This is a genomic window from Neorhizobium sp. CSC1952, assembly GCF_030378245.1.
GTDB lineage: Bacteria > Pseudomonadota > Alphaproteobacteria > Rhizobiales > Rhizobiaceae > Neorhizobium > Neorhizobium oryzae_A.
This window is the reverse complement of the sequence record NZ_CP128416.1, coordinates 1770001-1884982: the sequence shown is the minus strand read 5'-3', so window position 1 is coordinate 1884982 and position 114982 is coordinate 1770001. Positions and strand designations below refer to the sequence as shown.

Below are 114982 nucleotides of genomic sequence, written 5' to 3'. Positions count from 1 at the left end.
ACAGCGAATACGATGGCTCGCCACAACTTTGGCAGATGCCGCAGGGCGGTATCGACAAGGGTGAAGACCCGCTTCCCGCCGCTTATCGCGAGCTTTACGAGGAAACCGGCATCCGCTCCGCGACGCTACTGGCTCAATCGCGCGACTGGATCAACTACGATCTGCCGCCGCATCTGATCGGCATAGGATTGAAAGGCAAGTATCGCGGCCAGACACAGCGATGGTTCGCGTTCCGCTTCGAAGGCGACGAAAGCGAGATTGCCATCAACCCGCCGCCGGGCGGCCACGAACCGGAATTCGACGCCTGGGAATGGAAGCCGATGGCGGATCTTCCCGCCCTGATCGTACCGTTCAAGCGCGCGGTTTACGAAAAGGTCGTCGCCGAGTTTGCTCATCTGGCCAGGGCGGCGGCCTAAAGTATTTCAGGTCTCGGGAGGGGCGAACCGGTTCTGCTGGCTTGGCCGGCGGACACGAGGAGGGGAGCGCCTGCAAGCGGGATGAAAAGCAATCACCCATGGATACAGTTCCGCTCCAGTCACCCATTTCAGGTGGCTGCCGCCTCCCGTTGCGAGACGGTGTGATCGCCGGCCGGGTGGTTTACATCCACCCATCCTCAGCCCCGCCTCAACACATACGGAAAAGCAGCTCGTCGCCCTGAAGGCGCGGCCTTTCTTCAGATACGGGCGTATCCGAATTTCCAAAATGCCCGTTACGTTTGAAACGGATGGAAGGTGGCCGCCCCAGGAGAACCCGCCGCATATGACGCCGGGTTCTTTGATCTATGACTATGTCAAGCCTTATTCGGCTTCGTCGGCGGAAGCGGCGTTGAGGAGACCATAACGCTCCTCGCCGATCTTCCCCAGAAGGTCGAGCTGCGTTTCGAGGAAATCGATATGACCTTCCTCATCGGTCAGAAGTTCTTCGAAGAGCTTCATCGAAACATAGTCGCCGGCCGCGTGACAGATATCGCGAGACGCTTTGTAGGACGTGCGGGCGTCGTATTCGCCGGCGAGATCGGCTTCCAGGACTTCCTTGACATTCTGGCCGATACGCAAGGGTGCGACGGTCTGCAGATTGGGATGGCCTTCGAGGAAGATGATGCGCGCGACCAGCTTGTCGGCGTGTTGCATCTCTTCGATGGACTCAGCGCGCTCCTTCTTGGCGAGCTTGATATAGCCCCAGTCTTCAAGAAGGCGATAATGCAGCCAATATTGATTGACAGCGCCAAGTTCGAGAAACAATGCCTCGTTAAGCCGCTCGATGACCTTTGAGTCGCCTTTCAATGTCCGCTCTCCTGTTTTCTTCATGTAATTGCTTCAAGCGGGACATATATACAACGACTTCGGCTTCCGTCGAGTGGCGCTCGGCGTGATATTCCTCGGTTGTGCGGATGATCAGATCGACGACGTTCGGAAAGCAGCCGCAACAGCGGCCGCGCTTCGCCATGGCATGGTAGACTTTTGCCGGAACGATGAGCTGCCAACAGTCTTCGTCAAGGAGCTGGACGATCGTGTCCCGGATTTCCCTGTCGGTAATGTAATTGCAACTGCAAACCAGCATTCTCGGTCGACCTGCGAAACATGACCATTAACATCCTCTTTTTTGCGAAAGAGGACAGGTGATGTCAAGAAAAAATCGGACATCTGCATCACTTCTTAAGGAAACCTGCCGATGCCGCGAGCTTGCAGAGACGGCTGGAGGCTGGCGATCCGCATCATCTGCCGAAAAATGGCTGCCGCAGTAACCAAGAGCATCCCCTCTCCCGGCAATCAATGGAAATTGCGGCCTTTCGGCATGACGCTTCCCGGCTCGTCTGCATAGGAATGCGGGGGCTCTGCCGTGGCATGGCTTCGGGTGCGGATTTCCTCCATTCCGTTGGAATGCCGCTTTTGCCGATGGTCGCCGCTGGACTGCAGCACCTCGTCGGAGCGGGCTGATACGCCGAAGTGCCGCGCTTCCCTCTGAAGAAGTCCGAGCATCGGCGTGATATCCTCGATATGTTCGACGATGGTATGGATGACGCCGCTCGCACTTTGCAGCTTCCCCCGGATTTTAACGAGCCGCGCACCCATGACGACCGGCCGGAAACGCTCGAAAACCTTCGGCCAGACGATCGCATTGGCAACGCCGGTCTCATCTTCCAGCGTCATGAAGATCACACCGCTGGCAGACCCCGGACGTTGCCGCACGAGCACGATTCCACCGATCGTGACCCGCTTTCCATTCGGAACCTTCAGAAGATCGACGCTGCGGGTAATGCCCATAGCCTTGAATTCCTCGCGCAGGAAGGAAACCGGATGCGCTTTCAGCGATAGGGAAAGATATCGATAGTCTTCGATGACCTCCTCGCCCGGCAGCATTTTCGGAAGCCTCGCCGCCGGTTCGGATCGAAGATCCGTGCCGCCCGCCACATCGAACAGCGGCAATCTCTCGGTAGCACTTCTCATTTCGAGAGCCCGGACGGCCCAAAGCGCCTCACGACGGGTAAGACCAATGGAGTTGAAGGCATCGGCATCCGCCAATCGTTCGATATCCGACTTGTCGAGACCCGACCGCTGCCAGAGATCATGAACGGATGTGTAGCCGGTTCCCCGATTGGCGATCAGCTTTTCGATCATGTCGTTTTCGGCAAGTCCTTTGACCTGCCGAAAGCCGAGCCGCACGGCGTGCTCCGTCTTGATGACATCGCACATGGACCGATGGCGCTCATCGATCGCTTGCCTGTCGAAGACGGCCTTCTCCAGCAGGCAATCCCAATCCGACAAGTTGATGTCCACCGGACGGATTTCGATCCCATGCTCCCGTGCATCCCGGATGAGCTGCGCCGGCGCATAAAATCCCATCGGCTGCGAATTCAGCATCGCCGCACAGAAGACATCCGGATAGTAGGCCTTGATCCAGGAAGAAGCATAGACAAGCAGGGCGAATGACGCCGCATGGCTTTCCGGAAAACCGTATTCGCCAAAACCTTTTATCTGGTTGAAGCAACGTTGGGCGAAATCTCTCGGATAGCCCTTTTCGACCATGCCGTTGATCATGTCGTTTTCGAACTCCTTCACGCGCCCCGAGCGTTTGAAGGTCGCCATGGATCGGCGCAGGCTGTCGGCTTTCGCGGGAGAAAATCCGGCCGCCGTGATCGCGATCTGCATCGCCTGCTCCTGGAACAATGGCACGCCAAGCGTGCGCTGCAAAATCGGGATCATCTCATTCTTGGGATAGTCGACTTTGAAATTCTCATCTTTTCGAGCTTCTTCCCGTCGCTGCAGATACGGATGCACCATGTTTCCCTGAATAGGACCCGGTCGGACGATCGCGACTTCAATCACGAGATCATAGAAGGTGCGAGGTTTTAGCCGCGGCAGCATGCTCATCTGCGCCCTGCTCTCGATCTGGAAGACGCCGATCGTATCAGCGCGACAGATCATGTCGTAGACGGGCTTTCCATCCTCATGATCCTTGTTGCCGAGGTCGGCCAGGGTCTTTTTCACGTCGTAATGAAGCAGAAGAAGATCGAAAGCCTTAGCCATGCAGGTGAGCATTCCCAGAGCGAGCACATCGACCTTCAGGATATGGAGCGTATCCAGATCATCCTTGTCCCACTCGATCATATAGCGGCCCGGCATCGCCGTTTTCATGATCGGCACGACCTCATCCAGCCGATCGCGCGTAATAACGAAACCCCCGACATGCTGGGTCAGATGGCGGGGAAACCCCATCAGCTCCTTCGCATGCGAAAGGACCTGTTTGGTCACGAAATCGGTCGTATCCAGGCCTGCCGCCTTTGCTTCCCGTTCCGATGTGCCCTCCTCCGACCATCCCCAGACCGTGCTCGAAAGCGCGTTTTGCACATCTTCGGACAAGCCGAACGCCTTGGCGACTTCACGACCGGCCATGCGGGTCCGGTAACTCGTCACCGCAGCCGTCAGACCCGCATGGCGGAAGCCATATCTCTGGTAAATGTGCTGAATGACCTCCTCGCGCTTCGCATGTTCGAAATCGACATCGATATCGGGCGGCTCGTCACGATCCGTCGAAAGGAAGCGGTCAAAGAGAAGCGAAACCTTCTTGGGATCGACATCGGTAATACGAAGACAGTAGCAGACCGTGGAATTGGCCGCGGAACCTCGTCCCTGGCAAAGAATATTTGCGCCTCGCGCAAACTCCATGATGTTCCGGACAGTTAGAAAATAGGGCGCGTATTTCTTATCCTCGATAAGCTTCAACTCGTATTTGATCTGGCCTTCTATTTCTGGGGGTATCTCTCCATACCGCCATACAGCTCCTTCGTAGGTAAGCCTCTTCAAAGTCTCGAACGGGGTCTCGCCCGGAACACTTTCATCCGGATAGTTATGGCTGAGTTCATCCAATGAGAATTTCAGCGACCGGAAGAACTTTTCCGTATTGGCGACAGCCTCCGGATATCTCCTAAAAAGCCGCACCATTTCGGCACCTTGCTTGATGTGCCGCTCTCCGTTCGAAGCGAGACGAAAGCCTGCCTCCTGGACCGTCACGTGTTCGCGAATAGCCGTCACGACATCCGAAAGCGATCGCCGAAAAGGAAGATGGAAAAGGGGTAGATTGGTCGCGACCAATGGCATACGAATGCGTGAAGCGGTCCGCGCAAGAGTGGCAAAGACAACCACGTCCCGCCCATCGTAGGTCGACGACAAGACGAGATAGATGTTCCTTTGGAATTTATCTCGATAACGGCCTAGGCGCTCCTCCAAGTCCGCCAAGTATGCACCATCTTCCGCGCGGGAGAAATCCGGTACGACAGCGAGCATCATTTCGCTGCACCATTCGAGCAGATCCCATTCCTCAAGGATACAAGAACCCTTTTCAGTCCTGAGATTTCCCCGGCTCAACAGACGGCAGAGATTGGACCAGCCCTTTCGATTCCGGGGATAAGCCAATACATCCGGTGTACCATCGGCAAAAACAAGGCGTGCTCCAGGCTGAACAGACACCGGCCATAAGATTGGCTCGTCGTCCTCCTTCAGGACGGCTTCCGCACCGATCTCCTCTGCACGCTTGAACCGTGCTTTCATATCGCGGACCTTTGTAAAGGCCCTCACCACGCCGGCAACGGAATTTCGGTCGGCAATTCCGAGCCCCGAAAGACCGCGCGCACTGGCCGTAAAAACCATCTCCTCAGGCCTCGCCGCGCCTTCCAGGAAGGAGAAATTCGTCCGGGCGCCGATCTCGAAAAAAGCAGGGGTGTCCTTCATGCGAAAATCCCATGAATATGCCAGTTTGGCGGCGTCTTGCCGTCGTAATGACCTTCGCGGAAAACCCAGAAACGGCGGCCTATCTCGCTTTCCAGACGGAAATAGTCACGTTCCGGCGCGTCTTCCGGGTCTACCCACCATTCCGGCGAAATCCGTTCAGGGCCTTCGGCCCGGATGACCTGATGAACGATATGGCGCCAGCGGAACCGCTCGGGAGGACCATCCGGCACCGCTGCCGCGAAAGCATCGATCGGCTCGGGGTGACGGAAAAGCCGCAAAGGCCGATCTGTTCTGGGCGCGAAGGCAAAAACTTTCTCGACTTCCGCCCGCATGTTTCTCGCAGTCATCGCCGGCACGAAAATTCTCGCCCGTTCCGGCAGGTGGCTTTGCCGCAGTTCGGCGACCTGCAGACACTCCGCCCCGAGCCTAGCCGAGACCCGATCGATGAAATCGACAAGGGAAATCCCATCCTGGCCATCGCCGGTAAAATCATCCTGGATCGTTTTGAAGGTGTCGTGCTGCAGCACGTTGAGGCGCAAAAGCTCGAAGCCGAAACCTGCATCGAGATCGTCATGCACGGCGGTCAAACGTTCGGAAAACAGCGACGAGATGCGTTTCGGATCGCGGAGCGGCTGCGAAGCGCCCGCGGTGATGCGGAAAACACGGCCATCGACGCGAAACAATACCAGTTCGAAAAGCCGTCCGCCGACGCCACGCGATTCCAATCCCGATTTCAGCGAAACCGCGATCTGGCCTGTCAGTTGAAGGATATGCTCTTCCGCCTGTATCGGCTCGGCGAGCTGCCGCTCGGCCGAAAGAGCCGCTACCGGCCGGCGGGGTGAAATGGCTTCTTCATCTGCTCCAAGCGCCTGGTCCAGCCGGAGCAGCAAATGCGTGCCGAAACGGCGGGCAAGCGGCGCGCGCGGCATGGGCATGAGATCGCCCACCCGCTTCAGTCCGAGTTTATAGAGCGCTTTGACTGTGCCCTCCTCGATGCGCAAGGCATTGACCGGCAACGGCGCCAGCACATCTTCCATGTCGTCATCGGCAATCACGCCCCCGCGCCCGAAACGGCAGGCCGCCCAGGAGAGGCCGGAGGACGACGAAATCGCCCCCTTGGCATCGAAACCCATGTGGAAGAGCCGGCCGAGAACATCCTTGAGCAAGGCCTCCTCGCCGCCGAAGAGATGCGCGCAACCGGTGATATCGAGGAAGAGGCCCTCGCGGCCATCGAGCGCCACGAGCGGGGTGTAACGGTCGCACCAATCGGCAACCGCTTCGAGAAGCACCCGGTCGGCAGCTTCGTCCTCGTCCGTCACATCGATCTTGGGATACATGGCGCGCGCTTCCGCAAGTCCCTGCCCCCGTTTCAATCCAAGGCGCTCGGAGACTTCGTCCAGCGCGGTGAGCCGCATCGCATTGTCACGCCGGCCTGCACAGAGGATCGGCGGATGGTCAGGACGCCCTTTCGAACGCCACGACAGACCCCAGAGCCGGCGAGCGATCCTGTCGGTCGGCAGGTGCGGGAAGACGAGCGCCAGGATGCGCTGACGGGCTGCGGAAAGAGGAAATTTCTGCTGCTTTTCGGGCGAGGGAAAATTGACGGTCACGGGGATTCCACTCCAGAAAGAAGGAGAGCGGAGCCGGATTGCGACTCTTCTCCAAGATCAATCGGAAAATCGGATGGCCGATACTGCCGCCAAGTACGGATCCATCCGGAAGGCGCCGCTCGGAAGCCGGCGCCGGTTCGGCAAGAAAGCGGAAGACGGCACAGCTTGCCTCTTCTTGCGCTCCATGCCGCAGCACAAAAAGCGGCCGCCCCGCCGCTTTGGCCCGAAGGCCGAGCCTTCGGCTTTCGGTAAGACCGAAATGTTTGGGATTGTCCCGGATTTCGAGGATGGTGGCGCAAAGCGCCCCGCTTGCCGCCGCGGTTTCCGCAAGCCACAACGCGTCCTCCAGCTTGCGCGGCCACGCATAGAGAATATCATCAGGGTTCAATCCGAATTGCTTGAGGCCGGCGGCATAGGGAACGCCCGCCTCCTGGGCGGAAACGACGTCGCCGATCCACAGAACAGGCGCCTCGCTCCTTTCTCTGGTCTTGAGATAGGCTGAAAGCGCGAGAACGAATCCGCTCGCCGAACCGGCATTCCCCATCAGGGAAGTGCGGATTTCCGTTAGGCCGTCGAGCGGCAGACCGCCTTCCAAAGCCGCATCCACCGGTTCTATGCCGAGCGGCAGGCGAGGCCGGCCGGTCTTGGCTCCGTGACGGTCCGGGTCCTCGGCGGCCCTTGCCTGCTCCGCCGCCACGAGCGCCGGCAGGGGTTTTCCCTCCAGTCTGGCGATCTGTTCACGCAGGGCAAAAAGCGTCTCCTGCGCCGTGGCGTTCCCGGCCATGGCGTCAACTCCATCCGCATATGTTCACTTTATGTTCTTATGGATTCCAGAGCTCCCGACAAGAGTCAACAGGCAGGCTCCGGGAATCTTTTCCTCCGGCAATAGGCCGATGATTCTTCTCTCGAAAAATATCGCTGAAGGCACTATATGGGCCTGATAAGAAGGAGAGCCTATGGCCCGTATTGACCAGACCGACGATTGGCAGGATCGCCACGCGCCGACGATCAGCACGTTCGAATCGCTGGCGATCGAGGCCTATGGTCACTTGCCGGAAGAATTCCGGGCACTGACGACCAATCTGATCATCGAGATCGAGGATTTTCCGGACGACGAAGTGTTTGAGGACATGGCGCTGGAAACCCCATTCGATCTGCTTGGCCTTTTCGAGGGCCGCGGCATTTCCGAACGTTTTACCGTCGAAACCGGCGAACTGCCGAACCGCATCCGGCTCTATCGCCGGCCTATCCTCGATTACTGGGCCGAGAACGAGGAGACGCTGGGCGACATCATCACCCATGTCCTCATCCATGAGATCGGCCATCACTTCGGCCTCAGCGATGCCGACATGGAGCGCATCGAGGCGAGCGCCGAAGAAGCCGCCCAGCGCTGAACCCTGACAGGTCCTATTGTTCGCCGAGTTTCATCTCGGGATCATAGTCCTTGCCGTGCACGGTCTTCGTGACCGCCTGGCCGCATTGCATCTCACCGGTCGTGGCGTTGAAGGCATAGGCCGGCGACCCATGAAGCTCCCAGCCCTTGTTCAGCGCGGCCGTCACCTTGTGGCAAAAGGAGGAATCGTCCGAGCCGGTGAGAAAACGGTAGAGCTTCATGAGGTTTTCTTTCGTTCAGCGATGGTCCGAGCCTTGGCGACAAGCTTTTCCGCTTCCGCCAGGTGAAGGCGCTCGACCATCTTGCCATTGAGATTGATGACGTTGAGGTGCTCCGCCTCCGGCTTTGCGAAGGCGGCAATCACCGTTTCGGCCTCTTTCACCGCCTGCGGATCGGGACCGAAATGCCGGTTGGCGGGTCCGATCTGGACCGGATGGATCAGCATCTTGCCGGAAAAGCCCATGGCCCGGCCTTGAGCGCATTCCGCGTCGAAAGCCTCGGCATCCTTGAAATCGTTAAAGACGCTGTCGATGACGTCGAGGCCGTGGGCGCGGCCGGCAAGCACCGCCTGCATCAGCCAGGGTACGAGATAGGTGCGGCCGGGCTGCGGCGGCACGCCGGTTTCCTTGCGCAGGTCGTTGAGACCGACCACGAAACATTGGAGGCGCTCGTCCGTTCCGGCAATCGCTGCCGCGTTCAGGATTCCCTTCGGCGTCTCGATCATCGCCCATATGGCAAGGTTGTCCTGAGCGCCGGCGTCGGACAGCATATCCGCCACTGCCTGCACTTCGGAAATGCGCTCGACCTTGGGGATCAGCACCGCATCCGGCGAAGCTTCGAGAACGAGCTCCATGTCGGACCTTCCGAAGTCGGTTTCGAGCGGATTGATGCGGATGATGATTTCCCGGCCTTGAAGCGGCTTCTCCTTGAACAGCCGGCGCAGATTGTCGCGGGCCTCGGCCTTCTTTTCCGGCGCGACGGAATCTTCCAGATCGAAGATCACCGCGTCGCAATCGAGACCAGGAACCTTCTCCAGTGCCCTGACGTTACCGGCTGGTACGCTCAGAACAGAGCGGCGAAGACGAACAGTAGAAGAATTGATGTCGGTCGAGGCGATCATCACCGCTTTGTGCCAATCTTTTGAGCCTGCGACAATACCATGACAGCGTAAACCTCTTGCAAGAAAGGGCGGGAGGGCCCACATTCCTTCCTGAGAAAGGTTTGGACCATGCAAAACATTCGTGCATTTTTCGTCATCGTTTCGGCAATTGCCGTGCTCGCCATGGCAGCGCTGCTGACGGCTTCCCTGACTGTCGCCTTTGCCGGCATTCTCGCAATCCTGTCCATCGGGCGCGCGCTTTCGGCGCGGCTGAAGCCGGTACCGGTGCGAGCGAAGACGGATAAGCGCGAAATGCGCGTCTGGAACGACGGTCGCGGCACGATCATCGACCTTTGATCGACAAAAACCGATAAATAGGCCGATTCAGGCCGTCTTGGCGTACCGGTTGAGGGCAAACAGCCCTTCAAATCCGCGCAGATTTGCTTTATGGCAGCTTCCGCAGATGAAGTCCCACGTGGAGGCAGATCATGGAAAAGTTCACCAAGCTCACCGGCGTCGCAGCGCCGCTTCCGGTCGTCAATATCGACACGGACATGATCATCCCCAAGGACTACCTCAAGACGATCAAGCGTACCGGCCTCGGCAAGGGTCTCTTTGCGGAAGCCCGTTATAACGAAGACGGTTCCGAAAACCCGGATTTCGTGCTGAACAAGCCTGCCTATCGCAACGCCAAGATCCTCGTCGCCGGCGACAATTTCGGCTGCGGCTCCTCGCGCGAACATGCGCCCTGGGCGCTTCTCGATTTCGGCATCCGCTGCGTGATCTCCACGAGCTTCGCGGACATCTTCTACAATAACTGTTTCAAGAACGGCATCCTGCCGATCGTCGTCGCCCAGGAAGACCTGGACAAGCTGATGGATGATGCCGAACGCGGTTCGAACGCCATCCTCTCGATCGACCTGGGGGCCCAGGAAATCACCGGGCCGGACGGCGGCTCGATCCATTTCGACATCGACCCGGGCCGTCGCCACATCATGCTCGAAGGCCTCGACGACATCGCCTCGACGTTGAAGAGCGATGCGGCGATCAGCAGCTTCGAGACCAGGAACCGTAGCGAGCGTCCCTGGCTCTGATTTCAGGAACGCCCTGATGATCAAGCGGATTTCCTCCGGATCGCCCTTCGAAGCGCGGATCGGTTATTCGCGCGCCGTGGTGGACCGCGACATGGTCTATGTCTCCGGCACGACCGGCTATGACTATGCCAGGATGGAAATGCCGGACGACGTCGCCGATCAGACGAGGAATGCGCTCGGCACGATCGAAAAGGCGCTGAAGGAGGCCGGCAGCGGCCTGCAGGATGTGGTGCGGGTGCGCTACTATCTCACCGACATGGCGGACTATGATGCCGTGGTCGAGGTGCTTGGCGCGGCTTTCTCCGAAATCCGTCCGGCTGCGACCATGGTCGTCTGCGGCCTGACCACTCCGGAAATGAAGATCGAAATCGAAGTGACGGCCCGCATCGGCGCCGGCAGTTCTTGAACCTTTCCGGCCTCGTCCTTCGGCAGGCTCGGACGAGGTTTTGCCAGGCGCGGGATAATCATCTCCGCGCGGGAGGATGGTGAGCCTGCTGACGCATGCCGCCCGAAAGCGAAAGCCGGTTTCGGGATAAAGACATGCGTAAACGATAGAGCAAGGACACCATAAGATATGGCAAAGAACCTCTTCCTCCTTCCCGGCGACGGCATCGGCCCTGAGGCCATGGGCGAAGTCCGCAAGATCATTGCCCATATGAACAGCGCCATGAAGGCCGATTTCGTGCTCGACGAAGGCCTGGTCGGCGGCTGCGCCTACGATGCGCATGGCGCCGCCATCTCCGAAGAGGACATGGCCAAGGCCATGAAGGCGGATGCCGTGCTCTTCGGCGCCGTGGGCGGCCCGAAATGGGATCACGTGCCCTATGAAGTACGTCCCGAAGCCGGCCTCCTGCGCCTGCGCAAAGATATGGAACTCTTCGCCAACCTGCGGCCGGCGATCTGCTATCCGGCGCTCGCCTCCGCGTCCTCGTTGAAGCCGGAACTGGTGGAAGGCCTCGATATCCTGATCGTCCGCGAGCTCACCGGCGGGGTCTATTTCGGCGAACCAAAGGAAATCATCGACCTTGGCAACGGCCAGAAGCGCGGCATCGATACGCAGGTCTACGACACTTACGAGATCGAGCGCATCGCCGGCGTCGCCTTCGAACTCGCCCGCACCAGGCAGAACGCCGTCTGCTCCATGGAAAAGCGCAACGTCATGAAGTCCGGCGTGCTGTGGAACCAGGTGGTCACCGAAACGCACAAGCGCTCCTATTCGGACGTGAAGCTCGAGCATATGCTGGCCGATGCCGGCGGCATGCAGCTCGTGCGCCAGCCGAAGCAGTTCGACGTCATCGTCACCGACAATCTGTTCGGCGACATGCTCTCGGACGTGGCTGCCATGCTGACGGGCTCGCTCGGCATGCTTCCCTCCGCCTCCCTCGGCGCACCGGATGCCAAGACCGGCAAGCGCAAGGCGCTTTACGAGCCGGTGCACGGGTCCGCGCCGGATATCGCCGGCAAGGGCATTGCCAATCCGATCGCCATGATCGCCTCCTTCGCCATGTGCCTGCGCTACTCCTTCAACATGGTGAAGGAAGCCGACAACCTGGAAAAGGCGATCGCCAACGTGCTCGACCAGGGCATCCGCACCAGCGACATCATGGCCGAAGGCTGCAAAAAGGTCGGCACGTCGGAAATGGGCGATGCGATCCTGAAGGAATTCGTCTCCCTTTCGGCATGAGGCAGGACAAAGCCCTCTAAAAAAGGGCTCCTGTTTTCATGCTGTCATCAAATCCCGCTATGTCAGCGACCAGGGACTGGCCGCTGGCATCGGATACGGGATGAGGAAGACGATACAGGCATTGAAGCGTCGTCGGCTCCGCTGCCAGGAGACGGGCTCCATTCCGTGTTACTGGTGGTCCTATGCCCTGATTACGGGCAACCTGATCCTGGTCGCCTTTCTGCTTCTCGATGCGCCGGTGGGTTCCTACATCACTCGCACCCCTCGATTGCTGGAATCCGTCGGCGAAACCATCACCGATCTCGGCAAATCCGGCTGGATCATTTTCGCAACCCTTCTCATCTTCTTCGAGGCCGTCGCGGCCTACCGGCTTTCCGACCGGATGAAAGGGCGTTTTCAGGCGCTCCTTGTCGCCCATCTCGCCGCCTATGTCTTCTTCTCCGTGGCACTCTCCGGCCTGCTCGCCAATCTGCTGAAACGGATGATCGGACGAGCCAGGCCGATGCTGTATGACGAATGGACCTCGTTCGGTCTTCACTCCTTTGCCGGCAGCCGTTTCGAAAGCTTTCCCTCCGGCCACGCCACGACGGCCGGAGCACTCATGATGGCCATGGCGCTGATCGCACCGTCCTATCGCCTGCTTTTCCTGATCATGGCCCTGTGGGTCGGCTTTTCCCGCGTCATTGTCGGAGCCCATTATCCGAGCGACGTTATCGCCGGCCTTGCCCTCGGGGCTGGCTTCTCTGTCGCCATGGCCATCGTTTTTTCCCGCCATGGACTGCTCTTCCGGCAGCGCCAGGATGGCTGGCCGGTCCTGCGCCGGCCGATACCGCTCGTCATGCGCCCCGACAGGGCGAACACGGTCTTCCCGCCGCGCGGAATACCGTTGAGACCGGAAATGGCGCGAAGGACCGAACAAGAAACCCGGCGCAGCAGGCTGCGCCGGGTTTTTGTTGGCGGATGGTATCCCCGGGTAGGGAATGGAACGCTTATTCCGTTGCGTGGATATCGCGGTCCTTGGTTTCCGGCAGGAAGATCACGCCGATCACCAGAGTGATCGCCGCAAAGACGATCGGATACCAGAGACCGTAGTAGATATTGCCGGCGGCCGCACTCATCGCGAAGGCCGTTGCCGGCAGCAGACCGCCGAACCAGCCGTTGCCGATGTGATAGGGCAGCGACATGCCGGTATACCGGATACGGGTCGGGAAGAGCTCCACCAGCAGAGCCGCGATCGGTCCGTAGACCATCGTGACATAGAGCACGAGAATGAACAGGACGGCGATCGTGCCGATCCAGTTCACCCGGGCCGGATCGGCCACCATCGTGAACGTGCCGCCCTTGGCGATCGTGTAGACCGGCATTTCGGTAACGCCGGTCGCCTCCTGGGCGGTCAACAGCTTCTGGGAGACGAGGTCGGCGGCCGAGACGGTTGCCTTGTCGCCGGCACGGACGGCCTCTGCATTGAGGTTGAGTTCCGGATTGGCCGCAATGAAGGCATCGAGCTTGGAATCCGGCACTTTCGCCGCTCCGCGGTTCAGCGGATAGCCCGCATTGTGAAGCGCGACATTGACGCTTTTCTCGAACGCCCTCTGCCTTGCAGCCGCATCTGCACCGGCTGCCACTGCATCATAGCTGGTAATGGTTCCTTCGCCGATCTTCACCGTTGCCGGCTGGCCGGCCGGGCCTACGACCACTTCATAGGGCACCGAGTTGCGCGTGAGGAACGAGGTGGCGATATCGCAGGAACTGGTGAATTTCGAGGTGCCGGTCGGATTGAACTGGAATTTGCAATCCGCCGGATCGGCCGTCACCGTTGCCTGGATCGTCGCCTGGGCTTCGGCAAGCGCCGGGTTCGCCATCGACGTCAATGCCTTGAACAGCGGCATGTAGGTCACCGCCGCGATCAGAAGCCCCGCCATGATGATCGGCTTGCGGCCGATCTTGTCGGACAGCGCACCGAAGATCACGAAGAAAGGCGTTGCAAGCGCCAGCGCGATCGCGACCATGATGTTGGCCGCTTGCAGATCGACCTTCAGCACGTTCTGCAGGAAGAACAGCGCGTAGAACTGGCCGCCGTACCAGACGACCGCCTGGCCCATCGTGGCGCCGAGGAGCGCGATCAGGGCGATCTTGGCATTCTTCCACTGGCCGAAGGCTTCGGTCAGCGGCGCCTTGGAGCCCTTGCCTTCCGCCTTCATCTTCTGGAAGGCCGGAGATTCGTTCATCTTCAACCGGATCCAGACGGAGATGCCGAGCAGGACGACCGAAACGAGGAACGGAATGCGCCAGCCCCATGCCGCGAATTCGGCGGAACCCATGATGGACTGGATGAAGACGATGACGATCAGCGACAGGAAGAGCCCGAGCGTCGCGGTCGTCTGGATCCAGGATGTGAAATAGCCGCGCCGGCCATGCGGCGCGTGCTCGGCGACGTAGGTGGCTGCACCGCCATATTCACCGCCGAGAGCGAGACCTTGAAGAAGGCGCAGGATGATGAGGATGATCGGCGCCGCGATGCCGATCGTGGCCGCGCCGGGCAGGATACCGACCAGGAAGGTCGAGAAGCCCATGATCAGGATGGTCATGAGGAAGGTGTATTTGCGGCCGACGAGGTCGCCCAGACGGCCGAAGACCAGTGCACCGAACGGACGGACCAGGAAGCCTGCCGCGAAAGCTAGCAGCGTGAAGATGTTGCGCGTCGCTTCCGGGTACTGGGTGAAAAAGGTCGCGCCGATATAGGTCGCCAGCGACCCGTAAAGATAGAAATCGTACCATTCGAACACGGTGCCGAGAGAAGAAGCGAAGATGACCTTCTTCTCCTCCCGCGTCATCGGGCCGGCCTTTGCTTCCGGCGCCGCTGCGACATTTGCCATTGTCGTCCTCCCTCAAGGTCAAAACTCGCGCGCGCCGGTCCGTGCCCGTTCCCTCCTGAACATGGATATGGCGACGCATTGTCGCAGATTGGCAGAATTCGGCACAAAGGAAGAGAGATGCTTTGGGATTATGACTTTCGTCTAATGCCACGCCTGGCGTGCGGGGGAATTCCGCAACGCGGCATGAGAGCACGCACTGCGCCATCGCGCGAGCCTTCGCTTGACTCGTTCCGAAAATCTTCTAAACAGCTTCTCCGAACGGGAAGACACCCATATGCGTGCCTGCGAACTCCACATCGCTGCTTCTGCACTGCCGGCCATCGAAGCCGCGCAGCGGGCATGTTTTTCCGCTTTCTCCAAAACCACGGCCAAAACGACGACGAAAACCGTCTGACGTCTCTGGCCCGCCGCTCTCTCCCCGGCAAGGCCGGGGACAAGGAACACCGCGACTTCAACCGCGCGGCTTCCCCCTCACCGGATCGAGGAGAGACAGAAAGAGAGCATAAAATGGGTTTCAAGATCGCAATCGCCGGTGCAACCGGCAATGTCGGCAGGGAAATGCTGACGATCCTTTCCGAACGCGGCTTTCCCGCGGACGAAGTCGTGGCGCTCGCCTCTGCCCGCAGCCAGGGCACGGAAGTCTCCTTCGGCGACCGGACGCTGAAGGTCTCCAATCTCGAGAATTACGATTTTTCCGACACCGATATCTGCCTGATGTCGGCCGGCGGCGACGTGTCGAAGAAGTGGTCGCCGAAGATCGGCGCACAGGGCTGCGTCGTCATCGATAATTCTTCCGCCTGGCGCTACGACGCCGAGGTACCGCTGATCGTGCCGGAAGTGAACCCGGATGCGATCGACGGCTTCTCCAAGAAGAACATCGTCGCCAATCCGAATTGCTCGACGGCCCAGCTCGTCGTGGCGCTGAAGCCGCTGCACGACGTCGCAAAGATCAAGCGCGTCGTGGTCTCGACCTACCAGTCCGTTTCCGGCGCCGGCAAGGAAGGCATGGACGAACTCTTTGCCCAGACCCGTGCCGTCTTCGTCGCCGATCCGATCGAGACGAAGAAGTTTACGAAGCGCATCGCCTTCAACGTCATCCCGCATATCGATGTCTTCATGGAGGACGGATATACCAAGGAAGAGTGGAAGGTCCTCGCCGAAACCAAGAAGATGCTCGATCCCAAGATCAAGGTGACCTGCACGGCCGTGCGCGTTCCCGTCTTCATCGGCCATTCGGAATCGGTCAATATCGAATTCGAGAACGAGATCACCGCCGACCAGGCCCGCGACATCCTGCGCGAGGCTCCGGGCTGCCTTGTCGTCGACAAGCATGAGAACGGCGGCTACGTGACCCCTTACGAATGCGCAGGCGAGGACGCCACCTATATCTCCCGCATCCGCGAAGACGCCACGGTCGAGAACGGCCTGAACATGTGGGTCGTTTCCGACAACCTGCGCAAGGGTGCGGCGCTCAACGCCGTTCAGATCGCTGAACTGCTCGTCAATCGCGGGTTGATCAAGCCGCGCAAGGCAGCCGCCTGATCGATAACGGATTTATTAAGCATGTTCGGATAGAAACCCCGTCGGATGTGGCGGGGTTTTCCTTGCGAATCGCCGCACATCACGAACTGTTCATAAACGGGTGAGTTGCGAATATCGGCAACCATCGCCATAAGGCCGAATGAAGCACATTTCCCGGACGCTTACGGCCGAGCGATCCGGCATTCACGACGGATTTGACCGCATGAAGAAGATTTTGCTGGCAGGATTGATTGCAACCGGTTCCATGATGGCCACGCCGGCCTTCGCCGCCCCCCAATGCGGCAACGATTCCTCCGGCTTCGCCCGCTGGGTTGAAGAATTCAAGCAGGTCGCTCCGTCGAACGGCATCAGCCCCTCCGTCGTCGAAAGGGCCTTTGCCAATGTTTCCTACAATCGCGAGACGATTCGCGCCGACCGCGGGCAGAGGAGCTTCAAGCTCTCCTTCGACGAGTTCATGAAGAAGCGCGGCGGCCAGGCCATCATTTCCCGCGGCAAGAAGATGAAAGCCGGCAATGCGTCGCTCTTCGCTTCGATCGAACGCCGCTATGGCGTGCCGGCCGGTCCCTTGCTCGCCATCTGGGGCATGGAAACCGGCTTCGGCGGCTTCATGGGCAACCAGCACACGCTGTCGGCCGTCGCCACGCTCGCCTACGACTGCCGCCGCTCCGCCTATTTCACCGAGCAGCTCTATGCTGCCCTCACGCTGGTCGCCCGCGGCGATCTGAGCCCTTCGGCCCGCGGCGCCGCCCATGGCGAGATCGGCCAGACCCAGTTCCTGCCCCTGAACGTCGTCCGCTACGGGGCCGATGGCGATGGCGATGGCCACATCGACATGGTCCGCTCGCGCGCCGACGCACTTGCCTCCACGGCCAACTTCCTGCGCGGCCACGGCTGGAGGGCGGGGGCCGGCTATCAGCCGGGAGAGCCGAACTTCGTCGCCATACAGGGCTGGAATGCCGCAAGCGTCTATCAGCGCGCAATCGCCTATATCGGCGCCGAGATCGACGGTCGCTAAGGGCTCAGCTGTCCGAAAATCTCAGGCCGAGGCCTGCTCGGCCTCGGCGGGTGGCTCGTCGAGATTCGGCCGGACGAAATCCCCCTTGCTGTTCATCACCCACAATTCCCCGGTCGAGATGTCGAACCAGGCGCCGTGAATGCTGAGTTCGCCTTTCTCTCCGCGATTGCGGACGAAAGGAAATGTCTGCAGGTTGGCAATGGAATTTCGGATCGAAACCCGTTCGAGCGCCGTCTGCCGCTCTGTCTGGGTCATCAAGTCGTTGCTCTGGATCTGTTCGGCGGCCGGCTTTACCAGCGCCATCCACCGGCCGATGAAATCGCCGGGCGAAAGCGGCTCCATGGAAGGATCCAGTGCCGCGCGGATACCGCCGCAACGGCCATGGCCCATGACCACGATATTGTCGATCTCCAGAACCTGGACCGCATATTCCAGCGCCGCCGAAGTGGCGTGGAACTGGCTGTCGGGCTCGTAAGGCGGCACCATGTTGGCGACGTTGCGCACCACGAAAAGCTCGCCGGGGCCGCAATCGAATATCGTTTCGGGTGCGGAACGGGAATCGCAGCAGGCGATGAGAAGGGTATGGGGTTTCTGCCCGGTCTCCGCCAGCACGCGGTAACGCTCGCGTTCGTCGCTGTAGCGCCCGTTCATGAAGTTGCGGTAGCCCGCCAGAAGTTTGGCCGGAAAGTCTGTCATGGAGCAAGCATTATCGCGCTGCCCTGCGAAGATCAACGCCATTGTGCGGCGCGAAGACTCCTGCCGGCCGGATCGAACCTAACGCCTGCCTTTCTGCAAGGGATGGATCAGCCGGCGCATCTGCACCATGGCCATGGGCGTGGAAAGGCTGGACGCGTCGGTTTCCAGCGTCAGCTCGTCCCCGCCCCGCTTTGCCGTACGGGCGAGAATCTCGAAGACGCTGGCAGTAGCGAGCTGCAGGGCCTTTTCCTCGTCCATGCCGGCGAGGATGCGGCCGAGAAAGAGCGCGCCCAGGAGGTCGCCGAGACCGTTCGGCGGATTGTCGATCAGCCGGTGCTCCGCAAGCAGCGCATGCTTGCCGGTCAGGTAGAGGTTACCGGTCCCGCCCGCCATCATCGGCACGGCCGACGTTACCAGGATGCGCGGCGGACCGAGCGCGACCGCCGCGTCCATGATCGCATTGTTGGTCTCGAGGGGCGCACCGGACAGCCAGGCGAGCTCGTAACGGTTCGGCGTCACGATCGTCGCGAGCGGGATCAGTTCGTCCCGGATCGCCTCCGCCGTGGCTTGAGGAATGTAGAGCCCGCCGAGATCACCCATCACCGGGTCGCAGACATAGAGGAGGTCCGGGTTCTTCTCCTTCAGCGCCCGGACGAGCCGCGCGACGGAACGCGGCTGGGCCGCATTGCCGAAATAGCCGGTCAGCACCGCCTTCACCTCGCCGAGCCATGGCGCGCGGATGAGATCGTCTATAGCCTTGTCGAAATCTGATTCGGGAAAGGTCAGCCGCGTGGAGGGGCCGTGACCGGGATGCCAGGGAAGAACGACGGTAGGCATTGCCCAGACGGGAAATCCGAGTGTTTCCAGCGCGAAAACGGCGGCGCGATTGCCGACCGAACCGCGGACGACATGGCTGGAGATGACGATGACGGCGCTGCTGGTATCCTGCATGGGTCTGGTTTCCGGCTTCGATGGCCCTGTTGATGGTTTCTTCGCCATGTCATGTCAACAAGGCTTCACGGAAGAATGAAACGTCTATCGGGGCTGACATGGATCGGCCACGTTGCAGCATGATGACATGAAATGAAGTCATTCGGTCTTTGAACGGAAAAGGAGAGAGGGGCATGGCCGCCAGGCAGAATCCGAAACGGGACAAGCAGATCGAAAGCGCGCGCAAGATCGCCGCCGAGGGCAAGGGACCGCATCTCGACCCGCTCATCCTGTTCAGCCGGGCAAGCAATGACGACCTCGAAAACTACACGCCCGAAATGCTGGCCCGCTCGGCCATGCATGCGGCAGAGCGGCTGAACGCCTGGACGCGGATCAGAGCGGATATCACGGTGCAGGCCGTGCCCGGCATCGAACCGAACGGTATGCCGGTCTCCGTATTGACCGTGGTTGACCGGAACATGCCCTTCCTCTTCGATTCGATCATGGGCGAAGTGGCCGCGACCCATCGGGATCTCACGATGGCGGTTCATCCGATCCTCCTTCTGGAGCCGGGCAGGGAGCCGGTGCTGCGTTCCAACGAGCAGCCGGGGAATCCGGCTCATCACGTGAGCCTGATCCAGATCCATATCGCGCCGCTGACCGAAGAACAGGCTGCATCGCTGGTCGAACGCATCCGCTTCATCCTCGATCAGGTGCATCTGGCGATCACCGATTGGGCGTCGATGCTGGACGTGCTGGACGGCGCCGCCAGACAGCTCAACAACTCGGCGAGCCGCCGGAAGGCCGATCGCGACGAGGCGCTCGCATTCCTCGATTGGCTGCGCGACGACAATTTCACCTTCCTCGGCATGCGTGAGTATGTTTATTCCGGCAAGGGTCCGGAAGCCAGGCTCGAACGGGGCAAGGGCCGGGGTCTCGGCATCCTCTCCGATCCGGACGTGCTCGTGCTGCGCCAGGGCAAGGACGCGGTGATGACCACGCCGGAGATCCTGGAATTCCTGGACGGGCCGGATTTCCTGATCGTCACCAAGGCCAATGTCAAATCCGTCGTCCACCGCCGCGCCTACATGGATTATGTCGGCGTCAAGCGCTTCGACGAGAAGGGCGAGGTCGTCGGCGAGCTGCGCATCGTCGGCCTTTTCACCGCGACGGCCTATACCCATTCCGTCCGGGAGATTCCGCTGTTGCGGGCCAAGGTTGCCCGGATCGAGGAGCACTTCGGCTTCGACCCCGACAGCCATTCCGGCCGGATGCTGGAAAACACCCTGGAATCCTATCCGCGTGACGACCTTTTCCAGATCGACGTCGAACTCCTTGCCCGCTTCTGCGAGCAGATCATGGAGCTCAGCGAACGTCCGCGTGTCCGCGTCCTGCCGCGCATCGATCATTTCGACCGTTTCGTATCCGTCATCGTCTACGTGCCGCGCGAGGATTACAATTCCGACGTCCGCGAGAAGGTCGGCAACTATCTATGCAAGGTGTATGAGGGTCACGTCTCGGCCTATTACCCCGCCTTCCCGGAAGGCGGCATCGCGCGCGTTCACATGATCATCGGCCGGCGCGGCGGCAAGACGCCGCGTATCCCGCAGGCGAAGCTCGAGGAGACGATCCGCCTGATCGCGACGCCCTGGGAAGAGCGTTTCGCGGCACTCGCGAAGGAAGGCCCTCGCCTCTCCGTGACCCAGGCCTTCCAGGAAACCTTTCCGCCTGAGGAGACTTTCGCCGACCTGGCCGATATCGCCGCGTGCGCGGCCGGCGAGACGATCCGCATCGCCTTTTACCGGCGCCCGATCGACGCCGCGAACATCGTGTCTCTGAAGATCTTCCACAAGGATCGCCATCTCTCGCTGTCCCGCCGTGTGCCGCTTCTCGAAAATCTGGGTTTCCACGTCGTCAGCGAGCAGACGTTCGAAATCCATGTGGGTGCGGAAAACAGGCTCGTCGTGCTGCACGACATGGAGCTGCAGCTCGACGACGGGCGCGAGATCGATCTTTCCCGTGAGGGACCGCTGCTCGAAGAGGCCTTCCTCTCCGCCTTCCACGGACTGATCGACAATGACGGCTTCAACCGCCTCGTCCTGCTGGCCGGCCTTTCCGCCCGCGAGGTCACGGTTCTGCGCGCCTATGCCCGCTATCTCCGGCAGGCCGGCATCGTCTATTCGCAGACCTATATCGCCGATACGCTCAACAAATATCCTTCCATCTCCGCTGCCATCTTCCGGCTCTTCCGCGACGGGTTCGATCCCAAGATCGCCGAAAAGACCCGCACCAGGAAGCTCACGGATTGCCACGCCGGGATAGAGGAAGCGCTTGGCCAGGTGCCGAACCTCGACGAGGACCGGACGCTCCGCCGCTTCGTCAACGCGGTCGACGCGACGCTCCGGACCAATTATTTCCAGCGCGAAACGGATGGCTCGCCGAAAAGGATGCTGGCCTTCAAGCTCGACCCCAAAGAGCTCGACGGCTTGCCGGAACCTCGTCCCTTCCGCGAGATCTTCGTCTACGGCACGGAAGTCGAAGGCGTCCACCTGCGCTTCGGCAAGGTGGCACGCGGCGGCATCCGCTGGTCCGACCGCGGCGAGGATTATCGAACCGAGATCCTCGGCCTCGTGAAGGCCCAGCAGGTCAAGAACGCCGTCATCGTGCCGGTCGGCGCCAAAGGCGGTTTCTTCCCGAAAATGCTGCCGGCTGGCGGTTCGCGCGACGAGATCTTCAACGCCGGCAGGCAAGCCTACATAACCTTCATCCGCACGCTGCTCTCCATCACCGACAATATCGTCGGCGCCGAGGTCGTCGGACCGGAAAAGACCGTCCGCATCGACGGCGACGACCCGTATTTCGTCGTTGCAGCGGACAAGGGCACGGCGACCTTCTCCGACACGGCCAACGGCCTTGCGCAGGAAGCCGGCTTCTGGCTGGACGACGCCTTTGCATCGGGAGGCTCCGCCGGTTACGACCACAAGAAGATGGGCATCACCGCCCGGGGCGCCTGGGAAGCGGTGAAGCGGCATTTCCGCGAGAAGGACATCGACATCCAGACGACGCCGTTTTCGGTGGCCGGGGTCGGCGACATGTCCGGCGACGTCTTCGGCAACGGCATGCTGCTCTCGCGCAAGATCAGGCTGATTGCGGCCTTCGATCATCGCGACATCTTCATCGATCCCGATCCGGATATCGAAAAGTCCTTTGCCGAGCGCGAGCGGCTCTTCGCGCTGCCGCGTTCGAGTTGGCAGGACTACGACCGGAAAACTCTGTCCGCCGGTGCGATGATCATTTCCCGCACCGAAAAGTCGGTGAAGCTGACCAGGGAAGCGGCAGCGGCGATCGGCATCGACAAGGCGGTCGCGACACCTTTCGAGATCATGACCGCGATCCTGAAAAGCCCGGTCGATCTGCTCTGGTTCGGCGGCATCGGCACCTATATCAAGGCCGCTTCCGAGACCGATGCGGAAGTAGGCGACCGTGCCAACGATCCGATCCGCGTGACCGCCGGCGAAGTGCGCGCCAGTGTAATCGGCGAAGGCGCCAATCTGGGCGTCACCCAGAAGGGCCGCATCGCCTATTCGCTCAATGGCGGGCGCTGCAATTCGGATGCCATCGACAATTCCGCCGGCGTCAACTCCTCGGACGTCGAGGTCAATATCAAGATCGCGCTCAATCCGGCCATGCAGGACGGCCGCCTCACCCGCGACAAGCGCAACCGGCTTCTCGCCTTGATGACGGACGAGGTGGCCGGTCTCGTCCTGCGCAACAACTACCTGCAGCCGCTGGCGATTTCCCTGACGGAAAGGAAAGGCGCCGCCAATCGTGAGGAGCTGTCACGGCTCATGTCCGTGCTGGAGGCCCAGGGTCACCTGAACCGCAAGGTGGAGACCCTGCCCGACGATGCGGAACTTGCCGAACGTTATATTTCCGGCCGGCCGCTGACGCGGCCCGAAATCGGCGTATTGCTCTCCTATGCGAAAATCGTGCTCTTCGACGCCCTGATCGAAAGCGCCATTCCGGACGATCCCTATTTCTCCGCCGTGCTGAACGCCTATTTCCCGACCAGGATGCAGAAGGCCTATGGGGCCGATATTCAAAACCACCGCCTGCATCGCGAGATCATCGCCACGGCGCTCGCCAATGAGGCCATCAACCGCGGCGGGCCGGGTTTCGTGCAGCAGATGAGCGACATGACCGGCGCGACCGCCGCCAATGTCGTGAAAGCCGCTTTCCTCGCCCGCGACGGTTTCGACCTGCCGAAGCTCTGGGCCGAGATCGATGCGCTCGACGGCCGGATTTCCGGCCAGATCCAGAACGATCTCTATGCCCGGACGACGGCTATCTTCGCGGAGGCCACGCGGCTCATCCTTCAGACGCAGGTCGGCACCGGCGACATGGATGGCGCCATGAGCCGGCTCAGAGCCGCGATCAAGGGGCTTCGCTCCTCGATCAGCGGCGCCGGTGCCGTGGAAATGGCCGCCCGCGCCGCCGAGCTCGAAGTACAGGGCGTTCCGGCTTCGCTTGCCCGGGAGATCACGCTGCTTTCGACCCTCGTCCTCGTGCCGGAGATCATGCTGATCGCCGATCGCACCGGAGAAACCATGGCGCGTGCCGCCGAAAGCTATTTCGCTGTGACCGAAACCTTCCGCGTCAACCGGCTGATCGGCGCCGGCGAGCGGATCGGCACGTCGGACCATTACGAGAGTCTCGCGCTCTCCCGGAGCCTGCAGCAGATCGCTTCGGCCCGCCGCGATATCGTCATCGCCGCGCTGACGAGCCATCCGAAAGAGAAGAAACCGGTGGAAGCCTGGCATGGCAGCGATCGCATCCGGGTAAACCGCATCGGCACGGAACTGGTGACCCTGAGCGAAAGCGGCGATCTGACCCTTCCGAAGATCACAGTTGCCGCCGGCCTTCTCGGCGACCTTGCGCATGGGCGTTCGATATAGGACAACCGCAAGACAGGCTGATCCGGGGGAAGAATGGCCGTTTCTCATGAGCACGATGCGCCGGCGAAAACCACCCGGCGCGGCATCTGGGGCTGGATGCTCTTCGATTGGGCGGCCCAGCCGTTCTTCACGGTCGTGACCACTTTCGTCTTCGGCCCCTATTTCGTCTCGCGTCTGACCCAGGACCCGGTTTCGGCGCAGGCCGCATGGAGCAACATGGCGACGGTCTCGTCGCTCGTCATCGCCGTGCTTTCGCCGGTCCTCGGTTCGATCGCCGACCAGTCCGGCCCGCGCAAACCCTGGATCGCCTTCTTCGCCGTCATCAAGATCGTCTGCGTTTCGGCCCTCTGGTTCGCCGCACCCGGCTCTCCGATCATCTGGCCGATGATTTTCATGATCTTCGCTTCGATCGCCGCCGAATTCTCGACGGTCTTCAACGATTCCATGATGCCGCGGATCGTCTCGAAGGACGAGGTCGGCCGGATTTCCAACATCGCCTGGGGTCTCGGTTATCTCGGAGGCATGATCGTGCTGATCGCGGTCGTGGCGCTGCTGGCCGCCAGTCCGGACACGGGCGTGACGCTGATCGGCATTCCGCCGCTCTTCGGCCTTGATCCGCATCTCGGCGAGGATGCCCGCATCACAGGCCCCATCTCGGCCCTCTGGTATTTCCTCTTCATCCTGCCGATGTTCTTCTTCACGCCGGACGCCGGCAAGGGCCTGCCGCTCGGCGAAGCGGTACGCTCGGGGCTCAGGGAACTCGGCGGCACCCTGCGGGAGCTGAAACGACGCACCGGCCTCACGAAATTCCTGATCGCCCGCATGCTCTATCAGGATGGCGTCAACGGCCTCCTGATCCTCGGCGGCGCCTTCGCCGCCGGCATGTTCGGCTGGGCGACGATCGAGATCGGCATCTACGGCATCATATTGAATGTCGTGGCGATCTTCGGCTGCATCGCGGCCGGCTGGCTGGATCGCCGGCTGGGATCGAAGATCGTCGTGATCATCAGCCTCGTGCTGCTGCTTGTCGCGACGCTCGGCATCGTCTCCACCGGCCCCGGCTTCGTCTTCTTCGGCCTCGTGCCCCTGTCGGCGGAAGACGGCGGCGGCCTGTTCGGAACGGCCGCCGAAAAAGCCTATATCCTGTTCGGGCTATTGATCGGCATCGCCTTCGGCCCCGTCCAGGCCTCGTCGCGTTCCTACCTCGCCCGCAGCGTCGACCTGTCGGAAACCGGCCGCTATTTCGGCATCTACGCGCTGTCCGGCCGGGCGACGAGTTTCCTCGCCACCCTGTTCTTCTCGATGATGACCTATGCCAGCGGCTCCGCGCGGCTCGGCATGGCAACGCTGATCATCTTCCTCGCAGCGGGACTGCTGCTTCTGTTGGCGACACCCTATCCGGCGTATAAATCGGACAACAATCCCGCCCGGTAAGTCAGTGCCGGAAGTGGCGCATGCCGGTGAACACCATCGCGACGCCGTGCTCGTCGGCAGCGGCGATCACCTCGTCGTCGCGCATCGAACCGCCCGGCTGGATGACGGCCGTGGCACCCGCCGCAATCGCCGAAAGCAGGCCGTCCGCAAAGGGGAAGAAGGCTTCGGAAGCGACCGCTGAGCCCTTGGTCATCGGTTCGGCCCAACCCATGGCCCTGGCCGCCTCCTCCGCCTTGATGCCGGCGATGCGGGCGGAATCGACGCGGCTCATCTGACCGGCGCCGATGCCGGCCGTCTGGCCGTCCTTGGCATAGACGATGGCGTTCGACTTCACGTGCTTCGCCACCTTATAGGCGAACTTCATATCTTCGAGTTCGGTCGGCGTCGGCGCCCGCTTGGTGACGACGCGAAGGTCGATATCCTCGATCATGCCGTTGTCGCGGGTCTGGACAAGCAGGCCGCCGGAAACCGTCTTGGCCGTGATGCCGCGCGAGCGCGGGTCCGGCAGGCCGCCGGTGACGAGCAGACGCAGGTTCGGCTTCCTGGCGATGATCGCCTTCGCCTCTTCCGAAACTTCAGGCGCGATGATGACTTCCGTGAACAGCTTGACGATTTCCTCGGCCGTCTCTCCGTCGAGCAGCTGGTTCAGCGCGATGATGCCGCCGAAGGCAGACGTCGAATCGCAGGCGAGCGCGCGCAGATAAGCGTCCTTCAGCGTCGGGCCGGTCGCGACACCGCAGGGATTGGCATGCTTGATGATCGCGCAGGCCGGCGCCTTTTCCGGCGAGAATTCGGCGATCAGCTCGAAGGCGCCGTCAGTATCGTTGATGTTGTTGTAGGAGAGCTGCTTGCCCTGCAGCAGCGTGGCGGTCGCGACACCCGGCCGGTTCTCGCCGGTCACGTAGAAGCCGGCGCTCTGGTGCGGGTTCTCGCCGTAACGCATCTCTTCCTTGAGGACGCCGCCGATGGTGCGGTAGCGCGGCATCTCGATGTCGAGCGCCTCGGCGAACCAGTTGGAGATCGCCGTGTCATAGGCCGCGGTGCGGGCATAGGCCTTGGCCGCGAGCTTCTGGCGGAAGGCATAGACGGTCTGGCCGTCGTTCGTGCGCAAAGCCTCGATCAGCGCCGGATAATCGGAGGGATCGGTGACGATCGTCACATAGGCATGGTTCTTGGCGGACGCGCGGATCATCGCCGGGCCGCCGATATCGATGTTTTCCACCGTTGTCGGATAATCGCCGCCCGCGGCGCGCACTTCCTCGAAGGGGTAGAGGTTGATGACGGCGAGATCGATGCCCTCGATGCCGTGTTCCTTCATGGAGTCGGTGTGTTCCGCATCGTCGCGAATGGCGAGAAGCCCACCATGCACGGTCGGATGCAACGTCTTGACGCGCCCGTCCATGATCTCCGGGAACCCCGTGACCTCCGAAACGTCGGTCACGGCCAGGCCGGCGGCTGCGATCGCCTTGTGCGTGCCACCGGTCGAAATAAGCTTCACGCCCTGCTCGGCGAGCGCCTTGGCAAGCTCGACGATGCCCGTCTTGTCGGAGACCGAAAGCAGCGCCGTGCGGATCCTGATGCGGTCGGGAGCGGGGATTTTCTTGGAAACGACGGCCATCGGTCTCTCCTCAAAACGCGCCACGCAACCGGGCGCCATCAAAAGATGGCCGCCGGTTAGCACAGCTTCGCTCCGGATGAAATGGCTATTCGCCCCGCCTCAGCATCCAGCGGATCTCCAGGGTTTCGGGCGGAGAAAACTCGATCACGAGCTGCTGGCTCGGCCGCACCCCGGAAACATCCGCAAAGAAAATGTCTTCGTCGATCAGGAGATCGAGACCGGGGGCGGCAAAAATCCAGCTCTCGCCGTCGGCGGCGCGCATTGTGACGCTTTCCTCGTCCCGGCGCGAAAGCATGATCGCGGGATGGATGTGGAAACGCGCCACGGCCGCAACGGGCTCGCCGTTGGCCTCCTCGCCTTCCGGCAGGAACAGCCGGTCGTGCCCCTTGATCTTGTCGCCACTGCGGTTGAGGCCGATTTCGCGCTCGTGAAAATAGCCGAGTTCAGTAAGATAGCCGTCATGGCTGGCGCGCAGCCAGTCGTTGCCATGCACATCGTCCCACCGCTCGACCTGTACGTCCGAAACGCCGCCAAGCATCAACGGGCCGGTAAAGCGGGAACGGGCGAAGCGGCTGGACGAGGTCTCGTTCAGCGTCACGGTGGAATGGGCGGCCGTCGAGCGGGCGATCTGCCGGTAATTCTTTCCCGCATATTTCGGCGCGCCGCAATTGACGATGAAGCGATGCCGGCCGGACGACATTTCGAAGGAAAGGCAACCGGCATGAGCACCCCGCGAAAGCGCCGGGGAAAGCGGACGCCCCGTATCGACGATCAGCGTGGTCCCCTCCGCCGAAAGCCTGTGGTAATTCATATGCGGCAGGGCCTTGAACGGCTTGCCCGCCGTTTCGTCGTATCGCAGCACCGACAGCAGCTCGCTCGCCGGCGTGGCGCTTGCACCGTTGAAGAGCGCGAGATCGCCATCCTGGTGCCGGAAGAACCGCAGCGCCGGATACATGCGGTCGATCGTCGGGATGAGCTTCGGCGGCAGGTCGTGGCCGAGATTGATATAGGTCTGGCGGAGCGGCAGAAGGTCGATCAGAAGGTCGAGGACGGTCCGCGGATTGCGCGATACGTGCCCGCCGTCCGCCATGATCTGCCGCTCCAGCTCGCGGTCGAGCCGCATGCCCTCCCGGCGGATATAGGCGGCACGCGTCGGCATGGAGATGGAGGCCATGGCAAGCGCGATCCTGAGTTTCAGCCGCGTCTCGCCTTCCGGCGTGCAGCCGGCTATCTTTCTCAGATATCGGACCTGATAGGCGAGGCTTCGCATGAAACGCCGGTAGAATCCGGCTTCCGCTCCCTGCAGCACGACGGTCGAGTGGGAGAGCCAGGCAACCACCCGCTCCGCAGCGACATTCGGCTCCCACGCCATCCCTTTCGGGCGCCGGCCGTGCAATGCGATCCAGTCCGCCACGATCTGCCTGGCGTGGGCGCAGGCCGCTTCCGTCTTGTTGGTGCGAATGTGCCGCAACCAGGCGAAGGAATGGAGCCGCTCCGCAAAGGCGCGGGACGGGAGCTCGACCGAAAAGGGCGATTCGCCATAGGTCTCGAGAATGCGCCCGGCCAACGGGAAGCGGCCTTCCAGGATTTCCTCGGCGACGAAGGGATCGAGCGCCCTCAGATCCGTCGGCGCGACGATCAGCCTTTCCGGCACCTGCAGGGCGGACGACGTCACGGCGAGGCGGAGTCCGGCGGACCGCCGGCAAAGGCGGCGCCAGATTTCCCGAATGCCGAAGGAGAAAAGTCTCCGGCGATCCGCGAGCCGCATCGTCAATCTGAAATACTCCGCAGGAATCGGTCTCCGCCCGGTCGGCGGGAATCACTTTAGATTATTCGAAAGAATGTGCCCGTATGGTGAATAAAGCCTTACTGACGCCGGAGCACGCTCGCGAAGAAGCCGTCCATGCCGCCTGCGAATTTTTCGTCTCCGGGCAGCATCGCCGGCGTGGTGCGGAATTCGCCGAGCGGCGAAACCGCCTCCTCCAGCCCCGGCCAGTGATTGCGCTCGACGGGCAGGCGCCTCAGTTCGGGATGATCGTCGAGGACACGCGCCACCAGTTCCTCCCCTTCCGACGGATCGAGAGAGCAGTTCGAGAAGACGATAATGCCGCCCGGCTTCACCAGCGTGACGGCGTGGCGCAGCATCCTTTCCTGCAGCGCCGCGAGCTTGGCTATGTCCTCCGGTCCCTTGGTCCAGAGCACGTCCGGATGCCTGCGCGTCGTGCCCGTCGAGGAGCAGGGTGCGTCGAGCAGCACGCCGTCCAGCAGTTCATCGGGCCGGAAATCGAAAAGGTCGCCGCCGATCAGCTCGGCCTCCAGCCCCAGCCGCGCCAGGTTCTCCTTGAGCCGGGCAAGCCGGTTGGCGGATTGTTCCACCGCCACGACATGTGCGCCCGCCTGGATAAGCTGCGCCGTCTTGCCGCCGGGCGCGGCGCAGAGATCGGCCACTTTCTTGCCCTTGAGATCGCCGAACAGCTTGGCGGGAATGGCGGCGGCCGCGTCCTGCACCCACCAGGCTCCTTCCGCAAAACCTTCGAGTGCCGAAACCGCACCTTCGAAAACCGGCATGCGCACGCTGCCGGTCGGCAGGACCTTGCCGCCGAGCCTGCCCGCCCAGGCCTCCGGCTCGGACTTCACCGTCAGGTCGATGGCCGGCGGCACGAGCTGCGCTTCTGCGATACGCTCTACCTCCTTCTCGCTGTAGCTGGCGATCAGCCGCTCCCGGAACCATGCCGGCACCGGAGAAACAGCGGCAACCTTCGCAAGAACCCCGTCCTTCTCCCGTACCAGCCGGCGCAGCACGGCGTTGACCAGCTTGGCAAAACGGCGGTTGCGCGGGTCGCGATTGGCCTGCTCGACCGCAAGATCGACAGCCGCATGCGAGGGAATGTCGAGATACAGGATCTGCGTTGCCGCAACGACCAGCACGTGATGCAGGGCCCGCGCCCCTTCCGGCAGAGGCGTATCGATCAGCGAGGCGATCGCCGCCTCGATCCGCGGCAGATGGCGAAGCGCCGTCGTGAGGATCGCCCGCGTCAGCGCCCGATCGGCTTCGCCAAGCGCCTTGTAGGCCGGATTGCCGTGCGTGAGGTCGAGCATGCCGTCGAGCGATATCCTGCGATCGACGACGGCCGCCAGCAATTTGGCTGCCGTGGCCCGAACCTCAAGCCCGGGCTTCCCAAGACCGTCGCCCTGAACGGGCGAGGCCGGCTTTCTGCGATATTCCGATGGTTTGGAAGGCTTCTTGTTCTTCTTGTCGTTCAAGACCAGGGACCTTTGCGCGATTCGTCCGAACCGCGGCCCCAGCCGATATTCGGAACGGAGCGCGCGGTGCGCTGCGGTCTATCAGTGCTGAACCCCGCCGTCGAGGCGCCGCCGCGGAACTCGCCGGCCATCTGCTGCAGGGCGGCAATGCGGTTCTCGGTGTTGGGATGGGTCGAGAACAGATTGTCCATGCGCTCGCCGGACAGCGGATTGATGATGAACATATGGGCGGTTGCGGGATTGCGCTCCGCTTCGTAGTTGGGGATCGCATGTGCGGCACCCGCGATCTTGGCGAGCGCCGAGGCGAGCCAGAGCGGATTGCCGCAGATTTCGGCGCCGCGCCGGTCGGCGGAATATTCGCGCGTGCGGCTGATCGCCATCTGCACCAGCATGGCCGCCAGCGGCGCGACGATCATCGCCACCAGCACGCCGACGAAGCCGAGCGGATTATTGTTGTTCTCCCGGTTGCCGCCGAAGAAGAAGGCGAAATTGCCGAGCATGGAGATCGCACCGGCAAGCGTTGCAGTGATCGTCATGGTCAGCGTGTCACGGTTCTGGATATGAGCGAGTTCGTGCGCCATGACACCCGCGACTTCCTCATGCGTCAGCCGCTGGAGAAGGCCGGTCGAAGCCGCGACGGCGGCATTCTGCGGATTGCGGCCGGTCGCAAACGCGTTCGGCTGCGGATTATCGTAGATATAGACCTTCGGCATCGGCAGGCCGGCATTGGCCGCCAGATCCCGGATCATGGTATAGAATTCCGGCGCGGTGCGCTGATCGACTTCCTGCGCATGATAGGCCGAAAGCACCATCTTGTCGGAATTCCAATAGGAAAACAGGTTCATGCCCGCGGCGATGACCAGGGCGATCATCATGCCGCTTGTGCCGCCGATCAGGAAGCCGACCCCCATGAACAGGGCCGTCATGAAGGCCAGAAGCATGGCGGTGCGCATCACATTCATCGTCATCTCTCCCGTTGCCAGGTCGCCCGAGGGTTTTCCCGCGCCGGCGAACGCCCTATGATGTGGTCAATTCAACCGCAATTTTCAATAAACCATCCGGTGATGGAAAAAATGCAGAACGCAGACAACGACAATAGCGAAACAGTACCCGAAGAAGGCGGTACGAAGAAGCCGCTTTCGCCTGCCGCCCAGCGAGCGCTGAAGGAAGCCGAAGAGCGCCGTCAGGCAGCGGCAAAAGTCGCGATGCCGGAGGAATTCGGCGGCCGCGGCGGCGCCGACCCCGCTCGCTTCGGCGATTGGGAGATCAACGGCCGCGCGATCGATTTCTGAGGTAAATATTCCTATTGACTTCATCCGGTGATCGGAATTTATTCCTTTCCATGATGAAGACGGGCCTGATTCTCGCTGGATTTGCCGCGGTGTTCGCCACCGCAGCCCCGGCGCGCGACGAAATCTCCGGGCCTGTCGCCGCTGAAATCCTGCGCATCATCGATGGCGATACGCTGCTCGTCGAAGCGCAGCCCTGGCCGCAGCAGAAGATGGAAGTTTATGTCCGCATCCGCGGCATCGACGCGCCGGAGCTGAAGTCGAAATGCCTGCGCATTCGCGAAGCCGGGCTTGATGCGCAGCATGCCCTCGAAGCGCTCACGGCAAAGTCACGCGGAATTCAGCTGACCCGCATCGCCGGGGACAAATATTTCGGCCGCATCGTTGCGGACGTGAAGCTGCTCGACGGCCGGAGCGTTGCAGATGATCTGCTTCTCGCCGGTCTCGTGCAGACCTATGACGGCGGCCACAAGCCAAGAGAGATTTGCCCCGCCGACTGAGAGGCCGCCCGGTTTCGCGGACGGCCTCTCGCAACATCAGCCCGCCTTGTTCTGGCGGTTGGCGATCAGGTCGTCCACGACGGCCGGATCGGCAAGGGTCGAGGTATCGCCGAGCGCGCCGAAATCGTCCTCGGCGATCTTGCGCAGGATGCGGCGCATGATCTTGCCGGACCGGGTCTTCGGCAGGCCGGGCGCGAACTGGATCTTGTCCGGCGCCGCGATCGGGCCGATCTCGTTGCGGACATGCTTGACGAGCTCCTGGCGTAGCGCATCACTGCCTTCATGGCCGGCCATCAGGGTGACGTAGCAATAGATGCCCTGCCCCTTGATATTGTGCGGATAGCCTACGACGGCCGCTTCCGACACGAGATTGTGCGAGACGAGCGCCGATTCCACTTCCGCCGTGCCGAGGCGGTGGCCGGAGACGTTCAGCACGTCGTCGACCCGGCCGGTGATCCAGTAATAGCCGTCCTCGTCGCGGCGGCAGCCGTCGCCCGTGAAATATTTCCCTTTGTAGGTCGAGAAATAGGTTTGCACAAAGCGTTCATGGTCGCCATAGACGGTGCGCATCTGGCCCGGCCAGCTGTCGGAGATGCAGAGATTGCCGTCGGCGGCACCCTCCAGCACATTGCCCTCGTTGTCGACGAGCTCCGGCTTCACGCCGAAGAAGGGCTTGGTGGCCGAACCCGGCTTTAGGTCTGTGGCCCCCGGCAGCGGCGTGATCATGTGGCCGCCGGTCTCCGTCTGCCACCACGTATCGACGACCGGGCAGCGGCCGTCGCCGACCACATTGTAATACCATTCCCAGGCCTCCGGATTGATCGGCTCGCCGACCGTGCCGAGCAGGCGCAGGCTTTCCCGGGAAGAGCGCTTCACGAATTCGTCCCCGGCGCCCATCAGGGACCGGATGGCCGTCGGCGCCGTGTAGAAGATGTTGACCTTGTGCTTGTCGACGATCTCCCAGAAACGCCCCTGGTCCGGGAAATTCGGCACGCCCTCAAACATCAGCGAGGTGGCGCAGTTCGCCAGCGGCCCGTAGACGATATAGGAATGGCCGGTGACCCAGCCCACGTCCGCGGTGCACCAGTAGATATCGCCGTCATGGTAGTCGAAGACATATTCATGGGTCATCGCGGCGAAGACGAGATAGCCGCCGGTCGTGTGCAGCACGCCCTTCGGCTTGCCGGTCGAACCGGACGTGTAAAGGATGAAGAGCGGGTCCTCCGCCTTCATCTTCACGGGCTCGCAATGCGGCTTCACGCTGGCCGTCTCCTGGTGGTACCAGAGGTCGCGGCCCGGCGCCCAGCCGGTCTTGCCGCCCGTGCGGCGCACGACCAGGACCTTGTTGACGATCACGTGCTGGCGCGCGGCGATATGGATCGCCGTATCGGTATTGTCCTTGAGCGGCACCGGCTTGCCGCCGCGCACGCCTTCGTCGCAGGTGATCACGAAAGTGGACTGGCAGTCGATGATGCGGCCGGCCAGCGCCTCCGGCGAGAAACCGCCGAAGACGACCGAATGGACCGCGCCGATGCGGGCGCAGGCGAGCATCGCATAGGCCGCTTCCGGGATCATCGGCATGTAGATCGTGACGCGGTCGCCCTTCTTGACGCCGTGCTTCTTCAGGACGTTCGCCAGCCGGCAGACCTGATCGTAGAGCTGGTTATAGGTGATCTTCTTGTCGATATAGGGATTGTCGCCTTCCCAGATCAGCGCCGTACGTTCGCCATGGGTCTTCAGGTGGCGGTCGATACAGTTGTAGGAGACGTTGGTCAGCCCGTCCTCGAACCACTTGATCGAGACCTTGCCCTTGAACGACGTGTTCTTCACCTTGGTATAGGGCTTGAACCAGTCGATGCGCTTGCCGTGCTTTCCCCAGAACTTGTCCGGATCCTCGACGCTCTCCTCGTACCACTTTTCGTATTTGTCCTTGTCGATGAGGGCCCGCGTTTTCGCGGATTTGAGGACCGGATAGACTTTTTCGGACATGAACTCCTCCCTGATTGCCACTGAGGACGACGCATCGGACCGTCAGCGGATATGTGCCGCATTCATAACAGGTGAGGCAAGAGCGGCAATTAGACAAACGGTCCATTTGGTTTGAAGACATCCGGTTTGAAGATTTGCAATTCTGTCCCATTTCGATTATAGGGCGGTGAATTCCCGGAAATTGTGGTTGATACCCACGGCCCGCGACACCGGCGCGGACGGACAGAGGAACTATACCCATGGCCCAAACATTGCTCATGCCGAAGGCGACGGCTGTCTGGCTCGTCGACAACACCGCTCTTTCCTTCGATCAGATCGCCCAGTTCTGCAAGCTTCACCCGCTCGAAGTGAAGGCGATCGCAGACGGCGAAGCGGCACAGGGCATCAAGGGCCTCGACCCGATCGCCACCGGCCAGCTTTCCCGCGACGAGATCGCCCGCGGCGAGGCCGACGTGAATTACAAGCTCAAGCTTTCCGAACCGAAGGTCCGCGTACCGGAATCGAAGCGCCGCGGCCCGCGCTACACGCCGGTCTCGAAGCGTCAGGATCGCCCGAACGCCATCCTCTGGCTGGTCCGCAATCATCCGGAACTCAAGGACGCACAGATTTCCCGCCTCGTCGGCACGACCAAGTCGACCATCGAGCAAATCCGCGAACGCACCCACTGGAACTCGGCCAACCTGACGCCGATGGACCCGGTTACCCTCGGCCTCTGCAGCCAGATCGATCTCGACCTCGAAGTGGAAAAGGCCTCCAAAGGCCGTCCGCTGCCCACGGCGGCCGAAGCCGGCGCATCGCTGCAGCCCGCGTCCGAGACCGAGAACCTCGATTTCGGCTATCGCGGCGAGCGCGAGGAAGAAAAGGAAATCGACGCGGATGCGGTCTTTGCGAAGCTCAGCTCGCTCAAGTCCAACCGCCGCGACGAAGAAGAAGACGAGGACGGCCGTTTCTGAACGAGCCGCCATCCGATCATCGGAAAGCCCCGGGGAACCTCTCCGGGGCTTTTTTCATGCGCTCTGCTTCAGGCCATTTCCCTCGCGTGCATAGCCGTTTGCCTTGAGGATGGCGGTGATTTCATCGAGGATTGCCGGATCGTCGATCGTCGCCGGCATTTTCCAGGGCATGTCGTCCGCGATTTTCTGCATTGTGCCGCGCAGGATCTTTCCCGACCGGGTCTTCGGCAGGCGGTTGACGATCATCACCGTCTTGAAGGCCGCCACGGGGCCGATCTCGTTGCGCACCAGTTCGGCGACTTCCTTCGCGATGATCGAGGTTTCCCGTGAAACGTGGTTCTTCAGCACCATGAAGCCACAGGGGATCTGCCCCTTGGTGGCGTCGTGCACCCCGATCACGGCACATTCCGCGACGTCGGGATGCTTGGCGCAGACCTCTTCCATCGCCCCGGTCGAAAGCCGATGGCCGGCGCAGTTGATGATGTCGTCGGTGCGCGCCATGACGAAGATGTACCCCTCCTCGTCCATCATTCCGGCATCGGCCGTCTTGTAATAGCCGGGGAAGTCTTCGAGGCAGGCCTCGCGGAATCTCTGGTCCGCGTTCCAGAAGGTGACGAGGCAGCCGGGCGGCAGAGGCAGCTTGACGACGATATTGCCGAGCGTGCCGCGCGGCACCGGATGGCCGGCATCGTCCAGCACGTCGAGCGTGTAACCCGGCATCGGCCGCGTCGCGGAACCGTGCTTCACCGGCATCAGGCCGAGCCCCACCGTATTGGCGGCGATCGGCCAGCCGGTCTCCGTCTGCCACCAATGATCGATGACCGGGATCTTGAGCTTTTGCTCGGCCCATTTCAGCGTTTCCGGATCGGCGCGCTCGCCGGCGAGAAACAGGGCCCGCATGCCGAGCAGGTCGTAGTTTGCGACGAGTTCCCCCTCCGGATCGTCGCGGCGGATCGCGCGGAAGGCCGTTGGCGCCGTGAACAGCACCTTCACGTCATGATCGCTGACGACGCGCCAGAAGGTCCCCGCATCCGGCGTGCCGACCGGCTTGCCTTCGAAGATGACGCTCGTATTGCCCGCAAGCAGCGGCGCGTAGACGATATAGGAATGGCCGACCACCCAGCCGATGTCCGAGGCGGTCCAGAACACCTCGCCGGGCTTCATCCCGAAGATGTTCTCCATGCTCCAGTGGAGCGCCACCATATGCCCGCCATTGTCGCGCACGACGCCCTTCGGCTGGCCGGTCGTTCCGGATGTGTAGAGGATGTAGAGCGGATCGGTCGCCTTCACCGGCACGCATTCCACCTCAGTGCCTCGAGCCTTCCCGACCGTCTCGGCAAAATCCAGCTCGCCGCGATCGGGCCGCAGCGCCGCCTGGAGCTGCTCGCGCTGCAGGATCAGGCAGTGTCGGGGCTTCACGCGGGCAAGCTCGATCGCCTGATCGAGCAGCGGCTTGTAGGCGACGATCCGTCCGGGCTCGAGGCCGCAGCTGGCGCTGATCACCAGTTTCGCTTCCGAATCGTTCAGCCGTGCCGCGAGCTCCTGCGCCGAGAAGCCCCCGAAGACGGCGGAGTGGACGGCGCCGAGCCGCGCACAGGCCAGCATGGAAAAGATCGCTTCCGGCACCATTGGCATGTAGATGACGACCCGGTCGCCCTTCTCGATGCCGAGATTGCGAAGGGCTGCGGCGATCGCCTTTACCTCGGAAAGCACGTCTTCGTAGGTGAAGCTCTTCTTGGCACCGGTCATGGCGCTGTCGTAGATGAAGGCACGTTGCCCGCCGCGGCCCGCAGCCACATGCCGGTCCAGGCAATTATGGCAGGTATTGGTCTCCCCGCCGGTAAACCAGCGGCCGTAGACGCCCTGCTCTCCGTCGAAGATCTTCTCCGGCGCCTTGAACCAGTCGATAGCGGCGGCGGCATTCCTCCAGAATCCCTCCGGATCCTTCTGCCAGCCCTCATAGGCTTCGAAATAGCGGCTTTGCATCTGCACCTCCCGTTACATCGCGCTGCCTGGATCGAATCAATCTAGGGTGCGCGGGAGGTGCGGGAAAGCCCGACGAAAGCTCTAGTTTTCTTGTCTTCGCTACCGGGCGCCGAAAATCGCCGAGCCGACGCGAACACTGGTCGCACCGAACTCGATCGCCGTTTCGAAATCGCCGGACATGCCCATGGAAAGCTTTTCGACGCCGCATTCCCGGGCAAGCTTCGCGAGCAGTGCGAAATGCGGACCGGGGTTTTCCTCCGCCGGCGGAATGCACATCAGCCCTTCGATCGGAAGGCCCAGTTCCCTCCGGCAGAGATCCACGAAGGCTTTGGTCTGCTTCGGCTCGATCCCCGCCTTCTGCGGTTCCAAACCGGTATTCACCTGCACATAAAGCTTCGGGGCCTTGCCCTGCTTCTTCATCTCGTCGGCGAGCGCCCGGGCGATCTTGTCACGGTCGACCGTCTCAATCACGTCGAACAGCGCCACGGCATCCGCCGCCTTGTTGGATTGCAGCGGACCGATCAGATGCAGTTCGATATCCGGCGTTTCCGTTTTCAGCTCGGGCCATTTCGCCTGGCTCTCCTGCACGCGGTTTTCACCGAAAACCCGCTGGCCGGCGGCAATCACAGGCCGGATGTGCTCGGCATCGAACGTCTTGGAAACGGCGACCAGGGTCACCGCCCCTTTTGGCCGCCTGGCCTGGCGCTCCGCCTTCTCGATCCGTGCCTTCACATCCTGCAGCCGTTCTTCGACGCTCATGACCGACCTTCCATGTTTCTTGCGAAGTCAGCGCATAGCTCTCATATAAGCCTCTGCCAAGGGTGTTTGCCCGAAACTTGGCCCTTCCCGGCCCTGTAAAACTTGACGCTTGCGGGCTTTCGTGGTGAAGGTCTCGCCCGACTCTTGATCCTATTTTCCCGGAATATCATCGAAATGGCGACTGAACGTTACAATCCGCGCGATGCCGAGCCCCGCTGGCAACAGACGTGGAGCGAGGCCAAGGTTTTCGAAACCGACAATGGCGACCCGCGCGAGAAATATTACGTTCTTGAAATGTTTCCCTATCCCTCCGGCCGTATCCACATGGGACACGTCCGGAATTATGCGATGGGAGACGTCGTCGCCCGCTACAAGCGCGCCCGCGGTTTCAACGTGCTTCATCCCATGGGCTGGGATGCCTTCGGCATGCCGGCGGAAAATGCCGCTCGCGACAACAAGGTGCATCCGAAAACCTGGACTTACCAGAACATCGAATCCATGAAGGCGCAGCTGAAGGCCATGGGCCTGTCGCTGGACTGGTCGCGCGAATTCGCCACCTGCGATGTCGAATATTATCAGCAGCAGCAGCATCTTTTCCTCGACATGATGGAAAAGGGGCTGGTCTACCGCAAGCAGTCCAAGGTCAACTGGGATCCCGTCGACCAGACGGTTCTGGCCAACGAGCAGGTCATCGATGGCCGCGGCTGGCGTTCCGGCGCGCTGGTGGAGCAGCGCGAGCTGGTGCAGTGGTTCTTCAAGATCACGGATTTCAGCCAGGATCTGCTCGATGCGCTGGATACGCTCGATCAGTGGCCGGAAAAGGTCCGGCTGATGCAGAAGAACTGGATCGGCCGTTCCGAAGGTCTGACGATCCGTTGGGAAATCTCCCCGAACAGTCAGGCGCTTCTTGCCGAACTGGCTGCCGACGACGTCGTCAAGAAGGAAATCGAGGTCTATACCACCCGTCCCGACACGCTGTTCGGCGCCTCCTTCCTGGCGATCGCCGCCGATCATCCGCTGGCCAGGGCGGTTGCCGAGACGAATCCGGCTATCGAAGCTTTCGCTGAGGAGTGCCGGCATCAGGGCACATCGCTCGCCGCGCTGGAAACGGCGGAGAAGAAGGGCATGGATACCGGTATTCGGGTGAAGCACCCGCTCGATCCCTCCTGGGAGCTGCCGGTCTATGTCGCCAATTTCGTGCTGATGGAATACGGCACGGGAGCCATTTTCGGCTGCCCGTCCGGAGACCAGCGCGACCTGGATTTCGCCCGCAAATACGGCCTGCCCGTTGTTCCTGTCGTCATGCCGAAGGACGGCGATGCCGCGGCCTTCGCGATCGGCGATACCGCCTATACGGACGACGGCGTGATGATCAATTCGCGCTTTCTGGATGGCAAGAGCACGACCGAGGCTTTCGACATCGTCGCCGACAAACTGTCGAACACACCGCTCGGAAACCGCCCGCAGGCTGAACGGAAGGTCAATTTCCGGCTGCGCGACTGGGGCGTTTCCCGCCAGCGCTATTGGGGTTGCCCGATCCCGGTCATCCACTGCGACGACTGCGGCGTCGTGCCGGTGCCGAAGAAGGACCTGCCGGTGAAGCTGCCGGATGACGTGACCTTCGATCAGCCCGGCAATCCGCTTGACCGTCACCCGACCTGGCGCCACGTCGCCTGCCCGCAATGCGGCAAGGACGCACGCCGGGAAACGGATACGATGGACACGTTCGTGGATTCCAGCTGGTACTTCACCCGCTTCACCGCGCCGTGGGAAAGCGAACCGACCGACCCGGCCGTCGCCAATCGGTGGCTGCCGGTGGACCAGTATATCGGCGGCATCGAACACGCGATCCTGCACCTTCTCTATTCGCGTTTCTTCACCCGTGCCATGCGGGAAACGGGCCATGTCGATGTCAAGGAGCCCTTCAAGGGCCTCTTCACACAGGGTATGGTCGTCCATGAAACCTATCGCCGCGGCTCCGGTCCGAACGGCGAGTGGGTTGCTCCCGCCGATATCCGTATCGAGGAAGCCGATGGCAAACGGCGTGCAACGCTGCTGTCCACCGGCGAGGAAGTGGCGATCGGCGCCATCGAAAAGATGTCGAAGTCGAAGAAGAATGTCGTCGATCCGGACGATATCATCGCCTCCTACGGCGCCGATACCGCCCGGTTCTTCGTGCTCTCCGATTCGCCGCCGGATCGTGACGTCATCTGGTCGGAAGCGGGTGTCGAGGGCGCTCACCGTTTCACGCAGCGCCTCTGGCGGCTGATTTCGGAAGCTTCCGGGAACCTGGCGAATATCGATCCGACTCCGGCTAAGGAAGGTGAGGCCCTGGAGATTTCCCAGCTCGCTCACAAGACGCTGAAGGCTGTCCAGGGCGACTACGACAAGCTTTCCTTCAACAAGGCGGTGGCGCGGATCTATGAGCTCGTGAACGCGCTTGCCGCGCCGCTGGGCAGGGTCGCAGCCGGCGAGGGCGATGTCGCCTATCGCGCCGCTGTCCGCAACGCCGCCGAAATCCTGATCCAGATCGTCGCTCCCATGACGCCGCATCTGGCCGAGGAATGCTGGGCGACGCTCGGCAACAGGGAACTTCTCGCCGAGACGGCCTGGCCGCAATACGACGAGGCCCTGGTCGTCGAGAACGATGTCACACTGCCGGTCCAGATCAACGGCAAGAAGCGAGCCGAATTGACAATTGCGCGCGACGCGGATCAAAGTGCCGTCGAGGCTGCGGTTCTGGCGCTGGATGCGGTGAAGGCGGCTCTTGATGGCCGAGTGCCGAGGAAGATCATCGTCGTTCCACAAAGGATCGTGAACATTGTCGTCTGACCGCTTTCTTCGCCGCATCGGGTTCGTTTCCGGCCTGGTCATGCTTGCATTTCTTGCCGGTTGCCAGGTGCGTCCGCTTTATTCCGAGGCGTCAGGCACCGGCGAACGTCTGGCAGCGGTCGGCTTTTCTCAGCCTCAGAACCGGATCGATCAGGTTGTCCGCAACCATCTGGTTTTCCTGACATCCGGCGGCGCGGGTGAATCCGTGCGGCCCGCCTATGACGTGAAGCTGAGCGCCAAAAGCACGGCGACGAGCATCCTCGATGACGAGGATGAGGACAACGTATCTTCGACCGGCGTGCCGGTTCCGGGTCGTGTGCAGGTGGAGGCGACCTACACGCTGACGCGCGTGAGCGACGGCCAGGTGTTGAAATCCGGCAAGCGCGATGTCGTATCGCTGATCGACGTTTCGGGGCAGGGCTTCGCAAAGCTGCGGGCTATTCGCGATGCGGAGAACCGTGCTGCTCGAGAACTCGCTGAATTCATCCGCGCCGAAATCGCCATCGCGCTGGCGCGCGAACCCCAGCCGCAGACGGTATGGCAGAAGTAAAGTCCCACGAATTCGACCGCTTTGCCGGGAAGGGCGCCGAGCTCTACAGGATTTTCGTGATCTATGGTCCCGACCGGGGCCTCGTCTCGGAGCGCGCAGCGGTTGTCGCCGGCAAGACCGGGGTCTCCCAGGACGACCCCTTTGCCATGCTGAAGCTCGACATATCGGATCTCCAGGGCGATCCGGGACGCCTGCTGGACGAGGTCAATTCGCTCGGCCTCTTCGGTGGTTCGAAGCTTGTCTGGCTACGTGGCGCCGCCAACGAGAAGCCATTGCTGGACGCGATGCAGGTACTGGCTGACGGACCTCCGCCCGCCAACATCCTCATCGTTGAAGCCGGCGACCTCAAGAAGGGCAGCGGCCTGCGCAAGATCGCCGAGCCGGCAAAGACGATTGCCATCGTCCCGTGCTACGCCGACGACGTAAAAGCTCTGAACGGCCTCATCGATACCGAACTCGGCAGCGAAAACCTCGGAATAACTCCTGCTGCCCGCCAGAGGCTCCTGGAGCTGCTCGGGGGAGACCGAGTGGCCTCCCGCAACGAGATCCGCAAGCTCGCTCTCTATTGCCGCGGCAAGGGGATGGTGGAGGAAGAGAACGTCGACGAAATCATCGGAGATGCAAGCAGCGTCTCCGCAGACGAGGCGGTCGATGCGATCCTCAGCGGCGATCTACCTACCTTGCAGCGCGCTATCCAGAAGGTTCTGTCTTCGAAAACGCCCGTTTTCCTGGTTCTGCAATCCTGCCTCAGGCAATTCCAGATGCTGGATCTGATGAAGGCGGAGATGGAGGAAAAGAAGCTGCAGACCGGCCAGGTCATGATGACGCTCGGCCGGCATATTCACTTCAAGCGGAAACCGATCGTCGAAAAGGCCCTGAGAACCTGGAATTCGGCAGCACTTGCCCGTGAAACGGAAAGATTGCAGGCCGCCATTCTGATGTCGCGCCAGAAGCAGGCCCTGGAGCCCAGCATTGCTCTTCACACGCTGATGGCTACAGCTCTCCAGTCGAGCCGCTAGACGATACTACCGGCGCTCCAGAAGCCGGCAGATATCCTCGAGCTGCTCCAGCGTCCGGTATGCGATCCGGATGTGACCGCCGCCATTCTTGTGATTGATCCTGACTTCGAGACCCAGCGCGTCCGAGAGCGTTCGCTCCAGAGCAAGGGTATCCGAATCCTTTTGTTCCGGCTTCGAAACGGATGCCGGTTCCGACTGAGCCTTGATATCGTTCTGAGCCAGCCGCTCCGCATCGCGAACCGACATGCCTTTGGCGACGATCGTACGGGCGAGCGCTGCAGGATCAGACGTGGTGATCAACGCCCGGGCATGTCCTGCCGATAAGCTGCCGGATGCGAGCATCTCCCGAACCGGTTCCGGCAGCTTCAAAAGGCGAAGGCTGTTCGCCACATGGCTTCGGCTCTTGCCGATAATTTCGCCGAGGTCGTTCTGGGTATAGCCATGCTCCGCGATGAGCTGCTCGTAACCCAATGCCTCTTCTAAAGGATTGAGATCCGAGCGCTGAACGTTTTCCACAATCGCGATTTCGAGCGCGGTCCGGTCGTCCACATCGCGAACGATGACCGGAATCTCGATCAGGCCCGCAAGCTGCGCGGCCCGCCAGCGTCGCTCTCCGGCGATGATCTCATATTGATTGGAGCCCGTCGGGCGAACGACGACCGGTTGAACGATGCCGTGCTGGCGAATTGAACTCGCCAGATCCTGCAATTCGTTCTCATCGAAATTCCGGCGCGGATTCTTCGGATTGCGCGAAACATGCTCGATCGGCACCATGCGGTCCGGATTGACGCTTCGGGGAGCGCTGTCCACCGGCAGCGGCTGATCCATTTCGCCGATAAGTGCTGCAAGGCCACGCCCAAGGCGGCGCTTCGAGAGATCGTCACTCATTCTTCTTTACCCGTCTGTCTAAAGGCCGTCAGGCGGCCTTGCGGCGGCGTTCCCGCTGAATCACTTCCGAAGCCAGCTGCAGATATGCCTGGCTGCCTGCACATTTGAGATCGTAGAGAATTGCGGGCTTGCCATAGGAAGGCGCTTCGGACACGCGAACGTTGCGCGGAATCAACGTATGGTAGACTTTTTCCCCCAGATAGGTTCGAACGTCGCTCACGACCTGTTGCGCGAGATTGTTGCGCGCATCGAACATGGTCAATACGATGCCCTGGATGTCGAGCGACGGGTTTACCGTGCGACGCACCTGATCGACAGTTTCCAAAAGCTGGCTCAAGCCTTCGAGCGCGAAAAATTCGCATTGCAGCGGCACCAGCACCGAATGGGCGGCAGCCATGGCATTCATCGTCAGAAGGTTGAAGGAAGGCGGGCAATCGAGAAGGATGTAGGAATAGGCCATCGCCTCGTCGCTGCCGAGGGCGCGCCGCAGCTTGAAAGCGCGATCGGACGCCTGGGAGATTTCCATCTCGAAGCCCAAGAGGTCCATGGTCGAGGGGACGATGGAAAGGTTCGGAACCGCCGTCTCCAGGGCGATTTCCCCAATCCTGTTGTAACCCATGAGAAGATCATAGGATGATAGCTTGCGGTCCCTGCGCTCAATCCCCAACCCGGTACTGGCATTGCCCTGAGGGTCCAGATCGACGATCAGCACACGCTCTCCGATGGCAGCGAGCGCGGTGGCGAGGTTGATGGCGGTCGTCGTCTTGCCAACGCCGCCTTTCTGATTGGCTATGGTGATGATCCGGTTCTTCTCGAACATGCCGCACCTAAGGATCTAGGGTTCTTTGTGCCTTAAATGACTTATCTCGAGAATCACGGAATCCGGCTCGACGGCACTCTTGTGCTTTATCAGATCGAACGCCCAGCGGCCACGGGCTTTTTCGATTTCAGCGGAGTAATCCCGGCCTTTATGAAAAAATGCCCTTGCATTTGTCCCGATCATCCAGCCGGACGCATAAGAAAGCAGCTGATCGAGCTCAGCCAAGGCCCGAGCGGAGATCCGATCACAGTCGGGGAGAGCTTTGGGAGCTGCCTCGATTCGCAAAGGATGAACAGAGCCTCGCGCGCCGGTCTCGTTCAGCGCAACCCGGAGAAACGCCGCTTTCTTCTGGTTGCTCTCCACCAGATGAACCCATCCATCCTGTGCCTCGGCCAGGAAGATCGCCGTGATGACGCCCGGAAAGCCTCCGCCGGAGCCCAGGTCTAACCACCGCTGCGGTTCCGGAGAGAGCTGAAAGATCTGCGCGCTATCGGCTATATGGCGTTGCCAGAGCTCGTCGATCGTGGAGGGAGCCACGAGATTGATCGTCTTTGCCCATTTCTGGAAGAGTGCCGCAAAATGCTCCAGTTTCTGCTGCGTTTCACGTGAAACACTCTTGCCGTTCAACAGCATTACGAGACTCGTTTAAGATGATTGCCTGCAGCGTCTTCTTTTCGAAGGAATGCAAGGATAAGCGCAAGAGCCGCCGGCGTCATGCCATCCACCTTGGAGGCTTGTGCAAGATTTGCGGGATTGGCAGCCGTCAGCTTCTGCTTCAACTCGTTGGAAAGGCCAGGAAGCGCATTAAAATCAAAGGCTTGCGGGATTATTCGCGCCTCGTCACGGTAGGTTGCCTGGATATCCGCCGCCTGCCGATCCATGTAGACCGCATAGGAGGCTTCGATCTCCAGTGCCTCGCCGACCTTCGCCGGAAGCTGCGACAGCTCAGGCCAGATCGAGGCGAGAGAGCGCAGCGTTTGCTCCGGATAGGCCAACAATTCATAGGCCGTACGGCGCTGACCGTCCTGATTGAGCCTAAGACCATGACGAGACGCTTCGTTCGGGGTAACGGCAAGGGAACGAAGCACCTGCCGTCCTTCATCCAACACCCGCCGATAATCTCCGAACCTGTCAGCGCGTTCCCGGCCCACGCACCCAAGCGCAATCCCGCTCTCCGTCAGCCTGACATCGGCATTATCCGCCCGCAGCGAAAGGCGATACTCCGCGCGCGACGTAAACATGCGGTAAGGTTCGGTCACACCGCGGGATGTCAGGTCATCGATCATGACGCCGATATAGGACTCCGTCCGGCTGAAGTGATGAGCTTCGCCGCCAGCGGCGCGGCGGGCCGCATTGAGGCCGGCCACCAGCCCTTGCGCCGCCGCTTCTTCATATCCGGTCGTGCCATTGATCTGGCCGGCGAGGAACAATCCTGGAATCTTCTTCACTTCGAGACCCGCCGTCAATTCCCGCGGGTCCACATGATCGTATTCGATGGCGTAGCCGGGCTGAAGTATGGAAACCTTCTCGAGCCCGGGAATGGTCCGGATGAAGGCTTCCTGAACATCCGCGGGAAGGGATGTCGATATGCCGTTCGGATAGACCGTATCGTCATCAAGCCCCTCAGGCTCCAGAAAAATCTGGTGGCCGTCCCGCTCGCCGAACCGGACGATCTTGTCTTCGATGGAAGGGCAATACCGCGGGCCTACTCCCTCGATCTGACCGGAATACATGGCAGAGCGATGAATATTGTCGGAAATGATCTTATGGGCCGCATCCGTCGTCCGGGTCACACCGCAGGCAATCTGGGGCGTCGTGATTCGATCGGTCATGAAGGAGAAAGGCACCGGGTTCTCATCGGCCTCCTGACGGCCGATACTTTCCCAGTCGATCGTCTTTCCGTCCAGCCGCGCCGGCGTCCCGGTCTTGAGGCGGCCGAGCCGCAGGCCGAAGCGCATCAGGGTTTCCGAAAGACCGAGAGAAGGGGCTTCGCCAACACGTCCAGCCGGAATCTTCCGATCCCCGATATGGATGAGACCGCGCAGAAAAGTGCCCGTCGTCAAGACGATCGTTCCGCATTCGAATCGACGCCCGTCCTTGAGTTCCACGGCGGCCACTCGGTCCCCGATGACATCGATATCGTAAGCGTCGCCTTCGATGACGGACAGATTCGGGTGCTCCGCAATCTCCTGCTGCATCGCCAGGCGATAAAGCTTCCGGTCCGCTTGTGTTCTGGGTCCGCGTACGGCAGGACCTTTTTTTCTGTTGAGAAGGCGGAACTGAATACCCGCGGCGTCGGCGACCCGGCCCATCAACCCGTCCAGCGCATCGACCTCGCGCACAAGGTGACCCTTGCCAAGCCCGCCAATGGCCGGATTGCAGGACATAACGCCGATCGTTTCTCGCTTGTGAGTGACCAGCGCGGTCCTCGCCCCCATGCGGGCGGCGGCGCTGGCGGCTTCGCAGCCGGCATGCCCCCCACCGATCACAACCACGTCGAATGCCATGTCCATTTCCATCACCTTACGAGACAGCGATGTTTCACGTGAATCATTTGCCGATGCAAAACTGCGAAAAAATCACATCCAAAAGCTGCTCGACATCCACGCGGCCGGTAATACGACCCAAGGCTGAAGCAGCGGCACGAAGATTCTCTGCCCTGAGGTCCAGTTCGGTGCCGTTTAGCGCTTCCGAGAGGGAATTGGAAGCCTCCTTCAGATACTGAATGTGCCGGAGACGGTTGGGAACCAGCGATCCGGACCAGGTGTTCTGCAATTCGGTGAGAATGCGGGCACGCAGCTGCTCCAGTCCTTCCCCCGTTTGGCTGGAAATGCAAAGGTCATAGCTCGCTGATGGACCGTGCTTATCGAGCTTCGTTCCTATGCGCAACGCGTTCGGGGAGACGATATCGATCGTATGTTTCGATTCCGAATCGATCTCCTCGAGCTGCAGGATCATATCTGCCTGCTCGATGGCTATCCTGGCGCGGCGAATCCCTTCCTGTTCCACCCGATCGACACTTTCCCGAAGGCCGGCCGTATCGAAGAAGCGGACAAGATAACCGTCCATATCGATGTCGACATGCAGTATATCGCGTGTGGTACCGGCGATTTCCGTCACGATCGCCACGTCCCGCTTTGCCAAGGCATTGAGAAGGCTGGATTTTCCGGAATTGGGAGGGCCGGCGATGACGACCTTGTAACCGTCCCGGATGATCTCCGCGGCTTTTCCCGCCGCTATATGCTCTTGGACGTCCAGAAGGAGATCGGCCATATCCGTCCAGACCCGATCAGACACTGCGCCGGGAACATCTTCCTCATCCGCAAAGTCGAGTTCCGCCTCGATGAGCGCTCTGGCCCGTGTAAGGCGCTCCGCCCATTCCATGTAGAGAGCGGACTGTCCGCCGAAGCTCTGCTCGATTGCAAGGCGTCTCTGCATCTCGGTCTCGGCTGCGATGAGATCCGCAAGCCCTTCGGCCTCGACGAGATCCAGCTTCCCGTTCTCGAAAGCGCGTCTCGAAAATTCTCCGGCTTCCGCCAGGCGCAACCCGGAAATGGCGGCAAGCTCCGCATAGACCGCCGAAATCACCGCCCGGCTTCCATGCAGATGGAGCTCTACGCAATCTTCACCTGTGAAGGAATTCGGCCCGGGAAAGCTGACAATCAGTCCCTCGTCGATGACGAGACCGTTCCGACCCCGGATTGTGCGCAAGCCGGCTTTCCTCGCCGGCGGCAGATTGCCTGCGAGAGCCTTCGCCGCCTCGAAAGCCTGGGAACCGCTCAGACGCACGACAGCCACACCCGCCGGCAACGTGCCGGTGGAAAGCGCAAAAATCGTGTCGTCTAAGCGGGTCATCGGGAAACTCTAGCAAATCAGACCATAAACTCAAAAGCGCCCGGACCAGCCGAGCGCCTGAGCTAAGGAATGAATCCGGCTAAGGATCAGGTATTCATCGAGTCGAAGAAATCGCCGTTGTTCTTCGTCTGCTTCAGCTTGTCGATCAGGAACTCGATCGCGTCCGTCGTGCCCATCGGAGCGAGGATACGGCGCAGCACGAAGATCTTCTGGAGATCCTGCCTCGGGACGAGCAGGTCTTCCTTGCGCGTGCCGGACTTCAGGATGTCCATGGCCGGGAAGATGCGCTTGTCCGCGACCTTGCGGTCCAGCACGATTTCCGAGTTGCCTGTGCCCTTGAACTCTTCGAAGATGACTTCGTCCATGCGGCTGCCGGTGTCGATCAGCGCCGTCGCGATGATCGTCAGCGAACCGCCTTCCTCGATATTGCGGGCGGCACCGAAGAAGCGTTTCGGCCGCTGCAGGGCGTTGGCGTCCACGCCGCCGGTGAGGACCTTGCCGGAAGAGGGGACGACCGTGTTGTAGGCGCGGCCGAGGCGGGTGATCGAATCGAGCAGGATGACGACGTCGCGGCCGTGTTCGACGAGACGCTTGGCCTTCTCGATCACCATCTCGGCAACCTGGACGTGGCGCACGGCCGGTTCGTCGAAGGTGGAAGACACCACTTCGCCCCGCACGGAGCGCTGCATGTCCGTCACTTCTTCGGGACGCTCGTCGATCAGGAGAACGATCAGATAGCATTCCGGATGGTTGGCGGTGATCGAATGGGCGATGTTCTGCAGAAGGACGGTCTTACCGGTGCGCGGCGGCGCCACGATCAGCCCGCGCTGGCCTTTGCCGAGCGGCGCCACGAGATCGATGACCCGCGCAGAAAGGTCCTTCGAGGTCGGAACCTCGAGTTCCATCTTGAACCGTTCGTTCGGATAGAGCGGTGTCAGGTTGTCGAAATGGACCTTGTGCCGGATCTTCTCCGGATCGTCGAAATTGATGGTGTTGACCTTGAGGAGCGCGAAATAACGCTCGCCTTCCTTCGGGCCGCGGATCGGGCCCTCGACCGTATCGCCGGTCTTCAGCGAGAAACGGCGGATCTGGGAAGGAGAGATATAGATATCGTCGGGACCCGGCAGATAGTTGGCGTTCGCCGAACGCAGGAAGCCGAATCCGTCCTGCAAGACCTCGACCACGCCTTCGCCGATGATCTCGACGTCCTGGCTCGCCAGAACCTTGAGGATCGCGAACATCAGCTCCTGCTTGCGCATCGTGCTGGCATTCTCGACCTCCAGCGATTCGGCGAAGGTCAGCAAATCGGTCGGAGATTTGCTCTTGAGTTCTTGAAGCTTCATTTCAGCCATGAAGAGGGGACCACGTTAGGAATTTTAGGGAGAATCTAGGCGTGTCGGTGAAATTCGCTACCGCGGAAGATGATCCGGGGACGACGGGAAATTACACGCATGCCACGAGATGAGATGGCGGTGAAAATAGCGATTCACGTGGTAGGCCGCAAGGGGCAACACGGAAATCTTGTCAAAGAAAGAAAGTCAGAAGGGTTTCACGATCACGAGAATGACGATGCCGATCATCAGAAGCGTGGGAATTTCGTTCATCATCCGCCAGTAGCGCGGTGACTTGCGCGGTCCGTCTGCGGCAAAGTTCCGCACGGCGCGGCTGAACAGGACATGCACCATGGTCAGCAGCACGACCAGCCCGATCTTGGCATGCAGCCAGCCGCCCTGGAACTCGTATACATCCCAGGCAAGGAAAAGACCCAGCGCCCAGGTGATCATCATCGCCGGGTTCATGATGATCTTCAAAAGCCGCTGTTCCATCATCTTGAAGGTTTCCGACTGCGCCGAGCCGGGTTCGGCATCGCTGTGATAGATGAAGAGCCGCGGCATGTAGAGAAGCCCTGCCATCCACGATATCACAGCGATGACGTGGAAAGCCTTGATATAGAGGACGAAATCGTCCGGCCGTGCGACATAGACCGCCACCAGGATGGCAGCGAATACCGCAAGCGCGACGACGGCCCGGATCGCGGATCGCCTTCCGGCCGCCCTGCCGGACTGCAATTCCGGGGCGCTCATGCCTTCGCTCCCCGCACGCGTTCGACCAATGCCGTGACGTGATCCGGATCGGCCTCCGGCGTGATGCCATGGCCGAGGTTGAAGATCAGCGGCCCGTTGCCGAGCCTGTCGAGAATGGCGTCGATGCCTTCCTCAAGAGACTTTCCGCCCGCCACGACCCGCATCGGGTCGAGATTGCCCTGGACCGGACCGTCCTTCTGCAGCTCCGCCGCAAAGGAAAGCGGCACAGACCAGTCGAGGCCGATCGCGTCGGCCTTGGTCTTCTGACGATAGGATTTCAGGTTGGGGCCGGCCCCCTTGGCAAAGGCGATGATCTTCGCCTTCGGCCGGGCGCTTCGTACGAGCTCGATCATGCGCGCGACGGGTTTTGTCGCGTAAGCCTCGAACTCCCGCTCCCCGAGCACGCCTGCCCAGGAATCGAAGATCTGCACCGCGTCGGCGCCGGCATCGATCTGCGCGATCAGGTATTCCGCGGATATCTCGGCGAGAACCGAAAGCAGCCTCTCGAAGGCTTCGGGGTTACGATAGGCAAAGAGCCGGGCAGGGGCCTGATCGGGCGTGCCGTGGCCGGCGATCATATAGGTCGCGACCGTCCAGGGCGCGCCGCAGAAGCCGAGCAGCGTGGTTTCCTCGGGCAATACCCTTCTCAGCCGGCCCACCGTCTCGATCACCGGCGCCAGATGATCGAGAACCCCTTGGCTCCTCAGCCTCTCGATACCGGGGACATCGATCGGGTCCATCCGCGGGCCTTCGCCCTGCACGAAGCGCACATTCCTTTTCAAGGCATCGGGAATGACGAGGATGTCTGAAAACAGGATCGCCGCATCGAAACCGTAGCGACGGATCGGCTGGAGGGTCACCTCGACCGCCAGATCGGGCGTATAACAGAGATCGAGGAAAGTCCCGGCCCTGGCACGGGTTTCCCGATATTCCGGCAGATAGCGTCCCGCCTGTCTCATGAGCCAGATCGGTGGCGGGGCAATGGTCTTGCCTTCCAGCACCTCGACGATCTTGCGGGTCACGCCGGTCAATGGGTTCTCCCTAAACAAAGAAAAGGATTTTAAAAGGGTTTCTATTTCTTAGAGTCGGTGAGTAGCAAGGATTAAAGTCAAATCACAGCCGACGCGACGATCCGCCGCCCCCGGACCTGTCCGGGAACAATATTCGCCTCTGGCATCGGGATTTGTGGGATAAGCAGGATTCATCCAAGGCTTCCAAATAGATAGAACACATGGATTTTCTTCTCTGGCTGTGAATAAGCTGGGGAGAAGGAAAGTGCTTGATGCAATTGTCCCCAGAGCGCACAAGCCTCTCTGTACCGTGTCCGATGAATTTGCGGATGTGGAAAACGAGCCGGTTTTCCCGGAGGCGGAACGGGCCCCTCAATATGCCGATCGTCTCTCCCGAGTTGTCAACAAAGGGTTAAGTTTAGCGTGGAGAACAGAAAAAACTTCTTCCATCTGCACCTGATATCTGACTCGACGGGCGAGACTCTCATCTCCGCCGGCCGGGCCGTGTCGGTGCAGTTCCAGTCGTCGCTGGCGATCGAGCATGTCTACCCGCTGATCCGGAACCGGAAGCAGCTCCTGGCGGTACTCGATGCCGTCGACGAAGAGCCGGGGATCGTCCTTTATACCATTGTCGATCAGGAGCTCGCAGGGTTCATCGATCAGCGATGCCGCGAGATGGGCCTGCCTTGCGTCAACGTGCTCGAGCCGGTCATGGCGACATTCCAGGCCTATCTCGGTGCGCCGTCGCGCCGTCGTGTCGGAGCCCAGCATGCGCTGAATGCCGATTACTTCAAGCGCATCGAAGCGCTCAACTTCACCATGGATCATGATGACGGGCAGCTGCCCGAAGATTACGACGAGGCGGATGTCGTGCTGATCGGCATCAGCCGCACGTCGAAAACGCCGACCAGTATCTATCTCGCGAATCGCGGAATCAAGACGGCCAATATCCCGATCGTTCCGGGCGTCGATCTGCCGGAAAGCCTCTATCGGGCCACGCACCCGTTGATCGTCGGCCTGGTCGCGACGACGGACCGCATCAGCCAGGTGCGCGAACATCGCGAGCTGGGGGCGACGCAGGGCTTTGATCGTCGTCATTACACGGACCGTGCGACGATCAACGAGGAACTGAAATATGCCCGCGCGCTTTGTGCCCGGCACAATTGGCCGATCATCGATGTGACGCGGCGCTCGATCGAAGAGACGGCGGCCGCGATCGTTGCGCTGCGCCCGAAGCTGCGTTAAGCGGACTGCCATCGCCTCAGGGAGATTTTTTCGTGTCACCGCCCCTTGTCCTTGCCTCCTCCAGCCCATTCCGCCGGATGCTGATGGAAAATGCCGGTCTCGCTTTTGAGAGCCGTGCTGCGGATATTGACGAGCGGAAGATCGAGGCGGGCCTCGAAGGCGCCTCTCCCGATGAGGTGGCCTTGTCGCTTGCCAAAGCCAAGGCTCTGGAGGTTGGCAGCCATTTTTCGGGGGCATTGGTGATCGGCTCGGACCAGACCATGTCGCTCGGCAGCCGCGTCTATCACAAGGCGAAGTCTCTTGCGGAAGCGAAGGAAAGCCTGCTGTCGCTCTCCGGCAAGACCCACCGGCTGAACAGCGCGATCGCACTCGCCAGGAACAATGAGGTCGTCTGGGAGCATGTCGCCCATGCGGATCTGACGGTCCGGACGCTGAGCGAGAGCTTCGTGGATCGCTATCTGTCGCGGGTCGGCGAACGGGTGTTCGGCAGCGTCGGCGCCTATCAGCTGGAAGGCGAGGGCATCCAGCTCTTCTCGAGGATAGAGGGCGATTATTTCACCATCCTCGGCCTGCCCATGCTGCCGCTCCTGGAGAAGCTGCGCGAACTCGGAGCCATCGATGGCTGATTCACGTGAAACATTCTTGGTTAACGCCTTCGTCACGGGCTGGCCGGTGAAGCATTCGCGATCGCCGCTGATCCACGGATATTGGCTGAAGCAGTTCGGCATCGCCGGCACCTATAGGGCCGAACCGGTCTCCGAAGAGGATTTTCCGATCTTCATTCGGTCCTTGAAGAATGGCACATCCGGATATCGCGGCGGCAATGTCACGATCCCGCACAAGGAACTGGCCTTCAAGCTGTCCGACCGGCCGGACGCGCTGGCCGAGGAGCTCGCAGCGTCGAACACGCTCTGGATGGAAGACGGCCTGCTCCACGCCACGAATACCGACGGCTACGGTTTCACGGCCAATCTCGACGACCGCCATCCTGGCTGGGACCGGGCCCGGCATGCCGTGGTCTTCGGCGCCGGCGGCGCAAGCCGTGCGGTCATCCAGGCCATCCGCGATCGCGGCATCGGTGAGATCCATGTGGTCAACCGCACCGTTTCCCGCGCGCAGGAACTTGCCGATCGCTTCGGTCCGAAGGTGCATGCCCACCCGATGGAAGCGCTGGGCGAGGTGATGTCGGGTGCCGGCCTGTTCGTGAACACGACCTCGCTCGGCATGGACGGCGGCGAGGCGCCCCGGATCGACTTCTCGCCGCTTCTGGATGGCGCCGTTGTCACCGATATCGTCTATGTGCCGCTGAAAACGCCCTTGCTGGCCCAGGCCGAAGAGCAGGGATTTGCCACCGTCGACGGGCTCGGCATGCTCCTGCACCAGGCCGTGCCGGGTTTCGAAAAATGGTTCGGCCGCCGACCGGTGGTCGACAAGGCGCTTCGCGATCTCGTCGTCGCCGACATGGAAGGACATGGATGATCGTCATCGGCCTCACCGGCTCCATCGGCATGGGGAAATCCACGACCGCGAAAATGTTCGCGGACGAAGGCGTGCCGGTGAACGATTCCGATGCGGTGGTCCATGATCTCTACCGCACCGATGCGGTAGGGCCTGTCGGTGAAGCCTTCTCCGGCACCGTGAAGGATGGTGTCATCGACCGGCAGGAATTGTCCCGTCAGCTCGCTGCCCAGCCGGAAAAATTTCCCGTTCTTGAAGCGATCGTGCATCCGCTTGTGCGCCGCCGTGAACTCGATTTCCTGACGCGTCACCGGGAAGCCGGCGCCGATCTCGTGCTTCTCGATATCCCGCTGCTCTTCGAGGTGAAGGGCGAAGGCCGGGTCGATGTAATCGTCGTCGTGACCTGCGATCCACAGATCCAGCGCGAAAGAGTGCTTGCGCGACCGGGCATGACGGGGGAAAAATTGGCAATGATTCTCTCCCGCCAGATGCCCGATGCGGAAAAGCGGAAAAGAGCCGACTTCCTGATCGATACGGGGCTCGGACTGGAAGCGGCGAGGGAGAGGGTGCGGGAAGTCATCGCCTCCCTGAGAGCCGGAAAGACGAGCGAAAAGTCAGATGCGTGAAATCATCTTCGATACGGAAACCACAGGTCTCGAAACGAAATCCGACCGGGTGATCGAGATCGGCGGCATCGAGCTGATCAACAATTTTCCGACCGGGAAGACGCTGCACCTCTATATCAATCCGGGCAACCGGAAGGTTCATCCGGATGCGCTCGCCGTTCACGGCATCACCGACGAATTCCTGAAGGACAAGCCGAGCTTCGCCGACGTCGCCGGGCAGATCGTCGAATTCTTCGAAGGCGCCAAATGGATCGCCCATAACGCGACATTCGATATCGGCTTCATCAATGCGGAATTCGAACGGCTTGGGCTTCCGCCGGTGCAGATGGACCGGGTCGTCGATACGCTGGCCATGGCCCGCCGCAAGCATCCGATGGGGCCGAATTCGCTTGATGCGCTCTGCCGCCGGTACGGCATCGACAATGCCCACCGCACCAAGCACGGGGCGCTTCTCGACTCCGAGCTTCTGGCCGAAGTCTATATCGAGATGACCGGTGGCCGGCAGGCTGCCCTCGGCTTGACGGGCGCCGAGCAGTCCACCACGGTGATCGATGTCGAGGAAGTCGTGGTGAGCGTTACCGGCCGTCCAAGGGCTTTGCCGAATCGGCTGACGGAATTGGAGCTCGAAGCCCATGCAGCCATGGTCGCATCCATGAAGGGCAAGTCGATCTGGCTCGAATACGAGCCCATCGAGCAGGCCGCCGAATAAAAAAGCCCGGGGTCGTGCCCGGGCTTCCTGTCATGATCGGCTTTTGACCGGCTCAGCTGTTGAGCGCCTGCACCTTGGAGCGGGCCTGTTCTTCGGCCATGCGCTGCGTGAACATCTGCGCGAAATCGATCGGATCGATCATCAGCGGCGGGAAGCCGCCGTTGCGCGTGACGTCCGCAATGATCTGGCGGGCGAAGGGGAAGAGCAGCCGCGGGCATTCGATGAAGAGAAGCGGCAGCATGTGCTCCTGCGGGAAGCCGGTGATGCGGAAGACGCCGCCATAGACCAGTTCGGCGGCGAAGACGACCTTGTCGCCGTCCTTGGCTTCCGCGTTCAGCGTCAGCACGACGTCGAAATCCGCCTCGGAGAGGGGGTTGGCGTTGACGTTGACGTTGATCGTGATCGCCGGCGCCTTGTCGCGCGCCTGCAGCGAGCGGGGTGCGCCGGGGTTCTCGAAGGAGAGATCCTTGGTGTACTGCGCCAGGATGTTGAGAGACGGCGTGGCCGCCTGGTTGTTTTCGTCTGCCATGGGACTTCCTCGAGGCTTTGAGCGTTGAGGCCCTCTAACATCTAGGGCCGGAACGTTTCAAGGCCAAATGGGGCGTTCCGGCTTATTGGCTTGGCAAACCCGGCCGGGCGCTCAAGGTTCCCCGCTCAAGGTTCCCCGCTGCGTGGCCCGGCCCAGGGAGAAGAGGAATTGGGCGGGGGCGAATTGGGATTGCGATGAAAGTCCTGTTCGTCCAGATCGACCACCGGACCCGGCGTCCTTCCCTCCGGCGCAGGTCTTCCGCCGTCGTAGCGGTAGCTCGTGCTGCCGGGCGACCGTACCACCACGATGCGCCGGCCGATCAGCGACCAGAGGAGGCCGCGCACGAAGGGAATGAACAGCGCCAGCCCGATGATATCAGTGATGAAGCCCGGCAGGAGAAGCAGAATGCCGGCAACGACGATCATCGCGGCATCGATGAGGGTTCTCGCCGGCATGCGGCCTTCGCGGCCTTCGGTGGAGATCTGCCGCAGGATATGCATGCCCTGGCTGCGGAGCAGCACCGCGCCGAGCACCGCCGTGCCGATCACCAGGCCGAGCGTTGCCCAGAGCCCGAGCGCGCGCCCCACGAGCACGAAGCCCGCGATTTCCGCGAGCGGCCAACCGATGAGAATGAGGGGCACGAGAAAGAAACGCATGATGTTCCCAGTTCTTACAAGCCGGCGGCATCCCGGCGCTAACATCTTCGCCATTTGAATGATCGGCGGATGCGGACTATATGAGAAGGTGCACCGAACATTTAAACGGCAATTGCGGGTTAAGATGGGCTCCAACGATTTTATAACACTCTTTTTTCTTGTCGCCGCTGTTCTGATCTTCCTGCAACTGCGCAGTGTGCTTGGCCGGCGGACGGGAAACGAGAAGCCGCCGTTCGATCCCTTCAGTTCCCGGGATGTCGCGAAGAATCCGAACGGCGACGACGGGAAGGTCGTGACGTTGCCGCGCCGTGATTCGCAGGACGATGAGCAGCGCTATGCGGATATCGATGCCGTGGCGAAGCCCGACACGCCGCTGAATGCAGCCCTTCGCGAAATGGTCAAGGTCGATCCCTCCTTCCGCCCCCGCGATTTCCTGAATGGCGCCGGCATGGCCTACGAGATGATCGTCATGGCCTTCGCGGACGGCGACCGGAAGACGTTGAAAGGCCTTCTGTCCAAGGAAGTCTATGACGGGTTCGATGCGGCGATTTCCGAACGTGAAGCCAGGGGTGAGGTCGTGAAATCCACCTTCGTCGGCATCGACAAGGCCGATATCACCCAGGCGGTGATCAAGGATACCGAGGCGCAGATTACGGTCCGCATCGTCAGCCAGTTGATCTCCGCCACCTACGACAAGGCCGGCACGCTGATCGAGGGCGACCAGGAAACTGTCGCGGAGGTCACGGATATATGGACCTTCGCCCGCGATATCCGCTCGCGCGATCCGAACTGGAAGCTGGTCGCCACCGAATCCGAGCAATGACCGGCAGTTTCGCGGATTTCACGCTTCGGCCGGTTCCCTTTTCCGACCTCGCGGGGTGGGAGAATGACGACCCTGCTGTACTCTTTGCCGGTCTGCGGGCCTGCCTGGAGCATATCCGCAAGGTCAAGCCTTACCGCATGGGCTTGCTCGGCCTGACGGCGGACGAGCTTGCCGATTTCATAGAAGGCGTTGGCGATGCGCCGGCGGATCCTGCGTCTGCCCGCGCCCTTTTCGAAGACCGTTGTACGCCGTTCCTCATCTCCCGTACTGACGGCCGGCGCGGCTTCGTCACTGCCTTCTACGAACCCGAGGTCGAGGTATCGGAGACCCGCGACGCGGTCTGGGCCCACCCCTTCTACTATCGGCCGGACGATCTCGTCGATCTCGATGAAACGAACCGGCCGGCCGGAATGGACTCCGGCTACATGTTTGGGCACCGTACGCCTGATGGCATTGGGCCCTATCCGGATCGCGGCGAGATCGATCGCGGCTTTCTCGAGGGCAGGGGTCTGGAGATCGCCTATGCGAAATCGAAGATCGATGTCTTCTTCACCCATGTGCAGGGCGCGGCGCGGCTGAAGTATCCCGACGGAAGAGTGCGGCGGATCACCTATGCGGCCAAGGCAGGCCATCCTTTCTCTCCGGTCGGCAAGCTCCTGATCGATCGCGGCGAGATCGATCCTGCGGAGATTTCCATGCAGAGCATCCGCGCCTGGCTCGCCCGGAATCCGGCTAAGGTCGACGAAGTTCTCTGGCACAATCGATCCTACATCTTCTTTCGCGATGCGGACGTTTCCGATCCGTCGCTCGGGCCCGTCGCCGCCGCCAAGGTGCCGCTGATTGCCGGCCGGTCGCTTGCCGTCGACCGGCAGATCCACACCTTCGGCTTTCCCTTCTTCATCCGCTCCGAAAGCCTCACCCATCTGGATGGCGGAAAGCCGTTCGGGCGGCTGATGCTGGCGCTCGACACCGGTTCGGCGATCGTCGGTCCGGCGCGCGGCGATATCTTCACCGGTTCCGGCTTCGAGGCCGGAGATCTCGCGGGAACGGTGCGCAACGACGCGGATTTCTATATCCTCATCCCCAAGGCGGCAGCCAGCAGGTACGGCGGATGAAGAGCGGTCGCAAACTCGATCCGGAAGAACGCATCCTTTGGGGCAAGGTGGCGAAATCCACCCGTGCGCTGCCGGGCCGGATGAAGGAGATTCTCGAATTCGAGGAAGAGGAGGCGGCAAAGCTTGCCGCTGAGGAAGCGGCGAAGCCGAAACCTGCTCCGGCGCCGGAAAGCCAGCCTGCGGAGATTGCGGCTCCGAAGGCGAGGAAACCCGGCGGCTTTCACCATCCTCTCGAAAAGCCGGTGAAGAAAAAGCTCGCTAAGGGCCGCCTGCCGATCGAAGCGCGCCTTGATCTTCACGGCCTGTTCCAGTCGGAGGCACACGATCTCCTGCTCGATTTTCTGTTCAGGGCGCATGAGCGCGGGCTTCGCCACGTGCTTGTCATAACGGGCAAGGGCAGCTCGATGGGCAGTGAAGGCGCTCTCCGCCGGGCGGTTCCGCTCTGGTTCTCCAAGGCGGAGTTCCGCTTCCTGATCTCGTCTTATGAATGGGCGGCGCGGCATCACGGCGGCGAAGGCGCCATGTATGTGCGGCTCGCCCGCAACCCCAGGGACAATCGGGGAGGTCGGACCCGGGAGGATTGGGGTCGGGAGGATTGGGAATGACGCCTTTCGGTCAGGCACTCAGGGAGCTTCGCCGGCGCAAGGGCGTCACCCAGTGCAAGCTCGCTGAGGCGATCGGCGTCACGCCGGCCTATCTCTCCGCTCTGGAACATGGCCGGCGCGGCAGGCCGACCTTCGAGCTTCTTCAGCGGATCGCCGGCTATTTCAACGTCATCTGGGATGAAGCGGAGGAATTGTTCCGCCTTGCGGATGCGTCCCGGCCGAAAGTGGTGCTGGATACGTCGGGACTTCCGGCCGCATATACGGCCTTCGCCAATCGTCTCGCGCAAGGGATTCGCACTTTGCCGCCGGACGTGATAGAAGAAATGGACACGCTGCTGAAGAAAAGCCGTCTTTCCGGTTAAATTCGGCACGCATCCACGGCTTTCCTGCCGCTTTCACAGGGCTCAACCTTTAGAAACCGCCCCGATTTCCCTATATCTAAGGGTGGAATGGCCGGTGATTCGCTAACCGGCATCTCAAACGAATTGGAAGATATTTGATGACCGATACACCCGTCAGCGAGAATGGCGCGAGTGCCGAATATGGTGCCGACTCGATCAAGGTTCTGAAGGGCCTCGATGCCGTCCGCAAGCGCCCCGGCATGTATATCGGCGACACCGACGACGGCTCCGGCCTGCATCATATGGTCTACGAGGTGGTCGACAATGCGATCGACGAGGCGCTGGCCGGCCACGCCGACCTCGTGACCGTCACCCTCAATCCGGATGGCTCCGTCACCGTGACCGACAACGGCCGCGGCATCCCGACTGCTATCCATAGCGGCGAAGGCGTTTCCGCTGCCGAAGTCATCATGACCCAGCTCCACGCGGGCGGCAAGTTCGACCAGAATTCCTACAAGGTCTCCGGCGGCCTGCACGGCGTCGGCGTTTCGGTCGTCAACGCGCTCTCCGTCTGGCTGAGGCTGCGCATCCGCCGCGATGGCAAGATCCACGAGATCTCCTTCACCCATGGCGTTGCCGACGAGCCGCTCAAGGCGGTCGGCGATTACGAAGGCCGCTCGGGCACCGAGGTCACTTTCCTCGCGAGCCCGGAAACCTTCTCGATGACCGAGTATGATTACAACACGCTCGAGCACCGCCTGCGCGAACTGGCCTTCCTGAATTCCGGCGTCAGAATCCGGCTCACGGACAAGCGTAAGCCGGATATCAAGGAAGAGGAGATGATCTACGACGGCGGCCTCGAAGCCTTCGTCCGTTATCTCGACCGCTCCAAGAAGCCGCTCGTCGACAAGCCGGTCGCCATCAAGGGCGAGAAGGACGGCATCACCGTGGAAGTGGCCATGTGGTGGAACGACAGCTACCACGAAAACGTGCTCTGCTTCACCAACAACATCCCGCAGCGGGACGGCGGCACGCATATGGCCGGTTTCCGCGGCGCGCTGACGCGTCAGGTCACGTCCTATGCCGAGACTTCCGGCATTACCAAGAAGGAAAAGGTTACGCTGCAGGGAGAAGACTGCCGTGAAGGCCTGACCGCCGTCTTGTCCGTCAAGGTTCCGGATCCGAAATTCTCCTCGCAGACCAAGGACAAGCTCGTCTCCTCGGAAGTCCGCCCCGTGGTCGAAAGCCTTGTGAACGAGGCTTTGAACACCTGGTTCGAGGAACATCCGAGTGAAGCGAGGGTCCTGGTCGGCAAGGTGGTCGAGGCCGCCGTCGCCCGCGAGGCGGCCCGCAAGGCCCGCGAGCTGACGCGCCGCAAGGGCGTTCTCGACATCGCCTCGCTGCCCGGCAAGCTCGCCGACTGCTCGGAGCGCGATCCGGCCAAGTCCGAACTCTTCCTCGTCGAAGGTGATTCGGCCGGCGGCTCGGCCAAGCAGGGCCGTTCGCGCGAAAACCAGGCGATCCTGCCGCTGCGCGGCAAGATCCTGAACGTCGAGCGCGCCCGTTTCGACAAGATGCTGTCGAGCCAGGAAATCGGCACGCTGATCACCGCGCTCGGCACGTCGATCGGCAAGGACGAGTTCAATGCCGAGAAGCTGCGCTATCACAAGATCATCATCATGACGGATGCGGACGTCGACGGCGCCCATATCCGCACCCTGCTCCTGACCTTCTTCTTCCGCCAGATGCCGGAGCTGATCGAACGCGGCCATATCTATATCGCCCAGCCGCCGCTCTATAAGGTCACCCGCGGCAAGTCGATCCAGTATCTGAAGAACGAGGCGGCGCTGGAGGAATACCTGATCAGCATGGGCCTCGAAGAGGCGACGCTGACGCTCGGCTCCGGCGAGGTGCGCGCCGGCCAGGACCTCCGCGAAGTCATCCAGGACGCGCTGCGGCTCCGCTCGCTGGTCGACGGCCTGCATTCCCGTTACAACCGGTCGATCATCGAGCAGGCGGCGATCGCTGGCGCGCTGAACCCGGAACTGACGGACAACCGCGAGCGCGCCCAGCAGACGGCCGACGAAGTCGCCCGCCGTCTCGACATGATTGCGGAGGAAACCGAGCGCGGCTGGACCGGCCATGTGACGGGCGAGGGCGGCCTGCGCTTCGAGCGCATGGTCCGCGGCGTCCGTGAGGTTGCGGTTCTCGACGTGGCGCTGATCGGTTCGGCGGATGCCCGCCATATCGACCAGATGACGAAGCGCCTGCAGGAAATCTACCACACGCCGCCGGTTCTTGCCCGCAAGGACGGCGAGCAGGAGATTTCCGGCCCGCGGGCACTCCTCGACTCGATCTTCGCGTCGGGCCGCAAGGGTTTGTCGATGCAGCGCTACAAGGGGCTCGGCGAGATGAATGCCGAGCAGCTCTGGGAAACGACGCTCGATCCCAATGTCCGTTCGCTGCTGCAGGTGAAGGTGAGCGACGCGACCGACGCCGACGGCCTCTTCTCGCGCCTGATGGGCGACGAGGTCGAGCCCCGCCGCGAATTCATCCAGGACAATGCGCTGAGCGTCGCCAATCTCGATATCTGACGAGGTGCATCGCGAGAACAAGGTGGCTCGCGAATTGCCAGGCGATGTCTGGTGGCAAATGTCGCCGAACACTTATCGTCATCCTCGGGCTTGTCCCGAGGATGACGGCGGAGACTTTAGCGGTCGCCCGGCAACGCCGCCTTTATTTGTCCAGCCGAAAAATGTTTCACGTGAATCTTTCCTGTGGATATGGATTCACGTGAAACACATCAGAAAGGAACCGGCCGGCCCTCAAGGCTCGCCGGTGAACTTCCCTTCGAAGGCGATCTCGGAAACCGGCTTCCGCTTGCTCGGCACTTCCCGTTCCCTGAGGTCGTCGGGCAGGGTGCTCTTGTCGGCGATCCGGCCGATCGCCGCCGCCGCCTCGACGCGATACCCTTCCGGAATGCCGAGCACCTCCACGGCCTTCTCCTTGTCGAACCCTTCCATGCCGTGCGCATGATAGCCGAGCTTCATCGCCTGGCAGATGACGGAGAACCAGGCCGCACCCGTATCGTAGGAATGGGTATAGGCGAGCTTCCGTTCGCCGTCCTTGGAAACCCGGTAGGTCTTCGAGACGACAAACATCAGCGCCGCCGCGCTTTTCGCCCAGCGCTGGTTTCCGGGGCTCAGGATGTCGACGAGGACAGGAAAGGCAGGCTTTCCGCGCAGGGCATAGACGAAGCGCCAGGGCTGGTTGTTGCCGGAGGAGGGCGCCCAATGGGCTGCATCCAGTATGGTCAGCATCGTCTCCGGGGTGATCGTCTCGTCGGTGAAGGCGCGCGGCGACCAGCGGTCGAGGAAAAAGACGTCGATCGGGAATTCCGAGTCGCGGGTATTGCTGCTGGTCATGGCATCCTCTTGAAATCACTGTTGCCGATCTGGCCGGAAGGAAAAGAATAGGCCGGTTTGTCCCGTTGGCAACACGCTTCGTTCCCGATGCAAAACGGGGGTGACAAGCCGGGAGGCTTGCTCCATAAAACTCACCGACCAAGTGGAGGGATATCCTTTGAAATTGATGCGCGTTGGCGAGCCGGGCCATGAAAAGCCGGCAATTCTGGACGGCAAGGGCAAGATCCGCGATCTTTCGGGCCATGTGGCCGATATCGCCGGCACGGCCATTTCTTCGGAAGGCCTGGCGAAGATTGCCGCTCTCGATCCGGAAACCCTGCCCGAACTGCAGCCGGCCCGCATCGGCCCCTGCGTCGCCGGCACCGGCAAGTTCATCTGCATCGGTCTCAACTATTCCGATCACGCTGCCGAAACGGGCGCCACCGTTCCGCCGGAGCCGATCATCTTCATGAAGGCGACGTCGGCCATCTGCGGCCCGAACGACGACGTGGTCATTCCGCGCGGCTCCGTGAAGACCGACTGGGAAGTCGAGCTCGGCGTCGTCATCGGCAAGACCGCGAAATATGTCTCCGAAGCCGATGCCCTGGACTATGTTGCCGGCTACTGCCTGACCAACGACGTTTCCGAACGCGCCTTCCAGGCGGAACGTTCCGGCCAATGGACCAAGGGCAAGTCCTGCGATACCTTCGGCCCGATCGGTCCCTGGCTCGTCACGAAGGACGAGGTTGCCGACCCGCAGAACCTCGGCATGTGGCTCACCGTCAACGGCGAAAAGATGCAGAACGGCTCGTCCCGCACCATGGTCTATGGCGTCCGTTATCTCGTCTCCTATCTCAGCCAATTCATGTCGCTGCATCCGGGCGACATCATCTCCACCGGCACCCCGCCGGGCGTCGGCCTCGGCATGAAGCCGCCCCGCTATCTCAAGGCCGGCGATGTCGTCGAACTCGGCATCGAAGGCCTCGGCACGCAGCGCCAGACTTTCGTCGCCGACGTCTGAACCGGAAGCCGCCGACAAGGCATCAAATGATGAGAGGACCCGTGCCTGAGGCGGATACGGGTCCTTGACCGCCATTGGAAGACGGAACTTTAAGCCTTGAATGTCATTGTAAGGACACCAGATGAACTGGGCGTCCACCTGATTTCTTCCCTCGGCAAATCCGGCCGGTATTTCCTCATATGTTGCACCGCAGTAAAAAAGTGCTAGCTTATCCCGCAATTGCTGCTGAACCGATCGGTTCGATATCTCCGTCGAACGCGCTGTCGGAAATCACGAGAGGTGGCACGTCGATGTTCTATCAATTCTACGAGATGAATCACGCGGCCATGGCGCCGTTCCGCGCTGCGGCGGATGCGATGCGCTTCTTCTACGCCAATCCGCTCAATCCCGTGTCGCAGACCGAATTCGGCCGCACGCTGTCGGCAAGCCTCGAAGTCTTCGAGCGCGTGACGCGCCGTTACGGCAAGCCGGAATTCGGTCTTCCCGAGACCGTTGTGGATGGCCGGACGGTGGCGGTCACGGAAGAGGTCGTCTGGAAAAAGCCCTTCTGCGATCTCCTGCATTTCCGCCGCGACCTGCCGGCCGGCCGGGCGGCGGACCAGAAGATCCTGATCGTGGCGCCGATGTCGGGCCACTATGCGACGCTCTTGCGCGGCACGGTCGAGGCGCTTCTTCCGCATGCGGATGTCTACATCACGGATTGGATCGACGCCCGCATGGTGCCGGTCACCGACGGCCGTTTCGACCTCGATGACTACATCGATTACGTCATCGAAATGCTGCATGTCATCGGCGCCGGCACCCATGTCATCGGCGTCTGTCAGCCCTCCGTGCCGGTTCTGGCCGCGGTGGCGGTGATGGAATCGCAGCGGGATTCGATGCTTCCGGCCTCGATGATCCTCATGGGCGGCCCGATCGACACCCGCATCAATCCGACGGCCGTCAATCGGCTCGCGGAGGAACACCCGCTCGAATGGTTCCGCGACAACGTCGTCATGAACGTGCCCTGGCCGCATCCGGGCTTCATGCGCCGCGTCTATCCGGGTTTCCTGCAACTGTCCGGTTTCATGTCGATGAACCTCGACCGGCACCTGATCGCCCATAAGGAATTCTTCGAACACCTGGTCCAGAACGACGGCGAGTCCGCGGAAAAACACCGCGACTTTTACGACGAATACCTGGCGGTCATGGACCTGACCGAGGAATTCTATCTCCAGACGGTCGATACGGTCTTCATCAGGCATTCCCTGCCGAAGGGCGAGATGATGCACCGGGTCACGCCGGTCGATACCAAGGCGATCCGCCATGTGGCGCTGCTGACGATCGAAGGCGAGAACGACGATATCTCCGGTCTCGGCCAGACCAGGGCGGCGCAGACCATCTGCCCGAACATCCCGGACGACATGCGCATGCATTACATGCAGCCCGATGTCGGCCATTACGGCGTCTTCAACGGCTCGCGTTTCCGCCGCGAGATCGCCCCGCGCATCGTTGCATTCACCCAAAAGCATGCCAAGGCGCCGGCCAGGAAAACCCCGGTCAAGCGGGTCATCAAGGGCGGCAAGGCGGGCTGAGCCGGTCCGCATTGCGAATTCCGGCTTATATTTCAGCATTTTCCCCGATTTAATGTTCCGTCTTCTTGAAGGCGGATCATGGTCTCACCAAATCGGATTCAGTCGGGCTGGCACAAGGGCCACCCGCAGAAAACTAGGGTGTGACCTATGAACCAGTCAGCATTGATTCGTCCGGATTGGACGCCGGCCACCATCGCTCTCATGGTGCTCGGTTTCGTGGTCTTCTGGCCTCTGGGCCTGGCCATGCTCGCCTATATCCTCTTCGGAGAAAGGCTCCGCGGCTTCAAGCGCGATGCGAACGATCGCGCCGATCGCATGTTCGCCGGCTGCCGCCGTGCGGGCCGTCGCTACAACACGCATTTCTCCACCGGCAACGTCGCCTTCGACGACTGGCGCAAGGCCGAGCTTGAGCGCCTCGAAGAAGAGCGCCGCAAGCTCGACGAGATGCGCGAAGAGTTCGACAACTACGTCCGCGAGCTCCGCCGCGCCAAGGACCAGGAAGAATTCGACCGCTTCATGCGCGAGCGCAAGAACGGTTCCTCCGGGCAGAACCCGGTCGTGGATCTCTAACGGACGGCTTGGATTCACGTGAAACGTGGTCATGGGCCGGCGTCTTTCGGACGCCGGCTTTTTTATGCTCGGGAATCGGCTAGAAAGGGTTCATGTTCGCGCTTCTGAAAAAGCCTGTCCGTTCGAAATCGAGACCGCTCGAAACGGTGAAGCGCACCCTTCATGTCGGCGACCGGGCGATGCCCCTGACGATCAGGGAAAACCGCCGCGCCACCCGCATCACGCTCAGGATCGAGCCGGGCGGCCGGGCGCTCAACCTCACGGTGCCGGCGGGGCTACGAAGCCGGGAGATCGACGATTTCCTCGACCGGCATCAGGGCTGGCTGTTGACCAAGCTCGCGAAGTTCTCGACCGACAACCCGATCCGCCCCGATGGCCGCATCCCCTTCCGCGGCGTGCCTCATCGCATCGAGCATACCGGCACCCTGCGCGGGCTGACCGAGGCGGTGGTGATCGACGGCGAACCGGTATTGCGGGTCAGCGGCCTCGAGGACCACATGGGCCGGCGGCTCTCCGCCTTCCTCAAGAAGGAGGCGCGCAGGGATCTCGAGGTCCTGGTCGCCCGCCATGCTGCCGCCATCCGCAAGCCGGTCGCCTCCATCGCCATGAAGGATACCCGCAGCCGCTGGGGTTCCTGCTCCTGGGATGGAAACCTGAGCTTTTCCTGGCGCATCGTCATGGCGCCGCCGCTGGTCATCGATTATCTCGCTGCCCACGAGGTGGCGCATCTCAAGGAGATGAACCACGGCCCGAAATTCTGGGCGCTCTGCCGGGAGCTCTGCCCGCGCATGGAAGAAGCCCGCAAATGGCTCAGGCAGCACGGCTCGCAACTGCACGCGATCGATTTTGAATAGTGAGAAGCGGTCGGGCTTTGGTACCCCCCTCTGTCCTGCCGGACATCTCCCCCTCAAGGGGGGAGATCACAAGCGGCATGGCCTTCCCATCAAGGCAATGGCTCGCCGACCTGTACCGCAGTTGTTTGAGGAAGCCCGCGCCCCCACCCGATCTCCCCCCTTGAGGGGAGATGCCCGGCAGGGCAGAGGGGGGTACCACAAGGCAAATCAATGCCTTGAAGAAAACCGCCAGAAAAAACCGCCTCCGTTCATCCCCGCCCCCTCAAACCCGTGCCATCATTCCCCCGTCCCGTTTCGGCTACACCGGTTCAAGCATCGCCGGCGAGACGGGACCGGTGCCCTGGCGGCCTGCCGTTGATGCAGGCGGGCCATCAGGGGCTGCGCAGAAAATGGTCCCCCTCTCGCCTCAAGGCGGGGCGTGCGTGTGTCGCACACAACCCGGCTGGCATCCGCAAGGACGTAAGACCAGACCGCCGCAGAGGGACCGGAGTTGCGCGGAAAAACTGACCGAACGGGACACGTCGCGTGTCACATATAAAAATTCAATACGAGGCACACGACGTGTCCCGGCCGAAACAAGAAATACCGAGATCGCCAAGGGACGAGTCTGTGCGATCCTGCCATTAGTTTTTGGCTGAGTTCGTTTGGAAAAGAGGATTTGCCTCGACTCCGGCAAGATTTCGTGCCACTCCGCACGTCATGAAACCTGACATCAAAATCTGCGGTTTGAAGACGCCGGAGGCTGTCGATCGCGCGGTGGCGCGGGGCGCCACGCATATCGGTTTCATCTTCTTCCCCAAGAGCCCGCGCAACATCCATCCGGATGTCGCCGGCGAGCTTGCCGACCGCGTTCGCGGCCGGGTGAAGATCGTCGCGGTGACCGTCGATGCCGTTGACGAGGAACTCGACGATATCGTCTCGCTGCTGCGGCCGGATATCCTGCAGCTCCACGGTAATGAGAGCCCGGAACGGGTGCTGCATGTGAAGGCGCTTTACGGCCTGCCGGTCATGAAGGTGTTTTCGGTGCGGGAAGCCGGCGATCTCGGCCGCATCGATCCTTATATCGGCGTCGCTGACCGCTTCATGTTCGACGCCAAGGCGCCCAAAGGTTCGGAACTGCCCGGCGGCAATGGCGTTTCCTTCGACTGGAGTCTCATGGCTTCGCTTGACGAGAGCGTGGATTACATGCTTTCCGGAGGATTGAACAAGGATAATGTCGCTCTTGCGCTCGCGTCCACGAAGGCAAGGGGTATCGATACGTCGTCCGGCGTGGAAAGCGCGCCGGGCATCAAGGACCTTGGAATGATCGATGCGTTTTTCGATGCCGTCGCAGCCGCGGGGCGCAAAAGCGTATGAGGAGTTGAGAGTGAACCAGACGCCAAAACCCAATTCGTTCCGATCCGGCCCCGATGAGGACGGCCGGTTCGGCATTTTCGGCGGGCGCTTCGTCGCCGAAACGCTGATGCCGCTGATCCTGGATCTCCAGGGCGAATGGGAAAAGGCGAAGAACGATCCGGCCTTCCAGAAGGAACTGGCCGATCTCGGCGCCCATTACATCGGCCGCCCGAGCCCGCTCTATTTCGCCGAACGCCTGACCGAGCATCTCGGCGGCGCGAAGATCTACTTCAAGCGCGAAGAGCTGAACCACACGGGTTCGCACAAGATCAACAATTGCGTCGGCCAGATCCTGCTGGCGAAGCGCATGGGCAAGACCCGCATCATCGCGGAAACCGGGGCCGGCCAGCATGGCGTGGCCTCCGCCACCGTCTGTGCCCGTTTCGGCTTCCCCTGCGTCGTCTACATGGGCGCCACCGATGTCGAGCGCCAGGCGCCGAACGTCTTCCGCATGAAGCTCCTGGGCGCCGAAGTGAAGCCGGTCACGGCCGGCAGCGGCACGCTGAAGGACGCCATGAACGAGGCGCTGCGCGACTGGGTCACCAATGTCGAGAACACCTATTACCTGATCGGCACCGCCGCCGGCCCGCATCCCTATCCGGAGCTCGTCCGCGATTTCCAGTCCGTCATCGGCAAGGAAGCCCGCGAGCAGATCCTTGAAGCCGAAGGCCGGCTGCCCGATCTCGTCGTTGCCGCCGTCGGCGGCGGCTCGAACGCGATCGGCATCTTCCATCCCTTCCTGGATGACGAAAGCGTGCAGATCGTCGGCGTCGAGGCGGGTGGCCGCGGTCTCGAAGGCGTCGAGCACTGCGCTTCGATCACCGCCGGCAGCCCCGGCGTTCTGCATGGCAACCGCACCTACCTCCTGCAGGATCCCGACGGCCAGATCCTCGAAGGCCATTCGATCTCGGCGGGCCTCGATTATCCGGGCATCGGCCCGGAACACAGCTGGCTGCATTCCACCGGCCGTGTCGAATACGTGCCGATCATGGACCAGGAAGCGCTCGATGCCTTCCAGACCCTGACCCGCCTCGAAGGCATCATTCCGGCGCTGGAGGCGAGCCACGCGATCGCCGAAGTCATCAAGCGGGCGCCCAGGATGCGCAAGGACCAGATCATCGTGATGAACCTCTCCGGTCGCGGCGACAAGGACATCTTCACGGTCGGCAAGATACTCGGAGTGGAACTCTGATATGACAGCTCGTATGGACAATCGTTTCGCGGCTCTCAAGTCCGAGGGCCGCCCCGCCCTGATCACCTATTTCATGGGCGGCGATCCGGATTTCGACACTTCGCTCGGCATCATGAAGGCGCTTCCTGCAGCCGGCGCCGATATCATCGAGCTCGGCATGCCCTTTTCCGATCCGATGGCGGACGGCCCGGCGATCCAGTTGGCCGGCCAGCGCGCCCTGAAGGGCGGCCAGACGCTCGCCAGGACGCTCGAGCTCGCCCGCAAGTTCCGCGAGAGCGACGACGAGACGCCGATCGTCATGATGGGCTACTATAACCCGATCTATATTTACGGCGTCGACAGGTTCCTGGACGATGCGCTTACCGCCGGCATCGATGGCCTGATCGTCGTCGACCTGCCGCCGGAAATGGACGACGAACTCTGCATCCCGGCTCTGAAGAAGGGCATCAACTTCATCCGCCTTGCGACGCCGACCACCGACGACAAGCGCCTCCCGGCGGTTCTGAAGAACACCTCCGGCTTCGTCTATTACGTCTCGATGACTGGCATCACCGGGTCTGCGCTGCCGGACCCGTCGCTGGTCTCGGGTGCCGTCAACCGGATCAAGGGTCATACCAGCCTTCCGGTCTGCGTCGGCTTCGGCGTCAAGACGGCCGACCATGCCAAGGCGATCGGCGCTGCGGCCGATGGCGTCGTCGTCGGCACGGCGATCGTCGCCCAGATCGCCGGCAGCCTGACGAAGGACGGAAAGGCGGGCCCCGATACGATCGCTTCCGTTGCGACGCTGGTAAGGGGGCTCGCGACCGGCGTGCGGGCCGCGCGCCTTGTTGCCGCCGAATAGTTTCCCACATAAGGCAAAGTTTAAAGCGGAGTACGCCAAGTGAACTGGATCACCAACTACGTCCGGCCGCGCATCAACTCCATGCTGGGCCGCAGGGAAGTCCCTGAGAATCTCTGGATCAAGTGCCCGGAAACCGGGGAGATGGTCTTCCACAAGGACCTGGAAGAGAACAAGTGGGTCATTCCCGCCTCCGGTTTCCACATGAAGATGCCGGCCAAGGCCAGGCTTGCCGATCTCTTCGATGGCGGCGTCTACGAATCGTTGCCGCAGCCGAAGGTCGTTCAGGATCCGCTGAAATTCCGCGATTCGAAACGGTATATCGACCGTCTGAAGGACAGCCGCACCAAGACCGAGCAGGAAGATACGATCCTGGCCGGCATCGGTCAGGTCCAGGGCGTGAAGCTCGTCGCCGTCGTGCATGAATTCAATTTCATCGGCGGTTCGCTCGGCATGGCCGCCGGTGAGGCGATCGTGAAGGCCTGCGAGCGGGCGCTTGCGGAAAAATGCCCGCTGGTCATCTTCCCCGCTTCCGGCGGCGCCCGCATGCAGGAAGGCATCCTGTCGCTGATGCAGCTTCCGCGCACCACGGTGGCGGTCGACATGCTGAAAGAGGCGGGCCTGCCCTATATCGTCGTGCTGACCAATCCGACGACCGGCGGCGTTACCGCCTCCTATGCCATGCTCGGCGATGTCCATATCGCCGAGCCGGGTGCCGAGATCGGCTTTGCGGGAAAACGCGTCATCGAACAGACGCTGCGCGAAAAGCTTCCCGAAGGCTTCCAGACTTCGGAATATCTGCTGGAGCATGGCATGGTCGACATGGTCGTGAAGCGCCACGATATTCCCTCGACGCTCGCCAGGCTTCTGAAGATGCTGATGAAACAGCCGGTCAGGCAGCCGGCTTCCGCGCCGGTCGCGATCAGCGCCTGATCATCGGGATCATTGAAAGCCGGAGCGGCGGGATGACCACTATGAATGAAGCCGCGGCAAGCGAAGCCGAAAAGGAAATCGAGCATCTGATGACCCTTCATCCGAAGGGCTTCGATATGTCGCTCGAGCGGATTTCGCGGCTTCTGGAGGTTCTCGGCAATCCTCATCTGAAACTGCCTCCGGTCATCCATGTGGCCGGCACCAACGGCAAGGGCTCCGTGACCGCCTTCTGCCGCGCGCTTCTCGAAGCGGGCGGTTATTCGGTCCATGTCGATACCTCGCCGCACCTGGTCAACTGGCATGAGCGGTATCGGATCGGGGTGAAGGGTGGCCGGGGCCAGCTTGTCTCGGATGCCGATCTTGCCGATGCGCTGCGCCGGGTCGGAGAAGCGAATGCCGGCCAGACGATCACCGTCTTCGAAATCCTGACCGCCGTCAGCTTTCTTCTCTTCTCCGAGAAACCGGCCGATGCCGTGATCCTGGAAGTCGGCATGGGCGGCCGATTCGATTCCACCAATGTGGTTCCGAACCCCGCAGTCTCGGTGATCATGCCGATCTCGCTCGATCACCAGGCCTATCTCGGCGATCGGGTGGAACTGATTGCCGCCGAAAAGGCCGGCATCATGAAGCGGGGTTGCCCGGTTGTCATCGGCCAGCAGGAATTCGAAGCCGCCCGCGAGGTGCTGGTTTCGACCGCCGAAAGGCTCGGCTGTCCGGTGGCCGTCTATGGCCAGGATTTCTCGGCGCATGAGGAGTTCGGGCGGCTGCTCTATCAGGACGAATTCGGCCTCGCCGATCTTCCGCTGCCGAGGCTGCCTGGCCGGCATCAATATGCCAATGCGGCGGCGGCCATCCGCGCGGTCAAGGCCGCAGGCTTCACCGTCACCGAAGCCGTAATGGAAAAGGCGATGGCGATGGTCGAATGGCCCGCCCGCCTGCAGCGTCTGACGGAAGGCAAGCTGCTGCAACACGCGCCGGCGGGTGCCGAAATCTGGGTGGATGGCGGCCACAATCCCGGTGCCGGCGAGGTGATCGCCGAGGCCATGGTGGCTTTCGAGGAGCGCCAGCCGCGGCCGCTCTATATCATTGCCGGCATGATCAACACGAAAGACCCCGTCGGTTATTTCCGCGCCTTCGCGGATATCGCCGAACATGTCTTCACCGTGAGGATCCGCGGCAGCGAGGCGGCGCTCGATCCGGTGGTTCTCGCCCATTCTGCCTTCGATGCCGGGCTTGTCGCCGAGCCGGCGGGCTCGATTGCGGAAGCGCTGCAGGAAATCACCCGCAGGCAGCTGCCGGGCAGCCCGCCGCCGCGCATCCTGATCGGCGGCTCGCTTTATTTCGCCGGCAATGCGCTCGCCGACAACGGCACACCCCCGACGTGACCGGATAATCCGGGAAAGATCCGGCGCGATTTTTCCGCCGGCCAGGCAAAGAAAAAGCCCGGCTGCAGGGAGAAGCCGGGCTTTTTCATGAGGTCACTGCACTGCACTTACAAGTTATGCCGCGCTGGAGATCCAGGCCGAAAGGGCGGTCTTCGGAGCGGCGCCGACCTTGATGTCGGCCACTTCACCGTCCTTGAACATGGCGAGCGTCGGGATCGAACGCACGCCGAACTGGGCGGCAAGTTCCGGGTTTTCGTCGATATTCAGCTTCGCGACCTTTACCTTGCCGGCGAGTTCGGTGGCGATTTCCTCGAGGCTCGGAGCGATCATCTTGCACGGACCGCACCATTCGGCCCAGAAATCCACGACGACCGGCTCGGCGGAGTTGAGGACTTCGGTCTGGAAATTGCTGTTATCGACCTTAACGGTAGCCATAGGGCTCTCCTTCACGATTCTCTGTTGAGTTAAATGTGAGACGCGCGCTCAAAGTTTTCAATGGCCCTCATCTCACTTTGTTTTGAGTTCCGCAAGCGAACGTGACAGCAGGTCCGGCGGCAGCGTGATCACCCCGGCCGATTCGGTGTAGACGAGCACGCACTGGAAGGTCTTGCCGGGATAAAGCGGCTTCAGGATTTCCCGGTAGATGGCGAGCTGGGCACGATGCGCCGGCGGCACTTCCTCCGGTCCCTTCGGCGGCACGCGGTTGGTCTTGTAGTCGAGGATGATGACTTCGGTCTCGGTCACCACCAGCCGGTCGATACGGCCGGAAATCGCGTAATCCTTCCCTTCAAGCGCCAGCGTGCCCATGATCGAGACTTCCGACTGGCTTCGCTCGGAAAAGACCGGCACGAGCTCCTCATGGGCAAGCACGGACATCACGGAGGCCACGAGGTTGTCGCGCTCCGCAGCCGGCCAGAAGCGGGCGGCGCGCTCCGCATAGCGCCGAGCCGCTGCCTCCCGTTCGTGATTGGGAAACTCGGTCAGCATCTGCAGCATGCGGTGGACGAGCTTGCCCTTCTGGAGCGCAAGGCCGGCACTTTGCTTTTCCCCGAACAGCCGCGATGTGACGATCAGGTCGTCCGCCTCATCGTCGATCATCGTGCCGGCACCGGAGGGCGAAAGCGGCCGCGGCAGCATCTTTTGAGCCGGCAGGGGCCGGAAAAGGGCAGAGGGCAGCGGCCGGTTCTCGTCCGGCCCGGCCTGCTTGTGCTCCGCCTTGCCAATACGGGTGGAGGAGGCGGGCAGCCGCCATTGGAAGCCGGCCCATTCGCCGTCCGGCCCGTGGAATTGCGCCGGGCTGCAATGGTGTTGGTCGGCCGAAAGAGCCTTGGAGATCATCGCCTGCCAGGTGTCCGGATTTTCGCGGGCTCCCCGGTAGCCGCAGACGATCAGACGGTCGGCGGCGCGGGTCATGCCGACATAGAGCAGCCGGCGATATTCCTCCTCGGTCGATTTCCTGATCCGCTCGTCATCGGCCGCGGTGACGGCATTGCTCAGCGTCTTGCCCGGAACCCAGGCCGGTACCTCCTCGTCGCCGATCCGGAGCAGCCGGAATCTCGGCACATGCGAGGAGATGAAAGCTTTCGAGCCGCTATCGACCAGGAAGACGACCGGTGCCTCCAGGCCCTTGGACGCATGCACGGTCATGATCCGCACCTCGTTGCGGCCGCCGTCCTGCTCGCGCTTCACCTCCGGCGATTCGAGTTCCAGCGTCGAAATGAAGGCCTGCAGGCCGGGCAGGCCGTTGGTTTCGTGGTCGAGCGCGAAAGTCAGGAACTCGTCGAGGATGTCACCTGCCTCGGTGCCGAGCCGGCCGAGGAATTTCCGCCGTCCGCCGTACTGGCCGAGGATCCGGGCGAAGAGATCGTGCGGGCTGAGCTGCCGAGACAGCAGGAGCAGATGCTGCAGCCGGTCCGCGGCGTCGCGGAAACGCAGCGGCTGTTCGTCGGCTAACCGGTTGAGCTGCGCCCAGGCGCTCGCATTGTCCGCTCGCAGGGCTGCGACCTCGAAGACATCCTCTTCGGAAAGGTTGAACAGCGGGCTTTTCAGCAGTGCCGCCAGCGAAAGGTCGTCCTGCGGCAGCAGCAGGAAGCGGCCGAGCGCCAGAAGGTCCTGCACGGCGATATGGCTCGTCAGCCGCAGCCGGTCGGCGCCGGCGACGGGAATGTTGTCGCGGCGTTTGAGCGCCCGGGTCAGCGCATTGACGAAGGCATCGCGTTTGCGGACCAGGACGAGAATGTCGCCGGGCTCGATCGGCCGCCCAACAGGACCATTCGGGCCCTTTTCGATGATCGTTTCCTTGCCGATCATCTCGCCGATCCGGTTGGCGATCCGGCCTGCGAGAATGGCCGATGGGGCCTTGTCCGGCGTCGAATCGAAGGGCGCGGTCCAGTCCTCTTCCTGCTCCGAGACCTCCGGCACCACCACATCCCAGAGATCGACGGCGCCCGGATGGCCGATCCGGTTGGAACGGTGCTGCACCGGATCGCCGGTCGCGCTGAGGCCTTGCGCATTGTCGTCCAGCGAGAAGACCTGGTCGACGGCCGCAAGCACGTCGGCCGTCGAGCGGAAGGAGAGCGGCAGACGGATCGCATGGAACGGCTGGTCGCTGCCGCGTACCCGCTTTTCCGTCTCCCTGCGCTCCTCCGCGAACCGTTCCGGCCGCGCTCCCTGGAAGGAATAGATCGACTGCTTCTCGTCGCCCACGGCAAAGATGGTGCGGCGCGTCTCGCGGGCGCTGGTGCCGGAATAGAAATCCTCGGCCAGCGACTTGATCACCGTCCACTGGATCGGGCTGGTATCCTGCGCTTCGTCGACGAGGATGTGGTCGATGCCCTGGTCGAGCTTGTAATGCACCCAGGCGCCGACGCCGTCGCGTGTCAGAAGATCGGCGGTGCGGGCGATCAGGTCCTCGAAGTCGAGCAGGCTTCGCTGCTTCTTCAGGTCCTCGTAATCGTCGTTGAGCCGCTGGGCGAGCGTCAGCGCCGCCTTGGTGGCGGCAAACATCCGCACGAGCCGCAGCCGGCCGCGGCTTTCCACGACATGGCTGCGGGCGGCATCGATCGCGCCGGCAAGTTCCGGTGCCGTGGTCACCATGGCCTTGGCGATGAGAGGGCTATCCGCCTTGGGCTTGCCTTCGCGGGTAAGAAAAATCTGGTCGAGATGCTGGGCGCGCTTGAAGACATCCGGCTCTCTCGCGACCAACCGCAGCCCATAGGCGACTTCGCCGGCCTTCGATCCGCCCTTCTGGTCGGCCAGCGCGAGATAGAGATCGAGCGTCAGGCCGGAAAGGCCCGGCAGGGGCCAGTAGCCGGCTGCAATGCTCTCTTCCGTATCGACCGGATCGAGACCGAGGGCGCGCTTGAGCTCGACGCCGATGCCGCCATGCCGTTCCGCTTGAGCGACGAAGCGGCGGATCGCCGTCCGGTTGGCGACGATGTCGGAAAGCAGGGTTTCCAGCCCGGATTCGTCGCCGAGATCGAGCACATGCGCGAAGGCTTCGGCAAGCTCGGGATCGTCTTCGGCGGATGTCGCCGTCAGCAGCGAGCGCCTCGCCTCGGCAAGCAGGGAGGAAGCGGCCCGGTCGTCGAGCACGGAGAAGTGCCCCGCGACATTGGCTTCCAGCGGAAACTGGTGCAGCAGCGCCTCGCAGAAGGCATGGATCGTCTGGATCTTCAATCCGCCGGGCGTTTCCAGCGCCTTGGCGAACAGGCGCCGCGCTTCCGCGAGCTTGAAGGAATCCGGATCCGAACCCTCGATCGCAGCGATCTTTTTGCGAAGCTCCTCGTCCGAAAGCACCGTCCATTCGGACAGCCGCTGGAAGACGCGGTTCGACATTTCCGAGGCCGCCGCCTTGGTGTAGGTGAGGCAGAGGATGGAAGAGGGCCGGCAGCCGGAAAGCAGCAGCCGGATGACACGCTGGGTCAGCACATGCGTCTTGCCGGAGCCGGCATTGGCCGAAACCCAGGCGGAACTCACCGGATCGGAGGCGAGCGATTGCTGTACCGTCGTCCAGTCGATCCATTTGATCGGATCGTCGCTCTCGGGGAGTTTAAGGGGAGAAAAGTCACTCATCCGCTTCGGCCTCCCCCTCGTCGTCCGCCGTCGACCATTCCGCCACGCGGGCGAGATGGTCGTATTCGCCGCCGAAATCGCCTTGGCTGAACGGGATGAGCCGCGCTGCGAAACCGGCTTCGCCATTGCGCAGCGTGATGACGAACCGCGTCAACTGTTCGAGCGATTCCTGCGCCAGGTCGAGCGCCGATTTCGGCTGGCGCTTTGCGGTGGCGCCTGAACCCTCGTTGTTGACCTTCTCCGCCTTGAAGCGGTCACCGGGTCGCAGCCGGACATAGAGGAGGTCGCCCGGCGTCAGGGAACCGACGTTCCGGAATGCTCCCGCCCGCAGGGCGGCTGCTTCCAGGGCAAGCTGCGGGTCGAGCAGCGCCCGCGCCTGGGAGACGGAGGGGCTGAGGCCCGTCTTGTAGTCCACGAGATCGGCGAGCCCCGACCCCTTGATGTCGATCCGGTCGGCAATGCCGGTGACGCGGATGCCGGCGGGCTCCACCTCCCAGCCGGCGCCGGCTTCGGTCAGCGTCCTGCGGATATCCGGCGCGCGCTCCGCCTCCCAATCGAGGAAGGCGCGGGCGACCTGCCGGAAGCGCGGCCGCCAGACGCGGTCGATATACGGCGGCAGCTGTTCGGCATCGAACAGTTCTTCGGTGATCCGCCCCATCGCCTCAATCGCCGCCGGCGAACCGGGCTTGTGGCCCTCGCGCGTATAGTGGTCGATGATCGCGTGATAGAGCGTGCCGCGCTCGGAGGCGCCGGGATCGCGGTTGAAGGGATCGAGCGGATCGAGCTTCAGGATGCGCCGGGCATAGACGGAATAGGGGTCGCGGCGCAGCCGGCCTACCTCGCTGAACGAGTAGCTCCTGGGCTGCAGTTCCGCAGGCGGTTTCGGAGCAGGTCTTTTAGCCGGCTGCTGGTTCTCGCCCGCATCGACCGCCGAGGCCCATTGGCGATACTGTTCGCCGCGGGCTTTGAGCTCGTCTGCGAATGCCTTGCCGCCGAGCGCCAGCAATCTCTGCAGCCAGCGGGAGGCGACGGTCGGCGTCGATCCCTGCCGCATCGAGCGGGAAAGGATAAGGTTGCGCGTGCCGCAGGCCATTTCGAAGTCATGGGCGAGCTGGCCGATCCGCCGTTCGGGCGGTTCGAGGCCCATATCGGTTTTCATCGTGCGGGAGAGGAATGGGTTGTTGACGGTCTGGCCCGGCCAGGAACCTTCGTTCAGACCGCCGAGGATCATCGTATCGACGCTCTGCAGCCGCGCTTCCAGAGTGCCGAAGATGAAGACGCGCGGATGGCTGAGCGAACGGGGTTTCACCGCCTCGCCGGTCGTCAGCGCCATGACGATGTCGATCCATTGCGGACCGTCCGCCTCCATCTGTCCTTCGGTCGCGATGACTTCCGAGAGCAGCCCCGCCAGTCTTTCGCCGGCTTCGCCGGACCAGAGGCCGGCAAGATTGTCCCGCTCGTCGATGGTGACGGCTTCCAGCGCCCGGCCGGTGCGCTCCGCCCAATCGGAAAGCGTGAGCTTCGTGGTCAGGCCGCGGCCGTCGGACCGGCGGCGCACGAAAGCGGACGCGAGCGGTTCGACGGCCTTTGCCAGCCGCCGGGCGAGATCGCGGACTCCGTCCGCGGCATCCTCCGGCAGCGACAGCCGCCAATGTGGCGGATGTCTGTCTTCGCGCTGCGCGGCAAGCTGTTCGTCGAGCAAAGGCTCCAGCGCCGAGATGTCCATGTCGCCGGTGCCGCCCCGCAGCGCCAGCACTTCCAGCGCTTCCACGGCCGAACGCAAATCGGGTGCCGGCAAGCCGAGGCGGACGAGGGGGTGCTTGAGCAATCCCACGATCGCCACGGGGTCGCCGGGCCTCAATGCCGCTTCGAGGAGGAGTTGAGTGAGCGTGCCCTGCAGCGTGCCGGAAAGGGCCGAACCGGCCGAATCGTCGGCGACGACGCCGAAGCGCGCAAGTTCGGCGGTGACGCGGCGGGCCAGCGCGCGGTCCGGAGTGATCAGCGCCGCCTGGGCCTCGCCGCCCTCTCTGCCGGGCTGCTCGAGCGCCAGCCGCAACGCTATCGCGATGGCGACCGCTTCTTCGCGCTCGTTCGAGGCCTCGATGAGCGAGACATCCGCGAAGGCCTGGCTGAGGAAGTGCGGATCGGCCGCCTCTCGCCAGGTGCTCCAGCGGTCGGTGGCCTTGGCCGGCACCAGCGCCTGGGAAATCGCTTCGGCCCGGAAAGCGAGGTCGGACGGCACGGCACCCAGCACCTCGACGTCTTCCCGCGTCACCTCCAGCTTCCTGAGCAGCCGCGACAGGCCGAATTGCGGATGGCTCCGGCTCGCGGGCTCCAGCTTGCCGTCAGGGGTTTCTTCGCCGATCATCGCCCATTGTTCGGCCGGCATCGAAAGGTCGAGGCCCGGCAGCACGACGGTGCCGTTCGGCAGCCTGGAAATGGCGGCGATCAGATCGGCGGCCGCCGGCACCGAACCGGTGGAGCCCGCGACGATGACCGGCCCCTTGTGATCCCGGGAAGCGATCCGCCGGGCCTCGCCGCGCAGGATCGCCGCCTGGTGCTTTGCCGGCGAGGAACGGCGCAGTTCCTCGAGCCTAGCCGGCCAGAAGGCGCTGGCGATCGACAGGAATTCGGCGGTCAATTGCCACCAGAGCGCATGTTCGCCGGTATCGAGCTTCTTGAGGTCGGTCCAGTCGCGCTCTTCCGTCTCGACGGCATCGATCAGTTCGGCAAGCGCCCGGGCAAGCCAGATGGCATCGGCGGGGCTCGCCGGCGCCACGAGCGGCGATTGCGAATGCACGTCGAGCACGATCTTCGGGAGCTGGTTGCGCCAGGCGAGGATCAGCTGCCCGAGTTCCAGGAGCCTGGCCGTGCCGCCGATCGGCAGTGCCAGATCCATTTCCTCCGGCGCCACGAGATCGAAATAGCCGCTGTCGTCGTCGGTCTCGCCAAGGGGACGGATGACCGGCAATATGGCGGAGCGCCCACCGAGCAGATCGACGAATTCCGAGCGCAGCACGCGGGCCGACCGGCGCGTCGGCACGAAGATCGTCACGTCGGCGAGAGAGAGCGGATCGGAGGGATCGTAGCGGAAGGTTTCGTTGAGCCGGCCGTCGCAGAGTGCCGTGGCAACGGTCTTCAGGAACGGCGCCCCGGCGGGAATGGAGAAGACCCGTTTCTGCCGGGCGGACATGGGCCTCAGGCCTCCGCCATGTGGCGTGCGATCACCGCTTCGGCTTCCGGCAGCGCCTCCGGCGTGCCGACGGTGATCCACTGCCCGTCCATCACAAGGCCGTAGAGCCGGCCACTTTCGATCGCCCTGTCGAAATAGACGTTGAGGTTGAAGGCATCTGCCGGTGCGTCATCCAGGAGCGACGAGTGCATGACGATCGCGCCGGCATAGACGACCGGATTGTCGCCGCCCTCCCTGTAGCGGAAAAGCCGTCCGTCCGGATCGAGCTGAAAATCCTTTTTGCCGTTATGGCCGGTGGTGCGATCGAGCGGCACGCAGAGCAGCGCCATGTCCATCCTCGGCGGATCGAAGAATTCGGCAAGGCGCTCCAGATTGGTCTTTTCGCCGGGTCTTTCGCCGATCCAGAAAAGGTCGGCATTCATCACATAGGCGAGGCCGGGATGGAGAAGTTTCAATCCCCTGGCAAGTCCGCCGCCGGAATTCATCAGGGCGGCCCGCTCGTCGGAAACCAGGATCTCCATGCGGGGATAGGCTTTTAGATGCGCTTCCATCCGGTCCGCGAAATGGTGCACGTTGACCGCCGCGCGCGTGACGCCCGCATCGGCCAATGCGTCGAGTGCATAGTCGATCATCGGCTTGCCGGCGACGGGCACCAGCGGCTTCGGCATCGTATCGGTGATCGGACGCAAACGGGTGCCGAGACCCGCAGCGAGCACCATGGCCTGATGAATGGTCGTCATGGCTCCCGTTTTAGAGCCCTGCTCACGATTCGGGTAGCTCTATTCCGGTTTTCAGGCACCATTCCCGCAAGGGAGCGAGCGCCTCGTGCTGCAATGCCGTGGACAGATAACGGAGCGTGCGCGGCATATGTTTCAGATAGCCGGGCTTTCCGTCGCGCTGCAGCAGCCGCACCCAGAGGCCGGCAAGCTTGCAGTTTCGCTGCGCCGCCATGATCGCCCAGGCCTTCAGAAAAGCCTTCTCGTCGAAGGGGCCGAGCGAACGGCGCAGCGTCACGTAATCCACCATCATCTGGTCGGCGAGCGGTTTGGGGATGTCCACCCGCGCGTCCTGCACGATGGAGGCGAGGTCATAGGCCGTGGGACCGATCATCGCGTCCTGGAAGTCGATCAGCCCGACGCGTCGGACACCGGATTCCTGCGGCCGCCAGATGATGTTCGGCGAATGGAAATCGCGGAGCAGCAGGTTCTTCTCGGCGCTTTCGAGTTCGCGGATCAGGCCGTCCCAGATGGCGAGATAGTCCTGGCGCTCCTCTTCGGTCGCCTGCGTGCCGCGTTTCCAGGGCAGGTGCCAGTCGAGGAGCAGCCGCGCCTCCATCTTCATCGCCGTCGGATCGAAATCGGGAATGTGGTGGACATGGGTCTTTCCGACCGGCAGATCCTGCTTCATCTCGTGGCTGTGCAGGAAAGCGAGGCAGACGACGCTTTCGCGGTAACGTTCCGGGATCGGTCGGCCCTCGGCGTCGAGAACGCCTTCTTCGCCGAGATTCTCGATCAGCAGGATGCCCTGACCGTAATCCACATGCAGGACCTCCGGCGCCGCAAGCCCCATCTCGCGCAGATAACTGGCGATCGCCACGAAGGGGTAGGCATCTTCTGCGAGATGCGCGACTTTTGGGTAGGGTTTCCCGTCGAGGACTGGCGGGCCTTCCGGCGGCTTCGGCCAGTCCATCAGGATCAGCGTTTCGCCGGCGGCCGTCCTGACCTTCTCATAGGCGCGCAACGAGGCATCGCCGGTCAGGAAGCGGCGGCGGGCGCCCCTGTAGCCGTGCTTGTCGAGAAATTCGCGGATCGCCAGCGTGCGGCGGATGCGCTTCATCCGGGCATCCGGTCCGGCAATCGTCGCCGTCCGGCCGCTGCCCTGGTGCTCGAACCTCAGCGAGATGCGCGTGTCAGGCAACAGGTCTTCCGCCATTTCCGGCCATTCCACCAGGCATATGCCATTGGAAAGCGCCTCGTCGAAACCGAGTTCATCGAGTTCGGAAGCATCGCCGAGGCGGTAGAGATCGAAATGCGCGGCGGGAATCCTTAGGTCGTAGCTCTGCACAAGCGTGAAGGTCGGGCTCGGCACTTCGAGCTCGTCGTCATCGGCAAGCGCCCGGAGGAGGGCACGCGCCATGGTCGATTTGCCGGCGCCGAGATCGCCGGACAGGGCGAGGCAATCGCCCGTCTTCAGCGCAAGCGCCAGATCTTCGCCGAGAAGAACTGTTTCGGCTTCATCCGCGAGCGTCAGGGTAATGGTCGTATCGCCGTTCATTCTGCGGCTACCGAGCGCGCCGTCGTCGCGCTCGGAATGCGGCAGGTGACGGTCGTGCCAAAGCCCGGCCTGCTGTCGATCGTCACTTCGCCGTGGTGCAGGTTTACGAAGCTCTCGACGATCGAGAGGCCGAGGCCTGCGCCGCTGCGCTTGCCGCCCTTGGCGCTGGAGGAGAAGCGGTCGAACACGGTCTTCAGGACATCTTCCGGAATGCCCGGCCCCTTGTCCGTGACGGAGAAGAACACGTCGTCATGGGTGCGCCAGCAGGTGAGCGTGATAGCGGAACCTTCCGGCGCGAAATTGGCGGCATTCGTGAGCAGCTTGAGGAGGATCTGCTTCAGCCGCTGATGATCGGCGACGATCGTGCCAAGCCCGGCCGGCGCGGTGATCGCGAGCGTCACGCCGTTCTCGTGCAGGCGGTCGGCGATCTGCATCGCCACCTCGTCGAGCAGGTCGTCGATCGCGAGTTCCGAATAGTGGAGCTGCATGATGCCGGCGTCGACGGTCGCAAGATCGAGGATATCGTTGACGATCGTCAGCAAGACGGAGGAAGAGGTGGAGATGTGATCCACATATTCCGCCTGCCGCTCGTTCAGCGGCCCGACGCCGGGGGTCTTCAGGAGATCGGTGAAGCCGATGATGTTGGTAAGCGGCGAACGCAGTTCGTAGGAAACGTGCTGGACGAAATCGTTCTTGATCTCGTCGGCCTTCTGCAAGGCTTCGTTCTTTTCCTTGAGCGCCCGCTCCGCGCGCGCGCTCGCCGTCATGTCGACGAAGGTCAGCATGGTCTGGGCGTTCGGCAGCGGGGTCACGGCATAATCGAGGATCAGGCCGGAATAGAGCTCGAACGTCCCCTGTAGCGAGGGCCGTTCGTCGTCGAAATTGGTGAGCATCTGGCCGAAACGGCGCCAGCCGTCCGCCTTGTCGTAGGACGGCGCGCAGGCCGTCTCGATGGCCTTGATATGGGTGCCCGGCTTCGCCTCCTCGGCGGTAATGCCCCAGAGCGCCCGGAAGGCCGGATTGGAGAGGCGGATGCGCCCGTCCGGGCCGAAGACGGCGACGCCTTCGGAAAGATGGTCGATCGTCTCGCCCTGTACTTTGACAAGCGTGTTGTAGCGGGTCTCGAGATCCACCTGTTCGGTGAGGTTCTCGAACACCCAGGTGGCGCCGCCTTGCGGATGAGCTGTCGCGATCACGCGCAGCGTCTGGCCGTTCGGCAGGTGCCAGAGATTGGTCTGGGTATCCGGTGCCCGGTAGACGGAAAGGGCGGTTTCCTTCCAGCTCCGCCAGTTGAGCTGCTCCGGCAGCTTGCCCTCGCTGCGCAGCTTATCGAGCAGCTCGCTGTTGTCGGGCTTGGATTCCAGGAAAGGAAGGGAGAGGTTCCAGAGCTGCACGAAGGCCTGGTTGTAGAATTGCAGCCGGCGCTCGCCGTCGAAGATGGCGACCGGCGTCGCCAGATGGTCGAGGGTCTCGGCATGGCTCTTGAGCGTGCGCTTGAGTTCCTCGCGCACCGCCTCCGCTTCCGAAACATCGATCGCCATGCCGGCCGAACCGCCGGGCACCACGACATCGACGACATCGAACATGGTGCGATTGCCGTGAACCACCGTGGAAATGCGGTCATGGAACGGCGATGTGGAGGTCGCCGCCGCCTTGATCTTTTCGCGCGCGATCGTGCCGAGGAATTCGCGCTCCTCGTCGATTGCCTGCGCTGGCGCCGAAGCTTCCACCGCATCGCCATAGGCATGGTTCACCCAGGCGAGCTTGCCTTGCGCATCGCGGCGCCAGACCGGCTGCTCGATCGCATCGAGCAGCGAATGGAAAAGCGCGATCGAATGCGTCAGCCGTTCGCGTTCGATCTTCAGTTCGGCAAGCTCGGCGCGGAGATTGTTGAGCGCGATGAAGCGGATGAAGGCCTTGCCGCCGGAAACCCGGCCCTGGACCTCCAGAATCTCGTCGCGAAAGGTCTCGACCACCATGTCGAACGAGCGCGCCTGGCTCCGGAGCAGTTCGATCGACCTTTCAAGCTCTCCGGCGGACGTGCCGCGCAGCCAGCGGCCGAAGGCGAGGAAATCGCGATCCTCCTGCGGGGCGCCGGTCTCGGGCGGGAGCTGGCCCAGGAATTCCGGCTTGGAGAAGCCGCTTTCCCAGACGACGATGCGCCGGTTCTTGTCGGCGATCAGGGCTTCGTATTTCGATATGCGCTGCTGCGCGTCGGAAAGCGCGCTGCGCATTTCCTGCGTCTCGGCTTCCATATTGCCGCGCTGACGCACCAGCCAGACGGCGGACAGCAGGGCAGCGCCGAGGGCGCCCATCACCACCGACGACACGATCACTTCCGTGGAGGAAAAAAGCCGAGCGGCCGGATTGCCCGATGGCTGCGCGATTGCCGCCGTCGCGAGCCCGCAAATGGCTGTGCCCGAAAGAAAGGCGCTGCCGAAGCGCGCAAGACGGCCGAACCTTCCGGCTGTCGCATCGCCGCCCGGAGCCCCGGAAGCGGATCGCGAAACCGGAGTTCCAGCTCCGTCGCAAGAGGGGTCGGCCTGCTTGAACAGGCTCGTTTTTTTTACCGACATGCCCGGTCTGTCTCCGTCCAATTGCCGCTCATCGACAAGACATACCATTCCGCGCCTTGCCCGGAACCGACGCTCCGGCAGGCGCGAATCAACCTCGAAACAATACCTGCTGAGGGAATCGCCGGGAAGGGAGGCGCCCAAAAAAGAAGCCGCAGCCTTTTGTCAAGGCTGCGACTACCATATCTTGTGGATTAACCGGCTAGCGATTAGTACCGGTAGTGTTCCGCCTTGAACGGACCCTGCTGCGAGACGCCGATATAGGCAGCCTGTTCGTCGGACAGCTCCGTCAGCTTTACGCCGAGCTTGGCGAGATGCAGGCGCGCGACCTTTTCGTCGAGGTGCTTCGGCAGGATATAGACCTCGTTCTTGTACTGGCCCTGCTTGGTGAAGAGCTCGATCTGCGCCAGCGTCTGGTTGGTGAACGAGGCGGACATCACGAAGGACGGATGGCCGGTGGCGTTGCCGAGGTTGAGCAGACGGCCTTCGGACAGAAGGATGATGCGGTTGCCCTTCGGGAACTCGATCATGTCGACCTGCGGCTTGACGTTGGTCCACTTGAGGTTCCGGAGAGCCGCGACCTGGATCTCGTTGTCGAAGTGGCCGATATTGCCGACGATCGCCATGTCCTTCATCGCGCGCATGTGCTCGATGCGGATGACGTCCTTGTTGCCGGTCGTGGTGATGAAGATGTCGGCGGTCGAAACGACGTCCTCGAGAACGACGACTTCGAAACCGTCCATGGCGGCCTGCAGCGCGCAGATCGGGTCGACTTCGGTGACCTTGACGCGGGCGCCGGCGCCGGCAAGCGAAGCAGCCGATCCCTTGCCCACGTCGCCGTAACCGCAGACGACCGCGACCTTGCCGGCCATCATCACGTCGGTGCCGCGGCGGATGCCGTCGACCAGCGATTCCTTGCAGCCGTACTTGTTGTCGAATTTCGACTTGGTGACCGAGTCGTTGACGTTGATGGCCGGGAAGGGCAGCAGGCCCTTCTTGGAGAGTTCATAGAGGCGGTGGACGCCGGTCGTGGTTTCTTCGGTGACACCCTTGATCGCGTCGCGCTGCTTGGTGAACCAGCCCGGCGAAGCCTGGAGGCGCTTCTTGATCTGCGCGAAGAGGATTTCCTCTTCTTCCGAACCGGGATTGGACAGCACGTTCTCGCCGGCTTCGGCGCGGGCGCCGAGCAGGATGTACATCGTGGCGTCACCGCCGTCGTCGAGGATCATGTTGGAGAAGCCGCCATCGGCCCACTGGAAGATCTTGTCGGTATATTCCCAGTATTCGGTGAGCGACTCGCCCTTGACGGCGAAGACGGGGATGCCGGCAGCGGCGATCGCGGCGGCGGCATGGTCCTGCGTCGAGAAGATGTTGCACGAAGCCCAGCGGATTTCAGCGCCGAGTTCCCTGAGCGTCTCGATCAGGACGGCCGTCTGGATGGTCATGTGGAGCGAGCCCGAGATGCGGGCGCCCTTCAGCGGCTTCGATTCCCCGAATTCGGTGCGGCAGGACATCAGGCCCGGCATTTCGGTTTCGGCGATGTCGAGTTCCTTGCGGCCGTAGGCGGCAAGATTGATGTCCGCGACGACGTAATCCTTCTCAGTGCTCATAAAGCTCTCCAAGCGTTCGGTGGCGCCTTCTCCGCGGAAGACCGGCGGACGTGGCAAGGCCCGCCCTGACAGGCGGAAGCTGGCCAGCGGTTTAGCAGGCTTCCTGCAAGCTGGCAACGGGATATAAAGAAGTCTTTATATCTTTATGTCCGTGGAAGGTTAAGGGTGCTCAGGCCTCTTCGCCGAATTTGTTGGCGACGAGCTGTTCGAGCGCGTCCAGCGCTTCGGTGGCCTGGCTGCCGCTCGCGGAGACTTCGATCGTGCAGCCGGTGCTGGCCGCGAGCATCATGAGGCCCATGATCGAGTTGCCGCCGACGGTCGTGCCGTCGCGGGAAACGGTGATCTGTGCGTCGAAACCTTCGACCATCTGCACGAATTTGGCGGAGGCACGGGCGTGGAGACCGCGTTTGTTGACGATCAGGAATTCACGGGTGAGGGGGGATGACATCCGGTTCGGGTTCTCATTTGCCGCTTAATACGCGGCTTGCGACATTGATGTATTTCCGACCCGCTTCGGAAGCCTCGACAAGCGCCTTGTCCATATTGTTGTCGCTGCGCACGCCGGCCAGCTTGATCAGCATCGGCAGGTTCATGCCGGCGATGACCTCGGTCTTGCCGCTGTCCATGACGGAAATGGAAAGGTTGGAGGGAGTGCCGCCGAACATGTCGGTGAGGATGATGACGCCGCTGCCGTCGTCTGCCCGGGCAACGGCATCGACGATGTCCTGCCGCCGCTGATCCATGTCGTCTTCGGGGCCGATCGATACGGTCTCGATGAATTTCTGGGGCCCGACGACATGCTCCACGGCATGACGAAATTCCTCAGCCAGCTTGCCATGGGTGACAAGCACAAGTCCGATCATGAAAACTGCCCCCTGCTATGGAAACTCGCGGCCATTATCGCATTGCAACAAAGCCGTCCAGCGGTGGGAAGCCATCTTCTCCAAGTAGAATTGAAGTGCAAGTCAAAAAACAGGCTCCCGGATGATCAAAACGGCATCTCGCCGTGAAAACCGGGTGCCAAAGCGGCGAGAATGGCCAGGGGATCGGGTGCTCCTTGCCATATCCGCAGAAGGGGAAGCCCGCCGAGGCCGGAGACGGAAAACCGCTCGTCTTGGGGAGGGAGGCGATCGCTTTCGGGCAGCGAGACGACTTCGACCGCGAGGTCCAGCACCGCCGCCGGCACGCTTTCGACGGTCGCAATGCCGCTGCCGCGCAACTCGATCAGACCGGCGATGGATTCCGGCCGGCTGGCGAGGAGCCGGCCGCCGTGGCCGGAGATCAGGACCTGGTCGTCGGCGACAAGGGCGGCAAACGCTCCCTGCCGTTTCGCCGACGCGATGCAGGAGAAGGCAAGCATGGACTTGCCGCTGCCGGAAGGCCCGGTGAACAGGATGCCCCTGGTGCCGATGACGACCGCCGTGCCGTGGACATTGACGGCGTCCGGGCTCATGGGGTTTCGCCGCCGGGCAGCGACAGCGTGAAGCGGGCTCCGGCCAAGGCGCCGGTCTTCGGATCATGCAGGTTCTCGGCTCGGAGCGAACCGCCGTGGGCTTCGGCGATCTGCCGGCTGATCGACAGGCCGAGGCCGGAATTCTGCCCGAAACTCTCCCCTTCCGGCCGATCCGTATAGAAGCGTTCGAAGATGCGGTCGATATCTTCCGCCTGAATGCCGGGGCCGTTGTCGTCCACCGTGATCGTGACGCGGTCCTTCACCCGCGACAGCCGGATCGAGATGCGGCCGCCTTTTTCGGGCACGAAGGACCGGGCATTCTCGATGAGATTGGTGATGATCTGGCCGAGGCGCAGGTCGTGGCCGTTGACGAGATAGGCCGATTTGCTGCCGCCCTTGCCGTCGACCGCGAGCTCGATTTCCACCGGCTTGCGCCCGGTGCGGATCTGCCGGGAAATGTCGACGAGATTGCCGAGCAGGCTTTCCATGTCCACCGGCGAGGAGTCGGAGCGGGCGAGCTCCGCATCGAGCCGCGAGGCGTCGGAAATGTCGCTGATGAGGCGGTCGAGACGGCGCACATCATGGAAGATGATCTCCGTCAGCCGCCGTTTCGACTCGTCCGACTTGGCGAGCGGCAGGGTTTCGACCGCGCTGCGGAGCGATGTGAGCGGATTCTTGAGCTCGTGGCTCACATCGGCGGCGAAACTTTCGATCGCGTCGATCCGGTCGTAGAGCGCCGTGGTCATTTCGCGAAGCGCGATGGAGAGGTTGCCGATCTCGTCCTGGCGATAGGAGAAGTCCGGGATCTCCTCGCGCTGCTTGGCGCCGCGCCTGACCCGGATCGCCGCCGCTGCGAGACGCCGCAGCGGATTGGCGATCGTCGAGGACAATAGCAGCGAAAGCAGGATGTTGACGAGCGTCGCCACGCCGAAGACGCGCATGATGGCGAGCCGCTCCGCATGCACGATCTTGTCGATATCGCCGGCCTGGGTCGACAGGAGAAGCACGCCGAGCACGGCGCGGAAACGCTGAATTGGCACGGCGACCGAGACGATCAGCTCGCCGCGCTCGGTCACGCGCACCAGGGCGCCGCGAACGCCGGTGAGCGCGTTCATGACTTCCGGATAGATGGAGCCGTCGCCGCCCGGCGCTTCCTTGTAGACCGGCAGGTTGCCGGGCTGCAGAAGGCGGTTGAAAAGCCCCGCGAACCAGTCGCTCCAGGTCTGGGATTCGTTTTCCACCGGCGGCAGGTCGAAGCGCAGCACCTGGCCGCGCGAATAGAGATGGCGGGAATCCAGCAGCAGGTTGGCGTCGGCATCGAAGATGCGGGCGCGGGTGCGGGTGGGCGAGATGAGGCGACGCAGGACCGGTGCCACGCGCTCCGGATCGATCGGGAAATCGAGGTCCTCGTCGTTCGGCACCGGCGTGATGCTTTGGCCTGCCTGAAGTTCCAGAAGCTTCTGCGGATCGATGGTGATCGAATTGGTATCGACGGAGGCGGAGGCGGAGATCGCGCCTGCGATGATTTCGCCCTGCGTCAGGAGGCTTTCGACGCGCGCGTCGATCAGTCCCTCGCGGAACTGGTTGAGGTAGAGAATACCGGCGACGAGCACCACCGTCGCGGCGATGTTGAAGAACAGGATGCGGCGGGTGAGGCTCGAAAAGACGGCGTGGCCGAAGACCCTGCGGATGAGCGTGAAAGGCCGCGACCAGAACCGCCGCGGCGCGCGGCGGATCTCGGCCTTCTCGATTCCGGCCATTTCGCTGTCGAACGTCTGATCTGCCACTGCGGTCCTTCCACCGGATCAGTTTATCCCCGATCCGGCCGTGGCCTCAAGTTAAGCTTTCGCAAGGAGCCGGTCAGGCAGCCTCGCGGAAGCGATAGCCAACGCCGTAGAGCGTTTCGATCATGTCGAAGTCGCCGTCAACCATTTTGAACTTCTTGCGCAGCCGCTTGATGTGGCTGTCGATCGTACGGTCGTCCACATAGACCTGCTCGTCGTAAGCCGCATCCATCAACGCGTCGCGGCTTTTGACCACGCCCGGCCGCTGCGCCAGCGAATGCAGGATCAGGAACTCGGTCACCGTCAGCGTCACGGGCTCACCCTTCCAGGTGCAGGTATGACGCTCCTGGTCCATGAGGAGCTGGCCGCGCTCCAATGTTCGGGCCGCCTGTTGGTCCGGCACCGTCTTCGTGCCGCCGACTTGCGCATCGCGGCTGCCCGCGCGGCGCAGGATCGCCTTCACCCGTTCCACCAGCAGTCGCTGGGAGAAAGGCTTGGTGATGAAATCATCCGCACCCATCTTCAGCCCGAACAGCTCGTCGATTTCCTCATCCTTGGAGGTGAGGAAGATCACCGGCAGGTCGGATTTCTGCCGCAGCCGGCGCAGCAGCTCCATTCCGTCCATACGCGGCATCTTGATATCGAAGATCGCCAGTTGCGGGGGACGGGCAACCAGCCCGTCGAGGGCGGAGGCGCCGTCCGTATAGGTTTCGACCTTGTATCCTTCCGCTTCCAGTGCGATCGACACCGACGTCAGGATGTTGCGGTCGTCATCTACGAGCGCGATTGTCTGCATACTCTCCGTCTCCGTCACCATTTATGCGCATCTCCTGGAATCACCCCAGCCCAGGCGCCATAAGCCGACGCGCTTCTTGAGTATAAAGGTGGAACAAATTGTGGCAAAGTTAAAGGGGCGGCCTACGGTCGCATCATTTAGGCCTTCATATTGCGCCATCCCGGATGAGGATCAAAAAAGTTCCTAAACCGATTTAAAGAGGAATAAAGTTTTTTAAATCGATTAATTAATTGATATTATTAAACAATTCCATGCCTCCCTCTTGCCCTTTCAGAATTCTGTCATTAATTTCGCAGCACGTTCAACGGTTAGCGGAAGGAATGCGCGCATGGAGGAGTTTGGACTTCACAACCCGTCCAATGGGTTAGCGGCGATCGGTCTCGGCGGGGTGTCGCGCGTCAATTACAACCTTTCCGAGGTCGAGCTTTACGAGGAAGCCATTCGCCGCGGTGAAGCCGATGTCACTGCCGACGGCGCGCTGCGGGCGATCACCGGCCAGCATACGGGCCGTTCTCCGAAGGACAAATTCGTCGTCCGGGACGCCGATACCGAAAACCGGATCTGGTGGGACAACAACAAGCCCATGTCGCCGGAACATTTCGAAGTGTTGCGGAAGGACATGCTGGCGCATGCGGCGGGCAAGACGCTCTATGTGCAGGACCTGATCGGCGGCGCCGACGAGGAAAACGCCCTGCCGACCCGGGTGGTCACGGAGCTTGCCTGGCACGCGCTCTTCATCCGCAACCTTCTGATCCGCCCGAACCGCGACACGCTGACGGGCTTCCGGCAGAAGCTGACGATCATCAACCTGCCGAGCTTCAAGGCCGATCCCGCCCGCCACGGCTGCCGCACCGAGACGGTGATCGCCTGCGACCTGACGAACGGCCTGGTCCTGATCGGCGGCACGTCCTATGCGGGCGAGAACAAGAAGTCCGTCTTCACCGTTCTCAACTACCTGCTGCCGGCCAAGGGCGTCATGCCGATGCATTGCTCGGCCAACCTCGGCAAGGACGGGGATTCGGCCGTCTTCTTCGGCCTTTCGGGCACCGGCAAGACGACGCTTTCGGCCGACCCGAACCGCACGCTGATCGGCGACGACGAGCACGGCTGGGGCGAGAACGGCATCTTCAACTTCGAGGGCGGCTGCTACGCCAAGGCGATCAAGCTTTCGGCCGAGGCCGAGCCGGAAATCTATGCCGCAACCCGCCGTTTCGGCACCGTGCTCGAAAACGTCGTTCTCGATGAAAACCGCGTGCCGGATTTCAACGACGGCTCGCTGACGGAAAACACCCGCAGCGCCTATCCGCTGCACTTCATTCCGAACGCGTCCGATACCGGCCTTGCGCCGCATCCGAAGACGATCATCATGCTGACCGCCGATGCCTTCGGCGTCATGCCGCCGATCGCCAAGCTGACGCCGGAACAGGCCATGTACCACTTCCTTTCCGGCTATACCGCCAAGGTCGCCGGCACGGAAAAGGGCGTGACCGAACCGGAAGCCACGTTCTCGACCTGCTTCGGCGCCCCGTTCATGCCGCGCCATCCGGCCGAATACGGCAACCTGCTCAAGGAGCTGATCGCCCGTCACGGCGTCGATTGCTGGCTGGTCAACACCGGCTGGACCGGCGGCGCCTACGGCATCGGCCGCCGCATGCCGATCAAGGCGACCCGCGCTCTTCTGGCGGCCGCACTGAACGGCAGCCTCAACAACGCGGAATTCCGCATCGATCCGAATTTCGGCTTCGCAGTGCCGGTTGCCGTCGAGGGCGTCGACAATTCCATCCTCGACCCGCGCTCGACCTGGGCGGACGGTGCCGCCTACGACGCCCAGGCCCGGAAGCTGGTGTCGATGTTCATCGCGAATTTCGAGAAGTTCGAAAATCACGTCGACAGCAAGGTCCGCGACGCCGCCCCGGGCTTGCTCGTCGCCGCCGAATAGTTCGCATTAAGGATTCACGTGAAACCGCCGGCCCTCGCGCCGGCGGTTTTCTTTTGGGCGGCTTTGTGGGAAAAGATGCGGCCTGCCGTTACCGCTCGAATATGGATGCGAGTTTCGGGCGGCATGCGCCTCAGGAAAACGATCAGACCGCCATGGCCAGCAATCCCCTCGTCATCAACAGCCGCATCACCATTGCAGGATGGGAGCTGACCGAGCAATTCGTGCTGGCGGGCGGCCCGGGCGGCCAGAACGTCAACAAGGTATCGACCGCCGTCCAGCTTTTCTTCGATATCGCCGGTTCTCCGTCGCTGCCCGATCGCGTCAAGCAGAATGCCATCAGGCTCGCCGGAAAACGGGTGTCGAAGGAAGGCGTGCTGATGATAGAGGCGAACCGTTCCCGCAGCCAGGAGCGCAATCGCGAGGAGGCGCGCGAGCGGCTGAAGGAACTGATCCTCGAAGCCGCCAAGCCGCCACCGCCGCCGCGCAAGGCCACCAAGCCGACGAAAGGTTCGGTCGAGCGCCGGCTGAAGGAGAAATCCGGCCGCTCGGAGGTGAAGAAGATGCGCGGCCGCCCGACGGGAGAGTGAATTGGCGACGCTTGCGAATGGCATCCGGCATCTGCCCGGCTATCTCGATCGCGCGGCGCAGGAGCGGCTGGTCGGGCTGATCCGCGGCATCGTCACGGAAGCGCCCCTGTACGTGCCCGAGATGCCCGGCACCGGCAAACCCATGTCGGTGCGCATGACCAATTGCGGTCCGCTCGGCTGGGTGACCGACAAGGAGAAGGGCTATCGCTATCAATCCTTCCATCCGGCGACGAAGAAACCCTGGCCGGCCATGCCGGAAGAACTGCTTGATCTCTGGCAAAAGCTTGCCGGCTATACGAAGCCGCCGGAGGCCTGCCTGATCAATTTCTATTCCGACGATGCGAAGATGGGCCTGCACCAGGACAGGGACGAGACCGACCTCGCAGCGCCCGTACTATCCATCTCGCTCGGCAACAGCTGCCTTTTCCGGGTGGGCGGGCTCGACCGCAAGGGTCCGACCGGTTCGTTCCGGCTGTCGAGCGGGGATATCGTCATTCTAGGCGGAGACGGGCGCCTGGCTTTTCACGGCGTCGACCGCATCTACCCCGGCACCTCGACGCTTCTCAGGAACGGCGGCCGCATCAACCTCACGCTGCGCCGGGTCAACAGCTGAGCCGAACCCCGATAGCCGGGAATGGATCGCTACAGTTTTCGCAGCGAAACGGTTTCGACCAGATGGTTGCGGCCCTTGCGCAGGATGAGATCGGCGCGCGGCCTGGTCGGAACGATATTCTGCCGGAGATTCTTGAGGTTGATGTTTTCCCAGAGCCCCTCGGCGACGGCGCGCGCCGCGTCCGCGTCGATCGCGGCATATTTCTTAAAGTAGGAGGTCGGATCGCGGAAAGCGGTCTGGCGCAGCTTCATGAAGCGCTGGACGTACCAGTTGTGGATCTGCTCCTCGTCGGCATCGATATAGATCGAGAAATCGAAGAAGTCCGAGACGATCGGCACGATCTTGCCGTCCGCCGGAAGCGCCCGCGACTGCAGCACGTTGATGCCTTCGAAAATCAGGATGTCCGGCCGGTCGACCAGCGTGAACTCGTCCGGCAGCACGTCGTAGGTGAGGTGCGAATAGCGCGGCGCCTTGACGTTCGGTTCCCCGGCCTTGATGGCGGAGAGGAAGCGTAAAATGGCGCCGACGTCGTAGCTTTCCGGAAAACCCTTCCGCTCCATGAGGTTTTCGCGATGGAGCACGGCATTCGGATAGAGAAACCCGTCGGTGGTGATGAGATCGACCTTCGGGCTGGAAGGCCAGCGGGCAAGCAGTTCTTTCAGGATGCGGGCGGTCGTCGATTTGCCGACCGCGACCGAACCGGCGATGCCGATGATGAAAGGCGTCTTTGCGACGTTCGAAAGGCTGAGGAAACGGTTCCTCTGCTGGAAGAGCAGCTGGGATGCCTCCACATGCGAGGAGAGCAGGCGCGAGAGCGAAAGATAGATCCGCCGCACCTCTTCCAGATCGATCGGGTCGTCCAGGGAACGCAGCCGCGCGACCTCGTCGGCGGTGAGCGTCAGCGGCGTATCGGCACGGAACTTGGCCCACTCTTCCGCGGTGAAGTGATGGTAGGGGGAATAATATTCCGTACTGCTGCCCACGGTATCCGGCATCTCAGGTTGAGTTACGACGTTCATGATGTCTGCCGGCTCGCCTTTTCCTGAAGACCGGACTGGCCGGTTCTCCTCTGGAGTTCATCCAGTACATCCTGTAGCGGCACGGCCGCGATATTCAAGACGACCAAAAGATGATAGAGCAGGTCCGCGCTCTCCGCCGTCAGATTCCGGCGATCCTGCTTGATGGCCGCGATGACGGTTTCGGTTGCTTCTTCGCCGAGCTTCTTGGCCGCCTTTTCCTGGCCGGCGGCAACAAGCTTGGCCGTCCAGGATTCCTCCGGCGAAGCCTGGGCTCTCGTCGCGACGATCCGCTCCAGGTCGTTCAAGGAAAATTCACTCATAACGCTCTTCCCGCTCGTTCAGTCGAGCCGCATGGCGATCCCGCGTTCCGCCATATAATGCTTTGCCTGGCCCACCGTATAGGTGCCGAAGTGGAAAATCGAGGCGGCGAGAACGGCAGTCGCATGGCCTTCCGTGATGCCCGCGACCATATCGTCCAGCGTGCCGACGCCGCCAGACGCAATTACCGGCGCCCGGACGCTGTCGGCGATCGCCCGCGTGAGGCCGAGATCGTAGCCGCTCTTCGTGCCGTCGCGGTCCATCGAGGTGACGAGCAGCTCGCCGGCGCCGCGTTCGACCATCTTCACCGCGAATTCGACCGCGTCGATTCCCGTGGGGGTGCGTCCGCCATGGGTGAATATCTCCCAGCGGTCCGTCTCGCCGGAGGCCGAGACCTTCTTGGCGTCGATCGACACGACGATGCACTGGTTGCCGAACTTGTCGGCGGCTTCGGCCACGAAATCCGGATTGCTGACCGCCGCCGAATTGATGGAGACCTTGTCGGCACCGGCAAGCAGCAGCTTGCGGATATCGGCGATGGTGCGCACCCCGCCGCCGACGGTGAGCGGCATGAAGCAGTGCTCGGCGGTGCGGGCGACGACGTCGAAAATCGTCTCGCGATTGTCGGAGGAGGCGGCGATATCGAGGAAGCAGAGCTCGTCGGCACCGGCGGCGTCATAGGCTTTCGCGGCCTCTACGGGGTCACCGGCATCGATGAGATCGACGAAATTGACACCCTTGACGACGCGACCGTCTTTCACGTCCAGGCAGGGGATAACACGGGCTTTGAGGGTCATGCTGCACGTCCTTGCCTGCTGCGGATCAGCGCCAGCGCTTCCTGGGGGTCGATGCGGCCGTCATAGAGCGCGCGGCCGGAAATCGCGCCTTCCAGCCGTGCCGCGTCGGGCTCCAGCATGCGGCGGATGTCGTCGAGGGAGGCGAGCCCGCCGGATGCGATGACGGGAATGGAGACGGCATCGGCGAGCTCCAGCGTCGAGGCCCAGTTGATGCCGGCAAGAATGCCGTCGCGGTCGATATCCGTATAGATGATCGCCGAAACCCCGGCGCCTTCGAACTTCCTCGCGAGCTCGATGACGCCGAGTTCTGAAGCTTCCGCCCAGCCCTCGACCGCCACCTTGCCGCCCTTGGCGTCGATGCCGACGGCGACCTTGCCCGGAAACTTCCTGCAGGCCTCGACGACCAGCGCCGGATCGCGCACGGCCACGGTGCCGAGGATGACGCGGGCAAGGCCGCGCGCCAGCCAGTTTTCGATGTGATCGAGGGTACGGATGCCGCCGCCGAGCTGGACCGGGTTCTTCGTGGCTTTCAGGATGGCATCGACGGCAGCGCCGTTGACACTCTCGCCGGCGAAGGCACCGTTGAGATCGACCACATGCAGCCATTCGAAGCCCTGGTCCTCGAAAGCCTTTGCCTGGGCGGCGGGATCGGGATTGTAGACGGTCGCCTGGTCCATGTCGCCGAGCTTCAGGCGAACGCATTGCCCGTCTTTGAGGTCGATTGCAGGAAATAGGATCATTCTGTTTTCGAGTCCTTGGCAGTCTGCGCGAGCCGGGTTTTCTTCCTCAGGGCTTCCAGCGCAGGAAATTGGAGATGAGTGCAAGACCTAATGCCTGGCTTTTCTCAGGGTGAAATTGCGAGCCGGCCATGTTGTCGCGCCCGACGAAGGCGGTCATCGCTCCGCCGTATTCGGTGGTTGCGATCACGTCGTGCCGGTGTTTTGCGGCAAGATGGTAGGAATGCACGAAATAGGCGTGCAGACCGTCGGGTCCCGTCGGGATGCCGTCGAAGAGCGGGTGCGGGTGGTGCAGGTCGAGCGTGTTCCAGCCGATCTGCGGGATTTTCAGGTCCGGATCGCTCGGCGTCATCTCGACGACATCGCCCTCGATCCAGCCGAACCCTTTGGTGACCGTCTTTTCGAGCCCGCGCGACGACATGAGCTGCATGCCGACGCAAATGCCGAGGAAAGGACGGCCCTTGTGCTCGACGACGTCGATGACGGCCTCCCGCATGCCGGGCACGGCATCGAGGCCGGCGCGGCAATCGGCATAGGCGCCGACGCCGGGCAGCACTATCCGGTCGGCGGTCGCCACAGCATCCGCCTTGTCGGTGAGATCGATCACGGCGTCGATGCCGGATTCGCGGGCGGCCCGTTCGAAGGCCTTGGTCGCGGATCTGAGGTTGCCGGATCCGTAGTCGATGATTGCGACGCGCATCAGCGTCCTCCTTGATGGTCGAAAAGGCCGAGATGCGGCTCATTCCAGCCCTTGGGCAAGCCGGCGGCGGGCGGCTTTGCCTGCTTTGCCCAACCGGCCGAAGCCGGCAGCTGTTGTTTTTCCGGCTGCGGCAGGCCGGAGAAGTAAATCTCCTCCGCCGTATCGAGGTTCGGTGCGAAAATCACCGTTTCCAGGGTCCATCCGCGGCGAACCAGCGCTTCGGAGCGATAATGTCGGCCTTCGAAGGCGACGAGCAGACCGACCGCCAGCCCCAGAAGGATACCAGCAATCTCGAATTCCGGCATGCGCACCAGGAAACCGCTCAGCCCTTGCAGGAGAAATACGACGAACCCGGCGAGCCAGAGCCGGTTCCAGAGGAGCCAGACCCAGGGAAAGAAGAACGCCGTCCACGAAAACCCGTCCGGCAGGACGAGTGTCGAGCGGTGATCCCTGTCCGGGGCCCGTGTCGGATCGTCGGGAGGCGTCAGAACGAGATAGCTTCTCAAGGAATTTCTCCCGGAAGCGGTTAGACCAGCATTCCCTTCGTGGAGGGGACGCGATTGGCCTGCCGCGGATCGATTTCGGTTGCCGTGCGCAAGGTCCGCGCCACGGCTTTGAAGCAGGTCTCGGCGATATGATGGTTGTTGGCGCCGTAATGGTTCAGCACATGCAGCGTGATGCCGGCATTCTGGGCGAAGGCCTGGAAAAACTCGCGCACCAGTTCGGTATCGAACGTACCGATCTTCGGCGCGCTGAAAGCGACGTTCCAGACGAGGAAAGGCCGGCCGGAAACGTCGATCGCCGCCTTGGTCATGGTTTCGTCCATGGCAAGATCGAGCGAGGCGTAGCGAGTGATGCCGCGGCGGTCGCCGAGCGCCTTGGAAATCGCCTGGCCGAGCGCAATGCCGGTGTCCTCCACCGTGTGGTGGTCGTCGATATGCAGATCACCCTTCACGGCGATATCCATGTCGATGAGCGAATGGCGCGAAAGCTGGTCCAGCATATGGTCGAAGAAGCCGACGCCCGTCGAAATCTTGGCCGTGCCGGTGCCGTCGAGGTTGACGGAAACGGAGACGGAGGTTTCGTTGGTCTTGCGGGAAATGCTTCCCGTGCGCGCGACTGTCGTTTCGCCCATAAGGGTCTGCTCCATGCTGAGGACCGGGTTCCGGCCCTGGATCACGGCTCCTTATCAGGGGCCAAGCCAAATATCCAGCAAAAGCCGGGCATTTTGTCCGGCGGCGTATCGCAAGATTGCATTCGGCCAAGCTCCTCTTACATAGGGCTCAACGAGGCCGGCAAGTGCCTCCAACCCATGCCCCCGATGGGGCCAGACAGGTGCCGAATGACAACGATTATTACTGTTCGCAAGGGCGGCAAGGTGATCATGGCCGGAGATGGCCAGGTGAGCCTTGGCCAGACCGTGATGAAGGGCAACGCCCGCAAGGTGCGCCGCATCGGCAAGGGCGAGGTGGTCGCCGGGTTCGCCGGCGCGACGGCGGACGCCTTCACGCTGCTCGACAGGCTGGAAAAGAAGCTCGAACAATATCCGGGCCAGCTCATGCGCGCGGCCGTCGAGCTCGCCAAGGACTGGCGCACGGACAAATATCTCCGCAACCTCGAAGCGATGATGCTGGTCGCCGACAGGTCGATCACGCTTGCGGTCACCGGCAACGGCGACGTTCTCGAGCCGGAACACGGAACCATGGCGATCGGCTCCGGCGGCAATTTCGCCTATGCGGCCGCGCGCGCCATGATGGACACCGACAAATCGGCCGAGGAGATCGCAAGGCAGGCACTCGATATCGCCGCCGACATCTGCGTCTACACAAATCATAATCTCGTGGTGGAAGAGCTTGACGCCGATTGATCCCGCCCGAATTGGTTTCAAGCCGGTAGAGCCGGCCCATTACCCGCTGCTTCTCCGGTGGCTGAACGAGGCGCATATGCTGGAATGGTGGGGTGATCCGGACGAAGAGCTTGGCTTCATCAAGGACATGGTGGAGGGGAAGGATACAACGCGACCCTTTATCTTCACGCTCGATGCCGAGCCGGTCGGTTACATCCAGTACTGGTTCCTGGGCCATCACCAGAACGACGAATGGACACGGGACAATCCCTGGCTGCTCGAACTGCCGTCCGACGCGATCGGCGTCGATCTTTCGATTGGCGATGCCGGCAAGCTCTCGGCGGGGATCGGTTCTGCGGCTTTGAGCGCCTTTGCCGCCATTCTTCGCAACCTCGGCCACGAGACCATTGTCATAGACCCTGATCCTGCCAATGTTCGTGCGGTTCGCGCTTATTCCAAGGCCGGGTTCCGGACTGTTCCCGAACTCGAAGGCCGAACCGGCAACGACGTGCTGATCATGCAATACGATCCGAAAGCGAACGAGATATCATGACCAATTTTTCCCCCCGAGAAATCGTCTCCGAACTTGACCGGCACATCATCGGCCAGCACGACGCCAAGCGCGCCGTGGCGATCGCGCTCCGCAACCGCTGGCGCCGCCAGCAGCTGGACGAGAGCCTGCGCGATGAAGTCATGCCGAAGAATATCCTGATGATCGGCCCGACCGGCGTCGGCAAGACGGAGATCTCCCGCCGCCTGGCAAAGCTCGCCGGCGCCCCTTTCATCAAGGTCGAGGCGACCAAGTTCACCGAGGTCGGCTATGTCGGCCGGGACGTGGAGCAGATCATCCGCGATCTCGTCGAGATCGGCATCGGCCTCGTGCGCGACAAGAAGCGTGCCGAAGTGCAGGCCAAGGCGCATATGAGCGCCGAGGAACGCGTCCTGGACGCGCTGGTCGGCTCGACCGCTTCGCCCGCCACCCGCGAAAGCTTCCGCAAGAAGCTCAGGGCGGGCGAGTTGGACGACAAGGAGATCGATATCGAGGTGGCCGATACCGGTTCGGGCATGCCTGGCTTTGAAATCCCCGGCATGCCGGGCGCCAATATCGGCGTGCTGAACCTGTCCGAGATGTTCGGCAAGGCCATGGGCGGCCGCACCAAGAAGGTCCGCACCACGGTCGAGAAGTCCTATGGCGAGCTGATACGCGACGAATCCGACAAGCTGATCGACAACGAGGTCATCCAGCGCGAAGCGGTACATGCGGTCGAAAACGACGGCATCGTCTTCCTGGACGAAATCGACAAGATCGCCGCCCGCGACGGCGGCATGGGCGCCGGCGTCTCCCGCGAAGGCGTGCAGCGCGATCTGCTGCCGCTCGTCGAAGGCACGACGGTTTCCACCAAATACGGGCCGGTGAAGACGGATCACGTCCTCTTCATCGCTTCCGGCGCCTTCCATGTCGCCAAGCCCTCGGATCTTCTGCCGGAGCTGCAGGGCCGCCTGCCGATCCGCGTCGAACTGAAACCGCTGACGAAGGAGGATTTCCGCCGCATCCTGACGGAGACGGAGGCAAGCCTCATCCGCCAGTACAAGGCGCTGATGGGAACGGAGGAGCTGACGCTCGAATTCACCGAGGACGCGATAGACGCGCTGGCGGACGTGGCCGTGCACCTCAACTCCTCGGTGGAGAATATCGGCGCCCGCCGCCTGCAGACCGTCATGGAACGCGTGCTGGACGAGATTTCGTTCAGCGCTCCGGATCAGGGCGGCACATCGGTCACGATCGACGCGGAATATGTGCGCAGGCATGTCGGCGATCTCGCCGCTGATACCGACCTGTCGCGCTACATTCTCTAAGGACGAACGTGGCAGCCGGGCAACGTCCGGCTGCCGTTCATTGGAATCTGACGGGATTTTGAATATCGTCGTCTCGACACGGAGCTTATGCTTCACGTAAGGGAGACGCGTTTTCATGGAAATGGCCGCCTCCCAAGACCTGAGTCGGTCGGAATGGCTGCAAGCATCTCCTGCCGGCGATCGGCATACGAAATCCTGGACACGCAAATCTTGAAACGCCTTCTTCTCGCATTTCTTCTTGTCGTCGCGACATCCGCGGCCTCTTCCGCTTTCGCGGGCGGCCTCGTCATGGTGCCGGAAGGCAACCGGCACGCGGAACAGCCGAAAGTGCCCGGCGCCTCGATGCGCCGCACGCGCGCGGCGCGTTCGACGTTCGACGACAAATATGAGAAGATCCGCGACCTGCTTGCGAGCGACAGGAGGTTGATCGCCAAGATCAAGGCGACGGCGGCCGATTACGGCATCGATCCGATCCATATGATCGGCGCGATCGTCGGCGAGCATACCTACAATGTGGATGCCTACGACCGGCTGCAGACCTACTACGTCAAGGCGGCCGCCTATGCGGGCAACAGCTTCCGTTTCGGCTATGGGGACGAAACCATCGGAGATTTCCTCGCCCGGCCGGAATTTGACCGGTGCGGCGATCTTTCCGACTCCTACAGGCTCTGGACCTGCCGCGAAAATGTCTGGGAAAAGAGCTTCAGGGGCCGCGCCGTCGGCGGAAAATCCTTCCCCGACAACCGTTTCAGCGCCGTTTTCTTCCAGCCCTTCTACGCCGGCCAGACCTTCGGCCTCGGCCAGGTCAATCCACTGACGGCGCTCATGCTGTCCGACATGGTGGCGAAGACATCCGGTTATCCGAAACTCGACGAGAACAAGGCCGCGGCGGTCTACGACGCGATCATGGATCCGGACAAGTCGCTCGCCTATATGGCTGCCAATATCCGCCGCGCGATCGACGACTACAAGACCATTGCGGGCATGGATATCTCTCACAATCCGGGCGTCACGGCGACGCTTTACAACACCGGCGGCTCGGCTGCCCGCGCCGCGGCTCTCAAGGCGAGAGGCGGCCTGCCGGAGGAAAACTATTACGGCTGGCTGGTCAACGACAAGATTGCCGAGTTGAAATCCCTTCTTTGAAGGCTGATATTCGTCCCGTAGGAAACCTCCTGAGGAGGGTTGTCGATGGACATGCGCCCCGAACCCTTCACTCCGCCGGCCCCCGTGCCGCGGAACCGGCTTCTCACCCCGATCGAGGTGATCTGGATCGCGCTGCGCAACCCCTTGGAGCTTTGGGGAAAACCCTCCTATACATTGCCCTGGATCCAGACGAAGTTCTTCAAGGAACGCACGCTCATCGTCAACCATCCGGGTCTCATCCGGCATGTGCTGGTGGACAATGCGGGCAACTATGAGATGTCGGAAATCCGGCAGCTCGTCCTGCGTCCGATCCTGAGAGATGGTCTACTGACGGCAGAGGGCGAGGTCTGGAAACGGTCGCGCAAGGCCATGGCGCCCGTTTTCACGCCGAGACATTCCAAGGGTTTTGCCGGCCAGATGCTGAGGAAATCGGAAGAGTTCGCCGAGCGGTACGCGACAGCCGGGACCGAAGGCAAGGTCTTCGACATTTCCGTCGACATGACCGACCTCACCTATGCCATCCTGTCCGAGACGCTGTTCTCCGGCGAGATTGCCGGCGACAAGGAGTCGGTCTCCGAAGATGTCGATGCGCTCCTGCATCGCATGGGCCGGATCGACCCCATGGACATGATGCGCGCGCCGCCCTGGGTGCCGCGGCTGACCCGCATCGGCGGCAGGAAGGTGCTCGACAAGTTCCGCGGGATCGTGGCCGAGACCATGATCGAACGGCAGAGGCGCATGCGCGAGGAGCCGGATAAGGTCCCGCAGGATTTCCTGACGCTGCTGCTGCAGCTCGAAGGTCCCGACGGCCTCACCATGGACGAGATCGAGGACAATATCCTCACCTTCATCGGCGCCGGTCACGAGACGACGGCCCGCGCGCTCGCCTGGACGCTCTATTGCGTCGCGCAGTCTCCGCAGGTGCGCGAGCGCATGGAAGAGGAGATCGACCGGGTTCTCGCGTCCGGCGCGGAGCCGGTGGAATGGCTCGATCTGATGCCCTGGGTGCGGGCGTCATTCGAGGAGGCGCTGAGGCTTTATCCGCCGGCGCCGTCGATCAATCGCGCCGCGATCGAAGAGGATTCCTGGACAAGTCCCGAAGGGCAGACGGTGAAGATCGACGCCGGCGTCACCGTGCTGGTCATGCCCTGGACGCTGCACCGTCACGAGCTGCTGTGGGAAAAGCCGCGCGCCTTCATGCCAGAGCGCTTCCTGCCGGAAAACCGGGGCAGCATCAACCGTTTCCAGTATTTGCCCTTCGGCGTCGGCCCGCGCACCTGCATCGGCGCGACCTTCGCCCTGCAGGAGGCGGTCATCGCGCTCGCCGTGCTGATGCACCGCTACCGTTTCGACGTGACGCCGCAGACGAAGATCTGGCCCGTCCAGAAGCTGACCACCCAGCCGCGCGACGGCATGCCGATGCGGGTCGGTCTGCGACGCGACGCGTCTCCTCTGGCGAATTGAACTTCGCTGGCTATGCGTTATTGATCCTGTAGACCATTTCCAGGATTTTCGTGTGGCTTTACCCTTCCTTCTCGGCATCGATACCGGCGGCACCTATACGGATGCGGTTCTGTTCCGTGAGGGAGAAGGCGTCCTCGCCAAGGCAAAGGCGTTGACGACACGGCACGATCTGGCAGTCGGCATTGCCGGTGCCGTCGACGCGGTGCTGGAAAGAAGCGCAGCCGCGGCATCGCAGATCGGCCTCGTCTCCCTGTCCACGACGCTCGCCACGAATGCGCTGGTGGAAGGGCAGGGCGGCAGGGCGGCGCTGATCATGATCGGTTTCGGTCCGGACGATCTCGCCCGCGGCGGGCTTTCGGAAGCGCTTGGCAATGATCCCGTGATCTTCCTGCCTGGCGGCCACGATGTCCACGGCAACGAGACCCAGCTCGACATGACGGCTTTGGAAGAGATCATGCCGGATCTTGCAAGGACGGTGTCCTCCTTTGCCGTCGCCGGCTATTTCGCGGTCCGGAATCCGGCTCACGAGATGCGGGTTCGGGATCGGATCCGGGAGCTTTCGCATCTGCCGGTCACCTGCAGCCATGAGCTTTCATCGAAGCTGGGCGGTCCGAAGCGGGCGCTGACCACGCTTTTGAATGCGCGGCTGGTTTCGATCATCGACCGGCTGATCGGATCCTGCGAGGGCTTTCTGGCCGGCCGAGGCATATCCGCGCCGATGATGGTGGTGCGCGGCGACGGCGCGTTGATCTCCGCCGCCGAGGCACGGCTGAGGCCGATCGAAACCATTCTTTCCGGCCCGGCCGCAAGCCTTGTCGGCGCGCGCTATCTGACCGGCCTCGACCAGGCCGTGGTTTCCGATATCGGCGGAACGACGACGGATGTGGCGGTGCTCGACGGCGGGCGCCCGAAGCTTGCGGAAGAAGGCGCCGTGGTCGGCGGCCATCGTACCATGGTGGAAGCGGTGGCCCTGCGCACCTACGGCCTCGGCGGCGATTCCGAAGTGCATATCGATGACCGGGGACTGGAAGCGCGGTTCACGCTTGGCCCCCGCCGTCTGCTGCCGCTCAGCCTCGCGGCCATGGCGCACGGCGACATCATTCTCGCAACGCTGGAAAGGCAGCTCCGTGCCGGCCATGCCGGGCGCCATGACGGTCGTTTCGCCGTTCGCACCGGTGTGCCTGATGCGGTGGCGCAAGGCCTGCCGCCGCAGGAACAGGCGCTTTATGCCCGAATCGGGATGGCGCCCACGGCACTCAATGATCTCCTCACGATGAATTCGCAAAGGACGCTGCTCGACCGGCTCGTGGCGCGCGGGCTTGTGCATCTCTCGGGGATCACTCCCTCGGATGCGTTGCACGTGCTCGGGCAGCAGAATCAATGGCGGGCGGATGCGGCACGTCTCGGGCTTGAATTGGCGGCTCGCCGCAAAAACGGCGCTGGAAGGGAGATCGCCGCCTCGCCGGAGGATCTGGCGGAAAAGATCGTGAGCCGGCTGACGCGACAGTCGGCCGAGGCGGTGCTTGCCGCATGCCTTGCCGAAGACGGCGCGGAGGCGATCGATCCGGCGGTTTCGCTCGCCGTCGACCGGGCTCTCAGGAGAACGCCAGGCATCGCGCGGTTCTCCGTTTCGCTCGATCGGCCGCTGATCGGGCTCGGCGCTTCTGCACCGGTCTACTATCCGGCTGTCGCCGGCATGCTCGGAGCGGAACCGGTCATCCCGGCCGATGCGGATGTCGCCAATGCGGTCGGCGCCGTGGTCGGGCAGGTGCGCGCGAGCGTCACGGTGGTCGTGACCTCGCCCGATGAGGGCCGGTTTATCGTGTCCGGCGCCGGCGAGAGGCTGTTGGTTCTCGGGGAGGAAGACGCTCTCGCGGCCGGACGCGAGCGTGCCATCGCCGCGGCGCTCGCACAGGCGGAGGCGGATGGCGCGGCGGATGCCGTTGTAACCCTTTCGCAGGAAGCGGATGCGCCGGAAATCGAAGGCGCGCGAAAGCTGGTCGAAGCCCGTATCGTTGCCACGGCTACCGGCCGGCCGAGGATTGCCGCTGTCTGACGCTTGCCGCTGTTGCCGCAGCCATATTTGCGATATTGCCTATAGTGGCTCGCCATTCATGCCGATCAGGAACAAGTCACTGTGATCACCAATCTCGACGACCTCGAAATCTTCGTCAAAGTCGTCGCCACGGGAAGCATGTCGGCCACGGCCAAGAGCATGGGCCTTTCGCCGGGGGTGGTTTCGAAGCGCATCAAGCGGCTGGAGGAGCAGCTCGGGGCACGTCTTCTGCAGCGGACCACGCGCCAGATCGGTCTGACGGACGCCGGCAAGGGTTTCTACGAGCGGATTGCGAACGTTCTGACGGGTATCGAGGAAGCCGAGAAATTCGTCTCGGGGAAGTCGACCGAGATCGCCGGCAACCTGCGTATCTCCGCTCCGACCTCTTTCGGGCGGATGCACATAGCGCCGCATCTGCCGGCATTCATGCGGGCGCATCCGCATCTGTCGATCGATCTCATGCTCTCGGACGAATTCACGGACATCATCGCCGAAGGCTATGACGTCGCGATCCGCATATCCGAACTGAAGGATTCGAGCCTTGTCGCGCGCAAGCTTGTCCAGGTACGGCGTATCCTCTGCGCATCTCCTTCCTATATCGAACGCTACGGCCTCCCGGAAAGAATGGAGGATCTGGCGCACCATCATTGCCTGACCGCCCATAACGGCGAACCCTGGAGGCTGGAAGGCCCGCGAGGTCCCCTGGTGTACCGCCCGGCCGGAAGGCTGAACACCAATTCGAGCGAAGTGATCCGGGAAGCGGTGATCGCGGGGCTTGGCATCGCGCTGAGATCCACATGGGACATCGGCAGCGAGCTGAAGGAAGGACGCCTGATGCGAGTGATGCCGGGTTACGAAGGATCGAGGAACGTCTCCGTCTCGGCGGTCTACCCGAGCCGCCGGCATCTTCCCTCCAAGGTCCGGGCGTTCATTGAATATCTCGCGGAACTTTACGGGCCGGTGCCCTATTGGGAACGGCATGGCGAGGTTGCGGCATAGGCCGGACCGGGCTGGTTCCAGGAAGCGATTGTCTCCGATATTGCACAAGTCATTTGAAATTTGTGCGATTGCAATTTCCCGGCCCGCAAATGAGACTTGAAGGACTATCGCAAATTGGAGAAACCGATGGCTCGGATGCAGAAAAATGGTCTCTCGATCGACGAAACGCTTTACGAATTCCTGGTGAGGGAGGCGCTGCCGGGCACCGGTGTCGATGCCGACCGGTTCTTCTCGGAATTTTCGAAGATCGTCCACGACCTCGCTCCGAGGAACCGCGAGCTGCTTTCGAAGCGTGACGCCTTCCAGGAAAAGCTCGACGGCTGGTATCGCAAGAACGGTGCGCCGGCCGATCTTGCCGTCTATGAAGCCTTCCTGCGCGACATCGGCTACCTTCTGCCCGAAGGGCCGGATTTCCGGGTCTCCACGGAAAAGGTCGATCCGGAAATCGCCGAGATCGCCGGCCCGCAGCTCGTCGTGCCGGTGATGAATGCGCGCTATGCGCTGAACGCCGCCAATGCCCGCTGGGGCTCGCTCTACGATGCGCTCTACGGCACCGACGCCATCTCCGAAACGGATGGGGCGGAGAAGGGCAAGGGTTACAATCCTGTCCGCGGCGCCAAGGTCATCGCCTGGGTACGCGATTTTCTCGATCAATCCGTGCCGCTCTCCGGAGCGAGCTGGAGCCAGGTGACCTCTTTCGTCGTCACCGGCGGAAAACTCACCGCCGCCGCCCAGGACGGCAAGACGGTCAATCTTGCCGATCCGGACCAGTTTGCCGGCTATCTCGGCGAACCGGCCGAGCCGACGCATCTTCTGCTCAAGAAGAACGGCCTTCATGTCGAAATCCTGATCGATGCCACGACGCCGATCGGCAAGGATGATCCGGCGAAGATTTCCGATGTCTGGCTGGAATCGGCGATCACCACGATCATGGATTGCGAGGATTCGATCGCAGCCGTCGATGCGCAGGACAAGGTCGTCGTCTATCGCAACTGGCTCGGGCTGATGAAGGGCGATCTCTCGGAGGAGGTTTCCAAGGGCGGCAAGACCTTTACGCGCAGGCTCAATCCCGACACGGATTACAAGGCGCCGGACGGTTCGAATTTCGTGCTGAAGCGCCGGTCCCTGATGCTGATCCGCAATGTCGGACACCTCATGACCAACCCCGCCGTCCTCGACCAGAATGGCAACGAGGTGCCGGAAGGCATCATGGATGCGATGGTGACGGCATTGATCGCCATCAATGACATCGGCCCGAACGGCCGCCGGCAGAATTCACGCACCGGCTCCATGTATGTGGTGAAGCCGAAGATGCACGGGCCGGAGGAGGTCGCCTTCGCCTGCGAAATCTTCTCCCGCGTCGAGCAGGCGCTGGGTCTTCCGGCCAATACTATGAAGATGGGCATCATGGACGAGGAGCGCCGTACGACGGTGAACCTCAAGGCCTGCATCCGCGAGGCGCGCGAGCGCGTCGTCTTCATCAATACCGGCTTCCTCGACCGTACCGGCGACGAGATCCATACCTCGATGGAAGCCGGGCCGATGATCCGCAAGGGCGACATGAAACAGGCTGCTTGGATCGCGGCCTACGAGAACTGGAACGTCGACATCGGTCTCGAATGCGGTCTTTCCGGCCACGCGCAGATCGGCAAGGGCATGTGGGCCATGCCGGACCTGATGGCGGCGATGCTGGAACAGAAGATCGCCCATCCGAAGGCCGGCGCCAACACTGCCTGGGTGCCGTCGCCGACCGCTGCAACGCTGCACGCCACGCACTACCACAAGGTGGACGTCGCTGCCGTTCAGGAAAGCCTCAAGAGCCGCGGCCGGGCCAAGCTTTCGGACATCCTTTCGGTGCCGGTGGCGCAGCGGCCGAACTGGACGCCCGAGGAGATCCAGCGCGAGCTCGACAACAATGCGCAGGGAATTCTGGGTTATGTCGTCCGCTGGATCGACCAGGGCGTCGGCTGCTCGAAAGTGCCGGACATCAACAATGTCGGGCTCATGGAAGACCGGGCGACGCTGCGCATCTCGGCCCAGCACATGGCGAACTGGCTCCATCACAAGCTGGTCAGCGAGGAGCAGGTGGTCGAGACCATGAAGCGCATGGCGGCGGTCGTTGACGGCCAGAATGCCGGCGATCCGCTCTATAGGTCGATGGCGAAGGATTTCGAAGACTCGGTGGCGTTTCAGGCAGCCCTCGACCTGGTGCTGAAGGGCCGCGAGCAGCCGAACGGTTACACCGAACCCGTGCTGCATCGCCGCAGGCAGGAACTGAAGGCCAAGCTTGCCGGCTGACCGGCGAGCGATCTTCTGCCCCATTGCCAACGAAAAGGCCGCCGGAGATTTCTCCGGCGGCCTTTTTCGATTCTGATCGGTTTTCGCGGTTACTGGATCACGACGACCTTCGTGTTGCGGCCGGGACGGACCCGGCTGTAGAGGTCGATCACGTCCTGGTTCATCAGGCGGATGCAGCCGGACGAAGCGGCGGTGCCGATGGAATTCCATTCGGGCGTACCGTGCAGGCGGAAGAGCGTGTCCTGGCCCTTCTCGTTGAAGAGATACATGGCGCGGGCGCCGAGCGGGTTGTTGAGGCCGGGGCCCATGCCAGCTTCCACGTAGCGGGCGACGTCCGGCCGGCGGGCGGCCATTTCCTTCGGCGGGTGCCAGGTCGGCCACTCCTGCTTCCAGGCGACGTAGGCGGTGCCGGACCAGGCAAAGCCCTGCTTGCCGACGCCGATGCCGTAGCGCACGGCCTTGCCGCCCGGCAGGATATAATAAAGGAAGCGCTCGCGCGTATTGACGATGACGGTGCCGGGCTTCTCGCTGGTCGAGTAGCTGACGATCTGGCGGACGAACTTCTTGTCCACGCGGTTGATCGGGATCGCCGGCAATGTATAGCCGGCATCCTTGATGGAGCCGTAGGAGTCGGTGAAGATCTGTTCCGTGTAGGTGGTGCCGGCGACCTGGGTTCCGGGAGCCGTCGTGGAGCAGCCGGCCAGGGCGACAGTCGCCAACAGGCCGAGTGCGAGCATGCTATTGCGGACGCGCATGGAAATCTCTTGGGATGAATGAATCGAATGAGGCAGGTGTGTGACCACCTTTGATCACCGTTTATTTTCGATTACATTGGTCTTGGCAAGCCGCTGCAGCGCGTCCGCCGGGAGCCGGCGCATGATTGAAAATTGCCATTGCGTTTTTGCAACATTACCGAAAGCGGCAACGGGAATTCATGACTATACTCAACGTTGTCAGTAACAATCCGTTAATAGATGGACGCCAGTCGGCGCGGGCCATGATGGTGCGCAGGGGCGTGCAGATTCTGTTGCACGACATGCGGCACGCGATCCTGCCGGAACTCGTTCTTTCGAGCGGAAGACGTGCCGATCTGGTCACCATTTCGGAAAAGGGCGAGATCTGGATCGTCGAGATCAAGACTTCGATCGAAGACTTTCGCGTCGACAGGAAATGGCCGGAATACCGCGCCTATTGCGACCGGCTGTTTTTCGCCACCCACAAGGACGTGCCGCTCGACATCTTCCCGGAAGATTGCGGGCTCTTCCTCTCGGATGGTTATGGCGGCCATCTCCTGCGCGACGCGCCGGAGCATAAGCTGCCGCCTGCCACCCGCAAGGCGATGACGCTCAATTTCTCGCGCGCCGCCGCCCAGCGGTTGATGCTGGCCGAATGGGCGAACGGCAAGAGCTTCGAAGAGATGTGATTATTTCGGCGCGCGCTTGGCGAGGATGCGCTGCAGCGTCCGGCGATGCATATTGAGCCGGCGGGCCGTTTCCGAGACATTGCGCTCGCACATCTCGTAGACCCGCTGGATATGCTCCCAGCGCACCCGGTCGGCCGACATCGGATTTTCCGGCACATCCGCCTTTTCGCCGGGACGCTGCGTCAAAGCGCTGAAAATGTCGTCGGCGTCGGCGGGCTTGGCGAGATAATCCAGCGCACCGAGCTTTACCGCCGTCACGGCGGTGGCGATATTGCCGTAGCCGGTCAGCACGATCACCTTGGTATCCTCGCGGTTCTGCCGGATCGCCTCGATCACGTCGAGACCGTTGCCGTCTCCAAGGCGCAGGTCGACCACCGCATATTTCGGCGGGCGGGCTTTCGACTTGGCGATACCCTCGGCCACGGATTCCGCCGTATCCACCACGAAGCCGCGGCTTTCCATCGCGCGCGCCAGCCGGCGCAGGAAGGGGCCGTCGTCATCGACGATCAGCAGGAAAGGATCGGGCCCCAGTCCGTGGTCGGTATGATCCTTGGTCTTTTCGAGGTGCGTTTCCATCTTCTCTTCTTCTCCGCAGGTGTTCGGGACCTGCATTCCTTTTCATTATGATCCCTTGCCACGATCACGCAAAATCATTTTGAATCCTGCGTCTCCATGACCGATCGCGGCCATTCGATATGAATGCGGGCGCCCGCTTCACCGCTGTTGCGGTTGCCGAACCGGATCGAGGCGCCGGACCGTTCGAGCAGCGTCTTGGCGATGAAGAGGCCGAGGCCGAGACCGCCGGCCCGCTCGTCCTCCCTCGGTCTTTTCGTCATATAGGGTTCGCCGATCCGGGAAAGAATATCCGGCGCATAACCTTGTCCGTCGTCCTCGATGGTGATCGCCACCTGTTCGGCATTGTGTTCGACGGTGACGGTGACCTTGCTCTTGGCGTAGTCGACGGCGTTTTCGATCAGGTTGCCGAGCCCATAGAGGATGCCGGCATTGCGGTTGCCGACCGGTTCGGTGGCGCGATCGTCCTTCTCGATGAGCTCGATCTCGATACCGAACTGCCGGTGCGGCGCCACGACCTCCTCGATCAGCGAGGAGAGCGGCAGGCGGCGCATATGCGCGTCGCTTTCGGCCGAGAGCGACGTGAGCCGGCGAAGAATGTCCCGGCAGCGCTCGCTCTGGCTTCTCAGAAGTTGCACGTCCTCCCGGAACCGGTCGTCACCGGCGAGCTCGCGTTCCATCTCCTTGGCGACGACGCTGATCGTGGCAAGCGGCGTGCCGAGCTCGTGGGCGGCCGCGGCGGCAAGCCCGTCGAGCTGCGAGAGGTGCTTTTCCCTTTCCAGAACCAGTTCCGTGGCGGCGAGCGCATCGGAGAGCAGGGTGGCCTCGTGGGAGACGCGATAGGCATAGAAGGCGGCAAACAGCATCATCGAGGCGATCGAGCACCATACGGCTACCTGCAGGACCGGCTGAATGCGCAGGTTCTCGCCCTCATGCCAGGGCAGGTCATAGGGCGAGAAGGCGAGCACGGTGGTGCAGACGAGCGCGAAGACGATCAGCGCCACGGAATGGCGCAGCGGCTGCGAGGCGAACGAGATGATGACGGGAACGCAGATCAGCGGTGCGAACGGGTTGGCAAGGCCGCCGGTGATGTAAAGCAGCGCCGCCATCTGCAGGAGATCGAAGCCGAGCAGAGCCAGGGCCGATTTCGGGCCGAGGCGATGCGTCGGTGGAAACCAGACCGAAAGGGCGAGATTGGCGACGGCGAGCGCCGCGATCAGGATCGCCGCTTCCATCAGCGGAAAGGGGAATTGCAGCACGAAGGCGACGATCAGGACCGTGATCGTCTGCCCTGCGACGGCAAGCCAGCGCAGCCGCACGAGGGTCTGGAGCCGGATGCGGCGGCTCGAAGGACCGAATTGCGCATAACGCACGGAAGGACTGTCTACGCTCACTGCCTGAACCTGCTCTTTCGACCTGTTGTCCGTGCCTGCTTCATAAACCGGCTCGACCTAAGGTCGCAGGCGGCATTCTGTCACGTCCCGCGCGGTTTGGCACGCGTCGTCGGCAAAGCCTCTGCGGGATCCTCCGGCCAGGGATGTTTCGGATAGCGCCCGCGCATCTCGGCGCGCACGTCCTTCCACGACCCCGCCCAGAAACCTGGCAGGTCGCGCGTCGTCTGGATCGGCCGGTGCGCCGGTGAGGTGAGCTCGAGCAGAAGCGGCAGCCTTCCGCCGGCCACGGCCGGATGTTTCTTCAGCCCGAACAATTCCTGCACGCGGATCGCCAGGACCGGCTCCTCGCCATCGTAGCGGATCGGATGCCGCTGGCCGGTCGGCGCTTCGAAATGGGTTGGCGCCAGCCTGTCGAGATCGCGCGCGACCTCGTGCGGGACGAGCGACCGCAAGCCTTCCGAAAGGCTGCCGGGGTTGATCGAATCGAGCCCTGAAGCATTCCCCTGGAACGGCACGAACCAGTCGTCGAGCCGGGCGAGCAGCGCCTCGTCGCTCACGTCCGGCCAGGGCTCGCCGATGGAGCGATGCAGGAAGCCGATCCGCTCGCGCAGCTGCATGCCGTCTTTCGAGAAGGGCAGGATCTGCAGCCCCAGTTCGCGCACGCCTTCGGCCAGAGCTTTTGCCGCCCGTTCGCCGGTGGGGCGGGGAAGAGGCTTTTCCTCGAAGACGATCGCGCCGAGCCGTGTCGCTTTGCGGGCGCGCACCTGCCGGCTTGCCCGGTCGAAGAAACATTCGTCGCTCTCGCGGATCGCCCCGGAAAGTTCCGCCTCCACGTCGGCGCGGCTGATTTCCGCGGCCGCAAGGATACGGGCCTGTGCGGCCCTTCCGGTGAGGTCCGCGATGACGAGCATCTGCGCGGCTGCGAGACGTTCCGTTTCCGGCAGCTCCGCGCCGCGGCCGTTCGCCATGACGAAGCGCCCGCGCCCGCCGCGCTGCAGCGCGATCCGGTCGGGATAGGCGTGCAGCAGAAGCCGGCCGGCCGGCACGGAAGCACTCGACTGCTTCCCCTTCGGCAGCCCGGAGGCGATTCGCTCCGCGAGCTTGCGGGCCGAATCTGCCCTTTCGCCGCGCTCGTTGCGGAAGCGCCGCAGCCGTTCGTCCAGATCGACATCGTTTCCGCCCAGCCCCTGTTCGGTCAAAAGCACGGCCAGCAGGCAGGCCTGCTTGCCAAAACCTTCTTCCGCCGCTGAGATCGCCATGGCCGAGAGCCGGGGAGGAAGAGCGAGTTCCCGCATCAGCCGGCCCTTCTCCGTCAAGCCACCCTGAGGGTCGAGCGCACCGAGCTCCGTGAGCAGCGCCTTCGCCTCGTTGAAGGCCGGTCCGGGCGGCGGGTCGAGAAAGGCGAGCGTTCTCGGATCCTGCACGCCCCAATGGGCGAGATCGAGCGCAAGCCCGGAGAGATCGCTTGCGAGAATCTGCGGCGGCGCGAAGGGTTGCAGCGCCGCCGTCTGTCCCGGATGCCAGAGCCGGATCGCAATGCCAGGCTCGGTACGTCCGGCGCGGCCGGCGCGCTGATCGGCCGAAGCGCGCGATACGCGCACCGTCTCCAGCCTCGTGATTCCCGTTGCCGGCTCGAAGACCGGCAGGCGCTGCAATCCGCTGTCGATGACGATCCGGACGCCGTCTATGGTGATCGAGGTCTCGGCGATCGAGGTGGCGAGCACGATCTTGCGGCTGCCGGCAGGGGCCGGCCTGATCGCCAGATCCTGTTCCTTCTGGGAAAGGTTGCCGTAGAGCGGCACGACGGTTGTCTCCGGTCCGAACCGGCCCCCCAGCCGTTCGGCGGTGCGCAGGATTTCCGCTTGTCCCGGCAGGAAGGCGAGGATCGAGCCTGGCTCGCTCGCATGCGTTTCGAGGATGGCGCGCGTCATTGCGTCCTCGGTGCGCTCGTTCGGCGCCCGGTCGCGATGCCGGATATCGATCGGAAAGCTCCGGCCCTCGCTCTTGATCACCGGCGGATTGTCGAGCAGTTCGGCGACCCGCTCGACGTCGAGCGTTGCCGACATGACGAGGATGCGAAGGTTTTCGCGCAATGCGGATTGCACGTCGAGCGCCAGCGCCAGCCCGAAATCCGCATCCAGCGAGCGCTCGTGGAATTCGTCGAAGATCACCGCCGAAACGCCCGCGAGCTCCGGGTCGTCGAGGATCATCCGGGCGAAGACGCCTTCGGTCACCACCTCGATCCGGGTCCTTGCCGAAATGCGGTTGTCGAGCCGCATGCGGTAGCCGACCCGCTCGCCGACGGCCTCGCCAAGCAGGAAAGCCATGCGCGAGGCGGCGGCTCGGGCGGCGAGCCGCCGCGGTTCGAGCAGGATGATCTTCCCGGTACACCAGGCCTGGTCCAGCAGGGCGAGAGGGGCGAGCGTCGTTTTGCCGGCGCCCGGCGGGGCGGAGAGCACCGCCCTCGTGCCGCCCGCCAGGGCATCGGTGATGTCTCCCAGAACCTCGGTGACGGGCAGCTTGGGCAGGTTTTTGACAATGGGGCCTGCCTCGGGCGAAGCGGCCATCAGGAGGAAACCTGTCCGCTGGCACGGCGATAGGCGAGGATCGCGCCGGCAAGGTCCTCGAGCGCCGCTCCGACCGACTTGAAGAGCGTGATCTCGTCGGGGCCGGTGCGGCCGGGATGTCTTCCATGGAGGAGCTCCGCGAGTTCGGCCTTGATGCCGTCCTTCGTCAGAACGCCGCTATCCAGCGGCTGGACGATGTCGCCGCCTTCCTTCATCGCTCCGGCTCGCGTATCCACGAATACGGAAGAGCGCCGCACGGCCTCGTCGTCGCTCTCGCGCATGCTCGGCTTGAAGGCGCCGACGAGATCGAGATGTGCGCCCGGCTTCAGCCATTCGCCGCGGATCAGCGGTTCGCTGGAAAGCGTTGCACAGGAGATGATGTCCGCCTGGCGGGCTGCGGCCGCGAGATCGCCGGCGGCGGCCGCATCGAGGCCGAGCGCCCGCGCATCCTCCGCCGTTTCCTCCGCCTTCTCCTTGTTCCGGCCCCATATCAGGAACCGTTTGAGGGGCCGCGTCACGGCATGGGCCTGCATCAGGTTCAGGGACAGCCGGCCGGTGCCGGCCATCAGCATGACCTCGGCGTCCTGACGCGCCAGATACTTTGCGGCCAGTGCCGAGGTCGCGGCCGTGCGTCGCGCGGTGAGTTC

Annotated in this window: 100 protein-coding genes and 1 pseudogene (2 of these 101 running past the window's edge); 49 read left to right on the top strand and 52 right to left on the bottom strand. The window is 62.3% G+C overall.

Annotation, left to right across the window (positions count from 1 at the left end; all coding sequences use genetic code 11):
- Nucleotides 1-416 carry the 3' portion of an RNA pyrophosphohydrolase gene (locus QTA58_RS09435; RefSeq protein WP_289672566.1) on the top strand. The gene continues 121 nt to the left of window position 1, outside the view, so only the last 416 of its 537 coding nucleotides appear in the window; its start codon lies off the left edge, out of view; it ends in the stop codon at nucleotides 414-416.
- Between the two features lie 381 nt (nucleotides 417-797).
- Here the strand turns inward: QTA58_RS09435 and bfr are convergent, their stop codons facing one another.
- The 5 genes and pseudogenes from bfr to QTA58_RS09410 all read right to left on the bottom strand — a co-directional run bounded on the left by bfr (nucleotide 798) and on the right by QTA58_RS09410 (nucleotide 7622).
- On the bottom strand, nucleotides 798-1283 hold the full coding sequence (gene bfr, locus QTA58_RS09430; protein ID WP_085421560.1) for a bacterioferritin: 486 nt from the start codon (nucleotides 1281-1283) through the stop codon (nucleotides 798-800).
- A pseudogene (locus QTA58_RS09425) lies at nucleotides 1249-1652 on the bottom strand ((2Fe-2S)-binding protein). The gene bfr and the pseudogene QTA58_RS09425 overlap by 35 nt, the downstream one beginning before the upstream one ends.
- 117 nt (nucleotides 1653-1769) lie before the next feature.
- Complete coding sequence (locus tag QTA58_RS09420; RefSeq protein ID WP_289672565.1) at nucleotides 1770-5228, bottom strand: error-prone DNA polymerase; 3459 nt, start codon at nucleotides 5226-5228, stop codon at nucleotides 1770-1772.
- A complete protein-coding gene (locus tag QTA58_RS09415) occupies nucleotides 5225-6673 on the bottom strand; it encodes a DNA polymerase Y family protein (protein ID WP_341850280.1) in 1449 nt (482 codons plus the stop codon). The genes QTA58_RS09420 and QTA58_RS09415 overlap by 4 nt, the downstream gene beginning before the upstream one ends.
- A gap of 10 nt (nucleotides 6674-6683) precedes the next feature.
- A complete protein-coding gene (locus QTA58_RS09410) occupies nucleotides 6684-7622 on the bottom strand; it encodes a hypothetical protein (protein ID WP_289672564.1) in 939 nt (312 codons plus the stop codon).
- Between the two features lie 172 nt (nucleotides 7623-7794).
- Here QTA58_RS09410 and QTA58_RS09405 point away from each other — a divergent pair, with 172 nt between their 5' ends.
- Nucleotides 7795-8232 (top strand): metallopeptidase family protein, encoded by a 438-nt coding sequence (locus QTA58_RS09405; protein WP_289672563.1) that lies wholly within the window; start codon nucleotides 7795-7797, stop codon nucleotides 8230-8232.
- A gap of 13 nt (nucleotides 8233-8245) precedes the next feature.
- On the opposite strand, the gene QTA58_RS09400 is transcribed toward QTA58_RS09405, so the two are convergent.
- Together QTA58_RS09400 and QTA58_RS09395 are read right to left on the bottom strand one after the other, a co-directional pair.
- Nucleotides 8246-8452 carry a DUF1737 domain-containing protein gene (locus tag QTA58_RS09400; RefSeq protein ID WP_289672562.1) on the bottom strand — a complete coding sequence of 69 codons (207 nt, stop codon included), beginning with the start codon at nucleotides 8450-8452 and terminating at the stop codon, nucleotides 8246-8248.
- Nucleotides 8449-9351 (bottom strand): CoA ester lyase, encoded by a 903-nt coding sequence (locus QTA58_RS09395; RefSeq protein WP_289672561.1) that lies wholly within the window; start codon nucleotides 9349-9351, stop codon nucleotides 8449-8451. The genes QTA58_RS09400 and QTA58_RS09395 overlap by 4 nt, the downstream gene beginning before the upstream one ends.
- 108 nt (nucleotides 9352-9459) lie before the next feature.
- Here QTA58_RS09395 and QTA58_RS09390 point away from each other — a divergent pair, with 108 nt between their 5' ends.
- The 5 genes from QTA58_RS09390 to QTA58_RS09370 all read left to right on the top strand — a co-directional run bounded on the left by QTA58_RS09390 (nucleotide 9460) and on the right by QTA58_RS09370 (nucleotide 13165).
- A complete protein-coding gene (locus tag QTA58_RS09390; protein ID WP_085421571.1) occupies nucleotides 9460-9687 on the top strand; it encodes a hypothetical protein in 228 nt (75 codons plus the stop codon).
- 131 nt (nucleotides 9688-9818) lie between these two features.
- Nucleotides 9819-10424 (top strand): 3-isopropylmalate dehydratase small subunit, encoded by a 606-nt coding sequence (gene leuD / locus QTA58_RS09385; protein ID WP_289672560.1) that lies wholly within the window; start codon nucleotides 9819-9821, stop codon nucleotides 10422-10424.
- Between the two features lie 16 nt (nucleotides 10425-10440).
- The gene (locus QTA58_RS09380) at nucleotides 10441-10830 is read left to right on the top strand and encodes a RidA family protein (protein WP_289672559.1); all 390 of its coding nucleotides are present in this window, start codon (nucleotides 10441-10443) and stop codon (nucleotides 10828-10830) included.
- Between the two features lie 168 nt (nucleotides 10831-10998).
- Nucleotides 10999-12108 carry a 3-isopropylmalate dehydrogenase gene (gene leuB / locus QTA58_RS09375; RefSeq protein WP_085421575.1) on the top strand — a complete coding sequence of 370 codons (1110 nt, stop codon included), beginning with the start codon at nucleotides 10999-11001 and terminating at the stop codon, nucleotides 12106-12108.
- 100 nt (nucleotides 12109-12208) lie between these two features.
- Complete coding sequence (locus QTA58_RS09370) at nucleotides 12209-13165, top strand: phosphatase PAP2 family protein (protein WP_289672558.1); 957 nt, start codon at nucleotides 12209-12211, stop codon at nucleotides 13163-13165.
- Here the strand turns inward: QTA58_RS09370 and QTA58_RS09365 are convergent.
- Entirely contained in the window at nucleotides 13098-14984 is a 1887-nt protein-coding gene (locus QTA58_RS09365) for an MFS transporter (protein ID WP_085421577.1), read from the bottom strand. The two genes, QTA58_RS09370 and QTA58_RS09365, sit on opposite strands and share 68 nt — an antisense overlap.
- 220 nt (nucleotides 14985-15204) lie before the next feature.
- Between QTA58_RS09365 and QTA58_RS09360 the strand changes: the two genes are divergently transcribed.
- The 3 genes from QTA58_RS09360 to QTA58_RS09350 all read left to right on the top strand — a co-directional run bounded on the left by QTA58_RS09360 (nucleotide 15205) and on the right by QTA58_RS09350 (nucleotide 17541).
- Nucleotides 15205-15378, top strand: a complete 174-nt coding sequence (locus QTA58_RS09360; protein WP_289672557.1) for a hypothetical protein — start codon at nucleotides 15205-15207, stop codon at nucleotides 15376-15378.
- Between the two features lie 113 nt (nucleotides 15379-15491).
- Entirely contained in the window at nucleotides 15492-16526 is a 1035-nt protein-coding gene (locus QTA58_RS09355) for an aspartate-semialdehyde dehydrogenase (protein WP_289672556.1), read from the top strand.
- Nucleotides 16527-16728: 202 nt separating this feature from the next.
- Entirely contained in the window at nucleotides 16729-17541 is an 813-nt protein-coding gene (locus tag QTA58_RS09350) for a lytic transglycosylase domain-containing protein (protein WP_289672555.1), read from the top strand.
- Between the two features lie 21 nt (nucleotides 17542-17562).
- On the opposite strand, the gene QTA58_RS09345 is transcribed toward QTA58_RS09350, so the two are convergent.
- The gene (locus tag QTA58_RS09345) at nucleotides 17563-18237 is read right to left on the bottom strand and encodes a carbonic anhydrase (protein WP_289672554.1); all 675 of its coding nucleotides are present in this window, start codon (nucleotides 18235-18237) and stop codon (nucleotides 17563-17565) included.
- A 78-nt stretch (nucleotides 18238-18315) separates the two neighbouring features.
- Complete coding sequence (gene pdxY / locus QTA58_RS09340) at nucleotides 18316-19188, bottom strand: pyridoxal kinase PdxY (RefSeq protein ID WP_289672553.1); 873 nt, start codon at nucleotides 19186-19188, stop codon at nucleotides 18316-18318.
- Between the two features lie 173 nt (nucleotides 19189-19361).
- Here pdxY and QTA58_RS09335 point away from each other — a divergent pair, with 173 nt between their 5' ends.
- Both QTA58_RS09335 and QTA58_RS09330 read left to right on the top strand, forming a co-directional pair.
- A complete protein-coding gene (locus QTA58_RS09335) occupies nucleotides 19362-24122 on the top strand; it encodes an NAD-glutamate dehydrogenase (RefSeq protein ID WP_289672552.1) in 4761 nt (1586 codons plus the stop codon).
- 33 nt (nucleotides 24123-24155) lie between these two features.
- Complete coding sequence (locus QTA58_RS09330; RefSeq protein WP_289672551.1) at nucleotides 24156-25556, top strand: MFS transporter; 1401 nt, start codon at nucleotides 24156-24158, stop codon at nucleotides 25554-25556.
- Between the two features lies 1 nt (nucleotide 25557).
- Here QTA58_RS09330 and purH read toward each other — a convergent pair whose 3' ends face one another.
- The 4 genes from purH to htpX all read right to left on the bottom strand — a co-directional run bounded on the left by purH (nucleotide 25558) and on the right by htpX (nucleotide 31400).
- Nucleotides 25558-27174, bottom strand: a complete 1617-nt coding sequence (gene purH, locus QTA58_RS09325) for a bifunctional phosphoribosylaminoimidazolecarboxamide formyltransferase/IMP cyclohydrolase (protein WP_289672550.1) — start codon at nucleotides 27172-27174, stop codon at nucleotides 25558-25560.
- Between the two features lie 85 nt (nucleotides 27175-27259).
- A complete protein-coding gene (locus QTA58_RS09320) occupies nucleotides 27260-28942 on the bottom strand; it encodes a heparinase II/III family protein (RefSeq protein ID WP_289673078.1) in 1683 nt (560 codons plus the stop codon).
- A gap of 98 nt (nucleotides 28943-29040) precedes the next feature.
- The gene (locus QTA58_RS09315; RefSeq protein WP_289672549.1) at nucleotides 29041-30438 is read right to left on the bottom strand and encodes a transcription antitermination factor NusB; all 1398 of its coding nucleotides are present in this window, start codon (nucleotides 30436-30438) and stop codon (nucleotides 29041-29043) included.
- Nucleotides 30435-31400 (bottom strand): zinc metalloprotease HtpX, encoded by a 966-nt coding sequence (gene htpX / locus QTA58_RS09310; protein WP_289672548.1) that lies wholly within the window; start codon nucleotides 31398-31400, stop codon nucleotides 30435-30437. Before htpX ends, QTA58_RS09315 begins: the two co-directional genes overlap by 4 nt.
- A gap of 111 nt (nucleotides 31401-31511) precedes the next feature.
- Between htpX and QTA58_RS09305 the strand changes: the two genes are divergently transcribed.
- A complete protein-coding gene (locus QTA58_RS09305; protein ID WP_289672547.1) occupies nucleotides 31512-31730 on the top strand; it encodes a DUF1674 domain-containing protein in 219 nt (72 codons plus the stop codon).
- Nucleotides 31731-31780: 50 nt separating this feature from the next.
- On the top strand, nucleotides 31781-32227 hold the full coding sequence (locus tag QTA58_RS09300) for a thermonuclease family protein (protein WP_289672546.1): 447 nt from the start codon (nucleotides 31781-31783) through the stop codon (nucleotides 32225-32227).
- Nucleotides 32228-32263: 36 nt separating this feature from the next.
- Here QTA58_RS09300 and acs read toward each other — a convergent pair whose 3' ends face one another.
- Nucleotides 32264-34216 carry an acetate--CoA ligase gene (gene acs / locus QTA58_RS09295; RefSeq protein WP_289672545.1) on the bottom strand — a complete coding sequence of 651 codons (1953 nt, stop codon included), beginning with the start codon at nucleotides 34214-34216 and terminating at the stop codon, nucleotides 32264-32266.
- Nucleotides 34217-34455: 239 nt separating this feature from the next.
- On the opposite strand from acs, the gene QTA58_RS09290 reads away from it, so the two are divergent.
- Nucleotides 34456-35169: a DUF1013 domain-containing protein gene (locus QTA58_RS09290; protein ID WP_085421589.1), complete on the top strand. Its 714-nt coding sequence runs from the start codon at nucleotides 34456-34458 to the stop codon at nucleotides 35167-35169.
- 54 nt (nucleotides 35170-35223) lie between these two features.
- Here QTA58_RS09290 and QTA58_RS09285 read toward each other — a convergent pair whose 3' ends face one another.
- The gene (locus QTA58_RS09285; protein WP_289672544.1) at nucleotides 35224-37155 is read right to left on the bottom strand and encodes a propionyl-CoA synthetase; all 1932 of its coding nucleotides are present in this window, start codon (nucleotides 37153-37155) and stop codon (nucleotides 35224-35226) included.
- Nucleotides 37156-37254: 99 nt separating this feature from the next.
- Nucleotides 37255-37914: a YggS family pyridoxal phosphate-dependent enzyme gene (locus tag QTA58_RS09280; RefSeq protein WP_289672543.1), complete on the bottom strand. Its 660-nt coding sequence runs from the start codon at nucleotides 37912-37914 to the stop codon at nucleotides 37255-37257.
- 174 nt (nucleotides 37915-38088) lie between these two features.
- Between QTA58_RS09280 and leuS the strand changes: the two genes are divergently transcribed.
- The 3 genes from leuS to holA are packed head-to-tail and all read left to right on the top strand — an operon-like array spanning nucleotide 38089 to nucleotide 42315.
- Entirely contained in the window at nucleotides 38089-40746 is a 2658-nt protein-coding gene (gene leuS / locus QTA58_RS09275) for a leucine--tRNA ligase (protein WP_289672542.1), read from the top strand.
- Nucleotides 40736-41296 (top strand): hypothetical protein, encoded by a 561-nt coding sequence (locus tag QTA58_RS09270; RefSeq protein ID WP_289672541.1) that lies wholly within the window; start codon nucleotides 40736-40738, stop codon nucleotides 41294-41296. Before leuS ends, QTA58_RS09270 begins: the two co-directional genes overlap by 11 nt.
- Nucleotides 41284-42315 (top strand): DNA polymerase III subunit delta, encoded by a 1032-nt coding sequence (holA, locus tag QTA58_RS09265; RefSeq protein ID WP_289672540.1) that lies wholly within the window; start codon nucleotides 41284-41286, stop codon nucleotides 42313-42315. The genes QTA58_RS09270 and holA overlap by 13 nt, the downstream gene beginning before the upstream one ends.
- 6 nt (nucleotides 42316-42321) lie before the next feature.
- On the opposite strand, the gene QTA58_RS09260 is transcribed toward holA, so the two are convergent.
- The 8 genes from QTA58_RS09260 to hemE all read right to left on the bottom strand — a co-directional run bounded on the left by QTA58_RS09260 (nucleotide 42322) and on the right by hemE (nucleotide 50993).
- On the bottom strand, nucleotides 42322-43203 hold the full coding sequence (locus QTA58_RS09260) for a ParB/RepB/Spo0J family partition protein (RefSeq protein ID WP_289672539.1): 882 nt from the start codon (nucleotides 43201-43203) through the stop codon (nucleotides 42322-42324).
- Between the two features lie 28 nt (nucleotides 43204-43231).
- Nucleotides 43232-44023, bottom strand: a complete 792-nt coding sequence (locus tag QTA58_RS09255) for a ParA family protein (RefSeq protein ID WP_085421596.1) — start codon at nucleotides 44021-44023, stop codon at nucleotides 43232-43234.
- A gap of 15 nt (nucleotides 44024-44038) precedes the next feature.
- Nucleotides 44039-44656 (bottom strand): 16S rRNA (guanine(527)-N(7))-methyltransferase RsmG, encoded by a 618-nt coding sequence (gene rsmG / locus QTA58_RS09250; RefSeq protein WP_289672538.1) that lies wholly within the window; start codon nucleotides 44654-44656, stop codon nucleotides 44039-44041.
- Nucleotides 44656-46530 (bottom strand): tRNA uridine-5-carboxymethylaminomethyl(34) synthesis enzyme MnmG, encoded by a 1875-nt coding sequence (gene mnmG, locus QTA58_RS09245; RefSeq protein WP_289672537.1) that lies wholly within the window; start codon nucleotides 46528-46530, stop codon nucleotides 44656-44658. The genes rsmG and mnmG overlap by 1 nt, the downstream gene beginning before the upstream one ends.
- A 43-nt stretch (nucleotides 46531-46573) precedes the next feature.
- Nucleotides 46574-47878, bottom strand: coding sequence for a tRNA uridine-5-carboxymethylaminomethyl(34) synthesis GTPase MnmE (gene mnmE / locus QTA58_RS09240; RefSeq protein WP_289672536.1), 1305 nt, complete (start codon nucleotides 47876-47878; stop codon nucleotides 46574-46576).
- Between the two features lie 86 nt (nucleotides 47879-47964).
- Entirely contained in the window at nucleotides 47965-49230 is a 1266-nt protein-coding gene (rho, locus tag QTA58_RS09235; RefSeq protein ID WP_143126006.1) for a transcription termination factor Rho, read from the bottom strand.
- Nucleotides 49231-49416: 186 nt separating this feature from the next.
- A complete protein-coding gene (gene hemJ / locus QTA58_RS09230; RefSeq protein ID WP_085421600.1) occupies nucleotides 49417-49962 on the bottom strand; it encodes a protoporphyrinogen oxidase HemJ in 546 nt (181 codons plus the stop codon).
- Nucleotides 49959-50993, bottom strand: a complete 1035-nt coding sequence (gene hemE / locus QTA58_RS09225; RefSeq protein ID WP_289672535.1) for a uroporphyrinogen decarboxylase — start codon at nucleotides 50991-50993, stop codon at nucleotides 49959-49961. The genes hemJ and hemE overlap by 4 nt, the downstream gene beginning before the upstream one ends.
- 402 nt (nucleotides 50994-51395) lie before the next feature.
- On the opposite strand from hemE, the gene QTA58_RS09220 reads away from it, so the two are divergent.
- Genes QTA58_RS09220 through dnaQ form a run of 5 tightly spaced genes read left to right on the top strand, consistent with a single transcriptional unit; the run spans nucleotide 51396 to nucleotide 55010 of the window.
- A complete protein-coding gene (locus QTA58_RS09220; RefSeq protein WP_085421602.1) occupies nucleotides 51396-52217 on the top strand; it encodes a pyruvate, water dikinase regulatory protein in 822 nt (273 codons plus the stop codon).
- A gap of 32 nt (nucleotides 52218-52249) precedes the next feature.
- Nucleotides 52250-52843 carry a Maf-like protein gene (locus QTA58_RS09215; protein ID WP_289672534.1) on the top strand — a complete coding sequence of 198 codons (594 nt, stop codon included), beginning with the start codon at nucleotides 52250-52252 and terminating at the stop codon, nucleotides 52841-52843.
- Nucleotides 52836-53696 carry a shikimate dehydrogenase gene (locus QTA58_RS09210; protein ID WP_289672533.1) on the top strand — a complete coding sequence of 287 codons (861 nt, stop codon included), beginning with the start codon at nucleotides 52836-52838 and terminating at the stop codon, nucleotides 53694-53696. The genes QTA58_RS09215 and QTA58_RS09210 overlap by 8 nt, the downstream gene beginning before the upstream one ends.
- Nucleotides 53693-54301 (top strand): dephospho-CoA kinase, encoded by a 609-nt coding sequence (gene coaE / locus QTA58_RS09205; protein WP_289672532.1) that lies wholly within the window; start codon nucleotides 53693-53695, stop codon nucleotides 54299-54301. Before QTA58_RS09210 ends, coaE begins: the two co-directional genes overlap by 4 nt.
- Nucleotides 54294-55010, top strand: a complete 717-nt coding sequence (gene dnaQ / locus QTA58_RS09200; RefSeq protein ID WP_289672531.1) for a DNA polymerase III subunit epsilon — start codon at nucleotides 54294-54296, stop codon at nucleotides 55008-55010. Before coaE ends, dnaQ begins: the two co-directional genes overlap by 8 nt.
- A 52-nt stretch (nucleotides 55011-55062) precedes the next feature.
- Here the strand turns inward: dnaQ and secB are convergent, their stop codons facing one another.
- Together secB and QTA58_RS09190 are read right to left on the bottom strand one after the other, a co-directional pair.
- The gene (gene secB, locus QTA58_RS09195) at nucleotides 55063-55539 is read right to left on the bottom strand and encodes a protein-export chaperone SecB (RefSeq protein WP_085421607.1); all 477 of its coding nucleotides are present in this window, start codon (nucleotides 55537-55539) and stop codon (nucleotides 55063-55065) included.
- A 125-nt stretch (nucleotides 55540-55664) separates the two neighbouring features.
- Nucleotides 55665-56195, bottom strand: a complete 531-nt coding sequence (locus QTA58_RS09190) for an FxsA family protein (protein ID WP_289672530.1) — start codon at nucleotides 56193-56195, stop codon at nucleotides 55665-55667.
- Between the two features lie 124 nt (nucleotides 56196-56319).
- On the opposite strand from QTA58_RS09190, the gene QTA58_RS09185 reads away from it, so the two are divergent.
- The 5 genes from QTA58_RS09185 (at nucleotide 56320) to gyrB (ending at nucleotide 61673) form a co-directional block, all read left to right on the top strand.
- Entirely contained in the window at nucleotides 56320-57018 is a 699-nt protein-coding gene (locus tag QTA58_RS09185; RefSeq protein ID WP_085421609.1) for a Tim44/TimA family putative adaptor protein, read from the top strand.
- Entirely contained in the window at nucleotides 57015-58133 is a 1119-nt protein-coding gene (locus tag QTA58_RS09180) for a murein transglycosylase A (protein WP_289672529.1), read from the top strand. Before QTA58_RS09185 ends, QTA58_RS09180 begins: the two co-directional genes overlap by 4 nt.
- Nucleotides 58130-58738 carry a Smr/MutS family protein gene (locus QTA58_RS09175; RefSeq protein WP_289672528.1) on the top strand — a complete coding sequence of 203 codons (609 nt, stop codon included), beginning with the start codon at nucleotides 58130-58132 and terminating at the stop codon, nucleotides 58736-58738. The genes QTA58_RS09180 and QTA58_RS09175 overlap by 4 nt, the downstream gene beginning before the upstream one ends.
- Nucleotides 58735-59100 (top strand): helix-turn-helix domain-containing protein, encoded by a 366-nt coding sequence (locus QTA58_RS09170; protein ID WP_289672527.1) that lies wholly within the window; start codon nucleotides 58735-58737, stop codon nucleotides 59098-59100. The genes QTA58_RS09175 and QTA58_RS09170 overlap by 4 nt, the downstream gene beginning before the upstream one ends.
- A 137-nt stretch (nucleotides 59101-59237) precedes the next feature.
- A complete protein-coding gene (gyrB, locus tag QTA58_RS09165) occupies nucleotides 59238-61673 on the top strand; it encodes a DNA topoisomerase (ATP-hydrolyzing) subunit B (RefSeq protein WP_085421613.1) in 2436 nt (811 codons plus the stop codon).
- 231 nt (nucleotides 61674-61904) lie between these two features.
- Here gyrB and QTA58_RS09160 read toward each other — a convergent pair whose 3' ends face one another.
- Complete coding sequence (locus tag QTA58_RS09160; protein WP_289672526.1) at nucleotides 61905-62504, bottom strand: nitroreductase family protein; 600 nt, start codon at nucleotides 62502-62504, stop codon at nucleotides 61905-61907.
- 157 nt (nucleotides 62505-62661) lie between these two features.
- Between QTA58_RS09160 and QTA58_RS09155 the strand changes: the two genes are divergently transcribed.
- The 9 genes from QTA58_RS09155 (at nucleotide 62662) to QTA58_RS09115 (ending at nucleotide 72245) form a co-directional block, all read left to right on the top strand.
- On the top strand, nucleotides 62662-63504 hold the full coding sequence (locus QTA58_RS09155) for a fumarylacetoacetate hydrolase family protein (RefSeq protein WP_289672525.1): 843 nt from the start codon (nucleotides 62662-62664) through the stop codon (nucleotides 63502-63504).
- 290 nt (nucleotides 63505-63794) lie between these two features.
- Nucleotides 63795-65078: a polyhydroxyalkanoate depolymerase gene (gene phaZ, locus QTA58_RS09150; protein WP_085421616.1), complete on the top strand. Its 1284-nt coding sequence runs from the start codon at nucleotides 63795-63797 to the stop codon at nucleotides 65076-65078.
- 147 nt (nucleotides 65079-65225) lie between these two features.
- The gene (locus QTA58_RS09145; protein ID WP_085421617.1) at nucleotides 65226-65648 is read left to right on the top strand and encodes a DUF2852 domain-containing protein; all 423 of its coding nucleotides are present in this window, start codon (nucleotides 65226-65228) and stop codon (nucleotides 65646-65648) included.
- Between the two features lie 92 nt (nucleotides 65649-65740).
- Nucleotides 65741-66502, top strand: a complete 762-nt coding sequence (locus QTA58_RS09140; RefSeq protein WP_289672524.1) for a M48 family metallopeptidase — start codon at nucleotides 65741-65743, stop codon at nucleotides 66500-66502.
- 699 nt (nucleotides 66503-67201) lie between these two features.
- Nucleotides 67202-67858 carry a phosphoribosylanthranilate isomerase gene (locus QTA58_RS09135; protein ID WP_289672523.1) on the top strand — a complete coding sequence of 219 codons (657 nt, stop codon included), beginning with the start codon at nucleotides 67202-67204 and terminating at the stop codon, nucleotides 67856-67858.
- A gap of 10 nt (nucleotides 67859-67868) precedes the next feature.
- Entirely contained in the window at nucleotides 67869-69089 is a 1221-nt protein-coding gene (gene trpB, locus QTA58_RS09130; protein ID WP_289672522.1) for a tryptophan synthase subunit beta, read from the top strand.
- A gap of 1 nt (nucleotide 69090) precedes the next feature.
- Complete coding sequence (trpA, locus tag QTA58_RS09125; RefSeq protein WP_289672521.1) at nucleotides 69091-69930, top strand: tryptophan synthase subunit alpha; 840 nt, start codon at nucleotides 69091-69093, stop codon at nucleotides 69928-69930.
- Between the two features lie 39 nt (nucleotides 69931-69969).
- Nucleotides 69970-70860 (top strand): acetyl-CoA carboxylase, carboxyltransferase subunit beta, encoded by an 891-nt coding sequence (gene accD, locus QTA58_RS09120; protein ID WP_085421622.1) that lies wholly within the window; start codon nucleotides 69970-69972, stop codon nucleotides 70858-70860.
- 32 nt (nucleotides 70861-70892) lie between these two features.
- On the top strand, nucleotides 70893-72245 hold the full coding sequence (locus QTA58_RS09115; protein WP_234811087.1) for a folylpolyglutamate synthase/dihydrofolate synthase family protein: 1353 nt from the start codon (nucleotides 70893-70895) through the stop codon (nucleotides 72243-72245).
- 114 nt (nucleotides 72246-72359) lie between these two features.
- Here QTA58_RS09115 and trxA read toward each other — a convergent pair whose 3' ends face one another.
- The 12 genes from trxA to QTA58_RS09055 all read right to left on the bottom strand — a co-directional run bounded on the left by trxA (nucleotide 72360) and on the right by QTA58_RS09055 (nucleotide 90002).
- Nucleotides 72360-72680 (bottom strand): thioredoxin, encoded by a 321-nt coding sequence (gene trxA, locus QTA58_RS09110; protein WP_085421623.1) that lies wholly within the window; start codon nucleotides 72678-72680, stop codon nucleotides 72360-72362.
- Between the two features lie 72 nt (nucleotides 72681-72752).
- Nucleotides 72753-76319: a double-strand break repair helicase AddA gene (gene addA / locus QTA58_RS09105; RefSeq protein WP_289672520.1), complete on the bottom strand. Its 3567-nt coding sequence runs from the start codon at nucleotides 76317-76319 to the stop codon at nucleotides 72753-72755.
- Nucleotides 76312-79512, bottom strand: a complete 3201-nt coding sequence (gene addB, locus QTA58_RS09100) for a double-strand break repair protein AddB (protein ID WP_289672519.1) — start codon at nucleotides 79510-79512, stop codon at nucleotides 76312-76314. The genes addA and addB overlap by 8 nt, the downstream gene beginning before the upstream one ends.
- Before the next feature lie 5 nt (nucleotides 79513-79517).
- The gene (locus QTA58_RS09095; RefSeq protein WP_289672518.1) at nucleotides 79518-80252 is read right to left on the bottom strand and encodes a nucleotidyltransferase family protein; all 735 of its coding nucleotides are present in this window, start codon (nucleotides 80250-80252) and stop codon (nucleotides 79518-79520) included.
- A gap of 22 nt (nucleotides 80253-80274) precedes the next feature.
- The gene (gene tsaE / locus QTA58_RS09090) at nucleotides 80275-81786 is read right to left on the bottom strand and encodes a tRNA (adenosine(37)-N6)-threonylcarbamoyltransferase complex ATPase subunit type 1 TsaE (protein ID WP_289672517.1); all 1512 of its coding nucleotides are present in this window, start codon (nucleotides 81784-81786) and stop codon (nucleotides 80275-80277) included.
- On the bottom strand, nucleotides 81783-84362 hold the full coding sequence (locus QTA58_RS09085; protein WP_289672516.1) for a PAS domain-containing sensor histidine kinase: 2580 nt from the start codon (nucleotides 84360-84362) through the stop codon (nucleotides 81783-81785). Before QTA58_RS09085 ends, tsaE begins: the two co-directional genes overlap by 4 nt.
- 206 nt (nucleotides 84363-84568) lie before the next feature.
- Nucleotides 84569-85969, bottom strand: coding sequence for an adenosylhomocysteinase (ahcY, locus tag QTA58_RS09080; protein WP_289672515.1), 1401 nt, complete (start codon nucleotides 85967-85969; stop codon nucleotides 84569-84571).
- 169 nt (nucleotides 85970-86138) lie between these two features.
- Nucleotides 86139-86417 (bottom strand): HPr family phosphocarrier protein, encoded by a 279-nt coding sequence (locus QTA58_RS09075; RefSeq protein ID WP_085421630.1) that lies wholly within the window; start codon nucleotides 86415-86417, stop codon nucleotides 86139-86141.
- A gap of 13 nt (nucleotides 86418-86430) precedes the next feature.
- Nucleotides 86431-86832, bottom strand: coding sequence for a PTS sugar transporter subunit IIA (locus QTA58_RS09070; protein WP_085421631.1), 402 nt, complete (start codon nucleotides 86830-86832; stop codon nucleotides 86431-86433).
- 125 nt (nucleotides 86833-86957) lie between these two features.
- Complete coding sequence (locus QTA58_RS09065) at nucleotides 86958-87422, bottom strand: serine kinase (protein ID WP_085421632.1); 465 nt, start codon at nucleotides 87420-87422, stop codon at nucleotides 86958-86960.
- On the bottom strand, nucleotides 87419-89182 hold the full coding sequence (locus QTA58_RS09060) for a sensor histidine kinase (RefSeq protein ID WP_289673076.1): 1764 nt from the start codon (nucleotides 89180-89182) through the stop codon (nucleotides 87419-87421). Before QTA58_RS09060 ends, QTA58_RS09065 begins: the two co-directional genes overlap by 4 nt.
- 100 nt (nucleotides 89183-89282) lie before the next feature.
- On the bottom strand, nucleotides 89283-90002 hold the full coding sequence (locus QTA58_RS09055) for a response regulator transcription factor (RefSeq protein WP_289672514.1): 720 nt from the start codon (nucleotides 90000-90002) through the stop codon (nucleotides 89283-89285).
- A gap of 328 nt (nucleotides 90003-90330) precedes the next feature.
- Here QTA58_RS09055 and QTA58_RS09050 point away from each other — a divergent pair, with 328 nt between their 5' ends.
- The 3 genes from QTA58_RS09050 (at nucleotide 90331) to QTA58_RS09040 (ending at nucleotide 93141) form a co-directional block, all read left to right on the top strand.
- Nucleotides 90331-91941: a phosphoenolpyruvate carboxykinase gene (locus QTA58_RS09050; RefSeq protein ID WP_289672513.1), complete on the top strand. Its 1611-nt coding sequence runs from the start codon at nucleotides 90331-90333 to the stop codon at nucleotides 91939-91941.
- Between the two features lie 152 nt (nucleotides 91942-92093).
- A complete protein-coding gene (gene arfB / locus QTA58_RS09045) occupies nucleotides 92094-92528 on the top strand; it encodes an alternative ribosome rescue aminoacyl-tRNA hydrolase ArfB (protein ID WP_289672512.1) in 435 nt (144 codons plus the stop codon).
- Between the two features lies 1 nt (nucleotide 92529).
- A complete protein-coding gene (locus QTA58_RS09040; RefSeq protein ID WP_289672511.1) occupies nucleotides 92530-93141 on the top strand; it encodes an alpha-ketoglutarate-dependent dioxygenase AlkB in 612 nt (203 codons plus the stop codon).
- Between the two features lie 29 nt (nucleotides 93142-93170).
- Here the strand turns inward: QTA58_RS09040 and coaA are convergent, their stop codons facing one another.
- Genes coaA through hisB form a run of 7 tightly spaced genes read right to left on the bottom strand, consistent with a single transcriptional unit; the run spans nucleotide 93171 to nucleotide 97847 of the window.
- The gene (gene coaA, locus QTA58_RS09035) at nucleotides 93171-94160 is read right to left on the bottom strand and encodes a type I pantothenate kinase (RefSeq protein ID WP_289672510.1); all 990 of its coding nucleotides are present in this window, start codon (nucleotides 94158-94160) and stop codon (nucleotides 93171-93173) included.
- Entirely contained in the window at nucleotides 94157-94480 is a 324-nt protein-coding gene (locus QTA58_RS09030) for a phosphoribosyl-ATP diphosphatase (RefSeq protein ID WP_085421637.1), read from the bottom strand. The genes coaA and QTA58_RS09030 overlap by 4 nt, the downstream gene beginning before the upstream one ends.
- Nucleotides 94481-94498: 18 nt before the next feature.
- Entirely contained in the window at nucleotides 94499-95275 is a 777-nt protein-coding gene (hisF, locus tag QTA58_RS09025; protein WP_289672509.1) for an imidazole glycerol phosphate synthase subunit HisF, read from the bottom strand.
- A complete protein-coding gene (hisA, locus tag QTA58_RS09020) occupies nucleotides 95272-96015 on the bottom strand; it encodes a 1-(5-phosphoribosyl)-5-[(5-phosphoribosylamino)methylideneamino]imidazole-4-carboxamide isomerase (protein WP_289672508.1) in 744 nt (247 codons plus the stop codon). The genes hisF and hisA overlap by 4 nt, the downstream gene beginning before the upstream one ends.
- 46 nt (nucleotides 96016-96061) lie before the next feature.
- Entirely contained in the window at nucleotides 96062-96712 is a 651-nt protein-coding gene (hisH, locus tag QTA58_RS09015) for an imidazole glycerol phosphate synthase subunit HisH (protein WP_289672507.1), read from the bottom strand.
- A complete protein-coding gene (locus QTA58_RS09010) occupies nucleotides 96712-97218 on the bottom strand; it encodes a DUF2628 domain-containing protein (RefSeq protein ID WP_289672506.1) in 507 nt (168 codons plus the stop codon). The genes hisH and QTA58_RS09010 overlap by 1 nt, the downstream gene beginning before the upstream one ends.
- A 20-nt stretch (nucleotides 97219-97238) precedes the next feature.
- Complete coding sequence (hisB, locus tag QTA58_RS09005; protein ID WP_085421641.1) at nucleotides 97239-97847, bottom strand: imidazoleglycerol-phosphate dehydratase HisB; 609 nt, start codon at nucleotides 97845-97847, stop codon at nucleotides 97239-97241.
- Nucleotides 97848-98054: 207 nt separating this feature from the next.
- Here hisB and hslV point away from each other — a divergent pair, with 207 nt between their 5' ends.
- The 8 genes from hslV (at nucleotide 98055) to QTA58_RS08965 (ending at nucleotide 108378) form a co-directional block, all read left to right on the top strand.
- Nucleotides 98055-98579, top strand: a complete 525-nt coding sequence (hslV, locus tag QTA58_RS09000; RefSeq protein ID WP_085421642.1) for an ATP-dependent protease subunit HslV — start codon at nucleotides 98055-98057, stop codon at nucleotides 98577-98579.
- Nucleotides 98566-99111 (top strand): GNAT family N-acetyltransferase, encoded by a 546-nt coding sequence (locus tag QTA58_RS08995; protein ID WP_289672505.1) that lies wholly within the window; start codon nucleotides 98566-98568, stop codon nucleotides 99109-99111. The genes hslV and QTA58_RS08995 overlap by 14 nt, the downstream gene beginning before the upstream one ends.
- Nucleotides 99108-100415 (top strand): ATP-dependent protease ATPase subunit HslU, encoded by a 1308-nt coding sequence (hslU, locus tag QTA58_RS08990; protein WP_085421644.1) that lies wholly within the window; start codon nucleotides 99108-99110, stop codon nucleotides 100413-100415. The genes QTA58_RS08995 and hslU overlap by 4 nt, the downstream gene beginning before the upstream one ends.
- A gap of 210 nt (nucleotides 100416-100625) precedes the next feature.
- Nucleotides 100626-101561 carry a DUF1402 family protein gene (locus QTA58_RS08985; RefSeq protein WP_289672504.1) on the top strand — a complete coding sequence of 312 codons (936 nt, stop codon included), beginning with the start codon at nucleotides 100626-100628 and terminating at the stop codon, nucleotides 101559-101561.
- 45 nt (nucleotides 101562-101606) lie between these two features.
- Complete coding sequence (locus tag QTA58_RS08980) at nucleotides 101607-103025, top strand: cytochrome P450 (protein ID WP_289672503.1); 1419 nt, start codon at nucleotides 101607-101609, stop codon at nucleotides 103023-103025.
- Between the two features lie 52 nt (nucleotides 103026-103077).
- Nucleotides 103078-105081, top strand: a complete 2004-nt coding sequence (locus QTA58_RS08975) for a hydantoinase/oxoprolinase family protein (protein WP_289672502.1) — start codon at nucleotides 103078-103080, stop codon at nucleotides 105079-105081.
- Between the two features lie 84 nt (nucleotides 105082-105165).
- On the top strand, nucleotides 105166-106080 hold the full coding sequence (locus tag QTA58_RS08970) for a LysR family transcriptional regulator (RefSeq protein WP_289673074.1): 915 nt from the start codon (nucleotides 105166-105168) through the stop codon (nucleotides 106078-106080).
- Nucleotides 106081-106206: 126 nt separating this feature from the next.
- Nucleotides 106207-108378 (top strand): malate synthase G, encoded by a 2172-nt coding sequence (locus QTA58_RS08965; RefSeq protein ID WP_289672501.1) that lies wholly within the window; start codon nucleotides 106207-106209, stop codon nucleotides 108376-108378.
- Nucleotides 108379-108467: 89 nt separating this feature from the next.
- Here the strand turns inward: QTA58_RS08965 and QTA58_RS08960 are convergent, their stop codons facing one another.
- On the bottom strand, nucleotides 108468-109133 hold the full coding sequence (locus QTA58_RS08960; RefSeq protein ID WP_085421648.1) for a L,D-transpeptidase: 666 nt from the start codon (nucleotides 109131-109133) through the stop codon (nucleotides 108468-108470).
- Nucleotides 109134-109312: 179 nt separating this feature from the next.
- On the opposite strand from QTA58_RS08960, the gene QTA58_RS08955 reads away from it, so the two are divergent.
- Nucleotides 109313-109801: an MmcB family DNA repair protein gene (locus QTA58_RS08955; protein WP_085421649.1), complete on the top strand. Its 489-nt coding sequence runs from the start codon at nucleotides 109313-109315 to the stop codon at nucleotides 109799-109801.
- Here QTA58_RS08955 and QTA58_RS08950 read toward each other — a convergent pair whose 3' ends face one another.
- The 4 genes from QTA58_RS08950 to QTA58_RS08935 all read right to left on the bottom strand — a co-directional run.
- A complete protein-coding gene (locus QTA58_RS08950; protein ID WP_085423301.1) occupies nucleotides 109802-110377 on the bottom strand; it encodes an ActR/PrrA/RegA family redox response regulator transcription factor in 576 nt (191 codons plus the stop codon).
- Nucleotides 110378-110451: 74 nt separating this feature from the next.
- Nucleotides 110452-111768 (bottom strand): ActS/PrrB/RegB family redox-sensitive histidine kinase, encoded by a 1317-nt coding sequence (locus QTA58_RS08945; protein WP_289672500.1) that lies wholly within the window; start codon nucleotides 111766-111768, stop codon nucleotides 110452-110454.
- Between the two features lie 80 nt (nucleotides 111769-111848).
- Nucleotides 111849-114335, bottom strand: a complete 2487-nt coding sequence (hrpB, locus tag QTA58_RS08940) for an ATP-dependent helicase HrpB (protein ID WP_289672499.1) — start codon at nucleotides 114333-114335, stop codon at nucleotides 111849-111851.
- Nucleotides 114335-114982, bottom strand: partial view of an ornithine cyclodeaminase family protein gene (locus QTA58_RS08935; protein WP_289672498.1) — the 3' portion only. It continues 306 nt past the right edge of the window; 648 of the gene's 954 nt are visible here — the last part of the coding sequence; its start codon lies beyond the right edge, outside the window; its stop codon occupies nucleotides 114335-114337. The genes hrpB and QTA58_RS08935 overlap by 1 nt, the downstream gene beginning before the upstream one ends.

What these genes read in the sequence shown, in the direction of transcription:
- QTA58_RS09420 (WP_289672565.1), bottom strand. Translation starts at nt 5,228, where the DNA reads ATGAAGGACACCCCTGCTTTTTTCGAGATCGGCGCCCGGACGAATTTC.
- QTA58_RS09410 (WP_289672564.1), bottom strand. Translation starts at nt 7,622, where the DNA reads ATGGCCGGGAACGCCACGGCGCAGGAGACGCTTTTTGCCCTGCGTGAA.
- QTA58_RS09405 (WP_289672563.1), top strand. Translation starts at nt 7,795, where the DNA reads ATGGCCCGTATTGACCAGACCGACGATTGGCAGGATCGCCACGCGCCG.
- QTA58_RS09400 (WP_289672562.1), bottom strand. Translation starts at nt 8,452, where the DNA reads ATGAAGCTCTACCGTTTTCTCACCGGCTCGGACGATTCCTCCTTTTGC.
- QTA58_RS09395 (WP_289672561.1), bottom strand. Translation starts at nt 9,351, where the DNA reads ATGATCGCCTCGACCGACATCAATTCTTCTACTGTTCGTCTTCGCCGC.
- QTA58_RS09390 (WP_085421571.1), top strand. Translation starts at nt 9,460, where the DNA reads ATGCAAAACATTCGTGCATTTTTCGTCATCGTTTCGGCAATTGCCGTG.
- leuD (WP_289672560.1), top strand. Translation starts at nt 9,819, where the DNA reads ATGGAAAAGTTCACCAAGCTCACCGGCGTCGCAGCGCCGCTTCCGGTC.
- QTA58_RS09380 (WP_289672559.1), top strand. Translation starts at nt 10,441, where the DNA reads ATGATCAAGCGGATTTCCTCCGGATCGCCCTTCGAAGCGCGGATCGGT.
- leuB (WP_085421575.1), top strand. Translation starts at nt 10,999, where the DNA reads ATGGCAAAGAACCTCTTCCTCCTTCCCGGCGACGGCATCGGCCCTGAG.
- QTA58_RS09370 (WP_289672558.1), top strand. Translation starts at nt 12,209, where the DNA reads ATGAGGAAGACGATACAGGCATTGAAGCGTCGTCGGCTCCGCTGCCAG.
- QTA58_RS09365 (WP_085421577.1), bottom strand. Translation starts at nt 14,984, where the DNA reads ATGGCAAATGTCGCAGCGGCGCCGGAAGCAAAGGCCGGCCCGATGACG.
- QTA58_RS09355 (WP_289672556.1), top strand. Translation starts at nt 15,492, where the DNA reads ATGGGTTTCAAGATCGCAATCGCCGGTGCAACCGGCAATGTCGGCAGG.
- QTA58_RS09350 (WP_289672555.1), top strand. Translation starts at nt 16,729, where the DNA reads ATGAAGAAGATTTTGCTGGCAGGATTGATTGCAACCGGTTCCATGATG.
- QTA58_RS09345 (WP_289672554.1), bottom strand. Translation starts at nt 18,237, where the DNA reads ATGACAGACTTTCCGGCCAAACTTCTGGCGGGCTACCGCAACTTCATG.
- pdxY (WP_289672553.1), bottom strand. Translation starts at nt 19,188, where the DNA reads ATGCAGGATACCAGCAGCGCCGTCATCGTCATCTCCAGCCATGTCGTC.
- QTA58_RS09335 (WP_289672552.1), top strand. Translation starts at nt 19,362, where the DNA reads ATGGCCGCCAGGCAGAATCCGAAACGGGACAAGCAGATCGAAAGCGCG.
- QTA58_RS09330 (WP_289672551.1), top strand. Translation starts at nt 24,156, where the DNA reads ATGGCCGTTTCTCATGAGCACGATGCGCCGGCGAAAACCACCCGGCGC.
- purH (WP_289672550.1), bottom strand. Translation starts at nt 27,174, where the DNA reads ATGGCCGTCGTTTCCAAGAAAATCCCCGCTCCCGACCGCATCAGGATC.
- QTA58_RS09320 (WP_289673078.1), bottom strand. Translation starts at nt 28,942, where the DNA reads ATGCGGCTCGCGGATCGCCGGAGACTTTTCTCCTTCGGCATTCGGGAA.
- htpX (WP_289672548.1), bottom strand. Translation starts at nt 31,400, where the DNA reads ATGAATGTGATGCGCACCGCCATGCTTCTGGCCTTCATGACGGCCCTG.
- QTA58_RS09305 (WP_289672547.1), top strand. Translation starts at nt 31,512, where the DNA reads ATGCAGAACGCAGACAACGACAATAGCGAAACAGTACCCGAAGAAGGC.
- QTA58_RS09300 (WP_289672546.1), top strand. Translation starts at nt 31,781, where the DNA reads ATGATGAAGACGGGCCTGATTCTCGCTGGATTTGCCGCGGTGTTCGCC.
- acs (WP_289672545.1), bottom strand. Translation starts at nt 34,216, where the DNA reads ATGTCCGAAAAAGTCTATCCGGTCCTCAAATCCGCGAAAACGCGGGCC.
- QTA58_RS09290 (WP_085421589.1), top strand. Translation starts at nt 34,456, where the DNA reads ATGGCCCAAACATTGCTCATGCCGAAGGCGACGGCTGTCTGGCTCGTC.
- QTA58_RS09285 (WP_289672544.1), bottom strand. Translation starts at nt 37,155, where the DNA reads ATGCAAAGCCGCTATTTCGAAGCCTATGAGGGCTGGCAGAAGGATCCG.
- QTA58_RS09280 (WP_289672543.1), bottom strand. Translation starts at nt 37,914, where the DNA reads ATGAGCGTCGAAGAACGGCTGCAGGATGTGAAGGCACGGATCGAGAAG.
- leuS (WP_289672542.1), top strand. Translation starts at nt 38,089, where the DNA reads ATGGCGACTGAACGTTACAATCCGCGCGATGCCGAGCCCCGCTGGCAA.
- holA (WP_289672540.1), top strand. Translation starts at nt 41,284, where the DNA reads ATGGCAGAAGTAAAGTCCCACGAATTCGACCGCTTTGCCGGGAAGGGC.
- QTA58_RS09260 (WP_289672539.1), bottom strand. Translation starts at nt 43,203, where the DNA reads ATGAGTGACGATCTCTCGAAGCGCCGCCTTGGGCGTGGCCTTGCAGCA.
- QTA58_RS09255 (WP_085421596.1), bottom strand. Translation starts at nt 44,023, where the DNA reads ATGTTCGAGAAGAACCGGATCATCACCATAGCCAATCAGAAAGGCGGC.
- rsmG (WP_289672538.1), bottom strand. Translation starts at nt 44,656, where the DNA reads ATGCTGTTGAACGGCAAGAGTGTTTCACGTGAAACGCAGCAGAAACTG.
- mnmG (WP_289672537.1), bottom strand. Translation starts at nt 46,530, where the DNA reads ATGGCATTCGACGTGGTTGTGATCGGTGGGGGGCATGCCGGCTGCGAA.
- mnmE (WP_289672536.1), bottom strand. Translation starts at nt 47,878, where the DNA reads ATGACCCGCTTAGACGACACGATTTTTGCGCTTTCCACCGGCACGTTG.
- rho (WP_143126006.1), bottom strand. Translation starts at nt 49,230, where the DNA reads ATGGCTGAAATGAAGCTTCAAGAACTCAAGAGCAAATCTCCGACCGAT.
- hemJ (WP_085421600.1), bottom strand. Translation starts at nt 49,962, where the DNA reads ATGAGCGCCCCGGAATTGCAGTCCGGCAGGGCGGCCGGAAGGCGATCC.
- QTA58_RS09210 (WP_289672533.1), top strand. Translation starts at nt 52,836, where the DNA reads ATGGCTGATTCACGTGAAACATTCTTGGTTAACGCCTTCGTCACGGGC.
- coaE (WP_289672532.1), top strand. Translation starts at nt 53,693, where the DNA reads ATGATCGTCATCGGCCTCACCGGCTCCATCGGCATGGGGAAATCCACG.
- dnaQ (WP_289672531.1), top strand. Translation starts at nt 54,294, where the DNA reads ATGCGTGAAATCATCTTCGATACGGAAACCACAGGTCTCGAAACGAAA.
- secB (WP_085421607.1), bottom strand. Translation starts at nt 55,539, where the DNA reads ATGGCAGACGAAAACAACCAGGCGGCCACGCCGTCTCTCAACATCCTG.
- QTA58_RS09190 (WP_289672530.1), bottom strand. Translation starts at nt 56,195, where the DNA reads ATGCGTTTCTTTCTCGTGCCCCTCATTCTCATCGGTTGGCCGCTCGCG.
- QTA58_RS09185 (WP_085421609.1), top strand. Translation starts at nt 56,320, where the DNA reads ATGGGCTCCAACGATTTTATAACACTCTTTTTTCTTGTCGCCGCTGTT.
- QTA58_RS09180 (WP_289672529.1), top strand. Translation starts at nt 57,015, where the DNA reads ATGACCGGCAGTTTCGCGGATTTCACGCTTCGGCCGGTTCCCTTTTCC.
- QTA58_RS09175 (WP_289672528.1), top strand. Translation starts at nt 58,130, where the DNA reads ATGAAGAGCGGTCGCAAACTCGATCCGGAAGAACGCATCCTTTGGGGC.
- QTA58_RS09170 (WP_289672527.1), top strand. Translation starts at nt 58,735, where the DNA reads ATGACGCCTTTCGGTCAGGCACTCAGGGAGCTTCGCCGGCGCAAGGGC.
- gyrB (WP_085421613.1), top strand. Translation starts at nt 59,238, where the DNA reads ATGACCGATACACCCGTCAGCGAGAATGGCGCGAGTGCCGAATATGGT.
- QTA58_RS09160 (WP_289672526.1), bottom strand. Translation starts at nt 62,504, where the DNA reads ATGACCAGCAGCAATACCCGCGACTCGGAATTCCCGATCGACGTCTTT.
- phaZ (WP_085421616.1), top strand. Translation starts at nt 63,795, where the DNA reads ATGTTCTATCAATTCTACGAGATGAATCACGCGGCCATGGCGCCGTTC.
- QTA58_RS09145 (WP_085421617.1), top strand. Translation starts at nt 65,226, where the DNA reads ATGAACCAGTCAGCATTGATTCGTCCGGATTGGACGCCGGCCACCATC.
- QTA58_RS09140 (WP_289672524.1), top strand. Translation starts at nt 65,741, where the DNA reads ATGTTCGCGCTTCTGAAAAAGCCTGTCCGTTCGAAATCGAGACCGCTC.
- QTA58_RS09135 (WP_289672523.1), top strand. Translation starts at nt 67,202, where the DNA reads ATGAAACCTGACATCAAAATCTGCGGTTTGAAGACGCCGGAGGCTGTC.
- trpA (WP_289672521.1), top strand. Translation starts at nt 69,091, where the DNA reads ATGACAGCTCGTATGGACAATCGTTTCGCGGCTCTCAAGTCCGAGGGC.
- QTA58_RS09115 (WP_234811087.1), top strand. Translation starts at nt 70,893, where the DNA reads ATGACCACTATGAATGAAGCCGCGGCAAGCGAAGCCGAAAAGGAAATC.
- trxA (WP_085421623.1), bottom strand. Translation starts at nt 72,680, where the DNA reads ATGGCTACCGTTAAGGTCGATAACAGCAATTTCCAGACCGAAGTCCTC.
- addA (WP_289672520.1), bottom strand. Translation starts at nt 76,319, where the DNA reads ATGAGTGACTTTTCTCCCCTTAAACTCCCCGAGAGCGACGATCCGATC.
- addB (WP_289672519.1), bottom strand. Translation starts at nt 79,512, where the DNA reads ATGTCCGCCCGGCAGAAACGGGTCTTCTCCATTCCCGCCGGGGCGCCG.
- QTA58_RS09095 (WP_289672518.1), bottom strand. Translation starts at nt 80,252, where the DNA reads ATGACGACCATTCATCAGGCCATGGTGCTCGCTGCGGGTCTCGGCACC.
- tsaE (WP_289672517.1), bottom strand. Translation starts at nt 81,786, where the DNA reads ATGAACGGCGATACGACCATTACCCTGACGCTCGCGGATGAAGCCGAA.
- QTA58_RS09085 (WP_289672516.1), bottom strand. Translation starts at nt 84,362, where the DNA reads ATGTCGGTAAAAAAAACGAGCCTGTTCAAGCAGGCCGACCCCTCTTGC.
- ahcY (WP_289672515.1), bottom strand. Translation starts at nt 85,969, where the DNA reads ATGAGCACTGAGAAGGATTACGTCGTCGCGGACATCAATCTTGCCGCC.
- QTA58_RS09075 (WP_085421630.1), bottom strand. Translation starts at nt 86,417, where the DNA reads ATGTCATCCCCCCTCACCCGTGAATTCCTGATCGTCAACAAACGCGGT.
- QTA58_RS09070 (WP_085421631.1), bottom strand. Translation starts at nt 86,832, where the DNA reads ATGATCGGACTTGTGCTTGTCACCCATGGCAAGCTGGCTGAGGAATTT.
- QTA58_RS09065 (WP_085421632.1), bottom strand. Translation starts at nt 87,422, where the DNA reads ATGAGCCCGGACGCCGTCAATGTCCACGGCACGGCGGTCGTCATCGGC.
- QTA58_RS09060 (WP_289673076.1), bottom strand. Translation starts at nt 89,182, where the DNA reads ATGGCCGGAATCGAGAAGGCCGAGATCCGCCGCGCGCCGCGGCGGTTC.
- QTA58_RS09055 (WP_289672514.1), bottom strand. Translation starts at nt 90,002, where the DNA reads ATGCAGACAATCGCGCTCGTAGATGACGACCGCAACATCCTGACGTCG.
- QTA58_RS09050 (WP_289672513.1), top strand. Translation starts at nt 90,331, where the DNA reads ATGGAGGAGTTTGGACTTCACAACCCGTCCAATGGGTTAGCGGCGATC.
- arfB (WP_289672512.1), top strand. Translation starts at nt 92,094, where the DNA reads ATGGCCAGCAATCCCCTCGTCATCAACAGCCGCATCACCATTGCAGGA.
- coaA (WP_289672510.1), bottom strand. Translation starts at nt 94,160, where the DNA reads ATGAACGTCGTAACTCAACCTGAGATGCCGGATACCGTGGGCAGCAGT.
- QTA58_RS09030 (WP_085421637.1), bottom strand. Translation starts at nt 94,480, where the DNA reads ATGAGTGAATTTTCCTTGAACGACCTGGAGCGGATCGTCGCGACGAGA.
- hisF (WP_289672509.1), bottom strand. Translation starts at nt 95,275, where the DNA reads ATGACCCTCAAAGCCCGTGTTATCCCCTGCCTGGACGTGAAAGACGGT.
- hisA (WP_289672508.1), bottom strand. Translation starts at nt 96,015, where the DNA reads ATGATCCTATTTCCTGCAATCGACCTCAAAGACGGGCAATGCGTTCGC.
- hisH (WP_289672507.1), bottom strand. Translation starts at nt 96,712, where the DNA reads ATGCGCGTCGCAATCATCGACTACGGATCCGGCAACCTCAGATCCGCG.
- hisB (WP_085421641.1), bottom strand. Translation starts at nt 97,847, where the DNA reads ATGGGCGAAACGACAGTCGCGCGCACGGGAAGCATTTCCCGCAAGACC.
- hslV (WP_085421642.1), top strand. Translation starts at nt 98,055, where the DNA reads ATGACAACGATTATTACTGTTCGCAAGGGCGGCAAGGTGATCATGGCC.
- hslU (WP_085421644.1), top strand. Translation starts at nt 99,108, where the DNA reads ATGACCAATTTTTCCCCCCGAGAAATCGTCTCCGAACTTGACCGGCAC.
- QTA58_RS08980 (WP_289672503.1), top strand. Translation starts at nt 101,607, where the DNA reads ATGGACATGCGCCCCGAACCCTTCACTCCGCCGGCCCCCGTGCCGCGG.
- QTA58_RS08965 (WP_289672501.1), top strand. Translation starts at nt 106,207, where the DNA reads ATGGCTCGGATGCAGAAAAATGGTCTCTCGATCGACGAAACGCTTTAC.
- QTA58_RS08960 (WP_085421648.1), bottom strand. Translation starts at nt 109,133, where the DNA reads ATGCGCGTCCGCAATAGCATGCTCGCACTCGGCCTGTTGGCGACTGTC.
- QTA58_RS08955 (WP_085421649.1), top strand. Translation starts at nt 109,313, where the DNA reads ATGACTATACTCAACGTTGTCAGTAACAATCCGTTAATAGATGGACGC.
- QTA58_RS08950 (WP_085423301.1), bottom strand. Translation starts at nt 110,377, where the DNA reads ATGGAAACGCACCTCGAAAAGACCAAGGATCATACCGACCACGGACTG.
- hrpB (WP_289672499.1), bottom strand. Translation starts at nt 114,335, where the DNA reads ATGGCCGCTTCGCCCGAGGCAGGCCCCATTGTCAAAAACCTGCCCAAG.